Raw genomic sequence first — 112,681 nt, 5'->3', positions numbered from 1 at the left:
CAAGTCGCTGCCCAAGGCCGGGCGATGACCACTCGCGACACCACCGTCGCGGCCGGGTCCGAGCGGACCCGGCCCGACGGGCCCACCCGGGCGGGGCGCGGCCGCCGTCCCGCCCGCAGTCGCCGTCCCGCCCGCGGTCGCCGGGTGCCGTTGCGCACCCGGCTCGCCCGGGACTGGCAGCTGCTGGTCATGGTGACGCCCGGGTTCCTCGTCCTGCTGGTCTTCAGCTACCTGCCGATCCTGGGCAACGTCATCGCCTTCCAGGACTACAACCCCTACCTGGGGGACAACCCGTTGCAGGCGTTCGTGAACAGCAACTGGATCGGCTTCGGGCAGTTCCAGCTGTTGTTCGAGGACTCGGCGTTCTGGGACGCGCTGCGCAACACCCTGGCGATCACCGCGTTCCAGCTGGTCTTCTTCTTCCCGCTGCCGATCTTCCTGGCGATCATGCTGCACAACCTGCTGTCCAGCCGGTGGCGCGGCTTCGTGCAGACCGTCGTCTACCTGCCGCACTTCTTCAGCTGGGTGCTCGTGGTCAGCTTCTTCGTCGCCATGCTCGGCGGCGCCGGCCTGCTCGCGCAGACCATGCGCGACGCCGGCATGCAGCCGTGGAACGTGATGACCAACCCGGACACGTTCATCATCCTGGTCACCGCCGAGGCGGTCTGGAAGGACGTCGGCTGGGGCACGATCGTCTTCCTCGCCGCACTGTCCACCATCGACACCAGCCTCTACGAGGCGGCGGCGGCGGACGGCGCCGGCCGGTGGCGGCGGCTGTGGCACATCACCCTGCCCGGCCTGCGCCCGGTGATCGTGCTGCTGCTCATCCTGCGGCTGGGCGACGCGCTCTCGGTCGGCTTCGAGCAGTTCCTGCTGCAACGTGACGCGGTGGGCCGGCAGGCCGCCGAGGTGCTCGACACCTTCGTCTACCACTTCTCCATCGCCACCGGGAACTACGGCTACGGCGCGGCGGCCGGCCTGTTCAAGGCCGCGATCGGGCTCGGCCTGATCCTGGCCGCCAACCGGGTCGCGCACCTGCTCGGCGAACGGGGGATCTACTCGAAATGACCACGACCGTCGCACCGAGGGCCCGCGCGGAGCGCGACCGCCGGCCGGTCTGGGAGGAGCCACCGACCCGGATCGGCCAAGGGCTCAAGGCCGCCTTCCTGGGTCTGCTCGTGCTCAGCGTGCTCTTCCCGCTCTGGGTGATCCTGGTGACCAGCCTGTCCTCCCGGGAAACCCTCGCCGAGGCCGGTGGCATCGTCGTCGTCCCCCGGGGCATCGACACCGCGGCCTACGAGACGATCTTCGCCGGTGGGGCGGTCACCCGGGCGCTGTGGATCAGCACGCTGGTCACCGTCATCGGCAGCGCGCTGGCGTTGACCGTGACCGTGCTCGCCGCGTACGGGCTGTCCCAGCCGCGTTCGGTGGGCTACCGCTGGCTGCTGGTCTACTTCCTGATCCCGTTCCTGGTCTACCCGCCGCTGGTGCCGAAGTACCTGGTGGTGACCGGGCTGGGTCTCAAGGACACCATCTGGGCGCTGATCCTGCCGCCGGCGATCAGCGTGTTCAACCTGGTGGTGGTGCGGGGCTTCTTCCAGGGCATCCCGCAGGAGCTGCTGGACAGCGCCCGGGTCGACGGGGCCAGCCACTTCCGTACCCTGGTGCGGATCGTGCTGCCGCTGTCCCGGGCGGTGATCGCCGTGGTGGGGCTGTTCTACGCGGTGAGCTACTGGAACGTCTGGTTCGACGCGCTGCTGTTCATCGACCGCAACGACATGTACCCGATCCAGCGGGTGCTGCAGAGCTACCTGCTGGCCGGGCAGGCCCCGCACACCTCCGGCGGCAGCACCGGGGTGTCCATGCCACCGACCGAGGCGATCAAGATGGCGGTGGTGGTGCTCACCGTCGCCCCGATCGTCGCGGTCTACCCGTTCATCCAGCGGCACTTCATCAAGGGCGTGCTGATCGGCGCCGTGAAGGGCTGACCGTCGCGGCGGGCCGGGTCGGCAGGGGCACCGGCCCGCGTGCGACAGTAAGCGGTCGTGAGCACCCTTGCCGTACGCGGGCTGACCCGCCGGTTCGGCGCGCTGGTCGTCCTCGACGACGTGCGCTTCCAGCTCGACGCGGGTCAGGTCGCCGTCGTCGTCGGGCCCAACGGCTCCGGCAAGACCACCCTGCTGCGCTGCGTCGTCGGGGCGGACCGGCCGGACGAGGGCGAGGTCCTGCTCGACGGCCGGCGCTGCGACGAGACCGACCCCCGGGTCCGCGCGGCGGTCGCCGCCGCCCTCGACGACATCGACTTCTTTCCCGACCTGTCCGTCGCGGAACACCTCGAACTGCTCGCCTACGCCCACGGCGGCACCGCCGGACCCGTCGCGGAGGTCCTCGCCGAGCTGACTCTCGAACCGGCCCGCGACCAGCTTCCGGCGACGCTGTCCAGCGGGCAGCGTCGCCGCCTCGCCCTCGCCTCCTGCTTCGTGCGGCCGCGCCGGTTGCTCGTCCTCGACGAGCCGGAGCAGCGCCTCGACGTCCGGGGCCGGGCCTGGCTGGCGCAGCGGCTGCTGCGGGAGAAGGCGGCCGGCACCGCGGTGCTGATGGCGTCGCACGACACCGAACTGATCGACGCGGTCGCCGACCGGCGGATCGAGATCGGCGGCTGAGGTGACGTCGACCAGGACCTCCCCACCACCGGTGGTCGGGCCCACCCCGCGGCAGCTGCGGGCCCGGCTGCGACGGGCCCGCCGCCGCCACCATCCCGGTTCGCTGGGCGAGGTGCTCACCGACGCCTACGTCGTGGTCCTGTTCGTCGCCCTGTACGGCTGGTTCGCCGTCGCCGCGATCCGCGACCACCTGGCGGCCCCGCAGGTCACCCGGACCGAGCCGGGTGACAGGTACTGGATCGCCGTGGCCGCCGTGACGGCGGCGGCCGGGCTCGTCTGGTGGGGCCTGCGGCTGACCGGGCCGCTGCTGGTCACCCCGGCGGCCCAGACCTGGCTGGTCAGCTCCCCGGTGGACCGCCGGGCGTGGCTACTCCCCCGGTTCGGCGGCCTGGTCGGCGGCGGCACCGTCGGTGTCGGGCTGCTGGCGGTGGCAGCCGCGTACGCCGGTGGACGTGACCGCCCCGCCGACCTGGGCTGGGCGGCGTCGGCCGGCCTCGCCTGCGGGGCCGCCGCGACCGCCTGGGCCGTGGTCGCCCAGGGCACGGCCCCCACGCCCCGCTGGGCGGGCCGGCTCGGCGTCGGCCTGTCCGCCGCCGGGGCGACGATCGCGGTGCTGGTGGTGCTCGGGCACGCCACCGGGTGGTCCCTCCCGCTGCCGCCGGTGCCGCTGACCCCCGTCGTCGCCCTGGTGCTGCTGCCGGTGGCGCTGGCGTCGACCGTCGACGCGTACCGGCGGCTGCCCCGGGTCGACCGGGCGGCGCTGACCACGGGGGCGCAGTTCGCCAACGCCGCCACCACCGCCGCCGTGCTGCTGGACCCGTCGCTGCTCGCCGCGCTGGTGGAGAGCCGCCGGTGGCGCGCGGTCGGCCTGGTACGCCGCCGACCGTTGCGGGCCGGCGGCCGGTTCGCGGTGCTGCTGCAGGCGGAGGTACGCCGGATGTCGCGCCGCCGGGGCGCCCTCGCCGGCTGGGCCGGGGCGCTGCTGGCCATGTACGCCGTCGCGGTGGCGCTGCCGTCGGTCGCGGGTCCCGCGCACCTGGTCCTGGCGTACCTGTCGACCGGTCGGCTCACCGGCGGGCTGCGCGCGGTGAGCCGGTCGGCGGGCCTGCGGCGGTCCCTGGGCGGCAACGACACCCTGCTGCGGCTGACGCACCTCGTCGTGCCGGGCGTCGGCGCCACCGTGTGGTATCTGGCCACCCTGCCGGCGCTGCGGCCGGTGCCCGTACCGCTCGACGCGGTGCTGCTGCTCGGGGTCGTGACGGCCGCCTTCTGGGCCGGCACCCGCCCACCCATGCGGTACGGCGGGGCGATGGTCAGCACCCCGTTCGCGATGGTGCCCGTGGACCTGGTCCGTCAGGTGCTGCGCGGCCCGGACCTGGTCGCCGTGCTGGTCGTCGTCCAGCTGCTCGGCGGGTGACGGCGGCCGGGCGCTCAGCGGGCCGGCAGGCAGACCTTCCCGGTGAACGCCGGGTCGGGTTGCCGGTTGCCCGCCCAGGCCGGGTTCGCCGCGATCAGCAGCGGCGGCGCCTGCCAGGCGGCGGCGAAGCTCTGCATCAGTGGGTACTCGGCCCGGGTGTGGGCGATCGGCTTGCCGGTCAGGAAGTCGATCAACCGGTCCTGGAGCAGCCTGCGGTCCAGCAGGCCACCGTGCACGCCGGGGATCTGGTAGACCGGAATCCGGCTGTACTCCCCCGGTGGCGCCTCGGTGGCCGTGGCGGTGGGCAGGAAGGCGACCATCCGGACCCCGGGTACGGGGCACATCAGCTGGTTGCGGTAGAACGGCGCGTCGTCGAGCAGCGACCGGATGAACGGCTCGTCCGGGCCGCCGCCGACGTCGGCGAGCCCGAAGATGGCCCGCAGTTGCCAGCCGGTGACCACCCCCCACCCCTCATCGTGGTGCGGGGGCGGGTAGTAGGCCCGGCCGGCGTAGATCAGCGGGCTGAACATGACGAGGATGTCGACCGTCGGGTCGTGCCGCCGGGCCAGATAGGTGCGGGCCACCATCGCCCCCTCGCTCTCCCCGATCAGCGCCACCCGCCGCCCGGTGCGCCGGTGCAGCTGCTCCACCTGCCTGGTGAGCAGCGCCACGCTGTCCGCCATCGACCGGGTGGTGTCCGCCGACCGGTACGGCAGCGGCCTCCCGTCGGGGTCGAGACCCCGGTAGGAGAAGCGCTGCACCCGGGGGTCGGACGGCTGCTCGCCGCCGTAGGCCGAGCCGTAGCCGGTGAGCACGATCACCGCGTGGGTGACCGCGGCGGGCAGCGGTCGTTCCAGCACCGCCGCCCTGATCCACTGCTCGTTGCCCGGGGCCAGCTCGGTGACCGGCGGGATGACCAGCGGCACGGCGACGGCCAGCAGCGCCGCCAGCGGGGTCACCGGCACCCGGGCCCAGCGCACCCGTGAGGGCAGTAGCGCCGCCCGTACGGTCCGGTTCCACAGCACCCCGTTGAGCGCCCCCGCCACCCCGGCCACGGGCACCGTCCACCAGCCGGGCGTCACCCAGCACAGCGCGCCGGCCACGGTCAGCACCACGAAGTTCAGCAGTGACCAACCGACCAGCGAGATCGACGGCAGCCCCCGCCACCAGTGCTCCACCACGGCCACCCGTTGCAGGAACGGCGCGAGCAGGAACATCGGCAGCAGCGACGCCAGCAGCACCCAGGACAGGGCGACCACCGACGCCGCCACCGAGATCGCCGCCCAGGGTGCGACGAACCCGCCGACCAGCACGCCGAGCACGACGTTGCGGCGCAGCAGCCAGCCCAGTGACGGGCGGGGCACCCCGACCGGCCAGGCCAGCAGCACCAGGCCGGTGGTGAACAGGCCCCGGGCGACCAGCACGTAGGTCAGCCAGAGCGCGAACTCCCACCACGACCGGTGGTAGACGTAGAGCCACCGCAGGTCGTGGTAGGTGTCGTACGGCCACAGGGCGGTGAGCTGCGGTGGGATGCCCTGGGCGGCCCGGAATCCGAGGGCGACCAGCACGGTGGCCTCGATCATCGGCACCAGGCTGGTCACCAGCAGCAGCCCGACGAACCTTCGATTCACGACCACCCCGTTCCGCCGTGCCGTGCGCGATCGCGTCTCTCGCAGGCTCCACCGGAACGACGGCCGGCGTCGGCGAATCCGGCACATTGCCCCGGTTCGACCGACGCCGGTAGGTCGGCGACGACGCGACCGCGTCGCCCGGACGGGCCGGGTGGCACGGCGGAGGCGGCCGGTCCGGGGTTCCCCGGACCGGCCCCGTCGTGGCTCACTGGACCAGGCAGACTCCCCCGTTGAACTGGAACGCGGCCGGGCGTGGGTTGCTCGCGCCGGAGGTGCCCTGGACGCCGAAGCTGACCGTGCCGCTCTGCGGCACGCTGCCGTTCCAGGCGGCGTTACGGGCGGTGACTGCGGAACCGGACTGGGTGACCTGCGCGTTCCAGGCGTTGGTGATCCGCTGGTCGGCGGCGAAGGACCAGGTCAACGTCCAGCTGGTGACCGGGAAGCCCAGGTTGGTGATGGACACCTCGGCGGTGAACCCGCCGGTCCACTGGTTGGGCTGCCAGACGACCCGGCAGGAGACGGGCGGCGGGGTGCCCGGCGTCGTGGGCGGGGGCGTGGTGGCCGGGGGCGTCGTGGGTGGGGGCGTGGTGGGTGGGGGCGTCGTCGGGGGCGGGGTGGTGGGTGGCTGGGTGGTGGGGGGCGGGGTGGTGTCCTTCGGCGGGAAGCGCAGGATGCGGTCGTCGGTCGACGCCGGGGTGCCGCGCCCGTCCCGGTTGCTGGTGGTGACCCAGAGCCAGCCGTCCGGCCCGTACTCGACGGTGCGCAGGCGGCCGTAGGCGCCGGTCAGCTCGGCGGTCGGGGTGCCGACCCCGCCGGTGCCGGTGAGCGGCACGGTCCACAGCCGGGTGCCGCGCAGGGCGGCGACGAAGAGCCTGTTGCCGGCGACCGCCGCGCCACTCGGGGACGCCTCGGCGGTCGTCCAGACCAGCAGCGGGTCCCGGAACCGGGGGTCGTTGGCCCGGCCCTCGACCGTGGGCCAGCCGTAGTTGCCGCCGGCCACGATGAGGTTGACCTCGTCCCAGGTGTTCTGCCCGAACTCGGCGGCGTAGAGCCGACCCTGGGCGTCCCAGGTCAGGCCCTGCACGTTGCGGTGCCCGAGGCTGTAGACCAGGGAGCCGGCCGTCGGGTTGTCCGCCGGCGCGGACCCGTCCGGCCGCATCCGGAGGATCTTGCCGTTGCGGCTCTGCGGGTTCTGCGCGTTGGCGGTCTGCCCCGCGTCACCGACCCCGGCGTAGAGCATCCCGTCCGGGCCGAAGGCGATCCGTCCGCCGTTGTGGATGGTGGAGCGGGCCAGGCCGGTGAGGATCGGCTCCTGGTTCTGCGGGGCGCTGAGCCGGAACCGGACGATCCGGTTGTCGGTGGTGGTGGTGAGGTAGACGTAGACGTAGCCGTCCTGGGCGTACCCCGGGGAGACCGCGAGGCCGAGCAGGCCGCCCTCACCGCTGGCGTTCACGCCGGAGACCTGCGCCACCTGCTCCGGCGCCTGCCCGGGACGGACCCGTACCACCTGGCCGGAGTTGCGCAGCGCGGTCAGGGCGCTGCCGTCGGGCAGGAAGTCCATTCCCCAGGGCACGGTCAGGCCGGTGGCGACCACCTGGGGGCGGGTGAAGTCGAAGTCGCCGACGGCCAGGGTCGTGGCGGCCGGCGCCGGGTCGGCCGGTGCGGCCCCGGCGAGCGTGGCGGTGCCGACGCCGGTGGCCGCCAGCCCCGCCACGACCGCCGCCGCCGCCATCGAACGGACTCTCACGTCAGGCACCTCCAGAGCAGTGAGTGACTTGCGTCAATATAGCCCGACCTCGGGGAAAGCCGCAGCGGTGGACGAACCCGACGCCCGTCGCCGCGCACGACGTCGTGACGTGCCACCCCGACCCGGACACCCCCGATCCGTGCCGCCGGCCGGGCCGGGGTGGGCGGGCCGCCCGCTACCGGGCCCGGCCGGCGTCGCCGGACTGGGCCCACTCCTTCGCCAGCAGCTGGTAGGACCGCACCCGGTCGGCGTGGTCGTGGGTGATCGTGGTGACCAGCAGCTCGTCGGCGCCGGTGACGTCCCGCAGGGTGCGCAGCCGCTCGGCGACCGTCTCCGGCGCGCCGACGAACCGGGTGTCCACCCGGTCGGCGACGAGCTGCCGGTCGGCGTCGGTCCACGGCAGGGCGGCGGCCTGCTCGGGGCTCGGGTACGGGATCGCGCCCGCACCGCTGCGGATGCTGCGTACCCAGTGCCCGTACGGGGTGGCCAGCCGACGCGCCTCGGCGTCGGTGTCGGCGACGACCACGTCGGCGGAGACCACCAGGTACGGCTCCGCCAGCGTCGCCGACGGCCGGAACGCCGCCCGGTACGCGCCGACCGCGTCGAGCACCGCCGCGGGGCTGACGTGGTAGTTGGCGGCGAAGGGCAGGCCCCGTGCCCCGGCGAGCTGTGCGCTCTCCCCGCCGCTGCTGCCCAGCAACCACACCTGCAGGTCAGCCCCCTCCCCCGGCACGGCGTGCGCGTCGAGGCCGTCGGCGTCCCGGTAGTCGCCGCGCAGCAGCGCGAGGATGTCGTCGAGCTGCCCGGCGAACGCCTGCGGTCGCGCGCCGGCCTGGTGCAGCAACGCGGTGGTGAGGGCGTATCGGGGTGCGGCGGCGAGGTGGGCGTAGGAGAACGGGGCGGGGATCAGCAGCCCGTCGACCACCCGGGTCCCGGCCGGCGGCGGGGCGGGTTCCCGGGTGGCGTCGGCGCGGGGCGGTCCGGACCGACCGATGCCGAGGTCGATACGGCCCGGGTGCAGGGTGGCGAGGGTGCCGAACTCCTCCACCACCGACAGGGCGGTCCGGTGCCCCACCAGCAGCGCGCCGGAGCCGACCCGCAGCACGCTGGTGGCCGCGGCGACCTGTCCGATCAGCACGGCCGGCGCGGCGCTGGCCACCCCGGCGGCCAGGTGGTGTTCGGCCACCCAGTAGCGGCGGTAGCCGAACTGCTCGACCCGGCGGGCCAGATCGACGGTGTGCCGCAGCGCGTCGGCGACGGTGCCACCGGCGGGCACCGGGGACAGGTCGAGCACGGACAGCGCGGTCGATGGCATGGGTGACCCCGTTTCTACTCAGCGCGGTTCGGCGGCGGACGCCGGCGGACGGAAGGGACGGCTGGGGATCTCCCGGCGCAGCACCGGCGCCACCTCGGCCTGGAACAGCTCCAGGCTGCGCCGGTGCGCCCCGGCGGTCAGGCCGTCCTGGTCGGCCCGCAGGTGCATCACCTCGTGGCCGAGCTGCCCGTGCTGGCGCAGCACCTTGTCGACGATCTGCTGGGGGCTGCCCACCAGCAGGGAGCTGCGGGCCACGGCGTCCTCGATGGTGGGGAAGACCGGCTCCACGCCGAGCTGGCGGGATGCGGCGACCCGGGCGTCGAAGATCGGCCGGTACGTCTCGACCGCCTCCTGTGAGGTGCGGGCGGCGTAGAAGCCGGCGGTGCCGGCCCCGACGAGGGCGTCCGCCGGGTCGTGGCCGTGGTGCGCCCACCGTTGCCGGTAGTACCGGACCAGCTCCGCGTACGGCTCGATCGGGTTGACGACGTTGGCGGAGAAGATCGGATCGCCGTGGCGGGCGGCCAGGTCGACCGACTCCCGGCTGGTGGCGCTGCCGTGCCAGATCCGGATGGTCTCCTGCAACGGGCGGGGCCAGGTCTCGGCCTCGGTCAACGCCGGCCGGTACCGGCCCGACCAGGTGACCCGCTCCTCCCGCCAGAGCCGGCGGAACAGCTCGTAGCCCTCCCGGCTGCGGTCCCACTGGTCCTCGGCGGTGACGCCGAAGAGCCGGGCCTGGGTGGCGCCGTTGCCCTTGCCGATGATCAGTTCCAGCCGGCCGTCGGAGAGGTGGTCGAGGGTGGCGTAGTCCTCGTAGGCGCGGACCGGGTCGAGCAGGCTCAGCGTGGTGACCGCGGTGAACAGCCGGATGGTGCGGGTCCGGGCCGCGATGTGGCTGAGTACCACAGGCGGTGCGGAGGAGATGAAGGGGCGTTCGTGGCGTTCGCCGACGCCGAAGCCGTCGAAACCGAGTTCCTCGGCGAGCACGGCGGTGTCGACCACCTCCCGGAACCGTCCGGTGGTGCTCCGCCGTCGCCCGGTGACCGGGTCGGGCAGGTGGGTGATCAGCGTGACCAGCAGGACCTTCATGCCGGAACCGGGGCCTTGCCTCGGGTGCCGGGCCGGATCACCAGCGCGAAGCACCGGGAGTAGGGCAACGCGTCGTACGGCGGGAAGACCGCGATCGGCCGGTAGCCGGCGCGCTCGTAGCGGCGGACCGCGTCGGGCTGCCGGTCGCCGGTCTGCAGGACGATCCGACCCACGCCGAGCTGCCCGGCGGCCTCCCGGGCGGCGTCCAGGAGCAGCTCGGCGACGCCCCTGCCCCGGTGGGCGGGCACCACGTACATCCGTTTGAGTTCCAGGTCGCAGCCGTGCCAGCGCAACGCGGCGTGCCCGACCGGGGTGGCGTCGGCGGTGTAGGCCACCCCCGTCCAGGCCACCGAGCCCGGCGCGAACACCCGTGCCGGGGGCAGGTGGATCGGGTCGTGCGGGCGGTCGGCGTACCGCTGGCGCAGTTCCCCGGTCATCGCGGCCCGCAGGGTCACCGCGTCCGGGTCGTCGGGGCGCAGCCGGCAGACGGTGACCGGCGTCGACGCGCGCGGGCCGGTCATGCCGCACCGACCGGGGTGACCGGGCGGGCGGCCCGCAGGCCGAGGTGCTCCCGCAGGGTGGTGCCGGTGTACCCGGTGCGGAACACGCCGCGTTCCTGCAGCAGCGGGACGACCCGGTCGACGAACTCGTCGAGCCCGCCCGGGGTCAGGTGCGGCACCAGGATGAACCCGTCGGCGGCGTCGGACTGCACGAAGTGGTCCATCTGCTCGGCGACCCGCTGCGGGGTGCCGACGAACGACTGCCGGCCGGTGACCTCGATGATCAGATCGCGGATGCCGAGCCGCTTCTCCTGCGCCAGCGCCCGCCAGCGCCGGGCGGTGCCGACCGGGTCCGGGTACATGCCGGCCCGGCCCCGGCTGACCGCGGCGGCGTCGGTGGCCGGGTCCTCGGCCGGCAGCGGGCCGTCCGGGTCGTACCCGGACAGGTCCCGGTTCCACAGCTGTTCCAGCAGCAGGGTCGCGGTCTGCGGGCTGACCTGCTGGCGGCGGATGTGGTGGGCGCGTTCCCGGGCCTCGGCGTCGGTGTCGCCGAGCACGAAGGTCACCCCCGGAATGATCTTCAAGTCGTCCGGGGTACGGCCGTACCGGGCCAGCCGGGCCTTCACGTCCCGGTAGAACTCCCGCCCCTCGGCCAGGGTGCCGTGTCGGGAGAAGATCGCGTCGGCGCTGGACGCGGCGAACTCCCGGCCCTCGGGCGAGTCGCCGGCCTGCAGGATCACCGGGTGCAGTTGCGGGCTGCGCGGCACGGTGAAGTGCCCGGCGATGTCGAACTGGTCACCGTGGTGGGCGAAGGCCCCCGGGTCGGCCTCGCGGACGTACCTGCCGGTGGCACGGTCACCGACGACGGCGTCCGCCGGCCACGACTCCCACAACCGGCGGGCGACCCGGACGAACTCGGCGGCCCGCTCGTAGCGCAGCGACCGGTCGAGGTAGCCGCCCCGGCGGAAGTTCTCGCCGGTGAACGCGTCGGAGGTGGTGACCACGTTCCAGGCGGCCCGTCCGGCGCTGAGGTGGTCCAGGGTGGCCAGCTGCCGGGCCAGCTCGTACGGCTCCCGGAAGGTGGTGTTCAGGGTGCCGGCCAGCCCCAGGTGGGTGGTGACGGCGGCGAGCGCGGCCAGCACGGTGAGGGTGTCCGGCCGGCCCACCACGTCCAGGTCGTGGATCCGGCCGCGCTGCTCCCGCAGCCGCAGCCCCTCGGCCAGGAAGAAGAAGTCGAACAGTCCGCGTTCGGCGGTGCGGGCGAGGTGGACGAAGGAGGCGAAGTCGATGTGGCTGCCGGAGGCCGGGTCGCTCCACACGGTGGTGTTGTTCACGCCGGGGAAGTGCGCGGCCAGGATGATCTGCTTGGGCATCGGGTTCTCTCCGGGGGTCAGCGGGGGCCCGCGACGGCGTACCGGTTGGCCGGTCGGGGCAGGCCGAGCAGGTCGCGCAGCGTGCCACCGGGGTAGCCGGCGCGGAACAGGCCCCGGTCCCGCAGCGCGGGCACCACCGCCCGGGTGATCGTGGTCAGGTCGTCGGGCAGCACGGCGGGACGCAGCCGGAACCCGTCCACCCCGGCCCGTCGCCACGCGGCGAGCAGGTCGGCGAGCTGCGCCGGGCTGCCGGTGAAGGTGGCCGCGTCACAGGTGTGCCCCGTCCCGTGCAGCTCGTCCAGCCGGTCCCGACGCCGTCGGGCCGCCGCCGGGGTGTCGTCGAGCAGCACCTGCAGGTCGGCGAGGATGCGCAGGGGTGGCCCGCCACGGCCGACGGTCTCCTCCACGGCCCGGACCTCGGCGACGACGGTCTCGGCGTGTGCGGCGTCGGTGGGGGTGACGAAGACGACGTCGGCGTGCCGGGCGGCGAACTCGTACGGGACCGTCGCGTGGGCCAGCACGGCGACCACCGGCTGCCCCTGCGGTGGCCGGGGCACGATCGACGGACCCTTGACCGAGAACCACCGGCCGGTGAAGTCGGTGTAGTGCAGCCGGTCCCGGTCGACGAACCGCCCGGTCGGGGCGTCCCTGATCTCCGCGTCGTCCTGCCAGCTGTCCCAGAGCCGGCGGACCACCTCGACGGCGTCGGCGGCCTCGGAGAACAGGTCACCCACGAGTCGTGCCCGCTGCGGTTCGGCCGGTCGGGTCGGGTCCAGCGGGGGCAGTTCCCGCCGACCGAAGTGCCCGGCCTCGGTGCGGCGGACGGAGATCCGGGGTCGCCAGCCGGCCCGGCCGCCGCTGACGTGGTCGAGGGTGGCCACCGCGGTCGAGACGTGGAACGGCTCGGTGTGGGTGACGCTGGTGGTCGCAACCAGCCCGATGTGCCGGGTCAGCGGGGCGATCCGGGCCGCGACCAGCAGCGCGTCGAGCCGACCCCGGAGCTGGTCGACCCGGCCGTCCGGCCCGTCGGGCAGGGACGACTGGAGGTCCAGCGAGTCCTCGATGGTGACCAGGTCCAGGGCGGCCTGTTCGGCCTGCCCGACCAGCGCCGCCCACCAGCGGGGGAACAGCGGTGCCGCCGGGTCGGCGTGGGACAGCTGCCAGGCGGCGGGATGCCAGCCGAGGCCGTCGAGGGCGACGGCCAGGTGCAGGGTGGGTTCGGGCATGGGTTCTCCTCCTCGGTCAGCCGGCGGTGACCAGCGTGGGCAGCGCGTCGAGCAGGGACCGGGTGTGGTCGTGTCGGGGATAGCTGAAGACGTCACCGACGGGGCCCTGCTCGACCACCGCGCCGTCGTGCAGCACCAGCACCCGGTCGGCGAGGTGGTGCACCACACCGAGGTCGTGGGAGATGAACAGCAGGGCGGTGCCGTCGGTGGCCCGCAGGTCGGCCAGCAGGTCCAGGACCTGGGCCTGGACGCAGACGTCGAGGGCGGAGACGGGTTCGTCGCAGATGATCAGGCTGGGTCGGGGGGCGACGGCGCGGGCGATGGCGACCCGTTGCCGTTGCCCACCGGACAGCGACCGGGGGTGCCGGTCGAGCAGGTCGGGGCCGAGGCCGACCCGGCGCAGCAGGGCGACCACCCGCTCGGTGCGCTCCGGCCCCGGGTCGAGGTTCTCGGCGACGAGCCGGCCGACGGTGTACCGGGGGTCGAAGGAGCCCAGCGGGTCCTGGGAGATCAGTTGCAGCCGGCGGCGCAGCGGGCGGCGGGCCCGCTCCGGCACCCCGGACCACCGGGTCGACTCGAAGGTGACGGTGCCGGCGTCGGCGGCGAGCAGGCCGGCGACGAGCCGGGCGACGGTGCTCTTGCCGGAGCCGGACTCACCGACCAGCCCCAGCGTCTCGCCCCGGGCCACGCTGAACGAGACGTCCCGCACGACGGTGTGCGGGCCGTACCGTCGGGTCAGGCCGACCGCGTCGAGCACGGTGTCGTCCGGGCTGGTGGCGGGCCGCGCCGGCAGCGGGGTCCGGGCCAGCGCCGGCACCGCGCAGCCGTCGCGGACCCGGGCCGGTTCGCTGAGCCGACGTCCCCGGGACGAGGCCGACGGCACCGCCGCGAGCAACTGCCTGGTGTACGGGTGCTGCGGCGCCTGCAACAGCCGGCCGGTCGGCCCTTCCTCGACGATCCGGCCGTCCCGCATCACCAGGACCCGGTCGGCCACCTGGGCGACCACCGCCAGGTCATGGCTGATCAGCAGCAGCCCGACCCCGGTGGCCCGGCGTTCGGCGAGCAGCCGCAGGATCTGCGCCTGCACGGTGACGTCCAGCGCGGTGGTCGGTTCGTCGGCGACGAGCAGCACGGGTTCCCCGGCGATCGCCGAGGCGATCAGGGCCCGCTGCCGCAACCCGCCGGAGAGCTGGTGCGGGTACTGTCGGGCCCGCCGGGCGGGTTCGGGCACGTGCACCTGGTCGAGCAGGTGGGTGACCCGGCCGGCGCGTTCCCGCCAACCGACGATGTCGTGCGCGGCGAGCACCTCGCCGATCTCCGCGCCGACGGTGCGCAGCGGGTCGAGGGAGACCAGCGCGTCCTGTGCCACCAGCCCGGCGAGCCGGCCGCGCACCCGCCGCCAGTCCCGTGGTCGGTAGCCCCGCACGTCCCGGCCGGCGAGGTCGAGCCGGCCGGCGCGGACGCGGGCGTCGACACCGGCCAGACCGACCAGGGCGCGGGCGGTGACACTCTTGCCCGAGCCGGACTCCCCCACGAGGGCGACGCACTCGCCGGCCCCGACGGTGAGGTCGATGCCCCGGACCGCCGCCACCGGGCCGGTCGGGGTGTCGAAGGTGACGTGCAGGTCCTCGACGACGAGCAGCGGGCCCATCAGGGACGCCGCCCGTCGAAGCGGGCCTGCCAGTGCCGGCCGACGACGGTCAGCGCGACCACCGTCGCGGTGACCGCGGCACCCGGCAGCACCGTCATCCACCAGGCCACCTGGAGGTAGTTGCGGCCCTCGGACAGCATCGCGCCCCACTCCGGCGCGGGTGGTTGCGGGCCGAGGCCGAGGAAGCTGAGCCCGGCGGCGGCCAGCACCGCCTCGCCGAGCCCGATCACGGCGAGCACCGGCACCGGGCCGAGCACGTTGGGCAGCACGTGCCGCCACACCAGCCGGGGTCGGGACAGGCCGAAGCTGACCGCCTGTTCGACGTAGCCGGCCCGGCGGACCAGCAGGGTCTGCCCGCGGACCACCCGGGCGTGGTGCGGGAGGGTGGCGACGCCGATGGCGACGACCAGGCTGGCGGTGCCGGGGCCGGTGACCGTGATGAGCAGCAACGCCAACAGCAGCAGCGGGAACGCCGACAACGCGTCGAAGGAGCGGCTGAGCGTCTCGTCGGCGAACCGGTGGGCCAGTCCGGCGAGCAGCCCGAGCAGCACCCCGCCGGTGACCGCGATCCCGGTCGCGGCGAGGCCGATGGTCAGCGAGTGCCCCGCGCCGTGCACCACCCGGGTCCACACGTCCCGGCCGAGCTGGTCGGTGCCGAACCAGTGCGCCGCGTCGGGTGCGGCGAGCACGGCGCGTGGGTCGGCGGCGAGCGGGTCGCCGGGGGCCGGCAGCGCCGGGAGGACCGCCGCGACGACCAGCAGGATCAGGTACGCCCCGGCGGCGAGCAGGCCGGGGCGCGGCCGGCTGCGGCGTGGGCGGGCGGGGGTGGGCGGGTCGGTGGCGAGCGGGACCGCCGCGGCGGCGGTGGGCGTGGGCCCCAGGGTGACGGTCATCGTCAGCTCCTTCGCAGGCGCGGGTCGACGAGCAGGTAGGTCAGGTCGGCGGCGGTGTTGACCACCACGTACACGGCGGCGGAGAGCGTCACCACGGCCAGCACCACCGGCATGTCCTTGCTGGTCACCGCGCTCAGGGTGACCTGGCCGAGGCCGGGGCGGCCGAACACCTGCTCGACGATGACCGCGCCGCCGAGCAGGATGCCGAACAGCCAACCGGCGAGGGTGACCGCCGGCAGCAGCGCGTGCCGCAGGGCGTGGCGCAACAGCACCGCCCGCTCGCGTACGCCCCGGGCCCGGGCGGTCAGCACGAACGGCTCGTCCAGCGCCCGGTCCAGGCCGTCGCGCAGCACTTGGGCGAGCAGGCCGGCGATGGGCAGGGCGAGGGTGACCGCCGGCAGCACCAGGGCGGCGGACCCCCGGTCGCCGGCGACGGGGAACAGCCCGTACCGGAAGGAGAGCACGCTGAGCAGCACGATGCCGATCAGGAACGGCGGGGTCGAGACCAGCAGCAGCTCGGCTGCGGAGCTGATCCGGCGCGGCCACCGGCGACGACGGCCGGCGGTGCCGACCGCCACCACCACGGCCAGCAGCACCCCGAGTCCGGCGGCGGCGACGGCGAGCGTCGCGGTGGGGGCGAGCTGCTCGCCGATCACCTCGGCGACCGGGCGTTGCAGCAGGTAGGAGCGGCCCAGGTCACCCCCGGCCAGCCGCCACAGGTAGTCGAGGTACTGCACGACCGGCGGCCGGTCCAGGCCCCACTCGGCGATGATCTGGGCGCGGATCTGCGGGGTGTCCGCGCCGTCGCCGACGATACTGTCCACGGTGTTCCCGGGCGCGGCCAGCAGCGCCAGGTAGGCCGCGGTGGCGGCGGTCCACAGCACCACGAGTCCGGCGGCGACCCGACGGGCCACCGCCCGCAGCAGGCTCACCGCGCGATCCACAGGTCGTAGGCGCTGGCCGGCACCCCGGCGGTGGGCTCGAACCGCACCCCGCCGACGGCGGTGCTGGCGGCGATCTGGTCGGCCGGGGCGTAGAGCGGCAGGGCCAGCGCCTGGGTGGTCACGACCCGCTGTTGCAGTGCGGCGTAGCTCTCGGCCCGCCGGGCGGGGTCGGTGGCGGCCTGCCCGGCCGCCAGGAGCCGGTCGAGCTGCGGATCGGCGACGCGGGTGCGGTTGATGCCGCCTCCGGAGTGCAGCAGCAGGTTCAGCGCCGCCCCGGCGTCGGTGTCGGCGCGGGAGTTGTCGAAGACCTCGTACTCGTTGCGGTCGAACGCCTGCTGGGCGGTGCCCTGGTCGACCACGGAGACCTTCAGGTCGATGCCGGCGCTCTGTTTCACCGCCGCCTGCACTGCCTGGGCGAGCACGTCGCGGCGGTCCCGCACGTACGGGGCGGACTGCACCAGCCGTACGGTGAGCCGCCGGCCGTCGCGGGTGCGGTAGCCGTCGGCGTCGCGGCCGGTCCAGCCGGCCTGGTCGAGCAGGCGGTTGGCCTCGGCGGTGTCACCGCCGTAGCTGCCCTCGAGCCGCTTGTCGTAGAGCGGGCTGGACGGGCTGACCACGCTCCACGCCCGGGTCGCGGTGTCGCGGTAGACCGAGGCCAGCACGGTGTCGACGTCGAGGGCTTCCCGGAACGCCTGCCGGACCCGCAGGTCGTCGAAGGGGACGTGGGAGACGTTGAGGTAGTACGTGTAGGCGGAGCCGGAGTTCAGCTCCCGGGTCAGGCGCAGCCGGGGGTTGCCGGTGATCGACGGTTGGTCGGTGGCGGGCACGCCCTCGATGAGCTGCACCTGGTTGGCGGTGAGGGCGCCGATCCGGACGGCGGACTCCCTGAGGAACCGGTAGGTGATCTCGTCAAGGTGGGCCGGGCCGGTGTGGGTGGCGGTGGGTGGGGCCCAGTCGTATCCGGGGTTGCGCCGGTAGTGCAGTTCCTGACCGGGGACGTACCGGTCGAGTACGAACGGTCCGGTGCCGACGACGTCGACGCCCCCGGCCTTGAGGTTCCTGGCCTCCCGTAGCGATCTCGGGGACACCTGGGCGCCCTGCGGGGAGGCGAGGAAGTCGAGGATGAGCACGTCGGGGGCGGTCAGGGTGAGCCGTACGGTGTGCGGGTCGACGACCTCGACGGCCCTGAGGTGGCGCAGTTGCACGGCGGCGACGGCCGGGGCGTACCCGGGCTCGCGGAGTTTGTCGAGGTTGGCCTTGACGGCGGCGGCGTCGAACGGGGTGCCGTCGGTGAAGGTCACTCCGGCGCGCAGCGGGAGGGTGTAGGTCAGGCCGTCGGGGGTGGTCTGCCAGCCGGTGGCCAGCCAGGGCACGGGCCGGCCCTGCGCGTCGTAGGTGAGCAGCGACTCGAAGCTGTTCCAGACCAGCAGGCGGGCCTTGGCCTGTGCGTACTGGTGCGGGTTGAGGGTGATCGGTTCGGTCTCGACAGCCCAGGTGAGCGCGCCGCCGGGGCGGGGCTGCCCGGCGGCCTCGACGGCCGGGGCGGTGGCGGTGGCGCAGCCGGCGAGGGCGAGCACGGCGGCGACGGCGAGGGTCCGCAGGGGGCGGACGGGCATGGCGGGTTCTCCTGTCCAGGCAGGCGATCGGGTACGCCGACACCCGGCCGGGCGGGGTGCGCGGGCCGGTGCGGTGTCGGGAAGGGTGCGGCGGTCAGCTCGGCGGTGAGCCCCACTGCGACAGGCCGGGTCGGCGCGTCGGGTCCGGGTGTGGGTGCCGGGTCAGGCCAGACAGGAACTCGACCACACCCGACCGAAGTCGATGTGGCCGCGGGTCGTCAGCCGCAGCTCGCTGGACATGGGTCGAGTCCACCTCCGGGATGCCGGTGGTGTCAACGGAACGCGCGACAGATGTCGGCTATCGCACCGATGGATGTCGATCCGTTGACGCAATATCTACTAAAGCTATAGACTTTATGGGTATTGCGTCCGTCAGGCGGCGGGGCGGCGGGTGACGCCCTCCGGGCCGCCGGCCAGGCCGGCGTAGCGGCCCCGGTGGTAGAGCAACGGCGATCCCACGTCGGCGTGCCGGACCAGCTCCGGCTCGGCGAGCACGATCGCGTGGTCGCCCACGGGCACCCGCTCGACCACCCGGCAGAGCAGCCAGGCCAGGGTGTCGTCGAGGATCGGCACCCCCTCCGGCCCGGCCTGCCACCGGGTCGGCGCGGCGAACCGGTCGATCCCGCTGGTCGCGAAGGTGCGCGCCAGGTCCTGCTGGTGGTGGGCGAGCAGGTGCACCGCCACGTGCCGGCTGCGGGCCACCGTCGGCCAGCTCGACGCCCCGAGGTGCAGGCAGAACGAGACGATCGGCGGGGCCAGCGACACCGAGGTGAACGAGGTGGCGGTGAAGCCGACGGCCGGGGCACCGGGGGCGGTGACCACCACGACCGTGCTGGCCTGGTGGCGCAGCAGCGTACGCAGGGTGTCGGCGTCGGCCTCGACCGGCGGTGGACGATGGTCGGACTCGGTCATCGCAGGGGCCTCCCGCACGGGGGTCGAAGGGTCACGGCGGCACGGCGGACGCCGCGCGGGCCTACGGGATCCGCCCTACCGGCGGCGATGGCGGTCGGCGCTGTGGCGCGGCGACCGCAGCCGGTCAGGCGGCGGGGGACGGCCCGGGACACCGCTGGGCGGCGACCCGCATCAGGTCGACGACCCGGCGGGAGGTGAACAGCCGGACGAGCAGCACCGGACCAGTTTCCTATCGAATCGATAGGATTTCAAGCCCCGTCCCACGCCGGCCCCTCCCCACTGATCCACGGGTCAGGACCGATCGGCCGGTGCCGGGCGGCCCGCCGCCGACCGGCACCGGTCACCGGCGCAGGGTGAGGGAGACCGCGCCGGTGGCCGCGCCCGACGGGTCCACCACGACGGTGTAGTCGCCGGTGCCCGGCAGGACGGTCGCGCCGATACCACCGCCGCCGGCGACCAGGCAGCCGGTGGCCACCGTCGCCCCGTCGGCGTCGCGCAGGGTCAACGGGGAGCACTGGTCGGGCAGGGTGACGTCGCTGGCCGTCACGGTCACCGACGTGCCGGCCGTGCCGGTGAACCGGTAGCTGAGCACCGCCCCCGGCCGGTCGACGGTGGCGACGACCGGCGGGCCGTCGAGGGTGATCGCGCCGACCCGGTCGGCGGAGACGACCAGCCGCAGCGCCACCGTGCCGACGCCACGGTCCACCGGGTCCACCAGCACGGTGTACGTCCCGTCGGCGGGCAGCAGCGTGCCGTCGACCTCGCCGACGCCGTTGACGACGCAGCCGCCGTTGAGCCGTTGCCCGTCCGGGTCGAGCAGTTCCAGCGGGGAACACTGGTCGGGCAGGGTGCTCTGCGGAACCTCGACGAAGACCCGCTGGCCGGCCCGGCCGGCGAACCGGTACCGGGCCCGGCTGCCCGGCGCGTCGAGCGTCGCGGTGACCGCCGGCGCGTCCGGTCGCAGGGTGCCTGTGGTGTCCCGGGCCGCGTAGACCCGCACGGTGGCCCGCCCGGTGCCGGCACCGGCGTCGACCGCCACCGTGTACCTGCCGTCGTCGGCGAGGTCGGTGCGGTCGACGTGGCCGAGGCCGCCGACGGTGCAGCCGCTGGCCACCTCCGTCCCGCTCGGGTCGAGCAGCCGCAACGGGGAACAGCCGTCGGCCAGGCCGGGCGCGGTGACATCGACGAACACGGCGTCCCCGGCCCGGGCGGTGAAGGTCAGCGGCGTACCACCCGGGGTCAGCGAGCCGGTGGCGAGCGGGGTCGCGGCGATCGGCGCGGGGGCCGGCCTGACGATCCGCTCGGTGCCGACGCCGCTGACCGCGAACTCGGGACGGCCGGTCACCCCGACGTCGAGGACGCACTCGGCGAGCTGCCGGGCCTCGGTGATGCCGGCCCACCGGCACACCTGCTCGGCGCGGGCCCGTCGGGCCGGGTCGAGGTCGTCGACGGTCACCTCCCGCTGCGGGAACTCCCGGTCGGTGAACGAGCCGGTGTCCTGCCCGTCGGCGTAGCTGAACAGGGAGGTGTCCCCGGTGACCCGCCAACCGTCGGCATAGGACGGGTAGAGCTGTTCGAACGGCACGGGCTGGCGCAGGGCGGCCCCGGAGGGGGCGGCGACGTCGTCGGCCGGGTCGCCGTCGAAGTCGCCGAGCAGCCCGTGGACCTTCCCGGCCCGACCCGCCACCAGCTTCACCAGCACCCGGTAGCCGTACGGGCCGATCGGGTCGACGGCGGCGGCGGAGCCGTCGGGCCAGCGCAGGTCGTAGCCGTCGGCGGCACCGGTGTCGGAGTCGCGGCGGGTGAGCCGGCCCCCGCCGGGCAGCTCCGTCGCGCCCGGCGGCACGTCCCGGGCCGTGCCGTCGACGCGGACCTCGGTGTGGCCGTCGACCAGGGTGAGGGCGACCCGGTGCACGCCGGTGCGGAACGCGACGGCGGAGTTGACCGACACCGTCCGCGAGTCACCCATCGGTGTCTGCCGGACCTGCACCGCCAGCGGGTCACCCGAGGTGGACGCGACCAGTACGAACTCGCCGACGGCCTGGAAGTCGTAGTAGTGCCGGTCGAAGGTGACCAGGTGCGGGTCGCCGTTGGTGCCGCCGCAGTCGCCCCCGTCCTCGCAGAGTTTCACCGGCCCCTTGGGCGGCGGGGTCTTCTTCGTGGGCTTCCTGCACTCGTCGAGGCTCCTGGGCAGGGTCCTGCCGGCGTACTCGGTGCGCGGCGGCAGGCCCTTGGCCGCCCGGTACCTGTTCTCCGCCAGGGTCGCCTTCACCTCGGCGGTCTTGATCCCGGTGCCCCCGCACTCGCCCGGCGGCACCGCGTCGCGGGAGATGTCGTCGGAGTGGTTCAGCTCGTGGTACAGCGCCGCGCACGGGTCCCGGGCGACCCCGTCGCCGTACGGCTCGACCGAGGTCGGGTTCCAGGTCACCGTGGAGGAACCCTTGCCGTCCTTGCTGTCCGGGGTCTCGAACGAGCCCGACCCGCCCGGGGTGGGGATGATCCGCACCCGGGGGGTCGTGGCGTCCCGCAGCCGGGGCAGGATGCCCGCCGGGTCGCCGCCGGCCGCGGCGAACCCCTGGAGGCAGCCGTCGACGGCGGCCTGGAAGTCGACGCCGGGTACCGGCACGCCGGCACCCGGGTCGACCTGGTAGTCGGCCCGTGCCGGCCGGACGCCCCCGCCGACGACCGCGCCGGCCGCGACCAGCAGCAGCGCGACGGCGGCGGCCGGGCGACGGCGGGTCCGCCGCAGGAGCAGCAGCGCCAGCCCACCGGCCAGCACCGCCAGCAGCAGCACCGCCCCGCCGAGCAGCCAGCGCCACCACCCCGGCCCGGAGGTGTCGCCGCCGACGGTGAAACCGACGGTACGCAGTGCCGTCGTCCCCGTGCAGGGGTCGGCCAGGCCGGTCACCGGCAGCGCCGTCCAGCTCGCCGTCACCTCGTAGCGTCCGGCCGCCCCGACCGGCCACCGGGTGTCCAACCCGCCGCCGGCCGGGGTCGCCGTCACCGACCGCAGCACCACGGCGTCGTCGCCGTCGCCGTCGTGCACCCGCACGCCGACCAGTGGCACGGTCACGCTCTGCCCGGGTGCCAGGGTCACCGTGCCGGCGGTGGCGGCGGCACCGATGCCGTCGCCGTAGAAGCTGCGGCCCAGGGCCGGGGTCAGCTCCCGCCCGTCCCGACGGACCGAGGTCACCTGCACGGTGCCGTCGGCCACGGTGGCCAGCGCGCAGGCCGTACCGGTGTCGTTGGTGACGGCGAGCGTCAACCGGACCGGCTCGCCCGGGGCGTACCGGGGGGTGCCGGTCCGCAGGTCCAGCCCGAGGCCCCCGCCGGGCGGCGCGGCCCCGGCCGGCACCGGCCCCGCCGCGAGCGCCGCCACGAGGACGGCGCACCCGCCGACGAGTCGCACGATCAGCGTCATGCGCGGCACTCTAGGGCCGCGACGCCCGCGCCCCGCGGGACTGTCGCGCATCGGTCGGCACCACCGCGACCGTCCCCGGTACGCGGGCCAGCCCCGGCCGGTCGCCGTCACCCCACCGTCACCCGGCGATGACCTCACGCAACCGGACGGCGAAGCCGGCCGGGTCGTCGGCGAAGCCGAGGTGCCCCCCGGGGAACATGGTGGGCGGCACCCCCAGGGCGGCGGCCAGCGCGCGGGAGCTGCGGTCGCACAGCTCCCCGGCCGACTCCGCACCGAGACCGACCAGCACCCGGGTCGGGCCGTCGCGCAGGGCGGCCACGTCCGGCTGGTAGCGGGTGGTGCCGCGCAGGGTGTGCAGGTACTGGTAGCGCTCGTCGGCGGCGTCCTGCGGGTCGGGTTCCTGGCCGAACATGCCCTGGATCATCTCCTCGGGCATGACGATGTTGGCGATGGCGAGGAACTTCCGCCACGCGCCCAGCCGGTCCCCCCGCCGGTAGGTGGCGACCATGTCGTCCTCCCGGGCGAGCAGTTCGTCACGGTCGTCGAGCAGCAGCACCAGCGGCGGCTCGTGGGCGATCACGGTGTGCGCCACCTGCGGGTGCGCGTGGGCGAGCGCCAGGACGGTGACCGCGCCGCCGCTGGAGCCGAGCACCGCCGCCGGGCCGGCGTCGAGGTGGGCCAGCAGCCGGGCCAGGTCGTCGGCGCGCAGTTCGGGCGTGGAATCCTGCTCGGGGTCGTGCAGCCGGCTGCGGCGGATGCCCCGTGGGTCGGTGGTGAGCACCGTGTGGTCGGTGGCGAGCAGGTCGGCCAGCGGGGCGAACGTCCGGGCGTCCATCGGGGCGGCGACCAGCGCCACCAGGGGCCCCTGGCCGCGTACCTCGAAGTGCAGGGTCCCGTCGGGGACGGCCAGGGTGGCGGTGGTCACCGGGACGGTGGTGGAGCTGCTCATGTTCGGGTCCTCCGGGTCGTGACGTGCGGCTCTTACCCGGTACAGACTTCCGGCGTGGGGCAGAATCGTCGGTCGTGAGCAGGATTCTTGCCGAGATCACGGCCGACGACCACGACGCGACGCTGACCCGCGCCCGGGGCGGGGACGACGCCGCGTTCACCGCGCTGGTCGCGCCGCTGCGGCCGGAACTGCACGCGCACTGCTACCGGATGCTCGGCTCCCCGCACGACGCCGACGATGCGTTGCAGGAGGCCCTGCTGCGGGCCTGGCGGGCGCTGCCCCGCTTCGAGGGGCGCAGCTCCCTGCGGACCTGGCTCTACACCGTCGCCACCCGCACCTGCCTGGACCTGGCCACCGGGCGGGGGCGGCGGGCGTTGCCCGTCGACCTGGGGCCGGCCAGCGAGCACGCCGTGCCGGGCGGCGTCGCCGCCGACCACGTACGGTGGCTCGGCCCCTACCCCGACGCCGCCCTGGCCGCCGGCCCGGCCGCGCCAGACGCCCGCTACGAGCAGCGGGAGGCCGTCGAGCTGGCGTTCGTCGCCGCGCTACAGCACCTGCCCGGCAACCAGCGGGCCGCGCTGCTGCTGTTCGACGTGCTCGGCTTCACCGCCGCCGAGATCGCCGCCATGACGGGCACCTCCGTCGGGTCGGTCAACTCGGCGCTGGCGCGGGCCCGTCGGCTCGTCGCCGAGCGGGTGCCCGCCCGTAGCCAGCAGCAGGCACTGCGGACCCTCGGTGACGCCCGGCTGCGGGAGGTCGCCACCGGGTACGCCACCGCGCTGGAGAACGGCGACGCCGACGCCCTGGTCGCCCTGCTCACCGAGGACGTCACCTGGTCGATGCCGCCGCTGCCGCAGTGGTACGCCGGCCTCGACGCGGTGCTGGACTTCGCGCGGGCGATGCCGTTGGGCAGCTGCGGCGGCTGGCGGCACGTGCCGGTGGCCGCCAACGGCCAGCCGGCGGTGGCCAACTACCTGCGCGCGGGCGACACCGGCCCGTACCTGCCCTGGTCGATCACCGTGCTGACGGTGCGCGACGGCCGGATCGCCGAACTCGTCTCGTTCCTCGACGACACCCTGTTCCCGACGTTCGGCCTGCCGGCCACCCGCTGACGGCCGGTGGGCGTGGCTCCCGCCCACCGGCCGACGCGTCGGTCCGCTCAGGCCAGCGGCGCGGTGAGGGTGTACGAGGCGTCCCCGGCGAAGGTGCTGCCGGCGGCGTACGGGTCGACCCGCAGCACGTAGTCGTAGTGGCGCAGGTAGCGGCCGGGGTGGTTCCACGACTCGAACGAGTAGCTGCCGCCCCCGGCCAGCCCGGTCCGGCTGCAGAAGGTGGCGTCCCCGGCGAAGACGGCACTGCCGTCGTTGCCGGCGAGCCGGATCGTGAAGTCCCAGTGCCGCAGGTAGGAGCCGTTGACCGCGCGGAACGAGTAGCAGGCGGAGTTGGCCAGGCCGGGAACGATCTGGAAGGTGGCGTCCTGCCGGTCGCCAAGCGGGCTGCCGCTGCCCAGTACGTCGATGCGGGCCACGTTGTCACGGTGGCGGACGTAGCGGTCGGGGAAGTTCGCCGAGCGCAGCGAGCGGTTGCCGGTGGGCGGGGCGGAGGAGTCCCCGACACTCTCCCGCAGCACGGTGAAGTGGCGCACCGTGCCGGACAGCCCGGCCAGTTCGGTCTTGCCGGTGAAGCCGTACAGGTCGCTGCTGTCGGCGGAGTAGTAGCGGCCGGCGCCGTACTGGTCGAAGTAGATGCGCCACCGGTTGTCGGGCAGCCGGACCAGGGCGGGGCCTTCCAGGCCGGAACCCCAGCCGGCCCAGTTGCCGGTGCCGACCCAGCTCCACGGGCCGGTCAACGCGGGGGCGGTGGCGTGCTCGATGTACTTGGTGGTCTCGTTCTTCATGAAGTTGTGGTAGGTGTTGCCGACCTTGACGATGAAGCTGTCGATGTGGTTGGTGCCGATGCCGGCGAGCGCCACCGGGGCGCTCCACGCCGACAGCGCGGAGTTCGTCGCGGTGATCCGGTAGGGCTGGAACTGCCCGGCGGTGCCGGTCTGCGAGACGGAGACGACGATGTGCACACTGCCGTCGCTGTCGACGAACCACTCGGGTGCCCAGGTGCTGCCGTTGGCCGGCACGACACCGACGGTGACGTTGCGCTGGAAGGTCCAGCTCAGGTAGTCGGAGCTGCGGGCGATGCCGATGGTGTTGCCGGTCCAGCCGGTGGTGTAGACGAGGTAGTAGTAGCCGTCGGTGTGCCGGATGACGCTCGGGTCGCGGACCAGCCCGGAGGGCGGAGTGTAGGCGTTGGCCCGTTGGAGGGTGAACCGGGTGGCGTCGGCCGAGTCGTAGACGTACATGTTGGATTCGCTGCTGTTGGTGAACGCGGTCATCAGATAGTGCGGGACCGGCCCGGCGGCGTTGGCCCGCGCCGGCCCGGCGACCAGCAGGCCACCGAGCACGCAGAGCACCGCCGCCAGGGCGCCGTAACGGGGACGTCCCATCGACACACCTCTCTCTATAAATAGATGGTTGTCATCCTGCACTATTGCCAATGGTTTTCGTAAGTGTTGCGATAAGCGCCATGGCCCGGACCTCCCGCGACATCCGTTCCGCCAACCGGCTCACCGTCGTCCAGCAGGTCGTCGCCGCCGGCACCACCAGCCGGCAACGCCTCGCCGTCGACACCGGGCTCAGCCTCGGCACCGTCGCCACCCTGGTCGCCGAACTCACCGACCTCGGTCTGCTCACCGAGGCCGGCCAGGAGGACTCCGGCGGCGGGCGGCCCCGCGGTCTGGTCGCCGCCGACCCGCACGGCGGCCTGCTCGTCGGCGTCGACGTCGCCGAGACGTACGTCCACGTCGACCTCTTCGACACCACGCTGACCCGGCTGACCGGAGCCGAGGAGGCGCTACGCCCCCTGGAACGCCGCCCCCACCAGGTGGTCCGGCACATCGTCAGCGGCATCGGCACCGTCCTGGCCGGCACCGGGGCCCGGGTGCTCGGCGTCGGGGTCAGCGTCCCCGGGCAGGTCGACCGGGAGGGCGGCGTGTCGGTGTTCGCGCCCAACTGGAACTGGCACGACGTACCGCTGCGGGACCTGCTCGCCGACCATCTGCCGCTGCCGCTGCACCTGGACAACCCGCTGCGCGCGGCCGTGCTCGCCGAACTGTGGGCCGGGGCCGCCCGGGGCCGCGACGACGTCGCCGTGATCAACCTGGGCACCGGCGTCGGCGCGGGCCTCGCCTTCGGCGGCACCCTCTACCGGGGCAGCAGCAACAGCGCCGGCGAGTGGGGGCACACCACCCTGGTCCTCGACGGCCGGCTCTGCCGGTGCGGCAGCCGGGGCTGCGTCGAGGCGTACGTCGGCGCGCCCGGCATCATGCAGACCCTGCGCGACCTGGCCCCGACCAGCCCGCTGCTGCACCCCGAGGACCAGACCGCCACCCTCGACGCCCTCGCCGCCGCACTGGCCGCCGACGACCCCACCGCCGCGAAGGTGGTCGCCGAGACCGCCCGCTACCTCGGCGTCGCCGTCGCCGACCTGGTCAACCTGCTCAACCCGGAGATCATCGTGCTCAGCAGCTGGGTCGCCGACCGGCTCGGCGACCGGCTGCGCGACGAGGTCCGCGCGGTGGTCGCCCAGCACGCGCTGCGCCGCCCGCTCGCCGCCACCGGGATCGTCCGCTCCCCCGTCGCCGGCAACCCGGTCAGCCTCGGCGCGGCCACCCTCGCCCTGGAAGGCTTCCTCACCCAGGGACGCTGAGCCCGCCCCGTCCGCCCCCGCCGCGCCCGGCCCCGGCCCGGCCCGACCTGATCGGCGCTACTTGGCCGATTTAGCGGTATCGGAGCGCTCGGATACCACTGGCTCGCCGATACAGGCCGTGTCGGACCGGGACCTCAGTCCAGGATCGCCGTCGCCTCGACCTCGACGAGAACGTCCGGCTCGAAGAGATAATCGACGCCGATGAGCGACGACGGGGGCAACGGCTGCGGCAGGCCGAGTTCCGCCGCGACATCCTCCACCCCGGCCATGAAGTCGCCGATCCGCTCCGGCGACCAGTTCGTCACGTAGAACGTCAGGCGGACGACATCCGCGAAGCCCGCGCCGGCACCGGCCAGCCCGTACCCCGTGTTGCGCAGCGCCTGGGCGACCTGACCCCGCAGGTCGCCGGCCGCGACCGGCCGGCCGGCCTCGTCCCGGCTGATCTGACCGGCCACGTGGACGTGGCGCGACCCCGACGCGACCGCGACGTGGTGGTAGGGAACGGGCTGCATCATGCCCGGCGCGGAGAAAAGCTGAACACCCATCTGACTTCCCTTCCTCGTTGGTATCTCATGGATACCTGGTGCTCCGAGGACACTTCAACGAGACTAGGTGTCATGCCGGAAACCACCCCCCTGCCGTCGGAAGCCCTCCAGATCACCCCTCCCCACCGCGAGCTGCTCGACCAGGTGCTCGACAAGTGGTCGCTGGAGGTGCTCAACCAGCTCTGCGAACGGCCGTCCCGGTTCAACGAGCTACGCCACGCCATCCCCGCCGTGTCCCAGAAGTCACTGAGCGCCACCCTGCGTCGGCTCGAACGCAACGGCATCGTCGCGCGGCACGTCCTGTCGTCGCGGCCGGTCGCCGTCGAGTACCGCATCACCCCGCTGGGCAAGACCCTCCGGCACCCGGTCGACGTGCTCCTCGACTGGGCCGGGCGGCACCTGCCCGCCATCGAGGCCGCCCGCCGGTCGTACGACGAGACCGGGTGACGTCACCGGCGCGCCGGAACCGAAGTCAGGAGGCCAAGCGGGTATCCGTTCGGCGACGACGAAGGCGACATCCTCAGCACCCTGACGAACCCTGGTGCCGGTGATCGCGTCGGCAAGCGCGACAAGCTGTTCCGGTCGCCGGTTCGTCATCCCGTGGAGCGGCAACCTCACCTCGAACACCGGATGCCCAGTCCTGACCAGCAACGACACGAGGTCTCGCCGGCAGTCATCCTCGGCGTCGATGTCTGCCGTGGACAGATCGACCCATCGCGTCCGGAACCACAGGCGCTCACCGAGCATTGTCCCGTCCAGCTGGAGGGTCCGTCGTCCACCTTGCCGTGAATCACGTCGACGTCGCACGCAGCGTCCTGGCTCCACCTCGTCGCCACGTTGCGGATCGAGGGCTGGGACGCGCAGGTGACGTGTTCTGCAGCTCCGGTACAGGTGGAGGGATCTCTGCCCAGCGGCGAGCGGTTCCACTTCCGCGCCCGACATCGTGACGTGTCATCGGGCATCGGCTTCACCCTGCGGGTCCACACCCCCCTCCTGCTGACCGGCGGGGACCGTACCCGCCGGACGATCGACAGGCACGGCCCACGACGGCCCGACAGGGCGCCGGAACGGCGTTCGCGCAGCTCAGGACGGGTACGGCGTCACTTGGCGTTGAAGTAGTTGGCCTCCGGGTGGTGCACCACGATCGCGTCGGTGGCCTGCTCCGGCACCAGCTGGAACTCCTCCGACAACTGCACGCCGATCCGCTCCGCCCCCAGCAGCTCCACCATCTTCGCCCGGTCCTCCAGGTCCGGGCAGGCCGGGTAGCCGAACGCGTACCGGCAACCCCGGTAGTCGTTGCGCAGCAGGCCGGCCAGGTCGGTCGGGTCGCCGGTGGCGACCGTGCCGCCGCCCGGCAGGGTCAGCTCGGAGCGGATACGTCGGTGCCAGTACTCGGCGAGCGCCTCGGTGAGCTGCACGGACAACCCGTGCACCTCCAGGTAGTCGCGGTACTCGTTGGCGGCGAACATCTTCGCGGTGTACTCGCTGATCGGCTGCCCGACGGTGACCAGCTGCAACGCCACCACATCCAGCCCGTCGTCCTTCGGACGGAAGAAGTCGGCCAGGCAGAGCCGCCGCTCCTGCCGCTGTCGGGGGAACGAGAACCGGGCCCGCTCGCTGTTGCCGTTCTCGTCGAGCACCACCAGGTCGTTGCCCTCGGAGTACGCCGGGAAGTAGCCGTACACCACGGCCGCCTCCAGCACCTGGTCGGCGATGAGCCGGTCCAGCCAGTACCGCAGCCGGGGCCGCCCCTCGGTCTCCACCAGTTCCTCGTACGACGGGCCCTGACCGCCCCGCGACCCGCGCAGCCCCCACTGGCCGAGGAACGTCGCCCGCTCGTCGAGCAGCGCCGCGTAGTCGGCCAGCGGCACCCCCTTGACCACCCGGGTGCCGAAGAACGGCGGGGTGGGCACCGCCACGTCGGTGGCCACGTCGGAGCGGACCGAGGAGTCGTTCAGCTCCGGCAGCGCCTCGGTGACCATGGTGCGCTGCTTCTCCCGACGGGCCCGTCGGGCCGCGAGGGCCGCCTCCCGCTCCGGGTCGATCACGGGTGCGCCGCCCCGCTTGGCGGTCATCACCCGGTCCATCAGGGCCAGCCCCTCGAAGGCGTCCCGCGCGTAGTGCACCTGGCCGGGGAACATCGCCCGCAGGTCGTCCTCGACGTACGCGCGGGTCAGCGCCGCCCCGCCCAGCAGCACCGGCCACCGCTCGGCGACCCCGCGCGACGCCATCTCGGCGAGGTTCTCCTTCATGATGACCGTGCTCTTGACCAGCAGCCCGGACATGCCGATCGCGTCGGCCCGGTGCTGCTCGGCGGCGTCGAGGATCGCGTTGATCGGCTGCTTGATGCCGATGTTGACGACCTCGTAGCCGTTGTTGGACAGGATGATGTCGACCAGGTTCTTGCCGATGTCGTGCACGTCGCCGCGCACGGTGGCCAGCACGATCCGGCCCTTGCCGCCGTCCTCGACGGCCTCCATGTGCGGTTCCAGGTAGGCCACCGCCGTCTTCATCACCTCGGCGGACTGGAGCACGAACGGCAACTGCATCTGCCCGGAGCCGAACAGCTCGCCGACGACCTTCATCCCGTCCAGCAGGATGTCGTTGATGATGGACAGCGGGGACCGGCCCTGCGCCATCGCGGCGTCCAGGTCGGCCTCCAGGCCGTTACGCTCGCCGTCGATGATCCGCCGCTTGAGCCGCTCGTCCAGCGGCAGCCCCGCCAACTCCTCGGCCCGGGTGGCCCGCGCCGAGGCGGCGTCGACGCCCTCGAACGCCTCGATGAACCGCTGCACCGGGTCGTAGCCCTCGCGCCGCCGGTCGTAGATCAGGTCGAGGGCGACCTCGCGCTGCGCCTCGGGGATCTTGGACATCGGCAGGATCTTGCTGGCGTGCACGATCGCTGAGGTCAGCCCGGCCTGCACGCACTCGTGCAGGAACACCGAGTTGAGCACCTGCCGGGCCGCCGGGTTGAGCCCGAACGAGACGTTCGAGATGCCGAGGGTGAAGTTGACCCCGGGGTAGCGGGCGGCGATCTCCCGGATCGCCTCGATCGTCTCGATGCCGTCGCGCCGGGTCTCCTCCTGGCCGGTGGCGATCGGGAAGGTCAGCGCGTCGATGAGGATGTCCGACCGGTCCATCCCCCAGCGGCCGGTCAGGTCGTCGATCAGCCGGGCCGCCACCCGGACCTTCCACTCCCGGGTACGGGCCTGCCCCTCCTCGTCGATGAGCAGCGCCACCACGGCCGCACCGTGCTCGGCGATCACCGGCATCACCCGCGCGTAGCGGGAGTCGGGGCCGTCACCGTCCTCGAAGTTGACCGAGTTGACGACGCACCGCCCGCCGAGCATCTCCAACCCGGCCTCGATCACCGCCGGCTCGGTGGAGTCCAGCATGATCGGCAGGGTGGACGCGGTGGCGAACCGGCCGGCCAGCTCCCGCATGTCCTGCGTGCCGTCCCGGCCGACGTAGTCGACGCACAGGTCCAGCAGGTGCGAGCCGTCGCGGGCCTGGCTGCGGGCCACCTCGACGCACGCCTGCCAGTCGGCGGCGAGCATCGACTCGCGGAACGCCTTGGAGCCGTTGGCGTTGGTCCGCTCCCCCACCATCAGCACCGAGGCGTCCTGGGCGAACGGCACCGGGTGGTAGATCGACGAGACGCCCGCCTCGTGCCGGGGCTCCCGGGCCGCCGGGATCGCGCCGTGCAACCGCTCGGCCAGCGCCCGGATGTGCTCCGGGGTGGTGCCGCAGCAGCCGCCGATCAGCCCGACGCCGTAGTCGGCGACGAACCGTTCCAGGGCGTCGGCCAGCTCGGCGGGGCTCAGCGGGAAGTACGCCCCGTCGGCGGTCAGCACCGGCAGGCCGGCGTTCGGCATCACCGACAGCGGGATCCGCGAGTGCTGCGACAGGTAGCGCAGGTGCTCACCCATCTCGGCCGGGCCGGTGGAGCAGTTGAGCCCGATCAGGTCCACCCCCAGCGGCTCGATGGCCGCCAGCGCCGCCCCGATCTCGCTGCCCACCAGCATGGTGCCGGTGGTCTCCACCGCCACGTGACAGATGATCGGCACCTGCTGGCCCAGTTCGGCCATCGCCCGCTTCGACCCGACCACGGCCGCCTTGACCTGGAGCAGGTCCTGGCAGGTCTCGATGATCAGCGCGTCCGACCCGCCGGCGATCAGCCCGGCCGCGTTCTCCTGGTAGGCGTCCCGCAACGTCGCGTACGGGGCGTGGCCGAGGGTGGGCAGCTTGGTGCCGGGGCCGATCGAGCCGAGCACGAACCGGGGCCGCTCCGCCGTGGCGTACGCGTCGGCCGCCTCCCGGGCGATCCGCGCGCCGGCCTCGGACAGCTCCCGGATGCGCTGCGGGATGTCGTACTCGGCGAGGTTGGCGAGGTTCGCGCCGAACGTGTTCGTCTCGACACAGTCCGCGCCGGCCGCCAGGTAGGCCTCGTGCACGCCGCGCACCACGTCGGGCCGGGTCACGTTGAGGATCTCGTTGCAGCCCTCCAGCCCCTCGAAGTCGTCGAGGCTCAGGTCGGCAGCCTGGAGCATCGTCCCCATCGCGCCGTCGGCGATGAGAATCCGGTCGGCCAGCACATCCCGCAACGAAGTCCGCACCACATCAGGTTAGTGCGGTCGATCCGGTGACTGTCGACGCCCGGGGTCGTCCCACTATGTGTCCGCCCGCTCCGCGTCCCGGTTCGTACCGGTTCGGGGGTGGGGTGGGCCGGCGTCCCGGCGCGGCCGACGGGCCACGCGCCGCGCCGGGACGTAGGCTTGCGGACGTGAAGGACATCAGGGACGCCACCGTGCACGGCGGGCGGGTGACCGGGCCGACCCCCGGCACCGTCGGCGACGAGCGGGGCGAGGTGACGGCGTGACCGAGTTCGACGGGCTGCCGGTGCTGCGGTCCCCGGTGGCGATCGCCGCCTTCGAGGGCTGGAACGACGCCGCGGACGCCTCCACCGCCGCCGTGGAACACCTGGAACAGGTCTGGCAGGCCCGCCAGATCACCGAGATCGACCCGGAGGAGTTCTACGACTTCCAGGTCAGCCGCCCGACGATCACGATGTCCGACGGTGAGACCCGCCGGGTGGAGTGGCCCACCACGAAGTTCGTGGTGGCCAGCCCCGAGGGCACCGACCGGGACGTGGTGCTGATCCGGGGCATCGAGCCGAGCATGCGCTGGCGCACGTTCTGCGAGCAGGTGCTGGAGATCTGCCACAGCCTGGAGGTCGAACGGGTGGTGCTGCTCGGCGCGTTGCTGGCCGACGTGCCGTACACCAGGCCGTTGCCGATCAGCGGCAGCGCCTCCGACGCCCAGGCCGCCCAGCGTTACCAGCTCACCCCCACCCGCTACGACGGGCCCACCGGCATCGTCGGCGTGCTCCAGGACGCCTGCACCCGGGCCGAGGTCGACGCGGTGTCGTTCTGGGTGCACGTGCCGCACTACGCCAACAACCCGCCCTGCCCCAAGGCCACCCTCGCGCTGCTGCACCGGGTCGAGGAGGTGCTCGACCTGCCGGTGCCGATGGCCGACCTGGCCGAGGAGGCCGCCGAGTGGGAGCAGCGGGTACGCGGCGCCGCCGAGCAGGACGCCGAGCTGGGTGAGTACGTGCGGGAGCTGGAGGAACGTGTCGGCGACGCGGGCATCACCCCGTTGACCGGTGACGAGATCGCCCAGGAGTTCGAGAAGTACCTGCGCCGCCGGGGCGGTTCCGCCGGCCCCACCGCCGGCTCCTGGTAGTCGTTCCCGCAGGGCCCCGGGCGTCGCGGCGTCCGGGGCCTTCGGCGTGTCCGGGTTCGGGGGTTCTGGCGTGTCCGGGGTGGCGCCGTCACCCCGTCTAGGGCATCCTAGGAACCTAGCTGTCAGGAGGAGGCGGGCGTGCAGATCAACCCGGGAGCCGCCGAGTTCCCGCACCGGCAGATCGCCGCGCAGCTCAAGGCCCAGGTGCGTCGGGGCGACTGGGGTCCTGGCGAACGGCTGCCGTCCATCCCGGCCATCGCCGAGATGTTCGGGGTGGCGAAGCAGACCGTGCAACGCGCCGTCGACCAGCTGCGGGTCGAGGGCATCCTGATCACCAAACCCGGCTCCGGTACGTACGTGCGGGGCACCCGGCGGCGGCTCAACCGGCTCTCCCGGGGCCGGTACGGCGGCTTCCGCGGTTACCACGCCGACCTCGCCGCGCGGTACCGCCAGCAGCTCGTCTCGGTCGGCCGGGCACCCGCCCCGCCCGAGGTGGCCGACGCGTTCGGGGTCGCCGACGGCACCGAACTGCTCTGCCGCCGGCACCTGGTACGCACCGACGACTCCCCGGTGGAGGTGGGCGCGTCCTGGTTCCTGCCGAAGGACACCGCCGGCACCTCGCTGGAGCGGGCCGAGGCGTTCGGCAGGCCGCTCTACCAGGAGGCCGAGGAGGCGACCGGCCGGCGGTACACCACGGCCGCCGACACCATCAGCGCCCGCCAGCCCAGCCGGGAGGAGGCCGAGACGCTCCAGATCCGCCCCGACACGCCGGTGCTGCACCTGCTGCACGTCGCCTACGACGCCCACCGCAAGCCGATCGAGGTCGCCCAGGCCACCTGGCCCGGCCCGATGACCACGCTGACCGAGGAGTACCAGGTCCCCGCCCCCGCACCGGACCCCGACCCCGATCCCGGCCTGGTCCTCGGCTGATCCCGGTCGGGCACCGCCCCCCGTCCCGGTCCGGCCCCCGTCCCGGTCCGGCCCCCGTCCCGGTCCGGCCCCCGTCCCGGTCCGGCCCCCGTCCCGGTCCGGCCCCCGTCCCGGTCCGGCCCCCGTCCCGGTCCGGCCTCCGCACAGGGGCTGGGCCGCACCGTACAACGGCGGCGGCATGGCCGGTGGGACGGCACCGGGCGCAAGGGGGTCGGCCGTGCCTCAGGTGAGCGCGGTGACCACGATGACGGTCGCTCCGAGTGCGACGACGATCAGGGAGGCGACCACTCCGAGCAGGTCGGCGACCCGTACCGGGACGGTGGCACCGAGGGCAGCGCCGATCGTGGCGAGCCCGGTCTGCCAGAGCAGGGAGGCCAGCCCGGCGGCGACGACGAACACCCCGGGCCCCGTCCAGCTGCCCGGCACGGCGTTCACCGTCCCGGCCAGGGCGAAGAAGTACACCAGGGTCAACGGGTTGACCGCGGTGAGGAGCACGAAGCGGACGTAGACCGGCCCGGCGGGCTGGGCCGGACGCTCCCCGCCGGTGCCGTCCCGCTGGGGTCCGGCGGTGCTGTCCCGCCGGGGTCCGCCGGTGCCGTCCCGCCGGGGTCCGCCGGTGCCGTCCCGCCGGGGTCCGCCGGTGCCGCCCCGCTCGGCTCCGCCGGTCCCGTCCGGCTGGGGTCCGCCGGTGCTGTCCCGCTGGGGTCCGCCGGTGCTGTCCCGCTGGGGTCCGGAGCCGGCAGGGCCGGCACCGGCGAGGCGTGCCGGGGCTCGGCGCAGGGTGACCAGTTGGTGGCAGCCCAGCCCGACGATCACCAGCCCGGACAGGTAGCGGGGAGCGTCCCCCCACGAGGCGATCACCGGCGCGAGCGCCGCCCCGGTCAGCAGCGCGCCGAGGCAGTAGAGGGTGTCGACGGTGGCGACGCCGAATGCTGCGGCCAGGCCGCTGCGGTGACCGCCCAGCATCCCCTCCCGGACGATCAGCACCCCGATCGCCCCCAGGGGCATCGCCACCCCCAGCCCGGCGGCGAACCCGGCGACCGCCAGGAACACGATTCCATCAGCCATCCGCCGAGTTTGGGTCACCCCGACGGGCACGACCGACAGATGAGTGGTGCCGGCGTACGATTATCGGTGTGGACCAACTGGACGAGCAGATTCTCGGCATCCTGCAGGAGAATGCGAGGTGTTCGTTCAGTGAGATCGGTCGACGGGTCGGCCTGAGCACGAACGCCACCGCCGCCCGGGTCCGCCGGTTGGAAGCCGACGGCGTCATCCTCGGGTACACGGTCGTCACCGGTCACGACGCGCCGCAGCTCCGGGGCGGGTTGGAGGTGTTCATCGACGTACGCCTCGACGCCGGGACCGACTACGAGACGTTCGTCGACGCCATCGCCCCGATCGAGCAGATCGTCGACGCGGTGCACATGACCGGGCCGTACGACTACCTGCTGCGGGCCCGGCTGCGGGACACCGCCGCCCTGGACGCGTTGCTGCGTCGGCTCAAGAAGAGCTGCGGCGTGGTGCAGACCCAGACCCGGGTCGCCCTACGCCAACCCACCCCACACCCCCGCCCCCGCTAACCCCCGAGCCACCACACCCCCACCACCCGCCCCCTGCGTCGATCATGGAGTTATGGGGCTCCGCACACGTCGCAAATGGGGGCTCAACCCCCACCACAACTCCATGATCGACGGGCCGGCGGGGGGGTGCCGGGCCGGCGGGGGGGGTGCCGGGCCGGCCGGGGGCGGGGCGGGTGGGTGGGGTGGGGGTTAGAGGTGGATGCCGAGGAGGGCGTCTACGGTGCTGGTGAACAGGGCGGGGGCCTGTGGGTCGTCGCCGGTGCCGGCCAGGGTCGCCTCGGCCCAGTCGTCGGCCAGGGCGAGGGCACCCGGGGTGTCCAGGTCGTCGCCGAGGCGCTCGCGTACCCCGGCCAGGAAGGCCGCGCCGGACGGCCCGGACGGCGCGGCGGCGGCCCGCCGCCAACGGTCCAGCCGCTGCTGCGCGGCGGTCAGCACGTCGTCGGTCCAGGCCCGGTCGTCCCGGTAGTGGCCGGACATCAGGCCGAGCCGGACGGCCATCGGGTCCACCCGGTCGGCGCGCAGCCGGGAGACGAAGACCAGGTTGCCCTTGGACTTCGACATCTTCTCGCCGTCCAGGCCGATCATGCCGGCGTGCACGTAGTGGTCGGCGAAGGGGGCCGTGCCGGTGAGCCGCTCGGCGTGCGCGGCGGAGCACTCGTGGTGCGGGAAGATCAGGTCGTTGCCGCCACCCTGCACGTCGAGCCGGTCGCCGAGCAGGTTCAGCGCGATCACGGTGCACTCGATGTGCCAGCCGGGCCGCCCGGGGCCCAGCTCGCCGCCCGGCCAGGACGGCTCGCCGTCGCGGGCGCCGCGCCACAGCAGCGGGTCGAGCGGGTCGCGCTTGCCGGCCCGCTGCGGGTCGCCACCGCGCTCGGGGAAGATCTCCAGCATCTGCTCCCGGGTCAGGTTCGACTCGTAGCCGAACGCCGGGGCGGCGGCGACGTCGAAGTAGACGTCGCCGGTGCCGTCGTCGAGCCGGTAGGCGGCACCGTCCTTGAGCAGTTCCTGCACCCGGTCGGCGATGTGCGGGATCGACTCCACCGCGCCCACGTAGTGCGCCGGCGGGATGATCCGCAGCGCCTCCATGTCCTCGCGGAACAGCGCCGTCTCCCGCATCGCCAGGACCTTCCAGTCCTCACCGTCGCGCTCGGCGCGTTCCAGCAGCGGATCGTCGATGTCGGTGACGTTCTGCACGTACTGCACGGTCAGGCCGGCGTCGCGCCACATCCGCTGCACCAGATCAAAGGTGATCATGGTGGCGGCGTGGCCCAGGTGGGTGGCGTCGTACGGGGTGATGCCGCAGACGTACATGGTGGCGGGGCCGGCGGGACGGCTCGGGTGGACACCGCGCCGCGCCGAGTCGTACAAGCTCAGCGGCCCGCCGTCACCCGGCAGCCGTGGCACCTCGTGTCCCGCCCAAGACTCCATGACCGCCAGCCTAACGAGCCGCCCGGCCGCCGGGAGGAACCGCCCGGGTGATCAACACGACAACGGCTCAGATCGGCGGCCACGGCATCGCCGGCCAGTCCTGCGGCGGCAGCGGGTACCGGCCGGTGTCGCGCAGCCGCCGTACCCGGGCGGCCACCTCGGCGACCTCGCCGAGGGTTAGGTGCTCGGCCAACTCCTCCCCCAGGTCGCCGGTGAGCTGGCCGTCGAGGGCGTCGAGCACCTGCACCGCGTCCGGGGGGAGCTGCCGGCCGGCCCAGCCCCACAGCACGGTCCGCAGTTTCTCCTCGACGTGGAAGCAGACCCCGTGGTCCACCCCGTAGATCCGGTCGTCCGCGCCGGCCAGCACGTGCCCGCCCTTGCGGTCGGCGTTGTTGATGACCGCGTCCAGCACGGCCAGCCGGGCCAGCCGGGGGTCGTCGGCGTGGGCCAGGGCGTACGCCGCGCCGTCGTCGTCGCGGGCGGCGGCCACCGGGAACCAGCGTGGTGGCACCGCCTCGGCCGGCACGAACCCGACCAGCGGCTCGACGTCGTCCGGTTCGTCGATCCAGAGTTGGCACGAACCGGGCCCGAGCGGCCCGTCGCGCAGCACCGTCGGCGGGACCAGGTCCCAGCCGGTGGCCCGGGAGACCAGGTAGGCCGAGACCTCCCGGCCGGCGAGGGTGCCGTCGGGGAAGTCCCAGAGCGGGCGCTCGCCGCGCACCGGCTTGTAGACGCACCGGGCGGTACGGCCGTCGAGGGTCAGCGTGGCCCGCAGGGTGGTGTTGGAGGCGTCGACGAGCCGACCCTCCAGCTCCAGTTCACCCTCGCACAGCAGCCGGAGCGCGGCGCTGGCATCCTGGCGCTGCACCTCCGACGACGTCACCGGTGGTAGCCGTTGTGCCGGGGGCAGAGGTGCCCGGCCGGGTCGAGCGGCTGGCCGCACAGCGGGCAGGGCGGACGGCCGGCGTTGACCACCCGGCGGGCCCGCTCGATGAACTCGCGGGTCGCCTCGGGGGTCAGCCGCACCCGGAGCCGGTCGAGGTCCTCGTCCGGTTCGTCATCGTCGTCGTCCTCGTCGACCTCGTCGTCGCCCAGCTCGACCTCGGCCTCCGCCTCACCGGCGGCGATCGCCTCGATCACCACGGTGGCGGAGTCCACGTCGAAGGCCAGCCCGAGGGTGCCGACCCGGAACTCCTCGTCGACCGGATTGTCCAGCGGGTCGTTGTCGCCGACGGACACCGGCGACTCCGGCAGCTCGACGCCGAAGCGGCGCTGCGCCTCGGAGAGCAGTTCCTCCAGCTTCTCGGCGAGCAGGGACACCTGCACCTTCTCCAGCGCGACGCTGACCAGCCGGCCACCCCCGCGGGCCTGGAGGAAGAACGTGCGCTCCCCGGGCGGCCCGACGGTCCCGGCGACGAACCGCTCGGGCGGCTCGAAGGCGTGCACCTGGTGGGTCATACCCACGACCCTATCCGGAGCGTGGAACGGTCGCGCAAGGCACCGACGCCGAATCAGCCGAGGGCGAAACGGTGTGGCCCGCGCCCGGCGGCCGACGTGCCCCGGAGGGCCGGCTCAGCCGGTGGTGCCCGCGCCCCCGCCGACGGCCGCGTCGGAGTCGGCCGACCGGGTCGCCCGACGCCGCCGCCTGGCCGGTGGCGGCACCAGGGAGGCCAGGTCACCGCCGGTGTCGTTGAGCCGGACCAGGAACGGCCGCAGCGGGGTGTAGCGGATCGCGGTGACCGAGGCCGGATCGGCGACGATGCGCTGGAACAGGTCGAGGTGCACGCCGAGGGCGTCGGCGACGATGGCCTTGATCACATCGCCGTGGCTGCACGCCAGCCAGACCGCCTCCGGTCCGTGGTCGGCGGTGATCCGGGCGTCCCAGGCGCGTACCGCGGCGACCGCGCGGGCCGACATCTGCGCCATCGACTCCCCGTCGGGGAAGACCGCGGCGCTGGGGTGCTGCTGCACCACCGGCCAGAGCTTCTCCTTGGCCAGCTTCTTCAGCGGCTGCCCCTCCCAGGCGCCGTAGCCGCACTCGATCAACCCGTCCTCGACCACCGGGGTGGCCTGCGGAAGCGCCAGCTGGAGGGTCTGCCGGCAGCGGATCAGCGGACTGGTCACCACCGCCGAAAGCGGCAGGCCGCGCAGCCGCTGACCGACCGCCTCCGCCTGGGCCCGCCCGGTGTCGTCCAGCTCGACCGGCTGGCGGCCGGCCAGCCCGCCGTCGGCGTTCGCGGTCGTCCGGCCGTGTCGCAGAAGCAGAAGGGTCGCCACGCCACCACCCTAGGGGCAGCCGGACCGCAGCCGGCCCCCGACACCTCGGGTGGTGTCGGGGGCCGGCGGCCGGCGTACGGTCAGGTGGCGCTGATCGTGCCGGTGAGCAGCAACGCCAGCACCAGGGTGCCGAGCGCCACCCGGTAGAGCACGAAGACGTACAGGGTGTGGTGTGCCACGTAGCGCAGCAGCCAGGCGATGGCCGCGTAGCCGATGCCGAACGCGATGATCGTGGCGACCACCATCTGCGCCACCGAGGGCACCGAGGTGCCCGGGGCGGCCGGCTCGAAGACGTCCCCGACGCTGAAGATGCCGGACATCACCACCGCCGGGATGGCCAGCAGGAACGAGTACCGGGCGGCGGCCTCCCGGGTCAGGTTGAGCAGCAGGCCGGCGGTGAGCGTGCCGCCGGAGCGGGACACCCCGGGGACCAGCGCCATCGCCTGGGCGAAGCCCATCACGATGCCGTCGCGCATCCGGAAGTTCACCAGGGTGCGGGTCTGCCGCCCCCAGTACTCGGCGAAGGCCAGCACGAAGGCGAACACGATGAGGGTGGTGGAGACCACCCACAGGTTGCGCCCGGCGGTGCGGATCTGGTCCTTGAACAGGAAACCGAACAGCCCGATCGGGATCGAGCCGACGATCACGTACCAGCCCATCCGGTAGTCGAGGCTGGAGCGCACCGAGCGGTCCCGCAACCCCACCAGCCAGGTACGGGTGATCCGCCAGATGTCCTTGGCGAAGTAGATGAGCACGGCCGCCTCGGTGCCCAGCTGGGTGACCGCGGTGAAGGACGCGCCCGCGTCCCGGTCGAAGAAGATCGCCGAGGTGATCCGCAGATGCCCCGACGAACTCACCGGAAGGAACTCGGTGAGCCCCTGGACGATGCCCAGGACGATGGCCTCGACCCAGGTCACTCGCCGACTCCCGAGAGGTCGAGGGCCTCGGCGACGGTCCGCAGGGTCTGCACGCCGCTGTCCCGGTCGGCCACGAACAGGGTGACCGACAGGGTGGTCACCCCGGCGGCCGCGTACTCCCGCATCCGCTCGGCGATGCGTTCCTTGGGGCCGAGCAGCGAGGTGCGGTCGATGAACTCCATCGGCACCGCGGCGGCGGCGTCGCGCTGCCGCTTGGCGAGGTAGAGGTCCTGCACCTCGCGGGCGGCGTCGGCGTAGCCCATCCGGGTGGCGAGCTGGTTGTAGAAGTTCTGCTGCCGGCTGCCCATGCCGCCGACGTAGAGGGCGGCGTACCAGCGGACCAGCTCGGCGCAGGTGGCGATGTCGTCACCGACCACCACCGGCACCGAGGGCACCACGTCGAACCCGGCCAGTTCCTTGCCGGCCCTCGCCCTGCCGGCACTGACGGAGGCGAGCTGCTCGTCGGCGAACTCGGGGGCGTAGAACACGGCGAGCCAGCCGTCGGCGATCTCGCCGGCCAGCTCCAGGTTCTTCGGGCCGACGGCGGCCAGGTAGATGGGGATGTGCTCGCGCGGCGGGTGGAAGCCCAGCCGCAGCGCCTTGCCGGGGCCGTCGGGCAGCGGCAGGGTGTAGTGCTCGCCGGCGTAGGCGACCTCCTTGCGGGCCACCGCCAACTTGACGATGTCGACGTACTCGCGGGTGCGGGCGAGCGGCTTGGCGAACCGGACGCCGTGCCAGCCCTCGGAGACCTGCGGGCCGGAGACGCCCAGGCCGAGCCGGAACCGGCCGCCGGAGAGCGCGTCGATGGTGGCAGCGGTCATCGCGGTCATCGCCGGGGTACGGGCGGGGATCTGCATCACCGCGCTGCCCACGTCGATCCGTTCGGTCTGCCCGGCCATCCAGGCGAGCATGCTCGGGGAGTCCGAGCCGTACGCCTCCGCCGCCCACACCACCGAGTAGCCGAGGCGGTCCGCCTCCTGGGCAAGCGCCAGGTGGTCCGCCGGCGTACTCCACGCCGTCTGATATCCGAGGCTGAGCCCGAGTCGCACTGATCCTCCCCATCCCGCACCACAGGTCGCATCAGGTTACGCAATGGCCCGGGGCCGGCCGCCCACCGGCTCGCCACCGGGGGCCGTCCGTCCGGACGCCGGGCGGGGTGGGTGGTCGGGCCGCGCCCGAGCGGGTGGACAGCCAGCGACCGGACCGGCGCATCCGGTGCACGCCGTGGCGTCGCGGGCGCCGGTGACGGTCGGATCGGCGACGCGACAGGCAGAGATGCCGGGAGCGAGGATATCGGTTGCGCCGCGTTCGAAATAAGGTTCACCCATGCAACAGCGACCGCTCGGCCGAAGCGGGCTGGCGGTTTCCCGGCTCGCGCTCGGCACCATGACCTGGGGCCGGGACACCGACGCCGACGACGCGGCGGCCCAGCTGAAGAGTTTCCTGGACGCGGGCGGCAACCTGGTCGACACCGCCGACGTGTTCGCCGACGGCGACGCCGAGTCGGTGCTCGGGTCACTGCTGGGCACCCTGGTCCCCCGCGAGGACGTGCTGATCGCCACGAAGGCGGGGCTGCGGCCGGGCAGCGGCCGGCGGCGGGACGGCTCACGCGGGCACCTGCTGCGGACGTTGGACGCCTCGCTGCGCCGGCTCGGCACCGACCACGTCGACCTGTGGCAGGTGCACGGCTACGACCCGGACACCCCGCTGGAGGAGACGTTGGCCGCGCTGGACCACGCGGTCGCCTCGGGCCGGGTCCGCTACGTCGGGGTGTCGAACTTCTCCGGCTGGCAGACCGCCCGCGCCGCCGCCTGGCAGGCCGCCTGGCCGGGGCGGGCCCCGGTGGTCGCCACCCAGGTGGAGTACTCGTTGCTGGAGCGGGGGGTGGAGCGGGAGGTGCTGCCGGCCTGCGCCGCGTTGGGCCTGGGTGTGCTGCCCTGGTCGCCGCTGGGGCGGGGGGTGCTGACCGGCAAGTACCGCAACGGCCGCCCGGCGGACTCGCGGGCCGCCTCGGCCCACTTCGAGGCGTTCGTCGCCACCTACCTGGAGCCGCGCTGCTCCAGCATCGTCGAGGCGGTGAGCATCGCCGCCGGCGGGTTGGGCGTGTCGCCGCTGGAGGTGGCGCTGGCCTGGATCAGGGACCGGCCGGGGGTGACCGCGCCGGTGCTGGGCGCCCGCACGGTGGGGCAGCTGCTCGGCGCGTTGCAGGTGGAACGGATGACCCTGCCGGAGGAGATCACCACGGCGCTGGACGACGTGTCCGCCGTGCCGGTCGGCTACCCGGAGCGCGAGGGCTGATCCCGCCGCCGGCGCACAAGGTGGCGGACCGGACCAAAAGCACACCGGTGCGTGTCAATTCCACCGATCGTCCTTTACCAACTGCCACTCCCCCATAATTGGTTCAGGCCGCTTGCGTTGTTCCGTCCGAATAGGTGGCTTAGAACCCCCTGGTGTTGTTGGCCCGGGTTTCGGCGTCCGCTTTTCGGTGGGCCTGTCCGGAAAGAGATTCGGCCCGGCGAAAACCGTCTGATCCGGCCGCCGCAAACATTGTGGCGGACCAATGACGGTGCTCTAATGATTGCGGCGCGAGCGACCCCCGCCGCGCCGTTTCTCCCATTTCGTTGGAGGACCCGTGGACCGTAAGACCGACGTCAAGCGCAAGCCCGCCAAGGTCGTCGTGCGCAAGCTCGAGCGGCTCGAGACCACCGTCGCCATCATCAGCGAGCCGGGCTGCCGCAACGACGTCTGCGGCTGACCCACCCCGTTTCGGCCGGGGCGCGGCGTGCCGCGCCCCGGCCGGCCATTCTCCAGGAGGTCTTCGCCCGATGCAGCGGCCCCGGATCAAGGGCATCCACAAGCCGGTACGGCTCCAACCGACCCTGATCAACATCGGTGGTAGGCAGCTGGGGATCGGCGCGGAGATCGACGACGAGGACGGCAGCCTCTGGGAGCTGCTGCGCCTGATGGACGGCACCCGCACCCGGGCGGAGATCGTCGCCGCGCTGCTCGCCGTACGCCCGGAGATGGCCGCGCAGGACGCGACCGACGCGATGCAGACGATCATCGACGCCGGGTACGTCGAGGACGCCGCCGCGCCGCCCCCGCCCGAGCTGAGCCCCGCCGAGGTCGACCGGTACGACCGGGCGTTGACGTACCACGCGTGGGTGGACCTGACCCCGCGCACCTCCCGCTACGAGGTGCAGGCCCGGCTCAAGGCGGGCCGGGTCGTCGTGCTGGGGCTCGGCGGCTCCGGGTCGGCGGTGGCCGCCTCCCTGGTGGCCGCCGGGGTCGGCACGGTGCACTGCGTCGACTTCGACGTGGTCGAGGCGGGCAACCTGACCCGGCAACTGCTCTACACCGAGGACGACATCGGCACCGCCAAGGTGGACGCCGCGGTGGCCCGGCTACGCCGGATGAACTCCCACGTCACGGTCACCGGCGAGGAGGCCCGGGTCGACTCGACGGCGGACGTGGCGGCGTTGATGCGCGACCGCGACCTGCTGGTGCTCTGCGCCGACCAGCCCCGGCACGCCATCCGGGAGTGGACCAACCGGGCCTCCCTGGCCACCGGCACGGCCTGGATGCTCGCCCAGTACGCCGGCCCGATGGCGGTGATCGGCCTGTTCGTGCCCGGTCAGACCTGCTGCGAGGCGTGCCTGCCGAGCGTCACCGACCGGCTGCGCGAGGAGTACGGCAGCGAGCCGGAGGAGCTGTTCGGATTCACCGGGCACGCGGTGATCGCCCCCACCGCCAACCTCACCGGGCACCTGGCCGCCCTCGACGTCGTCTACCACCTCGCCGGCATCCCGACGACCACCCGGGGCCGGATGTTCCACCTGAGCCTGACCGACCTGACCTACCACTACGTGGTGGAGCCCCGGCCCGGCGTGAAGTGCGACACCTGCGGCTGGTTCCAGGAGGAACGGTGACCGTGCTCGGGTTGGACAGCCGCCCCGCGGTGGCGCACCTGGTGGTCCGCCAGGAGGAGGACGACGAGTACGTAGTCGGCGACCTGGCCAGCGGAAACTTCGTGGTGGTGCCCGAGGTGGGGGCGCGGCTGGTCGCGTTGTTCGCGGCCGGCCGCAGCGTCGCCGAGGCCGCCGACGAGGTGGAACGTGAGACCGGTGAACCGGTCGACGCGCTGGACTTCGTCGAGGTGCTCGTCGAGGCGGGCATCATCCGGCCACAGTCCGACACCGGGCCACCGCCGGTGCAGGCCCGCCCCTGGTCGGTGTCCCGCATCCCGGCCCGGCTGGTCCGGCCGCTGTTCGGCCGGGTGGCCTGGACGGTGTACGTCGGCGCGCTGGTCGCCACGCTGGCGATGTTCGTCGCCGAACCGTCCCTGCTGCCGACCTACGAGGACACCTTCATCTTCCCGGACGTGGTGCTCAGCCTGCTGATCACCAACGTCACGGTGGCCCTGCTCACGGTGGTGCACGAGGCGTGGCACGCGTTCGCCGGGGCGGCCGTCGGCGTCCGGTCGCAGCTGCGGCTGGAACGCCGGGGGATCTTCCCGGTGCTGGAGACCGACCTGACCGGGCTCTGGGCGCTGCCGCCGGAACGCCGCTACGGCCCCTTCCTCGCCGGCATGGCCATCGACGGGATCCTGCTGTTCGCCGCCGTCGCACCACGTTTCGCCTGGTCACGGGGCTGGTTGGAGCTGCCGCCGGAAATGGTGCGGTTCCTCGCCATGGTGGTGTTCAGCCAGGCCGTCAAGCTGGCCTTCCAGACGCTGGCCTACCTGCGTACCGACATGTACCTGGTGATGGCCACGGCGACCGGCTGCCGCAACCTGCACGAGGTGACCCGGCTCAGCCTCAAGAAATGGGTTCGCCGGCTGACCCCGGCCGAACGTGCCGTGCTGCGTGACGCGCACGCCCGGGATCTGCGGGTGTCCCGCTGGTACCGATTGTTGTATGTCGCCGGGGTCATCTGGATGGTCTGGTTCGCCATCCATTTTCTGCTACCGGGGGCGAAAGTGACCCTGGGGTGGGCCGCGGGAGTGCTGACCGGCGCACCGTTCGGCAGTGCCTACTGGTGGGAGGGAATTGCGCTGGCCGCATTTGCCTCGCTCAACATCCTGCTTCCACTCGGGGTGATCGTCCGTAATCGTTACCGCGCCGGAAGGTTGGCCACGTGAACCGCAGATGGCTCGGCCCGGTGGTCAGTGTGGTGGTCACCGTGCTCAGTGTGGCGACCATGTCAAGCCTCGGGGTGGGGGTGCTGGTCAACCTGCTCGGCGGGGACACCGCGCTGCCCTGCGACCGGCTGCCCGGCACGGCGCAACCGTTCGAGGGCGACCGGCACATCGCGTACGAGGGGGCGCCGCACGAGCCGTACCGGACGGTGCCGCCCACGTCGGGCCCGCACTCCCCCCGGGTCGTCGTGCCCGGCGTCTACCGCGACGCGGTGCCCGAGGAACTCCAGGTGCACGCCCTGGAACACGGGCACGTGCTGGTGCAGTACGCCCCGGACGTGCCGCCTGGCGACGTCGAGAAGCTGGAGCGGATCGGCCGCCGCCATCCCCGGGACGTGGTGGTGGCCCCCTATCCGGCGCTGGGCCACGGCATCGGGTTGACCGCCTGGCAGCGGCTGGACCGGTTGGACTCCCTCGACGAGCGGGCGGTCGAGGAGTTCGTCGAACGGCTCGCCGGCCGCTACGACCACTCCTGGCAGCACGGGGCGACCGACTGCGCGGCGGTCTGACCGGCGGTGCCGGGGTGGCGCGGCGCACCGGCCAAAGGGTGGCGCGGGGCCGTCGGGCTGGGCAGCATAGGTGCCATGGACTACGAATACGCGCCGCTGCGGTTGCCGCCGAACGTCGACAGGTTGACCGCCGCGGCGCAGCTGGCGATCCAGGCGGAGTTCTCCGGGTGGGAGTTGGCCCGGGTGCAGCTGTTCCGGGACGGCACCCGCAAGGTGGTGCTGCGCCGCCGCCGGGTCAACCAACCCCAACCGGGCCTGTCCTACTGACCCCAGGCGGCGGCACCGGCCGTCGCCCGGGGAGTGCCCCGGGTGGTCCGGGGCCGCCGGCCGGCCCGCACCGGGCGACCCCGGTGGTGCCGCCGGGCGACCCCGGCCGCCGCCTAGTGCTGGTGCCCGGCGTGGTCGTGGTCGTCCTCGTCGAGGAACGGATGCTCGTCGAGCCGGCCCACCAGCCGGTCGTCGGCGGCCGGGGTGAACGGGCCCACCGGGTCGTCGTCGTCGAACGACTCCAGATCGACCGGGGTGCCGACCTCGCTGACCATCACCACCCCGTCCAGCGGCTCCAGCTCCGGCACGTCCAGGGCGGACAGCGAACCGTCGCCGCTCTGCAACAGCTCCAGCACCGCCTCGCCGACCCCCTCGACCGGCGCCGGTTCGTCGTCCTCGGGGGTGCCCTCGCGGCGGGCCACCTCGGCGACCCGCAGCAGCGCCGAGACGCTGGGCACCCGGTAGTCGCGGCGCTGGCGCACCGAGATGACCTGCGGGTGCGGGTCGGTGGCCGCGGCGTCCCCGGCCGCCCCGCCGAACCGCTCGTCGGCCTCGTCCGGGTCGATCGACTCGACGTCCCAGGGCGTGACCTCGCCGAACGCGTCGAGCAGCTGCTCGTCGTAGGCGAAGGAGGCGTTGTTCAACGCCACGTACGCCTGCCACACGTCGTCGTCGTCGATCCGACCCTGCGCGGCCCGCACGGCCGTCAGGTGGGCGCGGGCCGCGTCGATCACGCGTTCCAGGGCGGCGTCCAGCTCACCGTGCTGGTCGGTCATGAGGCTGTCCCTTCGAGACATGGGGGGAGGTGCGGCACCGGGTCCGGTCAGCAGTTGCGGAGGAACCGGTCGAGCACCCGCACGCCGAACTGTAGTCCGTCCACCGGTACCCGCTCGTCGATGCCGTGGAACAACGCCGAGAAGTTGAGATCCGCCGGCAGCCGCAGCGGGGCGAAACCGAAGCACCGCATGCCGAGCTGCGCGAACGCCTTGGCGTCGGTGCCGCCGGAGAGCATGTACGGCACCGGGCGGGCACCCGGGTCCTCGGCCCGCAACGCCGCCGACATGGCGTCGACCAGGTCGCCGTCGAAGGTCGTCTCCAGGGCGGGCTGGCGCTGGATGTACTCGATCTCGATGTCCGGGCCGACCAGCTCACGTAGCTGCCGTTCCAGCAGCTCGGACTGGCCGGGCAGGCTGCGGCAGTCGATGGTGGCGGTGGCCCGGCCGGGGATGACGTTGTCCTTGTAGCCGGCGGCCAGCCGGGTCGGGTTGGCGGTGCTGCGGACGGTCGCGCCGATGATGTTGGCGATCGGGCCGAGCTTGGCGATGGCGGTCTCCGGGTCGTCCGGGTCCAGCTCGACGCCGAGCACGTCGGACAGCTCGGTCAGGAACGCCCGGACGGTCGGGGTGACGGTGAGGGGGAACCGGTGCCGCCCGATCCGGGCCACCGCCTCCGCCAGCGCGGTGACCGCGTTGTCGTCGTGGACGAACGAGCCGTGCCCGGGGCGGCCCTTGGCGTGCAGCCGCACCCAGTCCAGCCCCTTCTCGGCCGTCTCGATCAGGTAGAGCCGCTGGGCGTCGCTGATCGAGTAGGAGAAGCCACCGACCTCGCCGACCGCCTCGGTGCAGCCGTCGAAGAGGTCCCGGTGCTGCTGGACGAGGAAGTGCGCGCCGTAGTCGCTGCCCGCCTCCTCGTCGGCGGTGTAGGCCAGCACGATGTCGCGGGGCGGGCGGACGCCGGTGCGCTGCCAGTGCCGTACCACCGCCAGCACCATCGCGTCGAAGTCCTTCATGTCGATCGCGCCCCGGCCCCACAGGTAGCCGTCGCGGACCTCCCCGGAGAACGGGTGCACCGACCACTCGTCGGCGTCGGCGGGCACCACGTCCAGGTGGCCGTGCACGAGCAGGGCGTCGCGGCCGGGGTCGGTGCCGGGGATGCGGGCGATCAGGTTGGCCCGGCCCGGCGCGGACTCGTGGATCTCGGCGGTCACGCCGACCTCGGCGAGCTTCTCCGCGACGTACTCGGCGGCCCGGCGCTCGCCCGCGCTGGTGTCGTTGTCGCCGGTGTTGGTGGTGTCGATGCGCAGCAGGTCACGGCAGAGGTCGACGACCTCGGCGGTGGGGTCGGGCGCGGCGGAGGCGGCATCGCTCGTCATCGCCTCTTTCTACCAGTCGCCGGCCCGGCCGCGAACGGCCCGGCCGCCCCGGCGGCGACCACCCGGTGCCGCCCGGCGGCGGGGTGCCGGCCGACCGGGCCGTGGGCGGCGCGAACGCCGTCCCGGTTTGCCGATCACCGGGTACGGGTACCGGCGCTGACGTCCCCGTTCCGCCCGTCGCACCGGCCGGCGACCCGCGCCGGCCCCCGCCGAGGAGGACGTCATGTCCGCCGTTCCCCTGCCGCCGCTGCCGCCGTCCGCCGACGACGCCTACCGTCCGGGTGGGCGGAGCATGGCCGACCTCGCCGACACCGAACACCGGCAGCTGCTCGCCCTGGTCGACGAGGTCACCGACGCCACGGTGGCGCCCGACCGGCGGCGCGAGGTGCTCCAGGTGCTCACCGCCATGGTGTCGCGGCACCTGTCGGCCGAGGAGCAGTACCTGCTGCCCACGGTCCGCGCGGCGCTGCCCGACGCCACCGCCCGGGTGGAGCGGGAGATCGCGGCGGACGCGGCGCTGCTGACCGCGCTGAAGGCCCTCGGCGGGCCGGACGACCCGACGCTCGCCGACGTCGCCGCCCAGGTCCGTCGGCACGTCACCGCGGTGGCCGAGCTGGTCACCCCGCTGCGCGAGGTGGCCTCCGACGCGGAGCTGATCCGACTGGGCAACCGGTGGGAGATCGCCGAGGAGGCGGCGCCGACCCGGCCGCATCCGGGCACCCCGGCCACCCCGCCGTGGAACCGGATCGTCGAACCGGCCGTCGGCGTGGTGGACAAGCTGCGCGACGCGGTGACCGGTCGGCGTACCCAGTTGGCCGACCTGAACCGCCGCCCGCGACAGTGATCGACCGACCCCGATCCGTCAGGTTCACCGGCCCGGTTCGGTCCGGGGCCTTCCGTCTATCGACGTGTGGCCATACCGTCACCATATGAATCTGGAGCTGCGTCACCTCCGGGTGGTCTGCGCTATCGCCGAGACGGGCAGCGTGACGAAGGCCGCGTCCACCCTCGGCCTGGCCCAGCCGGCCCTGACCGCCCAGCTTCAGCGCATCGAGCGGGCGCTGGGCGGTCCGCTGTTCGAACGCGACAGGCGGGGTGCCCGGCCGACCGCGCTGGGTGAGTTGGTGCTGTCCCGGGCCCGGGTGCTGCTGCCGGCGATGAAGGGCCTGCAGGACGAGGCGGCCCGGCTGGCGGGGGCCGACGACGCCCTCGGCCGGTACCGGTTCGGCGGGGTGAACAGCCCGATCCTGGGCCGGCTGGTGCACCGGCTCGCCGCCGAGCAGCCGCACGCGCAGATCACCACGTACGCGTCGTGGTCGGCCGACGAGCTGGCCGCGCTGGTCGCCGGTGGCCGGCTGGACTTCGCGCTGACCGGCGTGTGCGGCGACGCCACCCCGCCGGCGGAGTTCGGGCTGGCCTGGCGGGAGGTGGCCGTCGATCCGGTGCTGGTGCTGCTGCCGTCCGCCCACCCGTTGGCCGACCGCGACGAGGTCGGCCTGGCCGACCTGCGCCACGAGCAGTGGGTGGCCGCCCCGGGCGACGGCTGCTTCGGCGACTGCTTCGCCGCCGCCTGCGCCCGCGCCGGGTTCACCCCCCGCAAGGTGTACGAGACCGACGTGCGCGGCTGCATGGATCTGGTCGACGCCGGCGAGGCGGTGGCGTTGTGCCAGGCCACCTTCCGCCCGGTCGCCGGCCTGGTGACCCGGCGGCTGGCCGGCACCCCGTTGCGCTGGCGGCTGCTGCTCGGCTGGCACCCGGAATCCCCGGCGGCCCGGGTCGCCGAGGCGGTGCTGGACGACGCGGTCGCCGCGTACTCCGACTCGCTGGCCGCGCACCCGGACTACCTGGCCTGGTTGCTGCGGCATCCCGAGTTCGGGGCCCGGGACACCGGCACGGCCCGCCCGGCCCCACGGGTGCGAACGGCGTGACGGCGGGTATCAGCCCTGCATGACCGATCTCTATCCGGCCGCCGACCAGCGGGAGCTGCTGCGTCGGGCGGCCGCCGCGCACACCGCCGCCGCCCGCGACGTCGAGGCGTTCCTGCGCCGGCTGCCCGAGGTGCCCGACCCGGCCGACATCACCGAGTACGCGACGCTGCTCACCCGGGAGGAGCAGACCCGCACCGAGCGGCAGGACGCGGCCGACGCCGCCGGCCTGCGGCTGCCCAGCCTGGAGTCCGAGTAGCCGCACCGACGCGCCGGGCACCCGGGACGGACGTCCCGGGTGCCCGGCACCGTGTCGGTCCGGTTCGGGTCGGTCCCGGTCCGGTCGACGGGTCAGCGTTCGACGAGGACGTCGTGGCCCAGGTCGAGCAGGGCGTGCCGCCACTCGTCGTCGGCGTTGCCGTCGCCGGGCTTCTCGTCCACCAGCGACCGGATCCGGTCGATCGCCGCCCGCATCACCGCGACGTCGGCCGGGGTGAGGTCGACCTTGCGTTTGCGCAGCACCGCCAGGATCTGCCGGCCGGGTTCGGGCAGGTCGAGGTCGGGGTCGGGGCCGAACGCCTCCTCGCCCGACCCCCGGGTCAGCAGCCACTGCCGCAGCTGTTCGGAGGGGACGTTCACCTCGGCGTGGAAGTCCTCCCAGATCAGCTCGACCTCGGGATCGAGTCGCTGTTCGCGTGCCATCACGCCTCCTCTTCCGGTGGCCCGGTTGGTGCCGGGTCCCCGTCGTCGGTCCACTGCCCCGGGCCCTCCGGCGGCACCTGCACCCGGGCCGGGTTCGCCGTCGGGGGCGCGAGGATGGGTGCGGTCCGCTCGGCGTATTCCTCGGTCTCCTCGGGTTCGGTCATCGCGGCCCTCCGGTCATCGCGGCTCTCCGGTCATCGCGGCCCTCCGGTCATCGGGGATGCGAGGTGGTGGCCGGGGCGTAGTCGCGGTCGCCGGCGGACACGTCGAAGGTGAGCTGTCCGTCCCGCGCGTCGACGGTGACCTTCTGCCCCGGGGAGAGCTGGTTCTCCAGCAGCATCCGGGACAGCCGGTTGTCCACCTCCCGCTGGATCACCCGGCGCAGTGGCCGGGCCCCGAACTCCGGCTGGTAGCCGTGTTCGGCCAGCCAGTCGGTGCCGGCCGGGGTGACGTCGACCTGGATGTCCTGGGCGTGCAGCCGGCGGCGGGTCTCCTCCAGCAGCAGCCCGGTGATCTGGCGTAGCTGCTCGGCCTCCAGCCGCTGGAAGATGATCGTCTCGTCGATCCGGTTGAGGAACTCCGGGCGGAAGTTCTCCTGGAGCCGGCGCATCAGCCGCTCCCGCAGTTCGTCGGCCTCCTGCCGGTCGCCCTGCGCGCCGACCCCGAACCCGACCGTGCGCTGGGCCCCGGTGATCAGTTCCGAGCCCAGGTTGCTCGTCATGATCAGCACGGTGTTCTTGAAGTTGACAGTGCGGCCCTGGCTGTCGGTGAGCCGGCCGTCGTCGAGCACCTGCAGCAGGATGTTGAACACGTCCGGGTGGGCCTTCTCGATCTCGTCGAGCAGCACCACCGCGTACGGGCGGCGGCGGACCGCCTCGGTGAGCTGGCCGGCCTCCTCGTAGCCGACGTAGCCGGGGGGCGCGCCGACCAGCCGGGCCACGGTGTGCCGTTCCTGGAACTCGCTCATGTCCACCCGCACCATCCGGTCGGCCTCGCCGAACAGCGCCTCGGCCAGGGCGCGGGCCAGTTCGGTCTTGCCGACGCCGGTCGGGCCGAGGAACAGGAAGCTGCCCATCGGCCGGTTCGGGTCGGCCAGCCCGGTACGGGAGCGGCGGACCGCCTCGGCGATGGCGTTGACCGCGTCGTCCTGGCCGATCACCTTCTGGTGCAGGTGGCCCTCCAGGCGCAGCAGCCGGTCGCGTTCCTCCTCGGTGAGCTGACTGATCGGGATGCCGGTGGACCGGGAGACCACCTCGGCGATCTCGGTGGTGCCGACCGAGGGCACCTGGGTGTCCCCGCCGTCGCCCCGGGCCCGCCCGATCTGCGCCTCCAGCTCGGCGAGCCGGTCGCGCAGCGCGGACGCCTTCTCGTACTGCTCGTCGGCGACCGCCTGTTCCTTGTCCCGGCGGACGTCCTCCAGTTGCTGTTCCAGTTCCCGCACGTCGGAGGCGGGGGTCCGGGTGCGCAGCCGGACCCGCGCGCCGGCCTGGTCGATCAGGTCGATCGCCTTGTCCGGCAGGAACCGGTCGGTGACGTACCGGTCGGACAGTTCGGCGGCGGCGACCAACGCCTCGTCGGTGAACCGGACCTGGTGGTGGGCCTCGTAGCGGTCCCGCAGGCCGCGCAGGATGGCCACGGTGTCCTCGACGTCGGGCTCGGGCACCAGCACCGGCTGGAACCGGCGGGCCAGGGCGGCGTCCTTCTCGATGCTGCGCCGGTACTCGTCCAGCGTGGTCGCCCCGATCACCCGCAACTCGCCCCGCGCCAGGGCCGGCTTGAGCATGTTGGACGCGTCCATGCCGCCCTCGCTGCCGGCGCCGCCCGCGCCGACCAGGGTATGGATCTCGTCCAGGAAGATGATCAGCTCGTCCCGGTGGGCCCGGATCTCGTCGATCACCTTCTTGAGCCGCTCCTCGAAGTCGCCCCGGTAACGGGTGCCGGCGACCAGGCCGGCCAGGTCGAGTTGGACGACCCGCTTGCCGAGCAGCGTCTGCGGCACGTCACCGTCGCAGATCCGCTCGGCAAGGCCCTCCACGATGGCGGTCTTGCCGACGCCGGCCTCGCCGATGAGCACCGGGTTGTTCTTGGTCCGCCGGGACAGGATCTCGACCGCCTGCTCGATCTCGTCGGCGCGGCCGATCACCGGGTCGATCTGGTCGTTGCGGGCCAGGTCGGTGAGGTCCTGGCCGTACTGGTCGAGGGTGGGCGTACCCCGGTCCGGTTTCGGCCCGGCCGTCGCCCCGCGTTCGGCCCCCGCCGCCTGCAACGACTCGGGCTGGATCCGGCCGGCGGCGAGCATCCGACCGGCGGGCGACTCGGGGTTGAGCGGCAACGCCATCAGGATGTGCTCGGGGCCGATGTAGTTCGCCCCCATCGCCCGGGAGAGCTGGTGGGCGTCGAGCAACGCCCGTTTCGCCGCCGGGGTGAGGGAGAGGTTCGGCGGCACCTCGCCGCGCGGGGCGCCGTCGGCGCGGCCACCGAGCGCGTTGACCAGGGTGTCCGGGTCGGCGCCGGCGCGGCGTACCAGGTCGCGCAGCGGCTCGCGCTGCAACGCCGCCCAGAGCAGGTGGTCGGTGTCCAGGTCGGTGCTGTGTTTCTGGGCGGCCCGTCGGGCGGCGTCGGCCAGCATCTCCCGGGCGTCGGCGGTCATCAGCCGGGTGATGTCGACCCGATGGGCCGGCCGGCGTCCGCCCTCACCCCGACCGAAGTACCGGGCCAGGAACTCGTCCCACGGGTCGGAGCCGAAGTCACCGGGTCCCATCATGTCTGTCCTCCGCTCCTCGGGCGCGGCCGGGCCGCCGGGGGCGACACGCAGGCGCGACACGATCGCCGGTGGCTACCCGACGGTCGCCCCGACAAACGCCGGCAGGTGGCAGGGTGGGGGCATGGACACCCATCCGCTGCTGATCGTCGACGGTGCGAACGTGGTCGGCTCCCGGCCGGACGGCTGGTGGCACGACCGGGCCGGTGCGGCGGCCCGGCTGCGCGACCGGCTGGTCCCGGTGGCCGACACGGGCGTGCCCCCGGAGCTGCCGGCGCCCGTCGAGGTGGTGCTGGTGGTGGAGGGCGCGGCCCGCGACGTGCCGGGCGTGGCCGGGGTACGCACCGTCGCGGCCCCCGGTTCGGGCGACGACACCATCGTCGACCTGGTCCGCGAGTCGGCGGACCGGCGGCGGCTGGTGGTCACCGCCGACCGGGAGCTGCGCGGCCGGGTGGGCGAGCTGGGTGCCGAGGTGTACGGTCCGCGCTGGTTGCCCTCCTGACCTCCGTCCGCCGCGCAGACGGGTGGCGCGGCACCCCGCCGGGGCGGTCCCGTCGACAGGATTCGGTGTCCCGCTGTCGGGACCGGGTCGGCGGCTTCCCGCACGTCAGGGCGGTAACCGGACGACGGGGCGGCAACACCGCCAGGGCGGATGTTCTCTCCCCGTCGGGTATACGTTGTAATGGAGATCTCCCCGCCCCCAGGAGGTCACCCGTGGCGAGCGTCGCCGAGCTGAAGGCCGCGATCGACATCGCCCTCCAACAGATCGGTGACGGGCAGAGCGCCGTCCAGGCCGCCGGGGAGAAACTCGCCGAGGCGCAGCAGACCCTCGCCGGGGCGCTGGAGGGCAGCGGGCACGAGACCGTCGAGGCCGCCCAGGCCTCCCTCACCCAGGCCGGCCAGGAGCTGGAGGAATGTCTCGCCGCGACGCTCGTCGCGGTGGAACAGGCGCAGCTCTACGTGTCGTCGCTGTAGCGGAGCGCCGTGTCGATCGTCGAGGACGTCGGAGCCCAGGTACGGGCCGCCGCCGAGGAGTTCCCCCTGGCCCAGCTCGCCCTGGCCCTGGAGAAGTTCGGCCAGGCCACCGAGCGGTTGCGCTGGGTACGCCAGGAGTCGGCCAACCCGATGGGGGTGCCGGAACTCGCCGCCGCCACCGAGCACGCCGAGTCGGCCGGGCACGCCCTGCGGGTCGCCCAGGAGCAGCTCTCCGGCTACCTCGCCGCGATCGGGCTGGCCCCCGACGGCCCGCCCCCGGCCCGCGCCGACGGTCCCGCGCCACGCCACGACGGGCCCCGGGGCGACACCACCGCGCCGCCGGCCGCCCCGGCACCGGCCGCCGACGAGGACCCCACCGTCAAGCGGTGGTGGGCGGTCCGGGTCGCCGAGCTGACCGGCGGCCGGGAGGGCCCGCCCGAGCAGCAGCCGGACGAGCGGGTCACCGACTCCCGGGAACTGCTGCACCGGGTCGTCGCCGGCATCCGCTCCGGCGACCGGGACCGGCTGCACCGGGAGCTGCGTGCCGCGCACGCCGACGTCGGCCTCGGGCTGGCCGCGATCGCCCCGCCGCTGCTGCGCGACCTCGCCGGGGAACTGCTCGGGCATCCGCCCCGCGCCGACGACCTGCCCCGGCTGCGCCGGGAACTGGACGGCCGGGTCCGCGACCTGCTGCCCGGTCTGCCACCACCGGTGCTGCACACCCTGCTCACCCGGGTCTGCCGGATGCCCCCGCCGCGCCGGGGCGAGGACGGGCAGGAGCAGCCGCACGCCGCCGACCCGGCCGTCACCGCCGGGGTGCTGACCGGCGTGCTGCTGGCCCGGCTCGGCCGCGACCTGCCCCGCGAGGACCGCGACCCGCAGCGGGAGCAGGTGCCGCAGCGGGCACCGGAACCCGACCGGTCGTCGCCCCGACCGCCTGCCGACCGGCACGCCGAGCCCCGTCCGCCGCGCCGGCCCGAGCCGACCCCGCACCGCCGGCCCGAGCCGACGCCCCCGCCGCCGCCCGCCGGGTCGGCCCCGCCCCGCCCGAGGAGCCCGTGGGCGGACGGTGGGCCCCGTGGCTGATCTGCGGGCCCAACTGGCGACGCGGGTACGCGGAATGCTCTCCGAGGCGCTCGGCGTCACCCGTACCCGGGTCGCCACGGCCGAGTCGGAGCTGGCCGCCGCCCGGGACCGGCTCGCCCGGGTCCGGCGGGCCGCCGCCGAGGTGCCGGAGCGGGTGGGCGTCGAACGCGACAGGCGGCTGGCCGAGATCGACAGGCGGCACGCCGCGCGGCTCGCCGAACTCGCCCGCCGGGCCGCCGACGCGGCCCGCCGGGAGGCCCCCGGCGCGGCCAGCGCCCCCTGGTCCCACTGGCAGGTCACCCCGGCCGGACGCGGCGAGAGTCCCGGCCCGCTGCGGGTCGGCACCCTGCGGGTCGCCGACGCCGAACCGGTCCCGGCGCTGGTGCCGCTGCTCGACGCCGGTCACGTGCAGCTGCACGGCGACGACCGGGAGGGTGCCGAGGCGGTGGTCTCGGCGCTGCTGCTGCGCGGCGTCGGCCGGACCGACCCGGGCACGGTCCGGCTCTACGGGTACGACCCCGAACACCTCGGCGGCGGGCTCGCCGGCTTCGCCCCGCTGGGCACCGCCGGGCTGCTGACCTTCGTCGGGCCGGGCGGGTTGGCCCGACTCCTCGACGACCTGGTCGAACAGATCCGCCGGATCAACGAGACGGTGCTGGCCGGCGAGTACGGCTCGCTGCGGGCCCTGGCCGCGGCCACCGGACGGCGGCCCGAGCCGTGGCGGGTCGCGGTGCTGCTGGGCGGCGACGAGCTGTCCCGGCACGAGCGCGGCCAGCTCGACCGGGTGGTCCGCACCGGCGCGGCCTGCGGGGTGCACTTGGTGGTACGCGGCATCGAGCTGCCCGACGACCCCGGCCTGACCCGGGTCCGCACCGGCGCGGACGGGACCCGGATCGGCACCCCGCCCGGTCCCCCGGTACGCCTCGACCCGCCCCCGCCGGCCACCCTGGTCACCGAGACCTGCCGCGAGATCGCCGCCCGGGTCAACGCCGGCCCGCCGCCGACCCCCTTCACCGACCTGCTGCCGCCGCCGGAGCAGATGTGGAAGGAGGACTCGGCGCACGGGCTGACCGCCCCGATCGGGGAGGGACCACACGGCCGGCCGGTGCTGCTGACCCTCGGCGACTATCCCCCGCACGCGCTGATCGGCGGGCCCTCGGGCACCGGCAAGACCAACCTCATCTTCGCCTGGATCGGCGCGTTGGCCGCCCGCTACTCCCCCGCCGAGCTGGAGTTCTATCTGCTCGACTTCAAGGAGGGGGTGTCCTTCGCCCGGTTCGCCCAGGGCCGGCGCGACCCGAGCTGGTTGCCGCACATGCGGCTGGTCGGCATCAACGTCAACACCGACCGGGAGTTCGGCCTGGCGCTGCTGCGGTTCCTCGCCGAGGAGCTGCGCCGCCGGGCCGACGCGGCCAAGAAACACGAGGTCACCAAGCTGTCCGAGCTGCGGGCGGTGGACCCGGCCGGGCACTGGCCCCGGATCGTCGCGGTGGTCGACGAGTTCCAGGCGCTGCTCGCCGGCCGGGACGTGGTGGCCCGGGAGGCCGCCGACCTGCTGGAGGACCTCGCCCGGCGGGGCCGCTCGCAGGGCATCCACCTGGTGCTCGCCTCGCAGGACGTGCGGGGCATCGAGGCGCTGTGGGGCCGGCCCGCGCTGGTCGCCCAGTTCACCCTGCGGATCGCGCTGCCCAAGGCGCTGCGCATCCTGGCCGAACGCAACGACGCCGCGCAGGCGCTGCCCCGCTACCACGCGGTGGTCAACGCCGAGTCGGGCCTGACCGAGGGCAACGAGGTGGCCCGCATCCCGTCGGCCAGCGACTGGGAGACGTGGAGCGAGTTGCAGCACCGGCTGTGGCGGATGCGGCCGGCCGACGCCGCCCCGGCGCGGCTCTTCGACGGTGACGCCATCCCCCGCCTCACCGAGGCCCCCGACTTCCGGGCCCTCACCCCGCCGCCGGGCGACGCCGCACCGCGCGGCCCGGTCGCGGTGCTCGGGGAGATCATCGACGTGCAGGCCCGGTCGGCGGTGCTGCGGCTGCCCCGGGCGCCGGGCCGTAACCTCGCGGTCCTCGGCACCCGGGTCGACGAGGCGTGCGCGGTGCTCGACGCCGCCGCCCGCTCGCTGGCCCGCCAGCACCGCCCCGGCACCGCCCGGTTCTCCATCGCCTGCCTCGACCCGGACGCCGACCCGGCGGCCCGCGCCCTCTACGAGGACCTCGCCGACGACGCCGCCTGGTACGACGAGGAGACCGTCGCCGAGCTGATGGCCGAGACGGCCACCGCGCTGACCCGCCCCGGCACCCCGGGCACCCCGCACTACCTGCTGTTGTTCGCCGTCGACGCGGCGGCCGGGGCGTTGGCGACCGGCTCGCCGGGGTCGACCGGCCTGGACCGGCTGCGCCGCATCCTGCACGACGGGCCGGAACGGCGTACCCACGTGTTGGCCTGGTGGCGCGGGGTGGCCCGGATGCGGGCGGACCTGGGGGGGCCGGCCGCCCGCACCGACCAGATCGGCGCCTGGGTGGCCCTGGACGTGCAGGGTGGCGAGCTGGGCTCGGCGCTCTACCCGGGTTCCGGCGGGCCGGACTGGTACCCGCGTCCGTGGCGGGGGCTCTTCTTCGACCGGGCGGTGCACCGCACCGGACAGGTGATCATCCCTTATGGTCCGTGCCGATGAACGAACCGGTCCCCAGTGACACCTACGCAGCCCACGTGCGCCGGCTCGCCGAGCTGACCGGCCGGGTGGCCGCCCAGCGGGCCGAGGCGCAGGCCTGGCACGACCAGCAGTGCGCCGCCGCCGAGCGGGCCGTCACGCAGGCCACCACCCAGCTCCGCGACGCCGAACAGGAGGTCGTCGACGCCCGGTCGATGCTGGAGCGGGTCGACGCCGAGGTGGGGCACCTCTGGGCCGAGCTACGGTCCCGGCTGGGCACCCGGCGGCCCGGTGACCCGCCGGGGCCGGCCAGGGACGTCGCCGGCGACCCGGTGCCGCTGCTGCGCGGGGTCCGCGAGCTGCTGGACCGGGCCGGCCAGCGCGGTGAGCTGCCGGGGTCGGTGAACCCGCTGCTCGCCCTCTGCGGGGTGGCCGGCGCGGTCGTCGCGTACGCCCTGGGGGCCGCCGCCCGCGCGGTGGGCGAGCGGTACGGCGGCGACCTGGCGGTGGGCATGCCGGTGCTGGCGCTGGTGGTGACGTTGCTCGGCCCGGTGGCCGGGCTGGCTCCGGCGAAACGGTTGGCGGACCGCCGGCACGCCCTGCTCGGCCCCCGACCGCTGGCGATCGTGCTGGCCGCCGGGGTGCTGACCACGGTGTTGCTGCTGGTGTCGGCCCGCTGACCGCCCCGGGCGTGGCCCGGGGCGGTCCGGGGGGGCACCCGCCACGGCGACCGGTGACCTCACGCCGGGACGGCGACAGCGGCTCACGCCGGGACGGCGACAGCGACTCACGCCGGGACGGCAACTGCGGCTCACGCCGGGACGGCAACTGCGGCTCACGCCGGGACGGCAACTGCGGCTCACGCCGGGACGGCGACAGCCTCCCGCAGCAGCCGGCGGGCCAGCACCAGCCGGTCGGCGTCGTCGTCCAGGCCGGGCAGGTCGCCCACCCGCAGCCCGGTGGAGCCGAGCAGAGCGTGCAGGGCCGGTGCGCACTGCTCGGGCAGGGTGACGGTGCGGTCGACCAGCCGCAGTGACACCCGGCCGTCGGCGGCCGGGCTGAGCTGCCAGCGCACCCCCGGGCGGGGGGCGATCCGGCTGTCGGCGGTGAGCGCGGTGAGCGCGGCGGCCTGCGCCAGCGGCCGGATCGGGGCCGGCCGGGCGGCCGGCCAGGCCCGGCTGCGCAGCCGGGCGGCCACGGCGGCCGGGTCGGCCCGCAGCAGCCAGTCGCGCAGCGCCTCCACCGTCTCGGTCAGCTCGGGCTCGATGGCGTCCGGGTCGGCCACGTCGGTGCCGAACGGCAGCCCGGCGCGCAGCCGGGGATCCTCGGCGGCCAGCGCCAGCAGCTCCTCGACCAGGGCGTACCGGGTCAACGCGCGGATGCCGACGGTCAGGTGCAGCGAGCTGGTCTCCTGCGCCTGGGCGCTGTGCAGCCAGCCGCGCGGCAGGTAGAGCGCGTCACCCGGTTCGAGGACCACGTCCAACGCCGCGGGCCCGTCGGCGGTGGCGGACACCTCGTCGGCCCGGCCGCCCCAGGGCTGCTTCTCCAGCGGGTCGATCAGCACCGGCGGGTGGATCCGCCAGTGCTTGCGGCCGTCGACCTGCAGCACGAAGACGTCGTGGGTGTCGTAGTGGGTGGCGAAACCCTGGTTGCCCGGTGGGGTGAGGTAGGCGTTGACCTGCAACGGCTGGGTCAGCGCGGTGCCCAGGTCACGGGCGAAGTCGATCAGGGCGGGCCAGAGCCGGTGCAGCCCCTGCAGCACCAGGGTCGCGCCCCCGGCGTACAGCTCCAGGATCCGTTCGTCGAGGACCTGGTCGCCGATCTCCGCGCCCGCGCCGCCGCCGCCGGTGAACCGGGCCGCCGGCACCAACTGGCCGTCGCGGGCCACCCGCAGGAACGGGGTACGCAGCCCGCGCCGGCTGAGCAGCTCGTCGGCGTCGTCCGGGCTGAGCAGGTCGGTGAAACCGTCGGGGTTGGGCAGCTCGGCGGCCCGCGACAGCAGTGGCGCGCGGCCCCAGTGGGCGGCGGCGAACTTGGCCGGTTCGACGCTGACGCAGCGCTCCAGCGCCCGCGTCGCGGCCGACGGGACCGCCGGGCGGCGGTGGCCGCCCGGCGGGTCGATGGTCGTCATGGGTGTGGGTCAGCGGGCGCTGCCGTCGGCGCCACCGTCGTGCTGACCGGGCGTCGCGCCACCGTCGGCCGGGCCTTCCGCGCTGCCGTCCGCACCACCGTCGTGCTGACCCGGGGTCGCCCCGCCGTCGGCCGGACCCTCCGCGCTGCCGTCCGCACCACCGTCGTGCTGACCCGGGGTCGCCCCGCCGTCGGCCGGACCCTCCGCGCTGCCGTCCGCACCACCGTCGTGCTGACCCGGGGTCGCGCCACCGTCGGCCGGACCCTCCAGGCCGCCGCCGCTGGTGGTCTGCATGTCGTCGTCGTTCAGTGCCATGGGTGCTCCCTCGGGTGTGCCGCCCCGCCGCAGGGCGGGGTCTGTCGTACGCGGGTGGTACCCCCCACACGATCTTCTCTAACCACACCGTAGACGGCCCGTCCGACGCGCGGGACCGATCGCCGGCCCTGGGCCGCACGGGCTCGCCCGTCCAGGGCCGGTCGGTTCAGGGAATCAACCGTTGCAGGTCACGGGGCATGCCGGCCTTCACGTCCTGCCACTCGCCCTGGGTGACGTGCCGGCGCAGGGCGTCCAGCACCACCCGGGTCACCCGCTCGGGGCCGCCCTCGACGTCGTAGGGGAAGCCCTGCCGGACCTCGTAGAGGAAGTCGTCCCGGTTGAGTTTGACCGGCACGTCCTCGGGCCGCCACCCGTCGAAGTAGATGCCCCGGACGAGCACCGGGAGCTGGGCGGAGAACTCCGCGCACTCCTGCACGGTCATCCGGTCGCGCAGCAGGTGCAGCACCGTGCGCAGTGCCGCGTACGACTGGTTGCGTCGTGTCCGGGGCCACCCGTACGCGTCCTCGATGTCCTTGAGGATCAGGTTGGTCTTGTCCACCGAGGACTCGAACGCCGACATCAGCTGCTCGGCCATCGGGTCACCCCCCGTCCTTCGGTTCGCCGCCCCAACGCCGGTCGTCGGCGCGTCGGGGTGGCCCCGACGGGCCCCTACCCTGCCGGGCCGGGCTGCCGAACCGTCCGGGCCGCTCCGGTCGACGGGTGTCGCCACCCGTGCCGACGACGTGCAGCACCGCACCACGTCGGGGATCCGCCACCACCCGTGCCGTCATCTCGGTCACCTCCGTACCCGTGCCCGGTCGTCCCGACCGCTGCCCGCCGGACCGTCGGCCCGACCGGGTCTGCTCCGACCGCGGGTGCGGCCGGCACCGTCGAGGCTGCCCGCCGGTGGGGTGAGTCGTCCTCACCCGACCGGGGTGAAGCGCGGGCCGGGTGATCGGGCGTCGTGCCGGTGCGGCATCGTCCTGCCCCGTCCCGCTGACCGGCTCCAAGGAGCCGGTCAGCGGGACGGGGCAGGGGGAACCGCCACGTTCTCGGCTCCCTGGCGGCCGATCAGCGGGGGGTGGGGCAGGTCACGTCGACCGGTCGACGCCCGGTGGGCGGCGTGGGCCGGTGTCCGGGTGGTGGTGGCGGTGCCGCAGGCTCAGGCGGCCCGCCGCTCCCGGGTCTGCTTGCAGCCGACGCAGGAGGTGGCGGACGGGAAGATCTCCAGCCGCTCCACCGGGATGGGCGCGGTGCAGCCCTCGCAGAAGCCGTAGGTGCCCTCGTCCAGCCGGGACAGGGCGTGTTCGAACTGGGCCCGCCGGTCGAGGATGGTGCGCAGCAGGGACTGGGCGGTGTCCCGCTCGGCGGTCTTGGTGCCGCTGTCGGCCTGGTCGTCGCCGGCGGTGTCACCGACCTCCACCAGCCGCAGCACCTGGCTCTGCGCGACCGCCTGCTCGTACTCCGCGGACAGCTCGTCGTAGCGGGCCCGCAGGGAGGCCCGGATCTGGTCGGCCTCCGCCGTGGTGCGGGCGGTACCGACGGTGTCGTGGACGAGCATCGCTGCCTGCCTTTCCTGGGACCGGTGCGGCCTGAGGGCACACTCCGGGCTCGGTGGGCACGGTGAGATCATCCGTACCGTGTGAGTGCGGCGATTACCCACCGCGCCGTCCCGCCAAACCACCGGTTTCCGCCGTCGTCACGACGGATCGGGCTGTCGCGCCGCCCGGTGCGACCCGCCGGGACGGCAGGGCCTCAGCCGGCCCCGTCGGCCCGCTGCACCCAGGCCGGGTGCCGGGGGTCGTCGACGCGCAGGACCACGTCGGCGAAGGACTGCGGGGCGACCTCGTCGGCGTACCGGGCGAAGGCGGGCAGGGTCCACCGCTGCGCCGGGTCGGTACGCCGGGCCAACGCGGCCGGCGAGAGCACCAGGTGCACGGCGACGTCGAACGGCAGTCCCCCGCCGAGCAGCAGCGCCCCGCTGACCAGCAGCACCGTGCCGGGCGACAGCTCCTGGTAGGCCGCCCGGCTGGCCCGGTCGGTCCGGGCGTCCCAGAGAGAGGGCAGCACCCGCCCGGTGCCGCCGGGGCCGGCCGGGTCGAGCACCTCCCGGCGCAGGCCGGCCTCGTCGATCCAGCCCTCGTAGTAGGCGTCCGGGTTGGTCCGGCCGAACTCGAAGCGGACGGAGGCGGGCCGCAGGAAGTCCCCGGCGTGCAGGTGCAGCGCCGGGCGTCCCCCGGCACGCAGCGGGTCGATCAGCGCGTCGGCGAGCCGGTCCGGGGCGGCGGCGGGGGGACCGTCCACCGCGACCCGGAGGTGGGCCGGCGGTGCGGACCCGTCGGCGGTCGGCCCGGACGCGACCGTGAGGAGCCGTTCGGTCAGCTCGGTGACGAGCCGTTCGGGTGAGATCGGACGGACACGCATCCGACCATCGTGCCCGGTGGGCCGGCGACCGATCCGACCGCCCGCGCACCGGGCGGTGGTGGCGTCCGTCCCCGCCCCCGGACACGCCGGTCGGGTCACCACGGCGGCTCCGGCGTCGACCCGGCAGCGGGACCCGGCGGCACCTGACCGCGGGTCCGGTAGACGGGACTCGGAGCGACGAAATTTTTGCCGACGGCAACCTCGGGGATCGGGTGGTTCAGGCCGTTCGCCGGATTCGGTCGGCGGCGCGACACCATGGAGGCGGCCCGGTGGGCCGCACGCGACGGTGGCCGCCGGGCGGTGGGGCCGCCGGGCGGTGGGGCCGCCGGGCGGTGGGGCCGCCGGGCGGTGGGGCCGCCGGGCGGTGGGGCCGCCGGGCGGTGGGGCCGCCGGGCGGTGGCAGCGGTCCGGCCGGGACCGTTCAGCCGGTGCGGTCGACGGTGACCCGGGCGTCGTCGGCGAGCCGGTAGCCCACCCCGTAGACGGTGGTGACCAGCGGGACGTCGACGCCGACCTTGCCGCGCAGCCGACGCACGTGCACGTCCACCGTGCGCACCCCGGCGTGCTCGTAGCCCCAGACGGCGTTGAGAAGTTGCAGCCGGGTGAACACCCGGCGGGGGTGGGCCACCAGGTGCAGCAGCAGGTCGAACTCCAGCCGGGTCAGCGGCAGCGGCTCGCCGTCGCGCAGCACCGAGCGGGAGGAGGCCAGGATGTGCAGCATCGGGATGGTGGCGGCGAGGGAACGCCCCGCCGAGCGGCCGGCCGGGACCTGCTCGGGTCGCCGTTCGGCGGGAACGCCGGTGGTGGCGATGGTGCACTCGCCGCGTTCCAGCATCTCCCGGGCCGCCTCCAGCAACCGGCGGGCCGGCGGGGTGAGCGACTCCTCGTTGGCCAACGGAATGGAGAGGGTCACGGTGAGCACCGGGGTGGCGGCGTTGGCGGGGCGACGCTGACCACCCGGAGGCCGACCCGGAACCGAGGGCTGGGACGTATGCCATCCGGCGCGCGACGATGCGGGGCTGACCGACATGGTCCTCCTTGGGCTGGTCCGGGTATCTCCCCACGGCCCGGGACGCCGCTGCATCGATGCTTCCCGGCCCCTGGACGAGGGTCAAGGGGCGACCGCGTTGCATGAATGTGACAATTGGCGAACACTTCGCAGCCGATCCCTCGCTCTGCGTACGAGCCAGATGATTACAGCAGAAGCGTCGACGCGCCCGGGTACGGGGGTGCCCGCCGGTCGGATCACGGTCGGCACGCGGCGACGCACCCGGCTCGGGGGGAGCCGGGTGCGTCGGGGAATGGTCGACGGGGTCAGCGGAACCGGTCGACCCGCACCCTCGCCTCGTCGGCGAGCCGGTAGCCCACCCCGTACACGGTGGTCACCAGGGGGGTGTCCGCGCCGAGCTTGGCGCGCAGCCGCCTGATGTGCACGTCCACGGTACGGGCGACGGCGTGTTCGTACCCCCAGACGTTGGCGAGCAGTTGCAGCCGGGTGAAGACCTGGTGCGGGTGTTCGGCCAGGAACAGCAGCAGGTCGAACTCGATGCGGGTGAGCGGGATCTCCCGGTCGCCCTGACGCACCACCCGGGTGCCGGCGAAGATCCGTAGGGTCTCCGGGTGGTCGTCGGTCGGCGCGGGCTCCCCGACCACCGACCTCGGACGCGGGGCCGGCAGCGACGACAGCAGGCGCGGCGCGGACGACTCGCTCAGCCGGACCACCCCCTCCCCCGCCTCGGCCAGTTCGCCGAGCAGGTCGACCAGGCGGGCCAGCCGGGGCGTCAGCGGCCCGGCGGTCAGGTCGAGGGTGATGGTCAGCGAGGGCGTGGAGCGGGGCCGACCCGGAATCACCCGGTCGGGACGGCCCGGCGGGTGCGGACGCGCGGTGAGGGCGACGAGGGACATCAGAGCCTCCTGTGTGGCGGTGCGTCCGCCACGCCCGGTGGGGCGCGACGGTCAGTGCGGCGTCCGGCCGGCGGTCACCGGCGGCGCGAAGGACGGGGTACGGTGCGTCGGGCCCAGGGCCGGCAACCCGGCGATCCGCCAGGCGACGAAGCCGCCCACCACGTCGGTCGCCCGGTGCAGGCCGATGTCCTGCAACGCGGCGGCGGCCAGCGACGAGGTGTAGCCCTCCTGGCAGATCACCAGCACCTGCAGGTCGTAGTCGACCGCCTCGGGCAGCCGGGCCGGGCAGCGCGGATCGAGCCGCCATTCCAGGACGTTGCGCTCGATCACCAGTGCGCCCGGCACGGTGCCGTGGGCGGCCCGCTGGGCGGCCGGCCGGATGTCGACCATGATCGCCCCGCCCCGGCAGGCCAGGTGCGCCTGTTCGGGGTCGAGCCGACGCAGTCGGGTGCGGGCTTCGGCGAGGATCTCGTCGATGCCGCGCGAACCCGGTGGTGGGGCCGGACAGCTCTTGGTGAGGGTGGCGTGTTGCGGCATCGTCGCGGTCCTTCCAGGGGCGAGCCGACAGGTGGGGGAAACGGCGGGCGGCGTCACCAGGAGACGCCGGCGTGGGCGATCTCGGCGACCCGGAGCCGCCCGTCGACGAGGTGGTAGCGGGTCATGTGACGCAGCGCGGGGAGGTAGACGTGCACGCTGACCGCCGGTTGGTCGCCACGGTTGGTCACCACGTGCACGTGCCGGGGGCCGAACCGGCGACCGGAGCCGGCGGTGAGGCGGTGCGGGCGCAACCGCCCACCGGAGACCGTCTGCTCGGTCAGCTCGCCGGCGACGACCAGGAAGGCTCCCGAGGAACCGCCGTGGTCGTGCAGGTCGGTGCCCTGCCCGGGCAGCCAGCTCAACGCCCAGACCTCGTGGTCGTCGGCCGAGGCGAGCCGGGCGTACCACCGCTCGGCGCGGTCGAACCGCAGCGGCACCGCCCAGGTGGTCGGGTCGGCGTACCGGGCGGCGACGGTGAGCAGGTCGGTGGCGTGGATGCTGGTCATGGCTTCTCCCGTGTGATGCGTCCCCCGACACTCTAGACTGTAAAGCCTATAGGTTTAGTAGGTAATACCGAATGTTGGGACGCGCCGGGCGGGCCGGCTCCCGTCACCGGCGGTCACCGGGCCCGGGCCTCTAGGCTGAACCGATGACCGAGGAGTTCGACGCCGAGACGCTGGCCTTCGCCCACCGCATGTTCGACCTGGCCCGCGCGGGCGAGGCCACGGAACTCGGTGGCCACGTCGACGCCGGGCTGCCGGTCAACCTGACCAACGACAAGGGCGACACGCTGCTCATCCTGGCCGCCTACCACGCCCGTCCGGAGACCGTCACGGCCCTGCTGACCCGGGGTGCCGACCACACCCGGGTCAACGACCGGGGGCAGACCGCACTCGCCGCGGCGGTGTTCCGGCGCAACGCCGAGACGGTACGCGCCCTGCTCGACGCCGGAGCCGACCCCGATCACGGGACCCCCTCGGCGGTCGAGACGGCCCGCTTCTTCGACCTGCCGGAGATGCTGACGATGCTCACCACCCGGCGGACCTGATCAACCCGTCGGGGCCGACGGTGCGCCGTGCCCGCGCCGGCAGGCCGCACCATCGCACATCATGATCGGACCTTCAGGCGGGCCCGTCGGTCGGCTTGACGGCCTCGATCAGGAAGCGCCGGGAGTGGGCCACGAAGGCGCCCTCGGCGCGGATGGTGGCGTGCAGCCGTTCGAGCTGCGGCCGGTACCGGTCGACGTCGAAGTCCGGCACGGTCCAGACCACCTTGCGCAGGAACCAGACCACCGCGCCGACGTCGTGGAACACCGCCCGCAGGGTGGCCCGTTCCAGCCGTACCACGTGCAGGCCGGCGGCCCGGGCGGCGGCCACCGCCGGGGCGGTGTGCCGGGTGGCCGGCGGCGGCAACGGGCCCAGCACCGCCTCGCTCAGCTCCCGCATGGTGCCGGCGCCGATCTGCTGGGACAGGAAGCACCCGCCGGGGCGCAGCACCCGGGCGACCTCCGCCCATCCGGTGTCCACCGGGTGCCGGCTGGTCACCAGGTCGAAGGCGGCCTCCCGGAACGGCAGCCGGGACCCGGGAGCGAGCTGCACCACCCGGCCGCCGACCCGCCGCAGCGTACGCCGGGCGAGGGCGACGTTGGGCGGCCACGCCTCGGTGGCGACCAGCAGCGGCGGCGGTTGGGGCAGCTCGGCGAGCACCTCTCCCCCGCCGGTGTCGATGTCCAGCGCGGTCGTGACCGTCGCCATCCGCGCGGCCACCTGTCGGGCGTAGCCCCACGGTGGACGCTCCTCGGTGGCCCGTCCGTCCAGCCAGCCGAAGCCCCAGCCGTCGACGGGCGCGGCAGCGGCCTCGGCGATCAACTCCGCACAGCTCGGCTCGACCATGCGCCCACCCTCGGGCAGCTCCGCACGGTCGGCAACCGGATTACCGGGGTCGGCGCGGACCTCCGTGACCCCGGCCGGACGCCGCGACGGCGATCAGGGGGCGGGGACGCGATCAGGGGGCGGGGTGGAGGATCTCCACGGTGGAGCCGGCGGGGACACCGTCGAGGGTGTCGAACCCGGTGGGCTCGCGGCGACCGGACTCGAACTGCCGCATCAGCCGGGTGCCCAACCCGACGCCGACCGCACCGACGAGCAGCGCGACCAGCTCCGTCACCAGCAGCACCCCGCTCGCACCGCGCTGCGGGGCATCCGCCCGGACCAGGCAGGACAGCAGGAAGAGCGCGGCCATGCCGGCGTTGACCATGTTGAAGGTGACCATGGTGCGACGGTGCGGCCCCGGCCGTACGTCCCACAGGTCGATCATGCCGGCGACGGCGGCGAGCCCGGCGGCCACCAGCGCGGCGATCGCCGTCCAGTAGCCGACCTCGCCGAGGAACGCCGGGCCGCCCGCGACGTCGGCGAGATCGAACACGGTGGCACTGACGAAGAGCCCGAACGGGAACGTCACCAGCATCGGTTGGATGGGATGCCCCTGCACCCTCAGGCGGCTCTCCATCGTTTCCTCCCCGGGGTCGGCTCAGCTCACCGGTCCAGGGTGCTACCCGCGGGTCGCTTCGACGAAACGGTCGGGCCGTGATTCGCGGGTCCGGAGAGAAACGACACCGTCGGCCGAGGTCGTACCGGGATCAGGGTCGGCGACGTAGCGGCATCGCCACACGCCGATGCCGGTGCGTGGGTCCCGGTGCGTGGATCGACCGAACCGCGCGGTCGTCAGGACTCGCGGGGGCGGGAGACGGTGGTGACCAGCCGTTCGGCCACCTCCCGCAGCGGGATGTCCAGCGAGGACGCCGCGCTGCGCAGCACGTCGAGGGCCTCCGGCGCCGGGCAGCCCCGTTGGGTCATGATCACCCCGACGGCCTGGCCGACGACGTTCTCCCCGAGCAGCGCGCCATCGCGTTCGCTGTCCCGCTCGGCCCGCCTGGCCCGGTCCCGTACGGCGGCCAGCAGCAGTCCCGCGTGCTCGGCGAGCAGCATCGCGGTGAGCTGGTGCCGGGTGCCCAGCGTGCCGTGCCGGCCGGCGTACAGGTTGATCGAGCCGATCGCCCGCTCGTCCACGTCCACCGGGGCGGAGATCACCCCGTACACGCCGAGCCGGCGGGCGCGGTCGGTCCAGGCCACCCACCGGTCCTCGGCGGTCAGATCCGTCGCGATGATCATCTCGCGGCGGCGGATGGCGTCCATCGCTGGTGACTCCGCACCGTGCCCCAGGTCGTCCAGCTCGGCCAGCCGGGGGTCCGACGCGGCCACCCCGGCGGGCTCGCCGGCCCGTAGCGCGGTGAAGCCGCACCAGAGCACCCCCGGGACGGCGTCCGCGGCGATCCGGACCAGCTCGGTCAGCGCCTCGTCGAAGTCGTCGACCGCGATCAGCCCCGCGGTCAACTCCCGCAGCAGGGCGGCCGTCTCCAGTACCCCGAGCGTGTCGATGGTCAGCTCCCGCATGTCCACGTTCACCGGCCCGCGGGCTCCGTCGTACACCTGCCGCCCGGCACCGGCGTCGTTGCCTGTGTCATCGTGATGATCTCTCTCCCGAGTCGTGGGCCCCGGGCTACTACCCTGGCAAAACCGGATCGAAACCGCGTAAAGGAACCCCTCCGGCGCATTTCGCGCCGGAGGGGTTCCCGGGCCGCTCAGCGGGCGGCGGCGAGCCGCCGGCCGACGGAGGCGATCAGCCGGTCCAGTTCCGAACCGAACGGGTTGTCGTGCACCAGGTACGTCCAGGTGGCGCTGGGCCGTACCAGCTTGGCGGCGTCCGGCTCCCAGTCCTCGGCGAACTCGGTCTCCTCGAAGGTCGCCAGGGTCCGCGTCTCGATCTCGGGGATGAGGTTGGTGAACGCCGGCACCGCCGCCCGGTGGAACTCGTCGAGCGGGTCGAGCCGGCCCAGCGCCCGCAGGTGCACACCCTCGCGGACCTCGGACAGCTCGGCCAGGTGCTCCGCCCAGAGCCGGTCGGTGTGGTAGAGCGCGATGGAGCGGGCCACCCGGGCCAGCAGGTCCTCGTCCATCTCGCCGGCCTTCTCGGGCATCCGGTCGAGCAGCATCAGCGCGGCCACGTCCGAGGTGAGCAGCCGCTCCCGACGCTCGGCGAGGGCGATCCGCTGCTGCTCGATGACCACGCTGTAGCGCCAGGTGTTGCGGTGGATCTCGTGGTTGACGCCCTCGGCGACCCGCTGGGCGTGCTCCACCGCGTAGTCGACCTGCTCGTCGGTGACCAGGCCGTCGGCGTTCATCCGGGGCGAGGCCGGAACGGTGTCGCCGGCGTGCCGCACGACCAGGTCGTCCTCCAGGCTGACGAAGAAGACCGAACCGCCCGGGTCACCCTGCCGGCCGGCCCGACCACGCAGCTGGTCGTCGACCCGGCGGCTGTCGTGCCGGCCGCTGCCGATCACGTAGAGGCCGCCGAGTTCGGCCACCCGCTCCTGGTCGACCTGCTCGCTGCCGCCGAGCCGGATGTCCACGCCCCGGCCGGCCATCTGGGTGGAGACGGTCACCGCGCCGTACGCGCCGGCCTCGGCGATGATCGCCGCCTCCTCGTCGTCGTTCTTGGCGTTGAGCACCACGCACGGCACCCCGGCGGCGTGCAGACCGGCGGCGAGCCCCTCGGACTCCTTCACGTCGAGGGTGCCGACCAGCACCGGGCGGCCGGCCTCGTGGCAGCGCCGGATCTCGTCGATCAGCGCCTCCTCCTTCTCGGCCCGGGTCGCGTAGATCCGGTCCGGCTCGTCCTCGCGGACGCAGGGGGTGTTCGGCGGGATCACCGCGACCTCAAGGCCGAAGAACTCGCGGAGCTGGTCGCCGACCAGCACCGCGGTCGCCGTCATGCCGCACAGCTTGGGGTAGAGCGCGATGTACGCCTGCACGGCGATGGTGCCCAGCACCTCGCCCTCGGCGGTGGCGTCCAGCCCCTCCTTCGCCTCCACGGCGGCCTGCAGGCCGTCGGGCCAGCGGCGGCGCTGGGCGACCCGGCCGCGCATCTCGTCGATCAGCTCCACCGATCCGTCGCGGACGATGTAGTCGACGTCGCGGTGCAGCAGGGCGTGCGCGTGCAGCGCCACGTTCACCGCGGAGAGCTGGCCGACGTGCTCGGTGTCGTACAGGTCGATGCCGCCCAGCTTGGCCTCGACGGCGGCCAGCCCCTCGGTGGTGAAGGCGACGCTGCGGCCGTCCTCGGCGACCGTGTAGTGCCGGCCCTTGCGCAGGCCGCGCACGAGCGCGGCGGAGGCGTGCACCGGGTCCTGCTCGCCGGTGGTCGAGCCGGCCAGCACCATCGGCACCCGGGCCTCGTCGATCAGGATCGAGTCGGCCTCGTCGACGATGGCGGTGGCCAGCGGCGGCTGGACCCGGTCGGCGATGTCGGTGACGAGCTGGTCGCGCAGGAAGTCGAAGCCGGCCTCGCTGACCGAGACGTAGGTGACGTCGCAGCCGTACGCGGCCCGCCGCTCGGCCGGGGTGGAGGCCTCGTTGACCCAGCCCACGGTCAGCCCGAGCAGCCGGTAGACCGGCGTCATCCACTCGGCGTCCCGGCGGGCCAGGTAGTCGTTGACGGTGAGCACGTGCACCGGCCCGTTGCCCAGCCGGACGTGCCCGTAGGCGGCGATGGTGGCGGTGAGCGTCTTGCCCTCACCGGTGGCCATCTCGGCGACCTTGCCGGACAGCAGCGCCATCGCGCCGAGCAGCTGCACGTCGTACGGCCGCTGGTCGAGGCCCCGGCGGGCGGCCTCGCGGCCGACGGCGCAGATGTCCACGTACTCCGTGGCGGCACCGGCGGCCTCGGTCAGCGCGTCGTCGTCGAGCGCCGACAGCTCTTCCTCACGCGCGGCGACCCGCGGCAGCAGCTTCTCCAGCGGAGCCAGGTCGACCGTCGTCCCCGGGCGCTGGAGGAACCGGCGGAACCTGCTCTTCAACCGTTGCGACACACCCATGAGCGGCAACGGTACGCGAATTCGGCCGCGAACGGCTGCCCGGTCCGCACGTTGCGATCCCGCTGTCCGATTCCCGGCCCATCCGGGCAGGTCAGCGAGGTGTGCCGGCGGCCCACCGGCAGGTGGCGGGCAGCTGGTCGACCGGGACGCAGGCTGACGGTCGTCGATGATCAGCGAGGCCGGCCCCGCGTGCGCGGCGACGCAGGCGATCGCGCCGCCGGTCGGTGCCCGGCGGGCCGTCACCCCCCGCGTGCGCGGCGACGCAGCCTTACTGAGCTGGGGCGCTATAGATCAACTTCCTGGTTGCGGTTCACTCTGCCGCACGAGCCGACGCCGCCCGACTCGCGAAGTCGACGAAGCCACGCCACGCCGCCGGGGCGAACGTGAGCACCCCGCCGTCCCGGTCCTTGCTGTCCCGCACCAGGACGACACCGGGAAGGTTGCCCGCGACCTCGACACAGTTGCCGCCGTTGCCGCCGCTCTTCGTAGGTCGAGGCGGAACAGCACCTGACCTCACTCGACAGTGGCCGCCAGACCGACCTGACCCGCCGTTTCCTGGCCTGGCCGCCCCCACCAGCCGCCCCTTTACCCCGGTGATCAAGAGGTTTACGTCAAGAATCCGTTCCACCATGACGCAAACCTCTTGATCACCGGGGCAGGGCAGCGAGGGCTAGGCGGGCGAGGCAGGGCGGCGGTGCGGGGTGGTCAGGGGGTGAGGACGACCTGGAGTTCGTGGCGGCGACGGCCGGCCAGGTCGGTGAAGAGCGCCGGGGCGTCCGCGAACGGGACCACGGCCGAGATCAGGTGCGCGCGGACCAGGTCGCCGTGTCGGCGCAGCAGGTCGATCGTCTCGGCGGAGAGCCGTTCCCGGTCCCAGGTCGGGGCGAGACCGCGCGGCACCCGGCCGATCTGGGCGCAGCGCAGCGTCAGCCCGTTGTGGTGGAACTCCTCGCCGAGCCGGACGGCGTCCGCGCCGCCCGGATAGAAGGCCAGGTCGACCACCGTGCCCTGGGGGCGCAGCAGGCGCAGCGCCAGGTGCAGCGCGTGGTCCTGGCCCCGGCACTGGAACACCACGTCGGCGCCCCGGTCCCCGACGCCGTGGTTCCACCGGGTCTTGAGCACCACCGCCGGGTCGTCGGCGGTCGGGTCCAGGGTTTCCAGCCCGAGGGCCTCGGCGACCTGCCGGCGCTGCGACGTGGGGTCGACCACCACCACCGAGGCGGCTCCGTGCCGGCGGGCGAACAGGGCGGTGAGCAGGGCGACCACGCCACCGCCGACGACCGCCACCCGTCGGCCGCGCACCCCGTCGCCGAGGGTGCGCACACCGGCGCCGTACAGGTCGGCGGCGGCGTGCAGCAGCCCGTTGGCGCAGATCGGGCCCATGTGCGCCACGTAGACGCCGAGCATCGGGTCGAGGTCGTCGGGCAGCGGCACGAACCGTTCGGCGAGCGGGTCGGCGACGTACCCGGTGCGGTGGCCGTACGTCATCGCGCCGACGGTGCCGACGGTGATCGCCGGGGTGCGGCTCTGCACCACCTCGGCGACCTGCATGTAGCCGAGCCGGGTGACCGGGTACGGGGTGCCGGCGGCGCCCGGCCGGAACAGGCCGAGCGCGGGATCGAGGGTGACGGTGAGGTGGGGGTTGGTGCCCTTGACGAAGCTCAGCTCCGTCCCGGCGGAGACCCCGCTGTAGCGGGTCCGCACCCGGATCATGCCCTCGCGCAGCTCACCGGCGTCCTGCTCGGCCAGCGCGACGCGCCCCGGGCCGTCGACCACGACCACCGTGTCACGCATCGACGCCCGCCCCCGTGGGCGCGCCGGGCCGGCCGTCGGTGGTCGGCGTGAGCGCGGCCGGGCCGGTGGGCAGGCTGACGCCGCGGCCGGTGCGGGCGCTCCGGGCGAGCGCGACCGCCAGTCGTTGGGTGCGCAGCGCCTCCGCGTACGGCACCCGGATGTCGTCGCCGACGCCGGTCACCGCGTCGACGAAGGCCCGGTCGACGGCGACCCGGGCGGCGTCGGGGTCGGCCGGGAGGTGGCGTTCCCCGTCGGCGTCCCGGACGGTCAGACCGTCCTCGGTCAGCGAGAGGGCCAGCCCGTCGGCGAGGATCTCCAGTCCGGCCCGGTGCTTCCAGCCGAGCACGCAGGCGGCGGCGAGGGTGCCCACCGCGCCGGAGGCGAAGCGCAGCGTGGCGGCGGTCACCGAGTCGATGTCGGCGTCGTCCACCGGGGGTGGGTTGCCGTCGCCGTAGGCGGTCACCTCGACGGCCTCGCCGACCAGCACCCGGGTCAGGTCCAGGACGTGGGCGGCCTGCTCGACCACCGGGCCGCCGGAGCGGTCCCGCACCGCCCACCAGGCCACCGGGGGCACCTTGTCCAGCCAGGCCCCGTTGACCATCCGCACCGGACGGTCGGCGAGCAGTTCCCGGGCCTGCGCCACCACGTGCAGGTAGCGCCAGTGGTGCCCGACGGCGGTGAGCAGTCGCCGCTGCTCGACCAGGGCGGCGATCCGTTCGGCGGTGTCCAGGTCGACCGCGACCGGCTTCTCCACGAACATCGGCACCCCGGCGGCGACGACGGCCTCCTCCACCGGCCCGTGGGCGAACGGCGGCACGCAGACGTAGACCGCGTCGGGGCCGGCGGCCAACAGGTCGTCGACGTCGGCGAAGGCCCGGGTCGAGTGGGTGTCGGCCAGCCGGGCGGCGGCGGACCGGGTCACGTCGGTGACCCCGACCAGTTCGACGTCGGCGAAACTCCCCAGCACGCGGGCGTGACGTTGCGCCACCCCACCGGCCCCGACCAGCCCCACCCGGCACGTACGCATACCCTCGGCCCTCCCGACGCGGTCACCACTACCGCGCACAGCACTGCCCCGGCGCGGCGGGGCGAAACCCCGGCGGTCACCGCAACACAGCGTTCATCTGCCGGGAACCGGCAGGTGGAGCCGCCGTGATCAAGCTGTTAGGGAATATCCAGTTAACGAATGTGCAGAGACGGGAAAACCAAGTCTGCGTTTTCCGCCATGGATCTGGGGGTTTGCCAGTGCGGGACACAGAACCGATCGTCTCCCCTGTCGTGGAGGCATGGGCCACCTACCGGACGACGTCGGCGCAGGACTGGCCCACGCGACGGCTGATCAGAGCCAAGGGGGAGAACCGGGTCAGCGTGGTGCTGCCCGCCCGCAACGAGGAAGCCACCGTCGGGGCGATCGTCTCGACGATCCGGGAACACCTGATGGACCGCGTCCCCCTGGTCGACGAGTTGATCGTGGTCGACTCGCGGTCGACCGACCGGACCGCGCAGGTGGCCCGGGCCGCCGGCGCGGAGGTGGTCGGCCAGGACGAGATGACCCGGGGCCTGCCCCGGCTGACCGGCAAGGGCGACGCGCTCTGGGCCGGCCTGGCCGCCGCCGAGGGCGACGTCGTCGCGTTCGTCGACGCCGACCTGCGGGAGTTCCGGCCGCACTTCGTGACCGGGCTGATCGGCCCGCTGCTGGTCGACCCGTCGGTGGAGTTCGTGAAGGGCTTCTACCACCGGCCGCTGGTCGGCACGACCAGCGTGGAGACCGACGGCGGCGGGCGGGTGACGGAGCTGATGGCCCGGCCGCTGCTGAACCTGTTCTGGCCGGAGCTGGCCGGTTTCGTGCAGCCCCTCGCGGGCGAGTACGCCGGCCGGCGCGAGGTGCTGGAGCGGGTCCCGTTCGTCACCGGTTACGGGGTCGAGACGGCCATGCTGATCGACCTGCTGGAACTGGTCGGCCTGGACGCGCTGGCCCAGGTCGACCTGGGCGAGCGCAAGCACCGGCACCAGGACACCGCGGCCCTGGGCCGGATGTCCGCGCAGATCATGCACACCGCCTGGGCGCGGTTGCAGCGGCGGGGCTGGGCCGCCCCGGGCACCAGCCCGGGTGCCGTGCTCACCCAGTTCCGTCGGGGCGGCTCGGAGGCGCTGCCGAATCTCGACCGGGAGGTCGTCGTCAACGACGTCTCGGTGCAGGAACGCCCGCCCCTGGCCGAGCTGCGGCCCCGGCTGCCACGCCGGCGGGTCGCCGCGTGACGACGCGTCGCGCCGGCGGCTGCGCCACCCGACGCGCGGGGTCGAGACCCGCCCGGGACCCCGTCCGTCCCGAGAGGAAGTCCCGACCATGAGCCTCACCGTGCTGATGAACGCCGGCCCGTGGCTGTCCGTGCCGCCACCCGGCTACGGCGGCATCGAGAACGTCGTCGCCACCCTGGTGCCGGAGCTGCGCCGGCTCGGGGTGCGGGTGGTGCTCGCCTCGGTGGGGTCGAGCACCCTGCCGGTGGACGAGAAGTTCTCGGTCTTCGACGACGGGCAGTTCGCGGCGCTGCAACGGCCGTACAACCAGGTGTGCGGGGTGTCCCAGGCGCACCTGGCCGGGGTGGTGCGGCAGCTGCACGGCCGCGACGACGTCGACCTGGTGCACGACCACGTGGAGGCGGTCGGGCTGGCCACCCTGGCGGCGATGGGGCCGGACGCCCCACCGGTGCTGCACACCCTGCACTGGGACCTGGCCAAGCACCCCGAGCTGTACGGCACCCTCGACGGCGGGGCACGGGTACGGGTCAACGGCGTCTCCGCCGCCCAGTTGGCCCGCGCACCCCGGGCGCTGCGGGAGCACGCGGTCGGGCACGTGCACCTGGCGACCCCGCTGGCGGTGCACGCCGACCGGGCGCCCCGGCCGGTGAAGGGCGACCACACGGTCATCCTGGGCCGGATCAATCCGGGCAAGGGGCAGGACGTCGGGGCCCGGCTGGCCCGGCGCACCGGGGTGCCGCTGGTGCTCGCCGGCCCGGTCGGGCCCTACCACCGGCCGGCGGACCTGGCGGCGGCGGGCGACGGGGCCCGGCAGAACCCGGACGTGCGGTTCTTCTACGACGAGGTCGCCCCGCACGTCGACGGGGAGCTGGTCCGCTGGGTCGGCACGGTGGCCGGTCGGGAACGCGACGACCTGCTGGCCGGGGCGCGGGCGGCGCTGTTCCCGCTGCGGTGGGAGGAGCCCGGCGGGACGGCCGTGGTGGAGTCGCTGGCGCTGGGCACGCCGGTGGTGGCGACCGCCCGGGGCTGCCTGCCCGAGTTGGTCGACCACGGGCGGACCGGACTGCTCACCGACGACGAGGACGAACTGGGTGAGCTGCTGCTGGCGGCGCGGCGGCTCGACCCCGACGAGTGCCGCCGGGAGGCCGCCGCCCGGTTCACCCCGGCGGTGATGGCGCAGCGCTACGTCGCCCTCTACGAGACGGTCCGCGCCGCCGCCCGGGTGCCCGAGCTGCGGGCCGCCTGAGCCGGCCGGGCCCGGGGACGGCTCGCACCGGGACCGTGGGCGACGCCGCCCACGGCCCCGGTTTCGTCCCGCCGGACCCCGGGTACCTGGCGGTTCTCCCCAGCACCACGAACGGAATCGAGGGGCCGATGGTCAGCCGGATCACCTGCGAGGTCAGCGACGCGTCACCGGTGACCGTCGTACGCCTCGCCGGCGCGCTCGACCTGGGCACCATGCGCGCCGTGCACACCGTGTTGGACCGCTGCCTGACCACGCTGCCGGACGCGCTGGTGGTCGACCTGGGCGGGGTGACCGTCGCCGACCGGCTGGCGCTGTCGGTGTTCGCCGCCACCGCCCGGCAGGCCGCCGACTGGCCGGCCGTGCCGATGGTGCTCTGCTCTCCCCCGCCCGACGCCGCGGCCTGGTTGGCCACCTCCACCACCTGCCGGGTGGTGCCGGTACGGCAGGACTGCGCGGAGGCGACCCGGTGGGCCGGGGCGACCGCCGCACCCCGGTTGCGGGCCCGGTTGGAGCCGGTGGCGGGGGCCTGCCGGCGGGCCCGTGAGCTGGTCGGCGACGCGTGTTCCCGGTGGAACGTGCCGCACCTGGTGGAACCGGCGTCGCTGGTGCTCAGCGAGCTGGTCGGCAACGTGGTCCGGCACGCCCACACCCCGATGCGGATCACGTTGACCCTGCACCAGCCGTACCTGCGGGTGGCCGTGGCCGACGGCAGCCGGACGGCGGCCCGCGCGGCCAGCCCGGACCTGTCCGCCGAGGGCGGCCGGGGGCTGCTGCTGATCCGGGAGATGGCGCAGCGCTGGGGCAGCTCCCCGCTGGCCGACGGCAAGGTGGTGTGGGCACTCCTGCCGGCGAATTGACCGAAATTCCCCCTGTCGCCTGGTTACATGGGCGGAGGGCGGGTAGTCGCGCCCGTCCTTTCTGTCGTCACGACGGGGTGAGAGAGCCATGCCCAGACGGGTAACCACGGAGCCCGCACGAGACCGGGGGCCGGCCATCCTCGCCCCGGCCCGGTTCGGCGGCTTTCCCGGGCCGGTCCGCCCGGCGCTGCCCGGCAACAAGCTGCTCCGGCTGCTCGGCACCACCGACGCCAAGCAGATCGGCCTGCTCTACCTGGCCACGTCGTTCGTGTTCTTCCTGATCGGCGGGGTGCTGGCCCTGCTCATCCGGGCCGAGCTGGCCCGGCCGGGGATGCAGTTCCTCTCCCCCGAGCAGTACAACCAGGCGTTCACCATGCACGGCACGATCATGCTGCTGCTCTTCGCCACCCCGCTGGTGTTCGCCTTCGGCAACTACATCGTCCCGTTGCAGATCGGCGCCCCGGACGTGGCGTTCCCCCGGCTCAACGCGTTCGCGTACTGGCTGTACCTGTTCGGCGGGACCATGGTCGTCGGCGGCTACCTCACCCCCGGCGGCGCGGCCGACTTCGGCTGGACGGCGTACAACCCGCTCAGCGACGCGACGAACTCCCCGGGCATCGGGGCGAACCTGTGGGTGGTCGGCCTGGTCGTCTCCGGGCTGGGCACCATCCTGGGCGCGGTCAACCTGATCACCACCACGCTGACCCTGCGCGCGCCCGGCATGACCATGTTCCGGATGCCGATCTTCACGTGGAACATGCTGCTCACCGCCGTCCTGGTGATCCTGGTCTTCCCGCTGCTGGCCGCCGCGCTGCTGGCGCTGGGGGCGGACCGGCTGCTCGACGCGCACGTCTACGACGCGGGCACCGGCGGGCCGATGCTGTGGCAGCACCTGTTCTGGTTCTTCGGCCATCCCGAGGTCTACATCGTGGCGCTGCCGTTCTTCGGCATCATCACCGAGATCATCCCCGTGTTCAGCCGCAAGCCGATCTTCGGCTACACCGGGCTGGTGCTGGCCACGGTCGCGATCACCGTGCTGTCGATGACCGTGTGGGCGCACCACATGTTCGCCACCGGCCAGGTGCTGCTGCCGTTCTTCAGCTTCCTCAGCTACCTGATCGCGGTGCCCACCGGGGTGAAGTTCTTCAACTGGATCGGCACCATGTGGAAGGGGCAGCTCACCTTCGAGACGCCGATGCTGTTCGCCATCGGGTTCCTGGTGACCTTCCTGCTCGGCGGCCTCACCGGGGTGCTGCTGGCCAGCCCGCCGGTGGACTTCCACGTCACCGACTCGTACTTCGTGGTGGCGCACTTCCACTACGTGCTGTTCGGCACGATCGTGTTCGCCGCGTTCGGCGGGGTCTACTTCTGGTTTCCCAAGATGACCGGCCGGCTGCTCGACGAGCGGCTCGGCAAGCTGCACTTCTGGACCATGTTCATCGGCTTCCACGCCACCTTCCTGGTGCAGCACTGGCTGGGCGACGAGGGGATGCCCCGCCGGTACGCCGACTACCTGCCCGGCGACGGCTTCACCACGCTCAACATGATCTCCACGGTCGGCTCGTTCGTGCTCGGCGCGTCCACCCTGTTCTTCCTCTACAACGTGTGGAAGTCCTGGCGGTACGGCGCGCTGGTGACCGTCGACGACCCGTGGGGTTTCGGCAACTCCCTGGAGTGGGCCACCACCTGCCCGCCGCCGCTGCGCAACTTCGACCGGATGCCCCGGATCCGCTCCGAACGCCCCGCCTTCGACGCCAAGTACGGCCCGCTCGTCGCCGACCTCGGCCGGGACCTGCCGCAACGCACCACCCGGCCACCACAGGAGTTGCACGACGAGCTGCGCCACGAACGGCACGTCCCCGAGTCGCCTGCGGCCGAGGGCGCGCACGGGGCCCGGGAGGCGGTGGAGTACCAACCCGCCCCGCAGTCGGGTGCCCGCCCGGTGGTGGTGCCCGAACCGGAGCAGGTCCGCCGCCCCGGCTTCGCGCACTCCGACGCCCCGCAGGACGACGACCCGGGCGGTGCGAACCCCGACACCCCCGAACGGTGGCGGCACCCGCACGGCACGGACGACGACGACCCCGGACGGCGCTGACCCGCAACGGTCCTCGGGCCGGCGCCCCCGCGCGGGGGTGCCGGCCCGACGTTCGTCCTCCCGCCGACCGGAGCCGGGGTCAGGCGTCCACGGTGGCGGGCAGGCCGGCGGCGGCCAGCGAACGGCGTACCGCCGGCTGGACCCGGGTCAGCCGCAACGGCACCCCGGTGCGCAGGGCGGCGTCCCGGCCGGCCACCAGCGCGGCGATGCCACCGGCGTCCACCCCGCCCGCGCCGTCCAGGTCCACCACCAGTTCGCGGGGCTGCCCGGCGACCGCCTCCAGCATCATCCGGCGCAACTGGTCCGCACCGTCGCGGTCGATCTCGCCCCCGACCTCGACGACCGTCCGTTCCGCGGTGCGTTTGACCGCGATCCGGTTCCGGCCGGTGTCCGCCTCGGCGGAGCCGTTGCACCACGGCGGCGGGGTGTCGGCGAGCATCGCCTGACGCAGCCAGGTCAATGCCCGCGACAGCAACCGGGACACGTGCATCTGGGAGATGCCGAACCGGGCGGCGATCTCCGCCTGGGTCTGGTTGCCGTAGAAGCGCATCGCCAGGATGCGCCGCTCCCGCCAGGGCAGCCGGTGCAGCAGCCCGCTGACCGTGACCCGGTCGTCCACCGACTCCAACGCGTTGTCCGACTCGCCGACCAGGTCACCGAACTCGGCGGAACTCTCCCCGCCGACGGGCGCGTTGAGCGAGGCGGGGCTGTAGCCGGCCGCCGACTCCAGGGCGGCGAGGATCTCCTCCTCCGGCGTCTCCAGCCGGGCCGCCAGCTCGGCCACGCTCGGCGCGCGGGACAGCTCACTGGTCAACGCCGAGGTGGCCTGCCCGACCTCCAGGATCAGGTCCCGCAGCCGGCGGGGCACGTGCACCCCCCAGGTGCGGTCGCGGAAGTGCCGCTTGATCTCCCCGACGATGGTGATCGCCGCGTACGCGGTGAACGAACCCCGCTCGGGGTCGTACCGGTCGACGGCGTTGACCAGGCCGAGCCGGGCCACCTGCTCCAGGTCCTCCAACGGTTCACCCCGCCCCCGGTAGCGGCGGGCCAGCCGGCCGGCGAACGGCAGGGCGAACCGGACCAGGTCCTCACGGGCCTCCCCCCGGCGCTCCGGGGGCAGGCCGGCGATGCGCGCGGCGTACGCCAGCGCGGCGGCGTCCAGGTCCTCCAGGCCCCGCTCGGTCGGAGGTGGTGTGGTCGTGGTGGTCTGTCCGAACATCCGCGCCTCCCTCAGGAAGGTCCCCCGCCCGGATCGGGCCGGTCGGGCGCGTGGTGGCACCACGCACCGGGTCGGAAGTGGGGTTTCACGTGCCGCGCCGGGATCACCGGACGCGGGCGGGCGACGACCGGCCGCCACGCGACGGACCGTCGCGGCGGGCGGTCTTCCCGCTCCCCAGGTACTCAATCACGCGTCCCCGGGTTCGCGAGGATGTTTCGGCGTGCCGGGTCCGGCCGGGCGGCGCGGACACCCCGGGCGTCCCCTTTCCGGGCGACCGACCGGCCGTCCCGGGCCGGCCCGCGCTGCGGGCCGGGGGCGGTCAGGACACGGTGAGACCCAGTGGCGCGCCCGCCTCGCGGAGCCCGGCCAGCGCGTCACCGACGCTCAACGGCGGCGGCGTCGGCAGGTCGTACGGCTGGCCGCGCAGCACCTCGGTGGCCCGCCGGGTGGCCACCGACGCCACCGGGTAGCCCCGGGCGGCGGTCCGGTCCAGGGCCCGGCGGCGACGGCCGAAGCCCGCCACCGCCAGCCACTGCGGCAGCCCCGCCACGGCCGGCGACCGCAACCCCGGCGACTCGGGCAGCACGTCCACCGAACTGAACGGCTCGCTGCCGGCGAGCCACCACTCCACCTCCTCGACGCTGCGCCGGGTCGCGTTCTCGCACCAGTACGGCACCAGCCCCGCCCGCACCACCTGCCACGGATCGAACACCCGGCCGCACTCCACCACCAGCCGGTCGCCCGTCTTGCCGGCACGGCGCAGCCACCGGCGGTACAGGTCGGCGGTGGCCGCGCTGAGCGCCCCCGGGTGCGGCACCCGCACCTGACGCAGCTCGTGGCCCCGACCACCGGCCCAGTGCCCCAGTGCCCGGACGAACCCCGGCTCCACCCCGTGTTCGGCGGACTCCCCGGCGGCGGTGACCGGCGGCGGTTCCCACCCGTCCCCGGTCGCCCCGGCGGCCCGCAACACCTGACGCAGGGCGGGCGAGTCCGGGTGGAAGTCCACCGGTCGCAGGCCACTGGCCGGGCAGCCGACCTGGAAGCTGTGCCCCTGCCCGGAGTCGGACACCGGCCAGCGGCGCACGTCGTCGACCAGCAGCAGCGCCGCCCGGTCGGCCAGCCGGTCGGCCAGGAACCGGGCGTACGCCACCGGCAGCGCCCGGAAGCGGCCCACCAGGGTGATCGCCGTACCGGCCAGCGCGCCCCGGCTCGCCGGGCAGTGCACCTGACGGACGTGCAGCCCGGGGTTGCCGGCGAGGATCCGGGCGGCGAACGCGGCCCCCTGGTCGAGCGCGGCGGCGGGACGGTCCACCGCGCCGTGCGTCCAGTGGGCGGTCATCTCGAAGCCGGTGGGCAACCAGGGCACCCCGAGCGCCACGGCCAGGTGCACGGCGGCGGCGTGCGGCGCACCCAGCACCACCGCCGGGTACCGCTCCCGGGGGTACTGGTCGACGATCCAACCGGCCACCCGTTCCCCGTCCACCTCGGCGGCCTGGGCGGCGGTGAGCGCCACCCGGCCGGCGTTGCGCGCCACGGTGAACGGCGACGGTGACGGGGCATGCCCCAGGTCGGCGCAGTCCACCCCGCGCAGCGCGCGGGCGGTCGCGGCGACCAGCACCCGCGCGGTGCTGCCGGCCGTGACGACCCGGTCGCCGGCCAGTCCGGCCCCCCGGGCCGTCGGCCCGGCCGGTGCCGTCCGCACCGGTTCCACCCCGCCTCGTTCGCTCACCACGCGGCCCGGCTTCCCGCCCCTTCGGGGTCTAAACGGGGCATCGCGTCCCGACGGGGGCGATCCCGCCCCGCCCGCCGGTAGGCCGTAGCGGTGCCCGCCGGTCGGTGACCGCCCAGCCGGGCCGGTGCGGGTTTCACGGGGACCGGGCAGGGCACATCCGGACGATGAGCGCCGAGCCCGAACAGACCGCCGACGCGGCGGCCACCATCACCGCCTACCCGGACGGCCCGCTGCTGGTCCGGGGCGACTTCGCGCTGGTGACCCCCGACGGGCGGGCCATCGAGACCCGCCGGGGCGCGGTGGCGCTATGCCGCTGCGGGCGTTCGGGTCGCAAACCGTTCTGCGACGGCACCCACCGGGCCGTCGGTTTCCGTTCGGAGGCGTAGCGAGGACGTGCCGGCGGCCCAACTGTCCAGCAGGTGGGCGGCGAAGAGCCGGTCGGTGGCCAGCGCGGCGGCGGCCCCGAACAGGACGTCGCCGGCGAGGGCCGGTTCGGTACGGACCAGGCCGCCGCACAGGTCGTGCGCGGCGATCTGCTCGTGCACCGCGTCGGCCTCCACGTGCTCGTCGTAGAAGCGGGTGGCCGCCGCGTCGAGACCCAGCCGGCGCAGCCCGTTGCCGTAGCGGCGGTTGGGCAGCGAGGAGGTCATCTCGTAGGCGGCCAGGTGGCCCAGCAGCGCGCCGCGCAGCCGCCGGTGCAGGCCGAACAGCGAGATCAGGTTGTTGACGGCCAACGTGACCGCCGGTACCCGGTCCAGGTGGGCGGCGTAGTCGGTGTCCAGGCCGAGCCGTCCCAGGGTCACCCGGAACAGTTCGGCGTGCATCAGGTCGCACCGGCCGTTGCCGTACTCGTCCATCTGGATCTCGACCAGGGCGGCCTTGGCCGGTCCGCCGAGGCGGGGCAGCGCCCAGCTGTGCGGGTCGGCCTCGCGCAGGTGGTAGATCGAGCGGTGGGTGACGAACTCACGGAACTGGGCGAGGGTGGCCTGCCGGTGCAGGGTCCGGGCCAGCGACGGTCCGTCGTCGGCGGCGACCAGGGCGGCCAGGGCGGCGGGCACGCCGGCCGGCAGCACCGTCGGCTGCGGGCCGACCAGGCGGCGCACCGCCGCCTCGAACGGCCGTTCGGCCACGGCGCGCAGCGCCAGCAGGGACGGCTGCCACTCCCAGTCCTCGTCGACCCCGGCCCAGCCCCGGTAGTGCAGTTCATAGCAGAGGAAGAGGGTGAGCTGCCGGTCCTCGTCGGTCAGCGGGTCCGGACGGCCGCCACCGACGTCGCCGGCCAGCGCCTCGCCGAGCCCGGCCGGCAGGTCGTGCGGCGGCCGGTGCAACGCCGCCACCAGCGCGCCGGAGACCGGGCCGCGGGGCGTCGGCAGCGATGCCGGACCGTAACGGCGGTCGGTGGGTACGGACATCGCGCCTCCCTGGTGAATGCTGAGCTCAGGGATGCCCTGGGGCTGGGGCGCTAAACGAGGTCCTCGGCCTCGACGATCTGCCGCTCGGTTGCCATCATCCGGTCCCGGATGCGTCGGGTGGCGTCCCCGTCGGCGAAGAGACTCCGCAGGTCGGCCAGGGCCGGCTCCGGCGCGGTCGGGAACACCGCCGGGTCCACCACCGCCTCCAGCACGCACGGCCGGTCGGCGGCCAGCGCCTCGTCCCAGGCGGCGCCGACCAGCTCCGGCCGGTCCACCCGGACGCCGTGCAGGCCGAGCAGCCGGGCCCAGCCGGCGTACGGCACGTCGGCGTGCCGGCCGGCCACGCCCGGCGTCCAGCGGCCGTCGCCGAGCCCGGAGTGGTCCCGGTTGTTGAGCACCAGCACCACCAGCCGGGGATCGGCCCAGTCCTGCCAGCGGTGGGCCACGGTGATCAGCTCGGCGAGCCCGTTGAGCTGCATCGCGGCGTCACCGAGCAGGGCGAGCACCGGCACGTCCGGGCGGGCGAGCTTCGCGGCGAGCGCGTACGGCAGGGCGCAGCCGAGTGAGCCGAGGGCGCCGCAGAGCTGCGCGTCGACCCCGGGCGGCAGTTGCAGGTGGCGGGCGTACCAGGAGAGCACCGAACCGACGTCGACGGCGACCGACCCGGCGTGCGGCAACCGGGCGGACAGTTCCCGCAGGACCAGTTGCGGGTTGACCGGTTCGGCCGGTACGGCGGCGTGCGCGGCGGCCTCCGTGCGCCACCTGTCGACGGCGCCCTCGACGGTGGCCCGCCACTGCCGGTCGGGGCGGTCGGCGACCTGGCCCAGCAGCGCGCGCAGGGTCTCGGTGGCGTCACCGACCAGCGGCACGTCCACCGGGTACCGGGTGCCGATGCGTCGCCCGTCGATGTCGATCTGGATGGTGCGGGCCTGGCCGGGCATCGGGAGGTAGTCGGTCCACGGGTCGTTCGTGCCCACCAGCAGCAGGGTGTCCGCGCCGCCCATGAGCTGCGCGGCGGCCGTGGAGCCGACCTCGCCGAGCACCCCGGTGTGGAACGGCAGCCGCTCGTCGAGCACCGGCTTGCCCAGCAGCGAGGCGGCCACCCCGGCGCCCAGCCGGTCGGCCAGCGCGACGATCTGCTCCGCCGCGCCCCGGCCGCCCTGCCCGACCAGGATCGCCACCCGGTGCCCGACGGTGAGCAGTGCCGCGGCGGCGTCCAGGTCCGCCTGGTGCGGCAGCACCCGGGCCAGCGGTTCGCCGGGCGTCGCGGTGAGCACCCCGGCCGCGTGCGGTTGCAGCTGCGGCACGACGGCCTCCTGCAACGCCCGGGGCAGCACCACACAGGTCGGGCTACGGGTCGCCGCGGCCGTCCGGAACGCCTGGTCGAGCAGGGCCGGCAGCTGTTCCGGGGTATGCCCGTAGCGGACGAACTGGTGGCACACGTCGCCGAAGAGCCGGGTCAGTCCGATCTCCTCGTGCACCTCGCCGAGCGGCCCGCTGACGTCCTCGCCGACGATCGCCACCACCGGTCTGCTGTCCAGCTTCGCGTCGTACAGGCCGTTGAGCAGGTGCACCGCGCTGGGGCCCTGGGTGGCCAGGCAGACCCCGATGCCGCCGGTGAACTTGGCGTGCCCGGTCGCCATGAAGGCGGCGCTCTCCTCGTGCCGGGCGGGGACGAACTCCGGGTCCCCGCCCGCCGCGTCCAGCGCCTCGACCACGGGGGCGATCGCCTCCCCGGGGCAGCCGAAGGCGCGGGGCACCCGCCAGGCCCGTAGCCGGTCCACCACCAGATGCGCGACCGTGCGGTCAGCCACGGTCGCGTCCCGGGGTGGCCGGGTCGACGTAGCGCAGCACCGCACCGACGCCGTCGGCCAGGTCGGGAGCCTCGTCGGGACCGAGGACGGTCAGGTCGGCGTCGGTGCCGACCAGCGCCCGGACCAGTGCCGCGTCGGCCCGGACCCGTTGCGGGTCGGCCACGGCGGCGAGTCGGTCGGGCGCGGTGGCGATGTCGGTGGCCCGGGGTCCGATCCACAGCTCGCCGACGGCCGACGGGTCGTCGACCAGCAGCATGGTGTCGACCTGGTTGCGTTGCAGGGCGGCCACCACGGCGTCCAGCCCGGCGCCCACGTCCTCCTGGGTGCCGAACCGGTCGAGCGTGGCGGTGACGTGCTGGTCGGCGACCTCGGCGATGGTCTGCACGGTGACGTCGTCCATCGCCGCCGGGTCGGCGCCGCCGGCCCGGGAGCCGGCGTCGGTGCGGACCACCACGTCCTGCCAGCGGGCCGGCAGCTGGGCGGCGATCATCCCGGTGGCCCGGACGTCCCCGGCGACCACGACCACGTCCGCGCCGACCCGGTCGGCCAGTTCGGCGGTGGCCGCGGCGGCGTCCCCGGCGTTGTGGTGCCAGGCCTCCATCGCGGCCCGCTGGTAGCGGGACTGGGACCAGCCGCCGGGTTGCACCCGGCGCAGCGGGTAGCTCTGCCGGCCGGTGACGTGGGCCCGTCGGGGCACCCCGCCGGCGCTGACCGCGACCGCGTCCGCGCCGGTGCGGTCGGCGAGCACCCGGACCCAGGCGACCTGTTCCCCGCGTTGGGCGAGCAACGGCATGACGTGCGGCAGCGGGGCGTACGCGGCCAGGTCACGCAGGGGCGGCGCGGCGAGGTACTCGGCGAGCACCACCCGGCCCTGGTTGGCGAACGCGGCAAGTCCGTAGTCGCCCGGCAGCGGGTCGTGGCCGCGCACGACGCGGTCCAGCGCCGCGATGGTCGGCTCGTCCGCGCCGTCGGCGGCGAGTTGCCCGGCCAGGGCCCGCCAGCGCAGGTCCAGCGCCGGGCGCGCGTCCTGGGTGTCCCGGGAGGCGTCCAGGTAGACCGAGCACCACGGCCCGGGACGGTCGTAGAGCTGGTGCAGGAAGGACAGCTGCATGCTCGACCCCTTTCCGGCTCGGCCGCCCGCTTACCCGCGCCGCCGGGGATGTCACCTCGGCCGGGCCGGGTGACGTGACCGCCGGTTCATTCATGTCATTCGACCCGGAAGACGGATACCATCAGTGAACGGAACGGGACTCTCGGTGGTGAACATGGACAGCGATCTCCGCAATCGGGTGATACGCCCCACGCAGCGGATATTCACCGGGCGGGTGGTCCGGTTCATGGACGGCTACACCCGCGAGGTCAGGATCGGCCAGCCGGTGCTGGTGGCGGTGCTGACCGCGGCGAGCGTGGCGGGACTGCTGGTGCTGCTGGTGCGCGCGGCGCTCTCGCAGGCCGGCGGCGGCACCCGGCGCACGTGGAAGGACCTGAAGAAGGGGCCGGAGTTCCTGGTCACCCCGGTCCGGCTGCGCGACGACAACGGCCAGCTCTACGAGGTGGAGCTGCACGGGCACCTGGCGCAGAGCGCCGTGCACCCGTCCGACTGGGTGCAGCTCACCCTGCGCCCGCAGGACGTCGACCTGCCGCCACGCATCGAACGGATCGTCAACCTGACCACCGCGCAGGTGCTCACCCCGCGTACCGCCACGGTGTGGAGCCACCTCGGCCCGCCGCTGCTGATCCAGGCGGTGCTGGGCGCGGTGCTGGTGCTGCTGGTCGCCGCCGCCGTGGTGCTCACCTGACGCCACCCGACCGGCTCCCGCCCGATCCGACGGTCCGGGGCCGGACCGGCGGCGGGCGGCCGTGGGCCATCCGGGGCGGTCAGCCGACCGGGGTCAGCGGACGCTGCGGCGCGGTGCTGCGCAGCAGGCCCCGGCGGGCCGCCCAACGTTCGAAGAGCAGGGTGGCGAACGGCGGCACCGCGCAGACCAGGGCCACGAAGGTGACCCCGGGCGACCACCGGTGCAGCCGGGCCACGGCGAGCACCAGCAGGCCGTACGCGACGAAGAGCGCGCCGTGGACCGGCCCGAAGACCTGCACGCCGATCTCGTTGCCCGGCGGGCCGTACTTGACCGCCATGCCGACCAGCAGGGCCAGCCAGGAGCAGGCCTCGGCGATCGCCGCCGCCACGAACAGCCGGGTCGTCTTCTCGCGCATCGCGCCATGCTATCCAGCCGCCGTCGCCCTCCGGCCCGTGACGGGTGGCGGGCGACGGGGATCACCCGGGTCGCCGGTGGGTACGTAAGGGGTCCTTCGGGTCTTCCCGGTCCGCCGGGGACGTGCGAGGTTTGTCGGGACCAACGGTGACAGGGCGGTGGCCATGGGCGAGGAAGTCGGAGCGCGCACGTTCAGTCGGGAGGACCGGGCCCGCTACCGGGAGAAGGTCCGCCGGTGTCTGGACGTCTTCGCCGAGATGCTGCGTGAGTCCCGGTTCGACGTGGAGCGGCCGATGACCGGTCTGGAGATCGAGCTGAACCTGGTCGACGACGACTCCCGGCCGACGATGCGCAACGCCGACGTGCTCGCCGCCGTCGCCGATCCCAGTTTCCAGACCGAGCTGGGCCAGTTCAACGTGGAGATCAACGTCGCGCCCCGGCGGCTCGTCGGCACCGGCACGGCCGAGTTCGAGTCCCACGTACGGGCCAGTCTGAACGCCGCGGAGGAGAAGGCCCGCACGGTCGACGCCCACATGGTGATGATCGGGATCCTGCCCACCCTGGAGCCGGGGCACCTGACCGCCGGGGCGCTGTCGGCGAACCCGCGCTACGCGCTGCTCAACGAGCAGATCTTCGCCGCCCGGGGCGAGGACCTGCGGATCGCGATCAGCGGGGTGGAGCGGCTGGCGACCACCGCCGACACCATCACCCCGGAGGCGGCCTGCACCAGCACCCAGTTCCACCTCCAGGTCAGCCCGGCCGACTTCGCCGGCTACTGGAACGCCGCCCAGGCGATCGCCGGGGTCCAGGTGGCGTTGGGCGCGAACTCGCCGTTGTTCTTCGGCCGGGAGCTGTGGCGCGAGACCCGGGTGCCGCTGTTCCAGCAGGCCACCGACACCCGCTCCGAGGAGATCAAGGCCCAGGGGGTACGCCCACGGGTCTGGTTCGGGGAACGGTGGATCACCAGCGTGTTCGACCTGTTCGAGGAGAACGTGCGCTACTTCCCGGCGCTGCTGCCGGTGTGCGACCCGGAGGACCCGGCGCAGACGCTCGCCGCCGGTGGCGTGCCCCGGCTGGCCGAGCTGCGGTTGCACAACGGCACCATCTACCGCTGGAACCGCCCGGTGTACGACGTGTGGAAGGGCCGCCCGCACCTGCGGGTGGAGAACCGGGTGCTGCCGGCCGGGCCGACGGTGGTGGACACGATCGCCAACGGCGCGTTCTATTTCGGGCTGGTCCGGGCGCTGGCCGAGTCCGACCGGCCACTGTGGTCGCAGATGTCGTTCAGCGCGGCGGAGGAGAACTTCACCAGCGGCGCCCGGCACGGCATCGACGCGCAGATGTACTGGCCGGGGCTGGGCTACCTGCCGGCGACGGAGCTGGTGCTGCGCCGGTTGCTGCCGTTGGCCCACCAGGGGTTGGACCGGTGGGGGGTGGACCCGGCCGAACGTGACCGGCTGCTGGGCATCATCGAGCAGCGCTGCCTGACCGGGCGCAACGGCGCGAGCTGGCAGGTGGCGACGTTGCACCGGCTGGAGTCGGCCGACCATCTCGACCGGCCGGAGGCGTTGCGCGAGGTGGTCCGCCAGTACGTCGAGCTGATGCACAGCAACCTACCGGTCCACGAGTGGCCGGTAACCGATTGACTTTCGATAGGTTGCGAGCGATAGTCGATACATGACGACGGCACGCTGGGCGGTCACCGCCCTCAGAGTCTTTCTCGTGGTCCTGTTCGCGGTGCTGGTGCTGTTCCAGACCATGTCGCTGCCCGGCCAGTTCGCCCACCTCGCCCGGGAGTCGCCCGAGCAGGCCTACCTGCGCTGGCCGGCCACCGCCGTGACGGTGTTCTGGGTGCTCTGCGTCCAGGTGGTGATCGTCGCCACCTGGCGGCTGCTCACCCTGGTCCGCGACGACCGGATCTTCAGCGAACCCGCGCTGGTCTGGGTGGACGCCATCGTCTGGGCGATCGCCGCCGGCTGGCTGACCCTGGTGGGCGTGTTCCTCTACGTCGGGTTCCACGCCGACGACCCCGGCCTGCCGATGCTGCTGTTCCTGCTGTCCGTCGGGGCGACCGTGCTCGGACTGCTGATGGTGGTGATGCGGGCGCTGCTGCGCCAGGCCACCACGCTGCGCTCCGACATGGAAGCGGTGATCTGATGCCCATCGTCGTACGCATCGACGTCGAGCTGGCCAAACGCAAGATGAGTGTCGGTGAGTTCGCCGAGCGGGTCGGGCTGACCCCGGCGAACGTGGCCGTACTGAAGAACGGCCGGGCCAAGGCGGTGCGGTTCAGCACCCTGGAGGCGATCTGCCGGGTGCTCGAGTGCCAGCCGGGCGACCTGCTCGAATTCGTCGACGACGGGGAGCCGACGCCGTGAGGTACCTGCTCGCCCTCGCCGCCGCCGCGCTCCTGGCCGCCGGGGTGGCCGGCGTCGTGCTCGGCGAGTCCGACGACTCCCCCGGGCTCCATTTCCTGGGCGGACTGCTGGTCATCGGCGCGGTCGCCATCGGCGTCCGGGTCGCCCGCCGCCCACGCTGACGCCACCACGCCCGACCCGGGCGGGCGTGGTGGCGACGGCGGTCAGGGCGTCGGCCAGTGGCGCAGCAGGGCGTCGAGGGCGTCGAGGACCCGGGGCCAGGTCTGCCCGGTGTCGGGGGCGCTGTGGTCGAAGCTGCCGCCCAGTTCGAGGTTGACGTAGCCGTTGAAGACGCTGCCGAGCAGCCGGACCGCGTGGGTCTGGTCGGGTTCGGGCAGGTCGTAGCCGCGCAGGATGGCCCGGGTCAGCTCGGCGTGCCGGCCTCCGGCGCTGGCGGCGGCGGTGGCCGGGTCGAGCCTGAGCTGGGCGGCGGCCCACCGGCCCGGGTGCGCGCGGGCGTAGTCGCGGTAGACGCCGCCGAGGGCGGCCAGCGCGTCCCGGCCGGCCCGCCCGGCGAGCGCGTCGGCGGCCCGGACGGCCAGCTCGTCGAGGGCGAGCAGGGCGATCCGGGTGCGCAGGTCCCCGGAGTTGCGCACGTGCGCGTAGAGGCTCGCGACCTGCACGTCGAAGCGGCGGGCGAGCGCGGAGAGGGTCACCCGGTCGAAGCCGACCTCGTCGGCCAGCTCCGCGCCGGCCCGGGTGAGACGCTCGGTGGTCAAGCCCGCACGTGCCATAACTCATTATGGGTTTGCCTAAAGGTTTTAGGCAAATTACCGTTGCCGTCATGGAACCACTGACCGAGCAGGAGATCCGGTCCGCGTTCGTCAACTGCACCAAGGGCGAGAGCAGGCGGCTGTACGTCCCCCGCGACCTGGCCGAGCGCCCCTGGCCCGAGCTGGACTACCTCGGCTGGCGCGACCCCCGCGCCCCCGACCGCGCCTACCTGGTCACCGAGGTGGACGGCCGGCGGACCGCCCTGGTGCTGCGCTGCCCCACCCCGACCACCAGGCAGCCACCGCGCGGCCTGTGCGCCATCTGCCTGACCTCACCCGCCGGTGGCGTCAGCCTCATGGTCGCGCCGAGGGCCGGCAAAGCGGGACAGCAGGGCAACTCGGTCGGCACCTACCTCTGCACCGACCTCGCCTGCCCGCTCTACGTACGCGGACGCAAGGACCCCGGCCCCGGTGCCCGGATGCAGGAGTCGCTCACCACGGCCGAGAAGGTCCAGCGGCTGACGACGAACGTCGCCGCGTTCGTCGCCCGGGTGACCGGCTGACCCGACCGTCCGGGGCGGCGGGACCGCGCGGCACCGTCTCCGGTGCGCACCGGGCCGCGCGGCGACGCTCACCCCGGGGGTGACACCGCCCCGTCGAGCACCATCCCGGCCCGCCCCGCCAGCTCGCCGAGGACCTCGCGCGCACCGCGCCGACCGTCGAGGCGCGCCCCGGCGAAGCTGACCGGACCGTGGAACGACGCCCGCCCGTCGCCGCCGCCGAGCCGGAAGACCGCCCCGGTGAAGACGCTCCCCGCGAACCCGGTGTCGCCGTGGAACTGGACGCCGGTGAAATCGGCGTGGCCGACGTGGCAACCGCCGAGGTCGAGGTCGACCAGGGTGGCCCCGCAGAGCATGAGGTCCATCCCCGGCCAGTGCGGCGGCCCGCCCGGGGCGTCCGTCGACGGACGCAGCCGCGCCGCGAGCAGCCGCTGGGCGGTGCGCCGCAGCTCCAGCTCGGCGGCCTGCCCGTCGGTGCGGACGTCGGCCAGGTCGAACGACAGCGGCATCCGCAGGTAGCCGCAGACCGTGTCCACCACCCGCTGCCGCAGCTCCGGCCGGGCGTCGCCGAGGTCGGCGAGGACCGCCAGCCCGGCCCGGCGCACGTCCGGGTCGGCGTCGGCGAGCTCGCCCGCGTACGGCCGGACGGAGTCGTCGGGCACCAGCTGCGCCCCGTCCGGCCCGGCCGGTGCCGGCGTCCAGCCCAGCGGCCAGCACACCGGGCCGTCGTCGGCAGTGGCGGCCCAGGTCGCGCCGCCGAGGTCCACGGTGGGCTGGTCGAGGTGGACCGGACCGGCGAACCGGGCCAGCCGGAACGACGCGGCGGCGGCGAACCGCGCCTTGAAGAACCAGGCCGGACCGGCGAACCGGGCCTGCCGGAACGACACCGGCCCGACGAACCGGGCACCGTCGCCGCCCTCGCTCCACTCCTGGTAGTCGCCCATCAACACGGCGACCGGCCAGTGCGGGTCGTCCTCGTTCGGCTCGTCCCAGGGGGCGGGCGAGGTCTCCTCGATGGTCTCCCAGGCCGGGTCGTCCTCCCACAGCTCGTCCTCGCCCCGGCCGAACCAGGCGAACGCGGCGAACCGGGCCCCGGTGAAGTCGGCGTCGGCACGGAACCGGGCCCGACCGAAGGTGGCATCGTCGAGGAACCGGGCCCGGGTGAACCGGGCCGGACCGTGCCAGACGGTACGGGCGAAGTCGGCGACACCGGTGAACCGGACGTCGACGAACGAGGTGGCCCCGAGGAACCTGGCGTCGGCGAACCGGGCCGCGCCCAGCACCGCGCCTGCGAGGTCGAGATCCACCAGGGTGGCCGCCCGCAGGTCCAGATCGACGGCGGGCGGTGGTTCCGGGTCGACGTCCGGGTCCGTCGACCCGGCCGGGGCCTGCGCCGCCGGGCGCAGCAGCGTGGCCAGCACCCGGCCCGCCTCCCGCCGGGCGTCGGCGTCCCACCCGTCGGCCGCCACCGGCGCCCGCAGCCCGTCGGCGAGCGCCGCGACCGCCCGGGGCCGCAGCCCGGGACGCCCGGCCACCAGCTCACCGAGGCCACGCAGGGCGGCGATCCGGCCCGCGCCCGTCTCCTGCGCCACCGCGCGGACGGCTCCCTGAAACGCCACCGGGTCCGACTCCCCGACCGTCACCCCGACCTCCCCACCCGAGCCCGCCGGGGACGCCCCGGCGTCGCGCAGGATAGCCGGGCCGACCGACACCGGCCCCGGGCGGGCGGCGCGGTCGACCATCACGGGTGTGCGCCGGTCAGCCGCCCCGGGCGAACAGCGCCAGGCGCACCCGGTTCGGGCTGTCCGTCTTGGTCATCAGGCTGGTGATGTGGGTCTTGACCGTGGTCACGCCGATGTGCAACCGGTCGGCGATCTCGGTGTTCGACAGCCCCTCGGCCACCAGGGTGAGCACGTCCTGTTCGCGGGCGGTCAGCCCGGCCACCGGCCGGGACGGCTCGGCGCGGGCGTGCACCGCCCGTCGGACCAGCCGCTGCAGCACCTCCTCGCTGAACGGGCTGCCCCCGGCGGCGGCCCGGCGCACCCCGTCGACCAGGTCGCCGGGCGGGGCGTCCTTGAGCAGGAACCCGCAGGCCCCGGCGGTGAGCGCGGGATAGAGGTGCTCGTCGTCGCCGAAGGTGGTCAACACCAGCACCCGCGTCGCCGGCCGGTCGGCGAGGATGCGGCCGGTCGCGGTGATCCCGTCGACGCCGGGCATCCGCAGGTCCATCACCACCACGTCGGGGACGAGCCGGGCGGCCAGGGTCACCGCGTCGCGGCCGTTGTCGGCCTCGCCGACCACCTCGATGTCCGGCTGCGCGTCACACAGCATGCGCAGGCCCGCGCGGATGAGGTGCTGGTCGTCGACCAGCAGCACCCGGATCACGACCGCCGCGCCGGGTACGGGCCGCCCGAACCGGGCGGCGGGGTGGTCGTCCCGCGCGGGGGTGGGCCGGCGGCCGGGGACGGGCCGGCGTCGGTCGACGCCACGGCGGGCAGCACCGTGCGGACCCGCCACCCGGTGCCGAAGGGGCCGGCGTCCAGCCGCCCGCCGAGCACCTCGACCCGTTCCCGCATGCCGGTGAGACCGTGTCCCCCACCGGGCGGCACCGCCGTCGGCGCCCAGCCCCGCCCGTCGTCGGCCACCTCCCAGTGCACGGCGTCGTCGACCACCGACACGGTCAGCCGCGCCCGCGCGGACGTTCCGGCGTGCTTCACCACGTTGGTCAGCGCCTCCTGGGTCAACCGCAGCACCGCCAGTCCGCGTACCGCGTCGAGGGTGCCCACCGCCGGGGCGACGTCCGCCTCCACCGTCACCCCGGTCTGCCGGGCCCGGTCGACCGCCGCCCCGAGCGCGGCCGGCAGCGCCGACGGCTCGATCGCGGTCAACGTCGCGTCGCCGTGCGCCACCTCGGGATCCCGCAGCACCGCGACCAGCCCACGCAGGTCCGCCAGCGCCGCCGTCCCGGTGGCGTGCACGTCGTCGAAGACGGCACCCACCCGGGGGTCGAGGTCGGTGAGGACGTGCCGGGCCACGCCGACGCGCAGCACCATCGAGGCCACGTGGTGGGCCACCACGTCGTGCAGCTCCCGGGCGATGGCGCTGCGTTCGTCGGCGCGCGCCGCCCGCTGCTCCGACTCGCGGTGCAGGTGCTCGGCCCGGTCCCGTTCGTCGGCCTGCCGGCCGAGTTCCCGGTTGGTCCGCACCACGGTGCCGATCAGCAGCGGCAGGCCGACGTCCACCAGCAGCCCGAACACCGTGCCGGCGACCCCCCGGCCGGTGTGCCCGGACGGGTCGAACGCCGCGACCACGGTCAATCCCACGGCCGCCCACCAGCCGGTACGGGGACGTCGGGACCGCATGGTCAGTTCGAGCAGCGCCCAACTCGCCCCGACCTGGTTGATCGTGGTGTCGTCGAGGACGACGATCGCCGTGGCCAGGAGCGCCGTCTGCGCCGTCAGGTTGAGCAGCGGCCGGCGGTGGGCCAGCAGCGCGACGGCGAAGGCGGCCACCGCGAGCGCCCACTGCCGGCCCGTCGGCGGCTGACCGGTCTTGCTGCCGAAGAGGAGGTAGCACAGGCCGCTGAGGTCGAGCAGGACCATCCGTACCAGGGTGTCCCGCGTGTCGAACAGCCGTCCCAGCCAGGCCACGCCGACCAGCCTACGGAACGGGGGCCGGCGCCGGGCCCGCCGGGTGGGTGGTGGTCACGCGGCCAGCGCCAGTTCCGGGCGACGCCGGGACGCCACCACCGCCGCCACGGCGAGCGCGGTCGCGGCCAGCAGGGCGGCCAGCGCGGCCAGCGTGGTCAGGTCCGGCCGCAGCAGCGGCTGCCCGCGCAGCGCCTGCCAGGTCAACAGCAGCGTGAGTACGCCGTACCCGGTGCCCGCGACGGCCAGCAGCCGGACCCGGTCCCGCTCGTCGAGCCACCGGCCCAGGTAGCGGCGCAGCAGGAAGGCCAGGATCGGCAGCGCCTGCAGGGCGTGCAGCCCGACGAAGTGCCCGATCCGCAGGTCACCCCCGGTGGTGCTCCAGCCGAGGATCGGCAGCCCCGGCCCGCCGTCGGGCACCCCGACGCTGTGTGCCCCGCTGATCCCGGCGTCGGCCGGTGCCTGGCCGGGCTGGGTCATCGGCACCGCCACCAGCATGCCCAGCGCGGACACGCCGAGTCCGAACCCCATCGCCCACCGGGTGGCCCGGTCCCCGGCCCGCCGCACCAGCAGGGTGACGGCGACGACGACGTGCGCGACGAACAGCACCATGACGGCCGCGCCCATCACCTGCCAGAGCGCGGCGTTGAACGGGCTGGTCTCGTTGTAGTGGCTGGTCGTGCCGCGCAGCACCTGTCCGACGATCACCACCATCTCGATCAGGGCGGTGGCCACCACCGCGCCGGCCGCCCACTCCGCGGCCCGGCTGCGGCGGGGCAGTTGGGCCAGCATCCAGGCGAGGGTGGCCGCGTAGAGCACGAACGACACCGAGAACTTGAACGGCTTGAGCCAGATCGGCGCGCCGGTGAGCATCCGTGGATCGGCGAGCGTGCCGACGGCGGTGACCACGGCGAGCACCGCCATCGCGGCGGTGAGCAGAACCAGGGGGCGGTGCCGTCGGGCCGCCCGGGACATCAGGTCAGTCATGCCTGTAGACGTTCGTCGGCGGGTGGCCCGACCGCGTCCGACCGGGGGCCCCGGTCGTGGCCGCCGGTCGGAGGCCGCCTCCTCCCCAGGGTGGAGGTGGACCGCCGCCCGATTGACGGCATCGAGAACGGTCAGTACCGTGGCAAGAAAGCGCTTACCTGCTCGTACTGACTGGTCAGCGCGTCGGGAACGGCCCCGGTCGTCCCGCCGGCACCACCTCGCGTCCGACGATCCGGGCTGATCCGGCGCGAGCGATCCCTGACGGGACGGGCCTGTAGGGCGGGCCCGCCCGCCCCGCCCCCGTCCCCGCCGGGCACCGGTGTCGCCGATCCTGCGCGCGGGCCCCCTCACCACATCCACAGGAGAGAACCATGATCCTTCGCCAGCGCCGTACGGCGTGGTGGATCTCCGCGGTCGCCGCGACGGCGCTCACCACCGCCGGCGCGGTGGTCACCGCGAACGCGGCCCAGGCCGCCGCCGGCTGCCGGGTCGACTACACGGTGGCCAGCCAGTGGTCCGGCGGCTTCACCGCGAGCGTCACCCTCACCAACCTCGGTGACCCGATCAGCTCCTGGGCGGCCACCTGGTCGTTCACCGCCGGGCAACGCGTCGACCAGGGCTGGAACGCCACGTTCAGCCAGAGCGGCGACACCGTCAGCGCGGCGAACGCCGACTACAACGGCACCGTCGGCACCAACGGCACGGTCACGTTCGGCTTCAACGGCACCTGGACCGGCAGCAACCCGACCCCGACGGGTTTCGCGGTCAACGGGGTGGCCTGCGGCGGCACCACCCCCACCACCGCACCCCCGACGACGCCGCCGCCCACCACGCCGCCCCCGACCACCGCACCCCCGACCACCCCGCCGCCCACCACGCCCCCGCCGACCACCCCGCCCCCCACGACCCCACCGCCACCCACCACGCCCCCGCCGAGCGGCAGCACCCTGTACGTGGCGACCAACGGCAGCGCCGGCGCGGCCGGCACCCAGGCGAACCCGACCACCCTCGCCGCCGCCATCATCCGCGTCCCCGCCGGTGGGACGATCTACGTGCGGGCCGGGACCTACCAGCTCGCGCAGACCGTCACCGTCGAACCGGGCAACAACGGCACCGCCAGCGCCCGCAAGAAGCTGTTCGCCTATCCGGGCGAGAAGCCGGTGCTGAACTTCTCGGCTATGAGCGAGGACCCGGCCAACCGGGGGCTCGCCCTCAACGGGTCGTACTGGCACGTCCAGGGCCTGATCGTGGAGCGGGCGGGCGACAACGGGATCTTCGTCGGCGGCAGCAACAACATCATCGAACGGACGGTGACCCGGTTCAACCGGGACAGCGGCCTCCAGCTCTCCCGGATCGCCTCCAGCACACCCCGCGACCAGTGGCCGTCGAACAACCTGGTGCTCAGCGCCGAGTCGCACGACAACGCCGACTCCGACGGTGAGGACGCCGACGGCTTCGCCGCGAAACTCACCGTCGGCACCGGCAACATCTTCCGGTACGCGGTGTCCCACAACAACATCGACGACGGCTGGGACCTCTACACCAAGACCGACACCGGCCCGATCGGCCCGGTGACCATCGAGGACTCCCTGGCCTACAACAACGGGACGCTCAGCAACGGCACCCAGAACGGCAACGGTGACCGCAACGGCTACAAGCTCGGCGGCGAGGACATCGGGGTCAACCACATCGTGCGGCGCAACATCGCCTTCCGCAACGGCAAGCACGGCTTCACCTACAACCGCAACCTCGGCTCGATGACCGTCTCGAACAACCTCGGCATCGACAACACCGAGCGCAACTTCTCGTTCGACGGCGGCAGCTCGGTGTTCCGGAACAACACCTCGTGCCGCAGCGGCAGCGGGTCCAACGACAAGATCGTCGGCAACAGCGACAGCTCCAACCAGTTCTGGACCGGCAGCAACGGCTCGCGCTGCGCGTCGTACACCGGGGCCATCGGGTGGTCCTTCGCCTCCGACGGACGGCTCGTGGTGACCCTCGGCGGCCGGCAGGTCACCCTGTAACCGCCGGTTCCCGCAGGGTGGCCCGGCCGGTCGGACCGGCCGGGCCACCTCCGCAGGCAGCCCCGGTCACCGGGTGGTGAGGCCGACCAGCGTGGCCAGTCGCGCGACGCCGGCCGCCGTCGGCCGCCCCCGGGCCAGCTCGGCGATCACCGTACGGGCCATCGGCCGGCACCGCACCTCGCCCGGCGCGATGCCGTCTGCCTCGGTCAGCACCCGACCGGCCCCGAACAGGTCGCCGACCTGGAGGTACGCCCGCGCGGCATCGACCAGGTAGGCAGCGCGGTATTCGGCCGGCAGGAGCCGCCAACCCTCCCGACGGACCATCTGCTCGTGCCGGTGGACCGCCTCGCCGGCATCGCCCACCTCGATCGCCGCCACCACCCGGGCCAACTCGACGGCGACCGGCCCGAAATCACCGTGGTGCAGGTCGCCGCCGGCCCCGACCCGGGTGGCGATACCGGCAGCCAGGTCGATCAACTCGTCGGCCCGACGGGGGTCACCGTGCTCGGCGGCGGCCAGGGCGGCCTGGAGCAGCAACGTTCCGCAGAGGGCCTGCCGCCCGGGCGGGGCGTCGCGTACCGGCCTCGGGGCGACGCGGCGCGCGGCGGCCACCGTCACCGCGAGCGCCAACCGCCCACGGCCCAGCGCGCGCAGCGCCTGCCCCACCGCCACCGCCGCCGTTCCCGCCAGTGCCGGATCGGCACCGGCCACGGCCACCGCCCGGTCGGCGGCCAACCACCCGAGGTCGGCCGCACCGAGCTTCACCAGCACCGCCGAGGTGAGCCGGTACGTCCGCACCAGCAGTTCCGCCGCCCCCTCGGGCGCTGTCGCGTGCCGGCTGCGGGCGGCGTCGAGCAACCCCGGCAGCGCCCGCACCACCTGCGCGTAGTGTGCGTGCTGGTAGGTCATCCAGGCGTGTGCGACGTGCCGCTCCAGTTCTGCCGCCGACACCGCCCCCGCCGTGAGGTCGTAGCGGGCGAGGGCGGCGCGCAGCCCGTCCACCCCGTCCAGTTCGTCGGTCCGGCCCGACGACGGCAGCCGGGTGCCGAGCAGCAGCGCCGGATCGACCCGCAGCACCTCGGCGATCTCCTGGATCACCGAGTACCGGTCCAGTGTGCGGACCCCGCGTTCGACCTTGTCCACCCAACTCTTCGACTTGCCGAGCCGGTCGGCCAAGACCTGCTGGCTCATCCGACGGCGCACCCGCCAGCGCGCCACCCGCCGCCCGACCGGAAGGTCGTCACCGTTCACGCCGCCACCGCCGATCCGGCACGGCGCGGGTCGTGTCCGCCACGGGTATCCGCTCCGCCTCGGCCTGCGCGAGAATGCGCCGCTTGGCAGCCTCGTGCTCAGCAGCCTCGATCTGCTCTCCCCGACTCACGACCGGATCGCTCCCCTGCTCCCGCATGCCCACCTCCGTCGATAGCGCCGGCTTCTCTGATGGGCTTCAGCGAAGTCGATCGCTGGTCGACGGACCAGATGACGAGTCTTGTGCGCGATTGCGCTGCCCGTACCTCGGGTTGTGCGGGCTTGCGTGGCTCCCTGCCGCGGCAACTCCCCCTCTAAGCTCGTAGCTTTAGGTAGCCAGTTGATCCCCGGGAGTAAATGAATGGTGCGGTCGGTGACCAATAAGGCCCTGGACACGCTGCTGTCCGCTGCTGGCTACGGCGGCGCTCATGCAGCATTCGCCCGGCAGGTCAACCATGCGGGCCGAGCTCAGGGCAGTTGGCGTTACGACGCGGCCAGCGTCTACTGGTGGCTTCGTGGACGTCGGCCGGCTGAGCATGTGCAGTTGGCCATGGCAGAGACGATCGCGCGGAGACTCGGCCGCCCCGTCAACATCACGGAACTCGGGTTCGTCGGCACCGACCTTGGGGACGCAACCTACCCTCCGACTATCCGCGATGCCATCGAGGCTGCCGGAGGGTTGTGGACGTTGCTCGCCCAACGGATCAGCTCACCGACCGAAAACCAATTCCACAGCGGAGCAGCCCTACAGGCCGCGCTCGCCTGGCGATACGACCTTCCCGACACCAGGGTGACCCGCCAAGGGGAGCCGTCGCTCACGGTTGCTGACATTCAACCGCTGCACCTCCTCGCTGAGCATTTCGCCGACCTCGACCGACGCCACGGTGGAGGCTCCCCATACACCCGCGCGCTCATGGCCGATCTCCTCGCCCGACAGGTACTTCCTATGCTGAACGGGGCGTACGCGGATACTGTCGGACGCGACCTCATGCGTGCCAGTGCAACGCTCTGCGGTCAACTCGCCTTCATGTCCTACGACGCGGGTGAACACGGCGTCGCCCAACACCACGTCACCATCGCCCTACGGCTTGCCAGAGCCGCAGGTGACCGCCTTTACGGCGCGCATCTCCTCGCAAACCTCGCCACTCAGGCCATCTACCTCGGGCACACCCGAGACGCCACCCGACTCGCCGAGGCAGCCCTCGACGGGGCGGGACGCGCCCCCGCAGCAATCCGCGCCAGGCTTTACGCCACAGCCGCCAGCGCGTACGGCCGCTCTGGGGATAGGAGGGCCTGTCGAACAGCGCTGGTAAAGGCAGAGCAGGCTGTCGATCGAATGTGTAAGGAGGATCGGCCCCACTGGGTCAGTTACTTCAGCCCGGCCCACCTCGCTGGCACTGCCCTGAAGTGTCTCAGTGATCTACGTCTGCACCGGCAGGCGCTGCGGCACGCGTCCGACGCGATCACCCTCGCCAGCCCGAATGCCCGAACGCGCGTCTTACACAGCGCCCTGATCGCACTGGCCCATGCTCAGGCCGGAGACATCGACGCTGCCTGCAACTGGGGCCGGGAGACAGCACGACACGCGCCGCAGGTCTGCTCCGCCCGGGTGACGCAGCGCGTCCAGGAACTAACCGCCGCGTTAAGCCCTCACCGAGCGGCAGCCGACGTCCACGACCTACTCCGCACACTCGCACCAACGCCGCAGTCGCACCCGCACTCGGGCCCCCGCTGAGGTAAAGCAAGCTCACCTCGACGCCTCCGGCTAACGTCACACAGGTGACGTGGACGGAGCCCAGCACCTGGTACGCGAAACTCCCCGCTTTCCATGCCGCCACGGCTGCCTTTATCACCGACGCGGTGGGCGACGTCCTCCTGGTCAAGCCCACCTACCGCGATCACTGGGCCTTCCCGGGTGGCTACGTGGAACAGGATGAGTATCCGCACCAGGCATGCGCCCGCGAAGCCCGAGAGGAACTCGGCATCACGGTGGAGGTGGGAGAGCTGTTGGTCGTAGATTGGGCATCGCCCGCCGGGCAACGGCCGCGTGCCCTCGTCCACTTCACCTTCGACGGCGGGACCATCACCCGGCACCGCGGTTTCACCCTGCCGGAGCAGGAGATCGAGAGTGCCGGCTTCTTCGCACCTGATGACGCCACACAACGCCTACCCGACAACGTCGCTCCACGGGTGAGAGCCGCTATTCGCGCGCGCACTCGTCGCATCCCGATCTATCTGGCCGACGGCGTAACCGCCTCGTAGGCGTACTGCCCGCCCAGAGTTTCTGGAGGCTCCTGAGCGGCCCGCCTATGCGGCGGTGCCCCGGGTGCCTGCGCGCGGACGGATACGAGGTCGGGCCCGGGGAGTACATGTTTGCACTCGGGCTTATGACACACAGGCATAAACATGACGGACAGGAATATCCCTCACCCACACTACCGTCCGCCGCACCAGTGACCCAGCGTGACGGTCGGTCGCGGGACAGGCACCGTCCCGCTCCCCGCCGAAGCGGCCGCGGCAGCGACCCATCGCGAGGCCGGCTCAGGCACCGGACGCCAGGCCGAACACCACGCGCGCCCCACTCGGGACCGGGCCGCACGCCGGCGCGGTCAGAGCGCCACGATCGCCGCCGTCTCCGCCGGCAACTCCACCCGGTCGCGCATCACGGTGACGCCCTCCCCGGTGGTGAGCAGCACCCGACGGGCCACCCCGGGCAGGGTGACCCGCTGCGGCCGGCCGGCGAGGTTCGCCACCACCAGGCACCCGCCCCGGCGGATCACCAGGAACTGGTCGCCGTGGCGTACCTCCATCCGGTGCAGCCGGGGGTCGGACAGGTCGGCCCGGCTCTTGCGCAGCGCGATCAGCCGCCGGTAGAACTCGTACATCTCGCGGTGTTCGGGCTTGTCCAGCTCGGCCCAGTCGAGCCGGGACCGGAGGAAGGTCTGCGGGTCCTGCGGGTCGGGCACGTCACCGGGCGGCCAGCCGTGCGCGGCGAACTCGCGCCGCCGGCCGGTGGCGACCGCCGCCGCCAGCTCCGGCTCCGGGTGGCTGGTGAAGAACTGCCACGGGGTGCTGGCCGCCCACTCCTCCCCCATGAACAGCATCGGGGTGAACGGCGCGGTCAGCAGCAGCATCGCCCCGACCCGCAGCAGCGCGGGCGACAACCCGGCGGAGATCCGGTCGCCGGTGGCGCGGTTGCCGACCTGGTCGTGGTTCTGCAGGTACGCCACGAACCGGTGCCCGGGGACGGTGTGCCGGTCCACCGGGCGGCCGTGGGTGCGGTTGCGGAAGCTGGACCAGGTGCCGGCGTGGAAGAACGCCCCGGTCAGCACGTCGGTCAGGCACTCCAGCGAACCGAAGTCGCCGTAGTAGCCCTGCCGTTCCCCGGTGAGCAGGGTGTGCAGGGCGTGGTGGGCGTCGTCGTTCCACTGCGCGTGCAGGCCGTAGCCGCCCGCCTCCCGGGCGGTGATCAGCCGGGGGTCGTTGAGGTCGGACTCGGCGATCAGCGACAACGGCCGGCCCAGGTGGGTGGCAAGCGACTCCACCTCGACCGCCAGCTGCTCCAGCACGTGGGTGGCCCGGGAGTCGGGCATCGCGTGCACGGCGTCGAGCCGCAGGCCGTCGACGTGGTAGTCGCGCAGCCACATCAGCACCGAGTCGATGATGTAGCGGCGTACCCCGTCGGAGTGCGGGCCGTCAAGGTTGACCGTGCGGCCCCACGGGTTGCTCTGCTCGCTCAGATAGGGCGCGAAGCTCGGCGCGTAGGCCCCGGAGGGCCCGAAATGGTTGTAGACGACGTCGAGGATCACCCCCAGGCCCTTGGCGTGGGCGGCGTCGACCAGCCGTTTCAGCCCGTCCGGCCCGCCGTAGGGTTCGTGCGGGGCGAACCAGCAGACCCCGTCGTAGCCCCAGTTGTGCTCGCCGTTGAAGGCGTTGACCGGAAGCAGCTCGATCAGGTCGACACCGAGGTCGACCAGGTGGTCGAGGCGGGCGATCGCCGCGTCGAAGGTGCCCTCCGGGGTGAACGTGCCGACGTGCAGCTCGTAGAGGATGCTGCCGGGCAGTTGCCGGCCCGTCCAGCCCTGGTCGGTCCAGGTGAAGGCGGCGTGGTCGTAGCGCCGGCTCGGCCCGTGCACCCCGGCGGGCTGCCACGCCGAGCGCGGGTCGGGCAGCGGGGTGTCCTCGTCGTCGAGCAGGAACGCGTAGTCGGTGCCGGGGCCGGCGTCGGGCACCTCGACCCGCCACCACCCGTCCGGCCCGGCCCGCATGTCGTGGTCGGCGACGCCGGGCAGGCGCAGCCGGAGCCGGGCGACGTCGGGCGCCCAGACGGTGAACTCGGTCATGCGGCAGCCTCCACGGGGTCGGTGGGAGCCAGCAGGGCGGTGGGCGCGAGCAGAGCCACCGGATAGGTCTTCAGCAGATCATGAAGGAGCAGCTCAGACCCACTGTAGACCTGTCCGGTGAACACGTCGGTAACACTGTTGCCGGGCAACGACAGGCGGGTGTCGCGCCAGCCGCCGGCGCGGGCCAGCCCCACCGGCAGCCGGGTGGCCACCGCGATCGCACCACCCCGGTCGAAGGCGACCACGTGCGCGGCGGCGGGCCCGTGCGCGGCCACCGGCCGGTAACCGGCGAACAGCTCCGGGTGGTCGCGGCGCAGCCGCAGCGTGCGGGAGACCACCAGCAGCTTGGCCGCGCCGTCGGCGGCCACCGCCGGCTGCCAACCGGCATCGATCCGGGCCAGCAGCTCCCGGCGTACGGCGAAGTCGACCGGGCGGCGGTTGTCCGGGTCGACCAGGGAGTTCTCCCACAACTCGGTGCCCTGGTAGGTGTCAGGCACCCCGGGCATGGCGAGCTGCACCAGCTTCTGCCCGAGCGCGTTGGACCAGCCGGCCGGGGTGATCCCGTCGACGAACCCGGTGATCTCGGCGTGCAACTGCGGGTCGTCGTACATCCGGTCGACCAGGGCGTGCAGGTCGCGTTCGAAAGTCGGGTCGGGGTCGGCCCAGCTCGTCGACACCGACGCCTCCCGGGCCGCCTTCTCCACGTACGCGTGCAGCCGCTCCCGGTCGATCGGCCAGGCGCCCACGGCGGTCTGCCACACCAGGTGGGCGAACGCCGGGTCGGACAGCGGCGCACGGGCCGTCCAGTCGCCGACCTGCTCCGCCCACCTGGCCGGCAGCTCGGCGAGCACGGCGAGCCGGGCCCGGACGTCCTCACCGCGCTTGGTGTCGTGGGTCGACAGCGTGGTCATGCTGGCCGGCCACCGGACCTGCCGGGCGGCGGCGAACCGGTGGAACTCCGCCGGCGGCACCCCGAAGTGGGCCGGTGAGCCACCGACCTCGTTCAGCGCGACGAACCGGCTCCACCGGTAGTAGGCGGTGTCCTCCACCCCCTTGGCCATCACCGCGCCGGTGAGCTGCGGGAACCGGGCGGCCAGCTCGTGCTCGGGACGCCGCAGCAGGGCGGTCACCGCGTCGAGGGTGGCGGTGAGGTCGGGCCGGCGACGACCCGCCTCGGCGCGGGCGGCGGCCAGGTGCCGGGCCCCGTGCGGCGGGTAACCCCGGTAGACCGGGAAGCAGGCGGCCAACTCCGCCAGGGCCGCCCGGGTGGCGTCCCGGTCGAGCTCGGGGGCGAGGGCGGCGAGCCGGCCCAGCTCGGCGGCGAGCAGCCGGGTGGCCGCTTCCAGCTTGGTGGCGTGGGTGAGGTCCTGCCACGAGGTGTGCCGGCCGGTGAGCCGGGCGTCGAGGGCGGTGAAGTCGCCCTCGGCGCGCCCGTCGACGAACAGCCCGCAGACCGCGGCCAGCGCGTCGTAGCCGGTGGTGCCGTCGACCGGCCAGTCCGGCAGCTCCTCGCCGTACTCCAGGATCTTCTCCACCACCAGCCAGGCGTGCGGGGCGGCGGCGCGCAACCGGGCCAGGTAGCCGGCCGGGTCGCGCAGGCCGTCGGGGTGGTCGACCCGGATGCCGTCGACCTCGCCGGCGGCCACCCAGCGCAGCACCTCGGCGTGGGTGGCGTCGAAGACCGCCGGGTCCTCCACCCGCAGCCCGGCCAGGTCGGACACGGCGAAGAACCGGCGGTACGTCAGCTCGGTGTCGCCACGCCGCCAGGAGACCAGCTCGTAGTGCTGCCGGTCGTGCACCTCGCGGGGGCTGCCGTCGGCGGTGCCGTCGGCGACCGGGAACCGGTGCTCGTGGTAGCGCAGCTCCCCGTCGACCAGCTTGAGGTCGTCGACGGCGTCGGGGCTGTCGGCGAGCACCGGCAGCAGCAGCCGGCCCCGCTCCCAGTCGATGTCGAACCAGTCGGCGTACGCCGACGCCCGGCCCCGGCGCAACACGTCCCACCAGGCCGGGTTGGCCGCCGGTTGGGCGACCCCGGCGTGGTTGGGCACGATGTCGACGACGAGGCCGAGCCCGGCCGCCCGCAACGCCCGGACCAGCCGCTGCCGGCCGGCCTCCCCGCCCAGTTCGGGGTTGGCCGCGCGGTGGTCGACCACGTCGTAGCCGTGCGCGGAGCCGGGGGCGGCGGTGAGCAGCGGCGCGGTGTAGAGGTGGGTGACGCCCAGCTCGGCGAGCCAGTCGGCCAGCGCGGCGGTGGTGTCGAGGTCGAAGCCGGGTCGGACCTGGACGCGGTAGGTCGACCCGACCGTCGCCGTCGAGTCGGGTCGGGGCTGTGCAGGCATGTCAGACCGTCCTCTCCAGGACCACCAGGGAGCGGTCCGGCACGCAGACCGCGCCGCCCGCCTCGACGATCGTCGGCTTCTCCGGTTGCGGTTCCGCGGTGCTGATCACCAACTCCCAGCGCTGGCCGAACTCCTCGCCGGGCAGGGTGAAGTCCAGCGGCGCGTCGTGGGCGTTGAAGCAGAGCAGGAACGAGGAGTCGCGGTGCCGCTGACCGTACTGGCCGCGTTCGGGGATGCCGTCGCCGTTGACGAACAGGGCCACCGAGCGGCCGAAGTCGTTGCCCCAGTCCTCGCCGGTCATCTCCCGGCCGTCGGGGGTGTACCAGGCCAGGTCGGGCAGCCCCGCCTCGGCGGTGCGGCCGGCCACCGGCAGGCCGGTGAAGAACCGGCGGCGGCGGAACACCTGGTGCCGGTTGCGGAAGTCGGTGAGCCGCCTGACGAAGTCGAGCAGCTCGTCGTCGGCGTGCTCCCAGTCCACCCAGGCCAGCTCGCTGTCCTGGCAGTAGGCGTTGTTGTTGCCGCGTTGGGTGCGGCCCAGCTCGTCGCCGTGGCCGAGCATCGGCACGCCCTGGGAGAGCATCAGGGTGGCCAGGAAGTTGCGTCGTTGCCGGGCCCGCAGCGCGGTGACGCCGGGGTCGTCGGTCTCCCCCTCGACGCCGCAGTTCCACGACCGGTTGTGGCCCTCGCCGTCGCGGTTCTCCTCGCCGTTGGCCTCGTTGTGCTTGTCGTTGTACGAAACGAGGTCGTTGAGGGTGAACCCGTCGTGGCAGGTGACGAAGTTGATGCTGTGGAAGGGGCGGCGGCCGTCGTCCTGGTAGAGGTCGGCCGAGCCGGAGATGCGGGAGGCGAACTCGGCCAGGGTGGCCGGCTCGCCGCGCCAGAAGTCGCGCACCGTGTCGCGGTACTTGCCGTTCCACTCCGTCCACAGGGGCGGGAAGTTGCCGACCTGGTAGCCGCCGGGGCCGACGTCCCACGGCTCGGCGATCAGCTTGACCTGGCTGACCACCGGGTCCTGCTGCACCACCTCGAAGAAGGTGGACAGCCGGTCGACCTCGTAGAACTCGCGGGCCAGGGTGGCGGCGAGGTCGAAGCGGAACCCGTCGACGTGCATCTCGGTCACCCAGTAGCGCAGCGAATCCATGATCAGTTGGAGGGAGTGCGGGCTGCGCACGTTGAGGCTGTTGCCGGTGCCGGTGTAGTCGACGAAGTAGCGGCGGTCCTCTTCGGACAGCCGGTAGTAGCTGGGCGCGTCGACGCCCTTGAAGCTCAGCGTGGGGCCCAGGTGGTTGCCCTCGGCGGTGTGGTTGTAGACCACGTCGAGGATGACTTCGATGCCGGCGGCGTGCAGCGCCTTGACCATGCCCCGGAACTCCTGCACCTGCTGGCCGAGGCGGCCCAGCGCCGAGTAGCCGTGGTGCGGGGCGAAGAAGCCGATGCTGTTGTAGCCCCAGTAGTTGCGCAGGCCCAGGTCGGCCAGCCGGTGGTCGTGCACGAACTCGTGCACCGGCATCAGCTCGATCGCGGTCACCCCGAGCTGCCGGAAGTAGTCGATCATCACCGGGGAGGCGATCGCCGCGTAGGTGCCGCGCAGCTCCTCCGGGATGCCGGGGTGACGCATGGTCAGCCCGCGCACGTGCGCCTCGTAGATCACCGAGTGGTGGTACGGGGTGCGCGGCGGCCGGTCGTTGCCCCAGTCGAAGTAGGGGTTCACCACCACCGACTTGGGCATGAACGGAGCCGAGTCGGTGGCCGACATCCGGTCCGGGTCACCGCCCAGCTCGTAGTCGTAGACCGCCGGGTCCCAGGTGACCTCCCCGTCGACCGCCTTGGCGTACGGGTCGAGCAGCAGCTTGTGCGGGTTGCAGCGCAGTCCCTCGGCCGGGTTCCACGGCCCGTGCACCCGGAAGCCGTAGCGCTGGCCGGGCTCGACGCCGGGGATGTAGGCGTGCCAGACGTAGGCGTCGACCTCGCGCAGCTCCACCCGGCGCTCGGTGCCGATGTCCCACTCGTCGAAGAGGCACAACTCGATCTTCTCGGCGACCTCCGAGAAGATCGCGAAGTTGGTGCCCATCCCGTCATAGGTGGCGCCCAGGGGGTAACGCTCACCCGGCCAGACCTGCATGTCGCTCCTTCGGCCCATGATCATGAGCACACCGGCCGGGTCGGCAGACCACCGGTGCGCACGCCGCTAATGCCCCGCGGCCGGTCCGGCCAACCCACCCGTTCGGACGACGCCCGACAACCGCCCGTCCGAGGGGTCACGCACCGTCGGGTGTCGTCCGTCACGATAGGCCCTTTCGAGATGCGCCGGGCCGCGTGATGCCCTTTGCTAGACGCGACGCGCCCGCGCGGGCACGTCGACACTGGGCCCTCGGCCACCCCACCACCGCCCCCTCCCGCCGTCACCGTTGCCGGCGTGATCGCGTGCGCATGGACGGAGATTGATGTGACCACCCTGCGGGTCAGCGACCAGCTCGCGACCGCTGTGGACCGGACCTGCCGGCCCACCCCCACCTTCCGGCCCCAGCTTCCCCAGCAGGGCGGCGACTCCGGCGTGCCCCCGCGCACCCGACGCATCCTGATGCTGTCCTGGGAGTATCCGCCGGTGCTGGTGGGCGGGCTCGGCCGGCACGTGCACGCCCTGTCGGTGGCGCTGGCCGCCGCCGGGCACGAGGTCACCGTGGTCACCCGGCACACCGACGGCGCGCCGCTGGAGGAGTACGCCGACGGCGTGCGGATCGTCCGGGCCGCCGAGGACCCGGTGACCTTCCCGCTGGCCACCGAGTCGTTGCTGGCCTGGACGATGGCGTTCAACCACACCCTGACCCGGGCCGCCCTGCGGGCCACCGAGTCCGGCGCGTACGACGTGATCCACGCCCACGACTGGCTCGTCGCGCACACCGCCATGACGCTGCGCGCGCACCTGGACGTGCCGCTGGTCAGCACCATCCACGCCACCGAGGCCGGCCGGCACCAGGGCTGGCTGCCGGGCGAGATGAACCGCACCATCCACGGGGTGGAGCAGTGGCTGGCGGCCGAGTCCGGTCGGGTGATCGTCTGCTCCGGGTACATGCGCGACGAGGTCAACGCGCTGTTCGACGTGCCGATCGGCCGGGTCGACGTGGTGCCCAACGGGGTCGAGCCGCACCGGTGGAAGGTGCCCGCCTCGGCGGTCACCTCAGCCCGCGCCCGGTTCGCCGGGGACGGGCCGCTGGTCACCTTCGCCGGCCGGCTGGTCTACGAGAAGGGCGTCCAGCACCTGCTCGCCGGCCTGCCCCGGTTGCGCGAGCGGCACCCCGGCCTGCGCGCCGTGATCGTCGGCGACGGGCCGTACAAGGCCCAACTGGAGGCCGAGGTGCACCGGCTCGGGCTGGGCGACACGGTCGCCATGCCGGGCTTCCTCGGCGGCACCGACCTGCCGGCCGTGATGGCCGCCTCGGACTGCTTCGCGGTGCCCAGCATCTACGAGCCGTTCGGGATGGTCGCCCTGGAGGGGGCGGCGGCCGGCGCGCCGCTCGCGGTCGCCGAGACCGGCGGGCTGGCCGAGATCGTCGAGCCGGGGGTGACCGGGGTGACCTTCGCCCCGGAGGACCCGGCCGACCTCACCGAGGCCGTGCACGCGGTGCTGTCCGACCGGGAGCGGGCCCGGGTGCTCGCCCGCCGGGCCCGCGCCATGGTCCACGAGCAGTACGGCTGGTCGGCGATCGCCGCGCGCACGGCGACGGCGTACGCCTCGGCGATCGCCGGGGACGCCGCGTTCACCGCGCAGCGCGCCGAGCAGCGGATGGCCACCGGCCGGGTCACCGCCCCGATCCCGGCCGGCAATCTGCTCGTCGCCGCCGGCCTGCGCTGAGCCCACAGCATCAACGACGAAGGCCGCCGACCCCCAGCGGGTTCGGCGGCCTTCGTCGTGACCGGGGTCAGCGCTGCGCGATCGCGGTGAACTCCCGCTCGGGCGCACCGGTGTAGATCTGCCGGGGGCGGCCGATCTTCGTCTCCGGGTCGCTGATCATCTCGCGCCACTGGGCGATCCAGCCGGGCAGCCGGCCCAGCGCGAACAGCACCGTGAACATCTTCGTGGGGAAGCCCATGGCCTTGTAGATCAGGCCGGTGTAGAAGTCCACGTTCGGGTAGAGCCGGCGGGACACGAAGAAGTCGTCGGCGAGCGCGATCTCCTCCAGCTGCATGGCCAGGTCCAGCAGCGGGTCCGGCTTGGCCATCCGGTTGAGCACGTCCTGGGCGGCCTTCTTGACGATGGCGGCCCGCGGGTCGTAGTTCTTGTAGACCCGGTGGCCGAAGCCCATCAGCTTCACGCCGTCCTGCTTGTCCTTGACCTTGCGGACGAAGGACGCGACGTCGCCGCCGTCGGCGTCGATCATCTCCAGCATCTCCAGCACGGCCTGGTTCGCCCCGCCGTGCAGCGGGCCGAACAGGGCGTTCACCCCGGCCGAGACCGAGGCGAAGAGGTTGGCGTTGCTGGAGCCGACCAGCCGGACGGTGGAGGTCGAGCAGTTCTGCTCGTGGTCGGCGTGCAGGACGAACAGCATGTCCAGCACCCGGGCCACCACCGGGTCGACCTCGTACGGCTCGGCGGGCACGCCGAAGGTCATCCGCAGGAAGTTGTCCACGTAGCCCAACGAGTTGTCCGGGTACAGCAGCGGCTGACCGATGGACTTCTTGTAGGCGTACGAGGCGATGGTGGGGACCTTCGCCATCAGCCGGACCGTCGACATCTCCACGTGCTCGGAGTCGAACGGGTCCAGGCTGTCCTGGTAGAAGGTGGAGATGGCGCTGACCGCCGAGGAGAGCACGGCCATCGGGTGGGCGTCCCGGGGGAAGCCGTCGAAGAACCGGCGCATCTCCTCGTGCAGCAGGGAGTGCCGCCGGATCCGCTCGCTGAACTCGGCCAGCTGCTGCTGGGTCGGCAGCTCACCGTAGATGAGCAGGTACGAGACCTCCAGGAAGGAGGATTTCTCGGCCAGCTGGTCGATCGGGTAACCGCGGTACCTCAGGATGCCCGCGTCACCGTCGATGTAGGTGATCGCGGAAGAGCAGGAGGCGGTGTTCACGAAACCGGGGTCGTACGTTGTCATTCCGGTTTCCTTGAGCAACTTACCGACCCCGATGCCCGCAGGGCCCTCGACCGCGCCCTGCACCGGCATCGAAAGCTGCCCACCGGGGTGGTCGAGCTTCACTTCCGTCATGTGGTTCCTCGCTTCGCCGGCGAATCTTCGTTGAATTGCCTTCGCTTTTACCGTAATCGCGGTCGCGGGGATACCGCCCGCCGTGGTTCTGCGGTGAGGTATGCGTCACCCGTTTCCCGGCCCGGCGGCGCGGAAACCCGTGCCGGGGCGGGCGGGTCATCCGCGACCGGACACCGGGAACGGTGCGACATAAAGCGGCGAAGTCTGACGAAAGCCTAGGAAAGAGTCAACCGGCGCAGCGTGTCGCCGGGACCCACCCGGTAGATGTCCAACCGGTTCGCGCCGGCCCGGAACAGATGGTCGTCGGGGAGGAACGCGGCGAACCGCCGGCCCCCCTTGTCCTGCGGCACCACCGGGACGACGGCGCCGATCCGGCCGTTGACGGCGACGGCGAGCAGCGTGCCGTCCGGCACCTGCGGGGGCACGGAACCCCACACCAGGGCCGGTAGCTCCCCCGCCGCCGGATCGACGTGGTCGAACGCGCCCAGGTGCGCCACCGACGCGGTGCCACCCGACGGCTTCTCCCCCACCGTCGTGCCGACCAGCGGATGGGGGGCGG

The 112,681-nt window shown here is 73.8% G+C and carries 104 protein-coding genes and 1 pseudogene (2 of these 105 running past the window's edge); 41 read left to right on the top strand and 64 right to left on the bottom strand.

All coding sequences use genetic code 11. The features are described from left to right. The 5 genes in view from ACN261_RS23410 to ACN261_RS23390 are tightly spaced (at most 57 nt apart) and all read left to right on the top strand, a layout consistent with a single transcriptional unit that may run on beyond the window. A protein-coding gene (locus ACN261_RS23410; protein ID WP_421481805.1) for an extracellular solute-binding protein crosses the window boundary here: on the top strand, positions 1 to 28 show its final stretch. 1,652 nt of this gene lie to the left of the window's left edge; only the last 28 of its 1,680 coding nucleotides appear in the window; its start codon lies off the left edge, out of view; its stop codon occupies positions 26 to 28. Beyond that, positions 25 to 1,068: an ABC transporter permease gene (locus tag ACN261_RS23405; protein ID WP_421481804.1), complete on the top strand. Its 1,044-nt coding sequence runs from the start codon at positions 25 to 27 to the stop codon at positions 1,066 to 1,068. Before ACN261_RS23410 ends, ACN261_RS23405 begins: the two co-directional genes overlap by 4 nt. Then, positions 1,065 to 1,988 (top strand): carbohydrate ABC transporter permease, encoded by a 924-nt coding sequence (locus ACN261_RS23400; RefSeq protein ID WP_421481803.1) that lies wholly within the window; start codon positions 1,065 to 1,067, stop codon positions 1,986 to 1,988. Before ACN261_RS23405 ends, ACN261_RS23400 begins: the two co-directional genes overlap by 4 nt. Before the next feature lie 57 nt (positions 1,989 to 2,045). After that, entirely contained in the window at positions 2,046 to 2,663 is a 618-nt protein-coding gene (locus ACN261_RS23395) for an ABC transporter ATP-binding protein (RefSeq protein ID WP_421481801.1), read from the top strand. A gap of 1 nt (position 2,664) precedes the next feature. After that, positions 2,665 to 4,080, top strand: a complete 1,416-nt coding sequence (locus ACN261_RS23390) for a DUF6297 family protein (RefSeq protein ID WP_421481800.1) — start codon at positions 2,665 to 2,667, stop codon at positions 4,078 to 4,080. A 14-nt stretch (positions 4,081 to 4,094) separates the two neighbouring features. On the opposite strand, the gene ACN261_RS23385 is transcribed toward ACN261_RS23390, so the two are convergent. The 15 genes and pseudogenes from ACN261_RS23385 to ACN261_RS23315 all read right to left on the bottom strand — a co-directional run bounded on the left by ACN261_RS23385 (position 4,095) and on the right by ACN261_RS23315 (position 23,344). Next, on the bottom strand, positions 4,095 to 5,798 hold the full coding sequence (locus ACN261_RS23385) for a hypothetical protein (protein WP_421481799.1): 1,704 nt from the start codon (positions 5,796 to 5,798) through the stop codon (positions 4,095 to 4,097). Between the two features lie 118 nt (positions 5,799 to 5,916). Next, positions 5,917 to 6,381: a cellulose binding domain-containing protein gene (locus tag ACN261_RS23380; protein ID WP_421486801.1), complete on the bottom strand. Its 465-nt coding sequence runs from the start codon at positions 6,379 to 6,381 to the stop codon at positions 5,917 to 5,919. Next, a pseudogene (locus ACN261_RS23375) lies at positions 6,376 to 7,443 on the bottom strand (PQQ-dependent sugar dehydrogenase); the annotation flags it as partial. The pseudogene ACN261_RS23375 and the gene ACN261_RS23380, both read right to left, overlap by 6 nt. 190 nt (positions 7,444 to 7,633) lie before the next feature. Further along, a complete protein-coding gene (locus ACN261_RS23370) occupies positions 7,634 to 8,773 on the bottom strand; it encodes an MsnO8 family LLM class oxidoreductase (RefSeq protein WP_421481798.1) in 1,140 nt (379 codons plus the stop codon). Between the two features lie 18 nt (positions 8,774 to 8,791). Then, the gene (locus ACN261_RS23365) at positions 8,792 to 9,859 is read right to left on the bottom strand and encodes an LLM class flavin-dependent oxidoreductase (protein WP_425852131.1); all 1,068 of its coding nucleotides are present in this window, start codon (positions 9,857 to 9,859) and stop codon (positions 8,792 to 8,794) included. Continuing rightward, complete coding sequence (locus tag ACN261_RS23360) at positions 9,856 to 10,380, bottom strand: GNAT family N-acetyltransferase (protein WP_425852129.1); 525 nt, start codon at positions 10,378 to 10,380, stop codon at positions 9,856 to 9,858. The genes ACN261_RS23365 and ACN261_RS23360 overlap by 4 nt, the downstream gene beginning before the upstream one ends. After that, entirely contained in the window at positions 10,377 to 11,732 is a 1,356-nt protein-coding gene (locus ACN261_RS23355) for an NtaA/DmoA family FMN-dependent monooxygenase (protein WP_425852127.1), read from the bottom strand. Before ACN261_RS23355 ends, ACN261_RS23360 begins: the two co-directional genes overlap by 4 nt. Before the next feature lie 17 nt (positions 11,733 to 11,749). Beyond that, positions 11,750 to 12,958 carry an LLM class flavin-dependent oxidoreductase gene (locus tag ACN261_RS23350; protein WP_421481794.1) on the bottom strand — a complete coding sequence of 403 codons (1,209 nt, stop codon included), beginning with the start codon at positions 12,956 to 12,958 and terminating at the stop codon, positions 11,750 to 11,752. Between the two features lie 16 nt (positions 12,959 to 12,974). Further along, positions 12,975 to 14,609 carry a dipeptide ABC transporter ATP-binding protein gene (locus ACN261_RS23345; protein WP_425852125.1) on the bottom strand — a complete coding sequence of 545 codons (1,635 nt, stop codon included), beginning with the start codon at positions 14,607 to 14,609 and terminating at the stop codon, positions 12,975 to 12,977. Continuing rightward, positions 14,609 to 15,502 carry an ABC transporter permease gene (locus tag ACN261_RS23340; RefSeq protein ID WP_421481791.1) on the bottom strand — a complete coding sequence of 298 codons (894 nt, stop codon included), beginning with the start codon at positions 15,500 to 15,502 and terminating at the stop codon, positions 14,609 to 14,611. Before ACN261_RS23340 ends, ACN261_RS23345 begins: the two co-directional genes overlap by 1 nt. Positions 15,503 to 15,504: 2 nt before the next feature. Then, entirely contained in the window at positions 15,505 to 16,434 is a 930-nt protein-coding gene (locus ACN261_RS23335) for an ABC transporter permease (RefSeq protein WP_421481789.1), read from the bottom strand. Further along, positions 16,431 to 18,062 (bottom strand): ABC transporter substrate-binding protein, encoded by a 1,632-nt coding sequence (locus ACN261_RS23330; protein WP_425852123.1) that lies wholly within the window; start codon positions 18,060 to 18,062, stop codon positions 16,431 to 16,433. Before ACN261_RS23330 ends, ACN261_RS23335 begins: the two co-directional genes overlap by 4 nt. A 372-nt stretch (positions 18,063 to 18,434) precedes the next feature. Beyond that, complete coding sequence (locus tag ACN261_RS23325; protein WP_421486800.1) at positions 18,435 to 18,974, bottom strand: flavin reductase family protein; 540 nt, start codon at positions 18,972 to 18,974, stop codon at positions 18,435 to 18,437. Between the two features lie 340 nt (positions 18,975 to 19,314). After that, complete coding sequence (locus tag ACN261_RS23320) at positions 19,315 to 22,395, bottom strand: VWD domain-containing protein (RefSeq protein ID WP_425852121.1); 3,081 nt, start codon at positions 22,393 to 22,395, stop codon at positions 19,315 to 19,317. A 118-nt stretch (positions 22,396 to 22,513) separates the two neighbouring features. Beyond that, the gene (locus tag ACN261_RS23315; protein ID WP_425852120.1) at positions 22,514 to 23,344 is read right to left on the bottom strand and encodes an alpha/beta fold hydrolase; all 831 of its coding nucleotides are present in this window, start codon (positions 23,342 to 23,344) and stop codon (positions 22,514 to 22,516) included. Between the two features lie 74 nt (positions 23,345 to 23,418). Between ACN261_RS23315 and ACN261_RS23310 the strand changes: the two genes are divergently transcribed. Further along, positions 23,419 to 24,456: a sigma-70 family RNA polymerase sigma factor gene (locus ACN261_RS23310; protein ID WP_425852118.1), complete on the top strand. Its 1,038-nt coding sequence runs from the start codon at positions 23,419 to 23,421 to the stop codon at positions 24,454 to 24,456. A 47-nt stretch (positions 24,457 to 24,503) separates the two neighbouring features. Here ACN261_RS23310 and ACN261_RS23305 read toward each other — a convergent pair whose 3' ends face one another. Further along, a complete protein-coding gene (locus ACN261_RS23305) occupies positions 24,504 to 25,841 on the bottom strand; it encodes a glycoside hydrolase family 43 protein (protein ID WP_425852116.1) in 1,338 nt (445 codons plus the stop codon). 80 nt (positions 25,842 to 25,921) lie between these two features. On the opposite strand from ACN261_RS23305, the gene ACN261_RS23300 reads away from it, so the two are divergent. Next, on the top strand, positions 25,922 to 27,103 hold the full coding sequence (locus ACN261_RS23300) for an ROK family protein (RefSeq protein WP_421481779.1): 1,182 nt from the start codon (positions 25,922 to 25,924) through the stop codon (positions 27,101 to 27,103). A gap of 134 nt (positions 27,104 to 27,237) precedes the next feature. Here ACN261_RS23300 and ACN261_RS23295 read toward each other — a convergent pair whose 3' ends face one another. Next, positions 27,238 to 27,648 (bottom strand): RidA family protein, encoded by a 411-nt coding sequence (locus tag ACN261_RS23295; protein WP_357926723.1) that lies wholly within the window; start codon positions 27,646 to 27,648, stop codon positions 27,238 to 27,240. A gap of 72 nt (positions 27,649 to 27,720) precedes the next feature. Here ACN261_RS23295 and ACN261_RS23290 point away from each other — a divergent pair, with 72 nt between their 5' ends. Beyond that, positions 27,721 to 28,095 carry a winged helix-turn-helix transcriptional regulator gene (locus tag ACN261_RS23290; protein ID WP_425852113.1) on the top strand — a complete coding sequence of 125 codons (375 nt, stop codon included), beginning with the start codon at positions 27,721 to 27,723 and terminating at the stop codon, positions 28,093 to 28,095. Between the two features lie 653 nt (positions 28,096 to 28,748). Here ACN261_RS23290 and metH read toward each other — a convergent pair. After that, the gene (gene metH / locus ACN261_RS23285; RefSeq protein WP_425853639.1) at positions 28,749 to 32,252 is read right to left on the bottom strand and encodes a methionine synthase; all 3,504 of its coding nucleotides are present in this window, start codon (positions 32,250 to 32,252) and stop codon (positions 28,749 to 28,751) included. A 271-nt stretch (positions 32,253 to 32,523) separates the two neighbouring features. Between metH and ACN261_RS23280 the strand changes: the two genes are divergently transcribed. Then, positions 32,524 to 33,393 carry a PAC2 family protein gene (locus tag ACN261_RS23280; RefSeq protein WP_204924493.1) on the top strand — a complete coding sequence of 290 codons (870 nt, stop codon included), beginning with the start codon at positions 32,524 to 32,526 and terminating at the stop codon, positions 33,391 to 33,393. 138 nt (positions 33,394 to 33,531) lie between these two features. Further along, the gene (locus tag ACN261_RS23275; protein WP_204924494.1) at positions 33,532 to 34,323 is read left to right on the top strand and encodes a GntR family transcriptional regulator; all 792 of its coding nucleotides are present in this window, start codon (positions 33,532 to 33,534) and stop codon (positions 34,321 to 34,323) included. Positions 34,324 to 34,545: 222 nt separating this feature from the next. Here the strand turns inward: ACN261_RS23275 and ACN261_RS23270 are convergent, their stop codons facing one another. Continuing rightward, positions 34,546 to 35,391, bottom strand: a complete 846-nt coding sequence (locus ACN261_RS23270; RefSeq protein ID WP_425852110.1) for a LysE family transporter — start codon at positions 35,389 to 35,391, stop codon at positions 34,546 to 34,548. A 68-nt stretch (positions 35,392 to 35,459) separates the two neighbouring features. Here ACN261_RS23270 and ACN261_RS23265 point away from each other — a divergent pair, with 68 nt between their 5' ends. Further along, positions 35,460 to 35,906 (top strand): Lrp/AsnC family transcriptional regulator, encoded by a 447-nt coding sequence (locus ACN261_RS23265; protein WP_421481775.1) that lies wholly within the window; start codon positions 35,460 to 35,462, stop codon positions 35,904 to 35,906. A 189-nt stretch (positions 35,907 to 36,095) separates the two neighbouring features. Here the strand turns inward: ACN261_RS23265 and mshC are convergent, their stop codons facing one another. The 6 genes from mshC to ACN261_RS23235 all read right to left on the bottom strand — a co-directional run bounded on the left by mshC (position 36,096) and on the right by ACN261_RS23235 (position 41,577). Then, positions 36,096 to 37,334 carry a cysteine--1-D-myo-inosityl 2-amino-2-deoxy-alpha-D-glucopyranoside ligase gene (mshC, locus tag ACN261_RS23260; RefSeq protein WP_425852108.1) on the bottom strand — a complete coding sequence of 413 codons (1,239 nt, stop codon included), beginning with the start codon at positions 37,332 to 37,334 and terminating at the stop codon, positions 36,096 to 36,098. Positions 37,335 to 37,401: 67 nt separating this feature from the next. After that, positions 37,402 to 38,217, bottom strand: coding sequence for an SCO1664 family protein (locus tag ACN261_RS23255; RefSeq protein ID WP_421481772.1), 816 nt, complete (start codon positions 38,215 to 38,217; stop codon positions 37,402 to 37,404). Continuing rightward, entirely contained in the window at positions 38,214 to 38,792 is a 579-nt protein-coding gene (locus ACN261_RS23250) for a DUF3090 domain-containing protein (RefSeq protein ID WP_357926740.1), read from the bottom strand. The genes ACN261_RS23255 and ACN261_RS23250 overlap by 4 nt, the downstream gene beginning before the upstream one ends. A 114-nt stretch (positions 38,793 to 38,906) precedes the next feature. After that, positions 38,907 to 39,611 (bottom strand): histidine phosphatase family protein, encoded by a 705-nt coding sequence (locus tag ACN261_RS23245; protein WP_425852104.1) that lies wholly within the window; start codon positions 39,609 to 39,611, stop codon positions 38,907 to 38,909. 80 nt (positions 39,612 to 39,691) lie between these two features. Next, complete coding sequence (locus ACN261_RS23240; RefSeq protein ID WP_194822007.1) at positions 39,692 to 40,528, bottom strand: undecaprenyl-diphosphate phosphatase; 837 nt, start codon at positions 40,526 to 40,528, stop codon at positions 39,692 to 39,694. Then, a complete protein-coding gene (locus tag ACN261_RS23235; RefSeq protein WP_421481769.1) occupies positions 40,525 to 41,577 on the bottom strand; it encodes an LLM class F420-dependent oxidoreductase in 1,053 nt (350 codons plus the stop codon). Before ACN261_RS23235 ends, ACN261_RS23240 begins: the two co-directional genes overlap by 4 nt. A gap of 277 nt (positions 41,578 to 41,854) precedes the next feature. On the opposite strand from ACN261_RS23235, the gene ACN261_RS23230 reads away from it, so the two are divergent. The 6 genes from ACN261_RS23230 (at position 41,855) to ACN261_RS23205 (ending at position 46,501) form a co-directional block, all read left to right on the top strand. Beyond that, positions 41,855 to 42,826 carry an aldo/keto reductase gene (locus tag ACN261_RS23230; RefSeq protein ID WP_363654298.1) on the top strand — a complete coding sequence of 324 codons (972 nt, stop codon included), beginning with the start codon at positions 41,855 to 41,857 and terminating at the stop codon, positions 42,824 to 42,826. 334 nt (positions 42,827 to 43,160) lie between these two features. Next, positions 43,161 to 43,283: a hypothetical protein gene (locus ACN261_RS23225; protein ID WP_255470009.1), complete on the top strand. Its 123-nt coding sequence runs from the start codon at positions 43,161 to 43,163 to the stop codon at positions 43,281 to 43,283. Between the two features lie 70 nt (positions 43,284 to 43,353). Beyond that, complete coding sequence (locus tag ACN261_RS23220; protein WP_425852101.1) at positions 43,354 to 44,457, top strand: ThiF family adenylyltransferase; 1,104 nt, start codon at positions 43,354 to 43,356, stop codon at positions 44,455 to 44,457. After that, positions 44,454 to 45,668 carry a hypothetical protein gene (locus ACN261_RS23215; protein WP_421481767.1) on the top strand — a complete coding sequence of 405 codons (1,215 nt, stop codon included), beginning with the start codon at positions 44,454 to 44,456 and terminating at the stop codon, positions 45,666 to 45,668. The genes ACN261_RS23220 and ACN261_RS23215 overlap by 4 nt, the downstream gene beginning before the upstream one ends. After that, on the top strand, positions 45,665 to 46,234 hold the full coding sequence (locus tag ACN261_RS23210) for a DUF3105 domain-containing protein (protein ID WP_421481766.1): 570 nt from the start codon (positions 45,665 to 45,667) through the stop codon (positions 46,232 to 46,234). The genes ACN261_RS23215 and ACN261_RS23210 overlap by 4 nt, the downstream gene beginning before the upstream one ends. Before the next feature lie 75 nt (positions 46,235 to 46,309). Then, complete coding sequence (locus tag ACN261_RS23205) at positions 46,310 to 46,501, top strand: DUF5703 family protein (RefSeq protein ID WP_088646215.1); 192 nt, start codon at positions 46,310 to 46,312, stop codon at positions 46,499 to 46,501. A gap of 113 nt (positions 46,502 to 46,614) precedes the next feature. Here ACN261_RS23205 and ACN261_RS23200 read toward each other — a convergent pair whose 3' ends face one another. Together ACN261_RS23200 and ACN261_RS23195 are read right to left on the bottom strand one after the other, a co-directional pair. Further along, positions 46,615 to 47,277 (bottom strand): hypothetical protein, encoded by a 663-nt coding sequence (locus ACN261_RS23200; RefSeq protein ID WP_302743412.1) that lies wholly within the window; start codon positions 47,275 to 47,277, stop codon positions 46,615 to 46,617. 47 nt (positions 47,278 to 47,324) lie between these two features. Continuing rightward, the gene (locus tag ACN261_RS23195) at positions 47,325 to 48,653 is read right to left on the bottom strand and encodes a M20/M25/M40 family metallo-hydrolase (RefSeq protein WP_421481765.1); all 1,329 of its coding nucleotides are present in this window, start codon (positions 48,651 to 48,653) and stop codon (positions 47,325 to 47,327) included. Positions 48,654 to 48,876: 223 nt separating this feature from the next. Here ACN261_RS23195 and ACN261_RS23190 point away from each other — a divergent pair, with 223 nt between their 5' ends. The 3 genes from ACN261_RS23190 (at position 48,877) to ACN261_RS23180 (ending at position 50,837) form a co-directional block, all read left to right on the top strand. Next, the gene (locus ACN261_RS23190; RefSeq protein WP_421481764.1) at positions 48,877 to 49,497 is read left to right on the top strand and encodes a hemerythrin domain-containing protein; all 621 of its coding nucleotides are present in this window, start codon (positions 48,877 to 48,879) and stop codon (positions 49,495 to 49,497) included. An 85-nt stretch (positions 49,498 to 49,582) separates the two neighbouring features. Next, entirely contained in the window at positions 49,583 to 50,581 is a 999-nt protein-coding gene (locus tag ACN261_RS23185; protein ID WP_204924509.1) for a LysR family transcriptional regulator, read from the top strand. A gap of 19 nt (positions 50,582 to 50,600) precedes the next feature. Continuing rightward, a complete protein-coding gene (locus tag ACN261_RS23180) occupies positions 50,601 to 50,837 on the top strand; it encodes a hypothetical protein (RefSeq protein ID WP_425852098.1) in 237 nt (78 codons plus the stop codon). 92 nt (positions 50,838 to 50,929) lie between these two features. Here the strand turns inward: ACN261_RS23180 and ACN261_RS23175 are convergent, their stop codons facing one another. Genes ACN261_RS23175 through ACN261_RS23165 form a run of 3 tightly spaced genes read right to left on the bottom strand, consistent with a single transcriptional unit; the run spans position 50,930 to position 54,044 of the window. Next, positions 50,930 to 51,280 (bottom strand): DUF3140 domain-containing protein, encoded by a 351-nt coding sequence (locus ACN261_RS23175; RefSeq protein ID WP_088646221.1) that lies wholly within the window; start codon positions 51,278 to 51,280, stop codon positions 50,930 to 50,932. Further along, positions 51,280 to 51,444 (bottom strand): hypothetical protein, encoded by a 165-nt coding sequence (locus ACN261_RS23170; RefSeq protein WP_421481762.1) that lies wholly within the window; start codon positions 51,442 to 51,444, stop codon positions 51,280 to 51,282. The genes ACN261_RS23175 and ACN261_RS23170 overlap by 1 nt, the downstream gene beginning before the upstream one ends. Positions 51,445 to 51,491: 47 nt before the next feature. Next, positions 51,492 to 54,044 carry an ATP-dependent Clp protease ATP-binding subunit gene (locus ACN261_RS23165; protein WP_421481761.1) on the bottom strand — a complete coding sequence of 851 codons (2,553 nt, stop codon included), beginning with the start codon at positions 54,042 to 54,044 and terminating at the stop codon, positions 51,492 to 51,494. 121 nt (positions 54,045 to 54,165) lie between these two features. Here ACN261_RS23165 and ACN261_RS23160 point away from each other — a divergent pair, with 121 nt between their 5' ends. The 5 genes from ACN261_RS23160 to ACN261_RS23140 all read left to right on the top strand — a co-directional run bounded on the left by ACN261_RS23160 (position 54,166) and on the right by ACN261_RS23140 (position 59,435). Next, entirely contained in the window at positions 54,166 to 54,543 is a 378-nt protein-coding gene (locus tag ACN261_RS23160) for a hypothetical protein (RefSeq protein ID WP_204924512.1), read from the top strand. Positions 54,544 to 54,755: 212 nt separating this feature from the next. Next, the gene (locus tag ACN261_RS23155) at positions 54,756 to 55,016 is read left to right on the top strand and encodes a hypothetical protein (RefSeq protein WP_088646224.1); all 261 of its coding nucleotides are present in this window, start codon (positions 54,756 to 54,758) and stop codon (positions 55,014 to 55,016) included. A gap of 9 nt (positions 55,017 to 55,025) precedes the next feature. Further along, complete coding sequence (locus ACN261_RS23150) at positions 55,026 to 56,102, top strand: hypothetical protein (RefSeq protein WP_421481760.1); 1,077 nt, start codon at positions 55,026 to 55,028, stop codon at positions 56,100 to 56,102. After that, entirely contained in the window at positions 56,095 to 58,779 is a 2,685-nt protein-coding gene (locus ACN261_RS23145; protein WP_425852096.1) for an FtsK/SpoIIIE domain-containing protein, read from the top strand. Before ACN261_RS23150 ends, ACN261_RS23145 begins: the two co-directional genes overlap by 8 nt. Further along, the gene (locus tag ACN261_RS23140; RefSeq protein WP_421481758.1) at positions 58,776 to 59,435 is read left to right on the top strand and encodes a hypothetical protein; all 660 of its coding nucleotides are present in this window, start codon (positions 58,776 to 58,778) and stop codon (positions 59,433 to 59,435) included. The genes ACN261_RS23145 and ACN261_RS23140 overlap by 4 nt, the downstream gene beginning before the upstream one ends. A 179-nt stretch (positions 59,436 to 59,614) precedes the next feature. Here the strand turns inward: ACN261_RS23140 and ACN261_RS23135 are convergent, their stop codons facing one another. The 9 genes from ACN261_RS23135 to ACN261_RS23095 all read right to left on the bottom strand — a co-directional run bounded on the left by ACN261_RS23135 (position 59,615) and on the right by ACN261_RS23095 (position 66,573). Further along, complete coding sequence (locus ACN261_RS23135; protein ID WP_421481757.1) at positions 59,615 to 60,886, bottom strand: cupin domain-containing protein; 1,272 nt, start codon at positions 60,884 to 60,886, stop codon at positions 59,615 to 59,617. A 9-nt stretch (positions 60,887 to 60,895) separates the two neighbouring features. Further along, positions 60,896 to 61,201 carry a hypothetical protein gene (locus ACN261_RS23130; RefSeq protein ID WP_145920322.1) on the bottom strand — a complete coding sequence of 102 codons (306 nt, stop codon included), beginning with the start codon at positions 61,199 to 61,201 and terminating at the stop codon, positions 60,896 to 60,898. Positions 61,202 to 61,367: 166 nt separating this feature from the next. Continuing rightward, positions 61,368 to 61,796: a DUF2267 domain-containing protein gene (locus tag ACN261_RS23125; protein ID WP_421481756.1), complete on the bottom strand. Its 429-nt coding sequence runs from the start codon at positions 61,794 to 61,796 to the stop codon at positions 61,368 to 61,370. A gap of 567 nt (positions 61,797 to 62,363) precedes the next feature. Further along, the gene (locus ACN261_RS23120) at positions 62,364 to 62,762 is read right to left on the bottom strand and encodes a TraR/DksA family transcriptional regulator (protein ID WP_421481755.1); all 399 of its coding nucleotides are present in this window, start codon (positions 62,760 to 62,762) and stop codon (positions 62,364 to 62,366) included. A gap of 194 nt (positions 62,763 to 62,956) precedes the next feature. Next, positions 62,957 to 63,625, bottom strand: a complete 669-nt coding sequence (locus tag ACN261_RS23115; protein ID WP_425852093.1) for a uridine kinase — start codon at positions 63,623 to 63,625, stop codon at positions 62,957 to 62,959. Between the two features lie 421 nt (positions 63,626 to 64,046). Then, entirely contained in the window at positions 64,047 to 64,655 is a 609-nt protein-coding gene (locus ACN261_RS23110; protein WP_421481753.1) for a winged helix-turn-helix domain-containing protein, read from the bottom strand. Positions 64,656 to 64,939: 284 nt separating this feature from the next. Beyond that, the gene (locus ACN261_RS23105; RefSeq protein WP_421481752.1) at positions 64,940 to 65,530 is read right to left on the bottom strand and encodes a winged helix-turn-helix domain-containing protein; all 591 of its coding nucleotides are present in this window, start codon (positions 65,528 to 65,530) and stop codon (positions 64,940 to 64,942) included. Between the two features lie 51 nt (positions 65,531 to 65,581). After that, on the bottom strand, positions 65,582 to 66,067 hold the full coding sequence (locus ACN261_RS23100) for a rhodanese-like domain-containing protein (RefSeq protein WP_421481751.1): 486 nt from the start codon (positions 66,065 to 66,067) through the stop codon (positions 65,582 to 65,584). Between the two features lie 53 nt (positions 66,068 to 66,120). Further along, positions 66,121 to 66,573, bottom strand: a complete 453-nt coding sequence (locus tag ACN261_RS23095) for a cysteine dioxygenase (RefSeq protein ID WP_421481750.1) — start codon at positions 66,571 to 66,573, stop codon at positions 66,121 to 66,123. 143 nt (positions 66,574 to 66,716) lie between these two features. Between ACN261_RS23095 and ACN261_RS23090 the strand changes: the two genes are divergently transcribed. Then, positions 66,717 to 67,115 carry an ankyrin repeat domain-containing protein gene (locus ACN261_RS23090; RefSeq protein WP_421481749.1) on the top strand — a complete coding sequence of 133 codons (399 nt, stop codon included), beginning with the start codon at positions 66,717 to 66,719 and terminating at the stop codon, positions 67,113 to 67,115. A 73-nt stretch (positions 67,116 to 67,188) separates the two neighbouring features. Here the strand turns inward: ACN261_RS23090 and ACN261_RS23085 are convergent, their stop codons facing one another. The 7 genes from ACN261_RS23085 to ACN261_RS23055 all read right to left on the bottom strand — a co-directional run bounded on the left by ACN261_RS23085 (position 67,189) and on the right by ACN261_RS23055 (position 74,820). Continuing rightward, a complete protein-coding gene (locus tag ACN261_RS23085; protein ID WP_421481748.1) occupies positions 67,189 to 67,959 on the bottom strand; it encodes a class I SAM-dependent methyltransferase in 771 nt (256 codons plus the stop codon). A gap of 112 nt (positions 67,960 to 68,071) precedes the next feature. Further along, the gene (locus ACN261_RS23080; protein ID WP_421481746.1) at positions 68,072 to 68,575 is read right to left on the bottom strand and encodes a DUF2231 domain-containing protein; all 504 of its coding nucleotides are present in this window, start codon (positions 68,573 to 68,575) and stop codon (positions 68,072 to 68,074) included. A gap of 215 nt (positions 68,576 to 68,790) precedes the next feature. Continuing rightward, on the bottom strand, positions 68,791 to 69,531 hold the full coding sequence (locus ACN261_RS23075) for a GAF and ANTAR domain-containing protein (RefSeq protein WP_421481745.1): 741 nt from the start codon (positions 69,529 to 69,531) through the stop codon (positions 68,791 to 68,793). 176 nt (positions 69,532 to 69,707) lie between these two features. Next, positions 69,708 to 71,999: an accessory Sec system translocase SecA2 gene (secA2, locus tag ACN261_RS23070; RefSeq protein WP_421481744.1), complete on the bottom strand. Its 2,292-nt coding sequence runs from the start codon at positions 71,997 to 71,999 to the stop codon at positions 69,708 to 69,710. Positions 72,000 to 72,309: 310 nt separating this feature from the next. Then, entirely contained in the window at positions 72,310 to 72,516 is a 207-nt protein-coding gene (locus ACN261_RS23065; protein ID WP_421481743.1) for a DUF397 domain-containing protein, read from the bottom strand. Positions 72,517 to 72,704: 188 nt separating this feature from the next. Then, positions 72,705 to 73,793: a zinc-dependent alcohol dehydrogenase gene (locus ACN261_RS23060; RefSeq protein WP_425852087.1), complete on the bottom strand. Its 1,089-nt coding sequence runs from the start codon at positions 73,791 to 73,793 to the stop codon at positions 72,705 to 72,707. Next, on the bottom strand, positions 73,786 to 74,820 hold the full coding sequence (locus ACN261_RS23055) for a Gfo/Idh/MocA family protein (RefSeq protein WP_425852085.1): 1,035 nt from the start codon (positions 74,818 to 74,820) through the stop codon (positions 73,786 to 73,788). Before ACN261_RS23055 ends, ACN261_RS23060 begins: the two co-directional genes overlap by 8 nt. A 251-nt stretch (positions 74,821 to 75,071) precedes the next feature. Here ACN261_RS23055 and ACN261_RS23050 point away from each other — a divergent pair, with 251 nt between their 5' ends. The 4 genes from ACN261_RS23050 to ctaD all read left to right on the top strand — a co-directional run bounded on the left by ACN261_RS23050 (position 75,072) and on the right by ctaD (position 80,250). Then, positions 75,072 to 76,052: a glucosyl-3-phosphoglycerate synthase gene (locus ACN261_RS23050; RefSeq protein WP_363654533.1), complete on the top strand. Its 981-nt coding sequence runs from the start codon at positions 75,072 to 75,074 to the stop codon at positions 76,050 to 76,052. 88 nt (positions 76,053 to 76,140) lie between these two features. Continuing rightward, entirely contained in the window at positions 76,141 to 77,298 is a 1,158-nt protein-coding gene (locus tag ACN261_RS23045; RefSeq protein WP_421481740.1) for a glycosyltransferase, read from the top strand. Positions 77,299 to 77,426: 128 nt separating this feature from the next. Then, positions 77,427 to 78,155 carry an ATP-binding protein gene (locus ACN261_RS23040; protein WP_402897916.1) on the top strand — a complete coding sequence of 243 codons (729 nt, stop codon included), beginning with the start codon at positions 77,427 to 77,429 and terminating at the stop codon, positions 78,153 to 78,155. 88 nt (positions 78,156 to 78,243) lie between these two features. Then, on the top strand, positions 78,244 to 80,250 hold the full coding sequence (ctaD, locus tag ACN261_RS23035; protein ID WP_421481739.1) for an aa3-type cytochrome oxidase subunit I: 2,007 nt from the start codon (positions 78,244 to 78,246) through the stop codon (positions 80,248 to 80,250). A 79-nt stretch (positions 80,251 to 80,329) separates the two neighbouring features. Here the strand turns inward: ctaD and ACN261_RS23030 are convergent, their stop codons facing one another. Beyond that, the gene (locus tag ACN261_RS23030; protein WP_421481738.1) at positions 80,330 to 81,469 is read right to left on the bottom strand and encodes a SigB/SigF/SigG family RNA polymerase sigma factor; all 1,140 of its coding nucleotides are present in this window, start codon (positions 81,467 to 81,469) and stop codon (positions 80,330 to 80,332) included. Between the two features lie 319 nt (positions 81,470 to 81,788). After that, positions 81,789 to 83,201, bottom strand: a complete 1,413-nt coding sequence (locus ACN261_RS23025) for a hypothetical protein (protein ID WP_421481737.1) — start codon at positions 83,199 to 83,201, stop codon at positions 81,789 to 81,791. Positions 83,202 to 83,365: 164 nt separating this feature from the next. On the opposite strand from ACN261_RS23025, the gene ACN261_RS23020 reads away from it, so the two are divergent. Then, positions 83,366 to 83,587, top strand: a complete 222-nt coding sequence (locus tag ACN261_RS23020; RefSeq protein ID WP_421481736.1) for a CDGSH iron-sulfur domain-containing protein — start codon at positions 83,366 to 83,368, stop codon at positions 83,585 to 83,587. Here ACN261_RS23020 and ACN261_RS23015 read toward each other — a convergent pair. Genes ACN261_RS23015 through ACN261_RS23005 form a run of 3 tightly spaced genes read right to left on the bottom strand, consistent with a single transcriptional unit; the run spans position 83,507 to position 87,538 of the window. Continuing rightward, on the bottom strand, positions 83,507 to 84,613 hold the full coding sequence (locus ACN261_RS23015) for an iron-containing redox enzyme family protein (protein WP_421481735.1): 1,107 nt from the start codon (positions 84,611 to 84,613) through the stop codon (positions 83,507 to 83,509). The two genes, ACN261_RS23020 and ACN261_RS23015, sit on opposite strands and share 81 nt — an antisense overlap. 50 nt (positions 84,614 to 84,663) lie before the next feature. Continuing rightward, on the bottom strand, positions 84,664 to 86,427 hold the full coding sequence (locus tag ACN261_RS23010; RefSeq protein ID WP_425852082.1) for a thiamine pyrophosphate-binding protein: 1,764 nt from the start codon (positions 86,425 to 86,427) through the stop codon (positions 84,664 to 84,666). After that, the gene (locus ACN261_RS23005) at positions 86,420 to 87,538 is read right to left on the bottom strand and encodes a Vms1/Ankzf1 family peptidyl-tRNA hydrolase (RefSeq protein ID WP_421481732.1); all 1,119 of its coding nucleotides are present in this window, start codon (positions 87,536 to 87,538) and stop codon (positions 86,420 to 86,422) included. Before ACN261_RS23005 ends, ACN261_RS23010 begins: the two co-directional genes overlap by 8 nt. Positions 87,539 to 87,683: 145 nt before the next feature. On the opposite strand from ACN261_RS23005, the gene ACN261_RS23000 reads away from it, so the two are divergent. Next, positions 87,684 to 88,226 (top strand): hypothetical protein, encoded by a 543-nt coding sequence (locus tag ACN261_RS23000; RefSeq protein WP_421411507.1) that lies wholly within the window; start codon positions 87,684 to 87,686, stop codon positions 88,224 to 88,226. A gap of 79 nt (positions 88,227 to 88,305) precedes the next feature. Here the strand turns inward: ACN261_RS23000 and ACN261_RS22995 are convergent, their stop codons facing one another. Then, positions 88,306 to 88,641: a DUF3817 domain-containing protein gene (locus tag ACN261_RS22995; RefSeq protein ID WP_421481730.1), complete on the bottom strand. Its 336-nt coding sequence runs from the start codon at positions 88,639 to 88,641 to the stop codon at positions 88,306 to 88,308. A 163-nt stretch (positions 88,642 to 88,804) separates the two neighbouring features. Between ACN261_RS22995 and ACN261_RS22990 the strand changes: the two genes are divergently transcribed. Genes ACN261_RS22990 through ACN261_RS22975 form a run of 4 tightly spaced genes read left to right on the top strand, consistent with a single transcriptional unit; the run spans position 88,805 to position 91,179 of the window. Continuing rightward, positions 88,805 to 90,286, top strand: coding sequence for a glutamate--cysteine ligase (locus ACN261_RS22990; RefSeq protein ID WP_421481729.1), 1,482 nt, complete (start codon positions 88,805 to 88,807; stop codon positions 90,284 to 90,286). 31 nt (positions 90,287 to 90,317) lie between these two features. Continuing rightward, positions 90,318 to 90,797 carry a DUF2975 domain-containing protein gene (locus ACN261_RS22985; protein ID WP_421481728.1) on the top strand — a complete coding sequence of 160 codons (480 nt, stop codon included), beginning with the start codon at positions 90,318 to 90,320 and terminating at the stop codon, positions 90,795 to 90,797. Next, positions 90,797 to 91,018, top strand: coding sequence for a helix-turn-helix domain-containing protein (locus tag ACN261_RS22980; protein ID WP_363654372.1), 222 nt, complete (start codon positions 90,797 to 90,799; stop codon positions 91,016 to 91,018). Before ACN261_RS22985 ends, ACN261_RS22980 begins: the two co-directional genes overlap by 1 nt. Beyond that, the gene (locus tag ACN261_RS22975) at positions 91,015 to 91,179 is read left to right on the top strand and encodes a hypothetical protein (RefSeq protein WP_425852078.1); all 165 of its coding nucleotides are present in this window, start codon (positions 91,015 to 91,017) and stop codon (positions 91,177 to 91,179) included. Before ACN261_RS22980 ends, ACN261_RS22975 begins: the two co-directional genes overlap by 4 nt. 42 nt (positions 91,180 to 91,221) lie before the next feature. Here ACN261_RS22975 and ACN261_RS22970 read toward each other — a convergent pair whose 3' ends face one another. Continuing rightward, on the bottom strand, positions 91,222 to 91,776 hold the full coding sequence (locus tag ACN261_RS22970; RefSeq protein WP_421481726.1) for a TetR/AcrR family transcriptional regulator: 555 nt from the start codon (positions 91,774 to 91,776) through the stop codon (positions 91,222 to 91,224). Between the two features lie 65 nt (positions 91,777 to 91,841). Between ACN261_RS22970 and ACN261_RS22965 the strand changes: the two genes are divergently transcribed. Beyond that, positions 91,842 to 92,333: an FBP domain-containing protein gene (locus ACN261_RS22965; protein WP_421481725.1), complete on the top strand. Its 492-nt coding sequence runs from the start codon at positions 91,842 to 91,844 to the stop codon at positions 92,331 to 92,333. 68 nt (positions 92,334 to 92,401) lie between these two features. On the opposite strand, the gene ACN261_RS22960 is transcribed toward ACN261_RS22965, so the two are convergent. From ACN261_RS22960 to ACN261_RS22945, 4 genes are all read right to left on the bottom strand, one after another. After that, on the bottom strand, positions 92,402 to 93,949 hold the full coding sequence (locus tag ACN261_RS22960; RefSeq protein ID WP_425852076.1) for a pentapeptide repeat-containing protein: 1,548 nt from the start codon (positions 93,947 to 93,949) through the stop codon (positions 92,402 to 92,404). 139 nt (positions 93,950 to 94,088) lie between these two features. Continuing rightward, positions 94,089 to 94,715, bottom strand: a complete 627-nt coding sequence (locus tag ACN261_RS22955; protein ID WP_421481723.1) for a response regulator — start codon at positions 94,713 to 94,715, stop codon at positions 94,089 to 94,091. Then, positions 94,712 to 95,980: a sensor histidine kinase gene (locus tag ACN261_RS22950; RefSeq protein ID WP_421481722.1), complete on the bottom strand. Its 1,269-nt coding sequence runs from the start codon at positions 95,978 to 95,980 to the stop codon at positions 94,712 to 94,714. The genes ACN261_RS22955 and ACN261_RS22950 overlap by 4 nt, the downstream gene beginning before the upstream one ends. A gap of 54 nt (positions 95,981 to 96,034) precedes the next feature. Further along, positions 96,035 to 96,964 (bottom strand): hypothetical protein, encoded by a 930-nt coding sequence (locus tag ACN261_RS22945; protein ID WP_421481720.1) that lies wholly within the window; start codon positions 96,962 to 96,964, stop codon positions 96,035 to 96,037. A 371-nt stretch (positions 96,965 to 97,335) separates the two neighbouring features. On the opposite strand from ACN261_RS22945, the gene ACN261_RS22940 reads away from it, so the two are divergent. Next, on the top strand, positions 97,336 to 98,988 hold the full coding sequence (locus ACN261_RS22940; protein WP_421481719.1) for a cellulose-binding domain-containing protein: 1,653 nt from the start codon (positions 97,336 to 97,338) through the stop codon (positions 98,986 to 98,988). A 66-nt stretch (positions 98,989 to 99,054) separates the two neighbouring features. Here the strand turns inward: ACN261_RS22940 and ACN261_RS22935 are convergent, their stop codons facing one another. Further along, a complete protein-coding gene (locus tag ACN261_RS22935; protein WP_425852073.1) occupies positions 99,055 to 100,239 on the bottom strand; it encodes a helix-turn-helix domain-containing protein in 1,185 nt (394 codons plus the stop codon). Continuing rightward, positions 100,229 to 100,396, bottom strand: a complete 168-nt coding sequence (locus ACN261_RS22930; RefSeq protein WP_421481716.1) for a hypothetical protein — start codon at positions 100,394 to 100,396, stop codon at positions 100,229 to 100,231. The genes ACN261_RS22935 and ACN261_RS22930 overlap by 11 nt, the downstream gene beginning before the upstream one ends. 213 nt (positions 100,397 to 100,609) lie before the next feature. On the opposite strand from ACN261_RS22930, the gene ACN261_RS22925 reads away from it, so the two are divergent. Together ACN261_RS22925 and ACN261_RS22920 are read left to right on the top strand one after the other, a co-directional pair. Beyond that, the gene (locus ACN261_RS22925; protein WP_425852071.1) at positions 100,610 to 101,971 is read left to right on the top strand and encodes a hypothetical protein; all 1,362 of its coding nucleotides are present in this window, start codon (positions 100,610 to 100,612) and stop codon (positions 101,969 to 101,971) included. A gap of 44 nt (positions 101,972 to 102,015) precedes the next feature. Further along, positions 102,016 to 102,498, top strand: a complete 483-nt coding sequence (locus ACN261_RS22920; RefSeq protein ID WP_421481713.1) for an NUDIX domain-containing protein — start codon at positions 102,016 to 102,018, stop codon at positions 102,496 to 102,498. A 347-nt stretch (positions 102,499 to 102,845) separates the two neighbouring features. Here ACN261_RS22920 and treZ read toward each other — a convergent pair whose 3' ends face one another. Genes treZ through glgX form a run of 3 tightly spaced genes read right to left on the bottom strand, consistent with a single transcriptional unit; the run spans position 102,846 to position 109,040 of the window. Continuing rightward, positions 102,846 to 104,579, bottom strand: a complete 1,734-nt coding sequence (gene treZ, locus ACN261_RS22915; protein ID WP_425852069.1) for a malto-oligosyltrehalose trehalohydrolase — start codon at positions 104,577 to 104,579, stop codon at positions 102,846 to 102,848. Further along, entirely contained in the window at positions 104,576 to 106,918 is a 2,343-nt protein-coding gene (gene treY, locus ACN261_RS22910) for a malto-oligosyltrehalose synthase (protein ID WP_425852067.1), read from the bottom strand. The genes treZ and treY overlap by 4 nt, the downstream gene beginning before the upstream one ends. 1 nt (position 106,919) lies before the next feature. Further along, complete coding sequence (gene glgX / locus ACN261_RS22905; protein WP_425852065.1) at positions 106,920 to 109,040, bottom strand: glycogen debranching protein GlgX; 2,121 nt, start codon at positions 109,038 to 109,040, stop codon at positions 106,920 to 106,922. 324 nt (positions 109,041 to 109,364) lie between these two features. Between glgX and ACN261_RS22900 the strand changes: the two genes are divergently transcribed. Further along, entirely contained in the window at positions 109,365 to 110,771 is a 1,407-nt protein-coding gene (locus tag ACN261_RS22900; RefSeq protein ID WP_421486798.1) for a glycosyltransferase family 4 protein, read from the top strand. 67 nt (positions 110,772 to 110,838) lie between these two features. On the opposite strand, the gene ACN261_RS22895 is transcribed toward ACN261_RS22900, so the two are convergent. After that, positions 110,839 to 112,122, bottom strand: coding sequence for a citrate synthase (locus tag ACN261_RS22895; RefSeq protein WP_425852063.1), 1,284 nt, complete (start codon positions 112,120 to 112,122; stop codon positions 110,839 to 110,841). A gap of 215 nt (positions 112,123 to 112,337) precedes the next feature. Then, positions 112,338 to 112,681 carry the final stretch of a sulfatase-like hydrolase/transferase gene (locus ACN261_RS22890; protein WP_425853638.1) on the bottom strand. The gene runs 1,660 nt beyond the window's last position, so 344 of the gene's 2,004 nt are visible here — the last part of the coding sequence; its start codon lies beyond the right edge, outside the window; it ends in the stop codon at positions 112,338 to 112,340.

The sequence above is a fragment of the Micromonospora sp. WMMD723 genome (assembly GCF_049863385.1).
Taxonomy (GTDB): Bacteria; Actinomycetota; Actinomycetes; order Mycobacteriales; family Micromonosporaceae; genus Micromonospora; species Micromonospora wenchangensis.
Note: the sequence above shows the minus strand (reverse complement) of the source record. Positions and strands in the feature narration are given on the sequence as shown.

Bases quoted from the DNA above. Each gene is read 5' to 3' on its own strand.
- ACN261_RS23405 (WP_421481804.1), top strand. From the start codon at position 25: ATGACCACTCGCGACACCACCGTCGCGGCCGGGTCCGAGCGGACCCGG.
- ACN261_RS23400 (WP_421481803.1), top strand. From the start codon at position 1,065: ATGACCACGACCGTCGCACCGAGGGCCCGCGCGGAGCGCGACCGCCGG.
- ACN261_RS23385 (WP_421481799.1), bottom strand. From the start codon at position 5,798: ATGTGCCGGATTCGCCGACGCCGGCCGTCGTTCCGGTGGAGCCTGCGA.
- ACN261_RS23370 (WP_421481798.1), bottom strand. From the start codon at position 8,773: ATGCCATCGACCGCGCTGTCCGTGCTCGACCTGTCCCCGGTGCCCGCC.
- ACN261_RS23365 (WP_425852131.1), bottom strand. From the start codon at position 9,859: ATGAAGGTCCTGCTGGTCACGCTGATCACCCACCTGCCCGACCCGGTC.
- ACN261_RS23360 (WP_425852129.1), bottom strand. From the start codon at position 10,380: ATGACCGGCCCGCGCGCGTCGACGCCGGTCACCGTCTGCCGGCTGCGC.
- ACN261_RS23355 (WP_425852127.1), bottom strand. From the start codon at position 11,732: ATGCCCAAGCAGATCATCCTGGCCGCGCACTTCCCCGGCGTGAACAAC.
- ACN261_RS23350 (WP_421481794.1), bottom strand. From the start codon at position 12,958: ATGCCCGAACCCACCCTGCACCTGGCCGTCGCCCTCGACGGCCTCGGC.
- ACN261_RS23345 (WP_425852125.1), bottom strand. From the start codon at position 14,609: ATGGGCCCGCTGCTCGTCGTCGAGGACCTGCACGTCACCTTCGACACC.
- ACN261_RS23340 (WP_421481791.1), bottom strand. From the start codon at position 15,502: ATGACCGTCACCCTGGGGCCCACGCCCACCGCCGCCGCGGCGGTCCCG.
- ACN261_RS23330 (WP_425852123.1), bottom strand. From the start codon at position 18,062: ATGCCCGTCCGCCCCCTGCGGACCCTCGCCGTCGCCGCCGTGCTCGCC.
- ACN261_RS23325 (WP_421486800.1), bottom strand. From the start codon at position 18,974: ATGACCGAGTCCGACCATCGTCCACCGCCGGTCGAGGCCGACGCCGAC.
- ACN261_RS23320 (WP_425852121.1), bottom strand. From the start codon at position 22,395: ATGACGCTGATCGTGCGACTCGTCGGCGGGTGCGCCGTCCTCGTGGCG.
- ACN261_RS23315 (WP_425852120.1), bottom strand. From the start codon at position 23,344: ATGAGCAGCTCCACCACCGTCCCGGTGACCACCGCCACCCTGGCCGTC.
- ACN261_RS23305 (WP_425852116.1), bottom strand. From the start codon at position 25,841: ATGGGACGTCCCCGTTACGGCGCCCTGGCGGCGGTGCTCTGCGTGCTC.
- ACN261_RS23300 (WP_421481779.1), top strand. From the start codon at position 25,922: ATGGCCCGGACCTCCCGCGACATCCGTTCCGCCAACCGGCTCACCGTC.
- ACN261_RS23295 (WP_357926723.1), bottom strand. From the start codon at position 27,648: ATGGGTGTTCAGCTTTTCTCCGCGCCGGGCATGATGCAGCCCGTTCCC.
- ACN261_RS23290 (WP_425852113.1), top strand. From the start codon at position 27,721: ATGCCGGAAACCACCCCCCTGCCGTCGGAAGCCCTCCAGATCACCCCT.
- ACN261_RS23270 (WP_425852110.1), bottom strand. From the start codon at position 35,391: ATGGCTGATGGAATCGTGTTCCTGGCGGTCGCCGGGTTCGCCGCCGGG.
- mshC (WP_425852108.1), bottom strand. From the start codon at position 37,334: ATGGAGTCTTGGGCGGGACACGAGGTGCCACGGCTGCCGGGTGACGGC.
- ACN261_RS23250 (WP_357926740.1), bottom strand. From the start codon at position 38,792: ATGACCCACCAGGTGCACGCCTTCGAGCCGCCCGAGCGGTTCGTCGCC.
- ACN261_RS23230 (WP_363654298.1), top strand. From the start codon at position 41,855: ATGCAACAGCGACCGCTCGGCCGAAGCGGGCTGGCGGTTTCCCGGCTC.
- ACN261_RS23220 (WP_425852101.1), top strand. From the start codon at position 43,354: ATGCAGCGGCCCCGGATCAAGGGCATCCACAAGCCGGTACGGCTCCAA.
- ACN261_RS23205 (WP_088646215.1), top strand. From the start codon at position 46,310: ATGGACTACGAATACGCGCCGCTGCGGTTGCCGCCGAACGTCGACAGG.
- ACN261_RS23200 (WP_302743412.1), bottom strand. From the start codon at position 47,277: ATGACCGACCAGCACGGTGAGCTGGACGCCGCCCTGGAACGCGTGATC.
- ACN261_RS23195 (WP_421481765.1), bottom strand. From the start codon at position 48,653: ATGACGAGCGATGCCGCCTCCGCCGCGCCCGACCCCACCGCCGAGGTC.
- ACN261_RS23190 (WP_421481764.1), top strand. From the start codon at position 48,877: ATGTCCGCCGTTCCCCTGCCGCCGCTGCCGCCGTCCGCCGACGACGCC.
- ACN261_RS23185 (WP_204924509.1), top strand. From the start codon at position 49,583: ATGAATCTGGAGCTGCGTCACCTCCGGGTGGTCTGCGCTATCGCCGAG.
- ACN261_RS23180 (WP_425852098.1), top strand. From the start codon at position 50,601: ATGACCGATCTCTATCCGGCCGCCGACCAGCGGGAGCTGCTGCGTCGG.
- ACN261_RS23175 (WP_088646221.1), bottom strand. From the start codon at position 51,280: ATGGCACGCGAACAGCGACTCGATCCCGAGGTCGAGCTGATCTGGGAG.
- ACN261_RS23170 (WP_421481762.1), bottom strand. From the start codon at position 51,444: ATGACCGAACCCGAGGAGACCGAGGAATACGCCGAGCGGACCGCACCC.
- ACN261_RS23165 (WP_421481761.1), bottom strand. From the start codon at position 54,044: ATGATGGGACCCGGTGACTTCGGCTCCGACCCGTGGGACGAGTTCCTG.
- ACN261_RS23160 (WP_204924512.1), top strand. From the start codon at position 54,166: ATGGACACCCATCCGCTGCTGATCGTCGACGGTGCGAACGTGGTCGGC.
- ACN261_RS23140 (WP_421481758.1), top strand. From the start codon at position 58,776: ATGAACGAACCGGTCCCCAGTGACACCTACGCAGCCCACGTGCGCCGG.
- ACN261_RS23135 (WP_421481757.1), bottom strand. From the start codon at position 60,886: ATGACGACCATCGACCCGCCGGGCGGCCACCGCCGCCCGGCGGTCCCG.
- ACN261_RS23130 (WP_145920322.1), bottom strand. From the start codon at position 61,201: ATGGCACTGAACGACGACGACATGCAGACCACCAGCGGCGGCGGCCTG.
- ACN261_RS23125 (WP_421481756.1), bottom strand. From the start codon at position 61,796: ATGGCCGAGCAGCTGATGTCGGCGTTCGAGTCCTCGGTGGACAAGACC.
- ACN261_RS23120 (WP_421481755.1), bottom strand. From the start codon at position 62,762: ATGCTCGTCCACGACACCGTCGGTACCGCCCGCACCACGGCGGAGGCC.
- ACN261_RS23115 (WP_425852093.1), bottom strand. From the start codon at position 63,625: ATGCGTGTCCGTCCGATCTCACCCGAACGGCTCGTCACCGAGCTGACC.
- ACN261_RS23110 (WP_421481753.1), bottom strand. From the start codon at position 64,655: ATGTCGGTCAGCCCCGCATCGTCGCGCGCCGGATGGCATACGTCCCAG.
- ACN261_RS23105 (WP_421481752.1), bottom strand. From the start codon at position 65,530: ATGTCCCTCGTCGCCCTCACCGCGCGTCCGCACCCGCCGGGCCGTCCC.
- ACN261_RS23100 (WP_421481751.1), bottom strand. From the start codon at position 66,067: ATGCCGCAACACGCCACCCTCACCAAGAGCTGTCCGGCCCCACCACCG.
- ACN261_RS23095 (WP_421481750.1), bottom strand. From the start codon at position 66,573: ATGACCAGCATCCACGCCACCGACCTGCTCACCGTCGCCGCCCGGTAC.
- ACN261_RS23090 (WP_421481749.1), top strand. From the start codon at position 66,717: ATGACCGAGGAGTTCGACGCCGAGACGCTGGCCTTCGCCCACCGCATG.
- ACN261_RS23085 (WP_421481748.1), bottom strand. From the start codon at position 67,959: ATGGTCGAGCCGAGCTGTGCGGAGTTGATCGCCGAGGCCGCTGCCGCG.
- ACN261_RS23080 (WP_421481746.1), bottom strand. From the start codon at position 68,575: ATGGAGAGCCGCCTGAGGGTGCAGGGGCATCCCATCCAACCGATGCTG.
- secA2 (WP_421481744.1), bottom strand. From the start codon at position 71,999: ATGGGTGTGTCGCAACGGTTGAAGAGCAGGTTCCGCCGGTTCCTCCAG.
- ACN261_RS23060 (WP_425852087.1), bottom strand. From the start codon at position 73,793: ATGCGTGACACGGTGGTCGTGGTCGACGGCCCGGGGCGCGTCGCGCTG.
- ACN261_RS23055 (WP_425852085.1), bottom strand. From the start codon at position 74,820: ATGCGTACGTGCCGGGTGGGGCTGGTCGGGGCCGGTGGGGTGGCGCAA.
- ACN261_RS23045 (WP_421481740.1), top strand. From the start codon at position 76,141: ATGAGCCTCACCGTGCTGATGAACGCCGGCCCGTGGCTGTCCGTGCCG.
- ACN261_RS23040 (WP_402897916.1), top strand. From the start codon at position 77,427: ATGGTCAGCCGGATCACCTGCGAGGTCAGCGACGCGTCACCGGTGACC.
- ctaD (WP_421481739.1), top strand. From the start codon at position 78,244: ATGCCCAGACGGGTAACCACGGAGCCCGCACGAGACCGGGGGCCGGCC.
- ACN261_RS23030 (WP_421481738.1), bottom strand. From the start codon at position 81,469: ATGTTCGGACAGACCACCACGACCACACCACCTCCGACCGAGCGGGGC.
- ACN261_RS23020 (WP_421481736.1), top strand. From the start codon at position 83,366: ATGAGCGCCGAGCCCGAACAGACCGCCGACGCGGCGGCCACCATCACC.
- ACN261_RS23015 (WP_421481735.1), bottom strand. From the start codon at position 84,613: ATGTCCGTACCCACCGACCGCCGTTACGGTCCGGCATCGCTGCCGACG.
- ACN261_RS23005 (WP_421481732.1), bottom strand. From the start codon at position 87,538: ATGCAGCTGTCCTTCCTGCACCAGCTCTACGACCGTCCCGGGCCGTGG.
- ACN261_RS22995 (WP_421481730.1), bottom strand. From the start codon at position 88,641: ATGCGCGAGAAGACGACCCGGCTGTTCGTGGCGGCGGCGATCGCCGAG.
- ACN261_RS22990 (WP_421481729.1), top strand. From the start codon at position 88,805: ATGGGCGAGGAAGTCGGAGCGCGCACGTTCAGTCGGGAGGACCGGGCC.
- ACN261_RS22985 (WP_421481728.1), top strand. From the start codon at position 90,318: ATGACGACGGCACGCTGGGCGGTCACCGCCCTCAGAGTCTTTCTCGTG.
- ACN261_RS22980 (WP_363654372.1), top strand. From the start codon at position 90,797: ATGCCCATCGTCGTACGCATCGACGTCGAGCTGGCCAAACGCAAGATG.
- ACN261_RS22965 (WP_421481725.1), top strand. From the start codon at position 91,842: ATGGAACCACTGACCGAGCAGGAGATCCGGTCCGCGTTCGTCAACTGC.
- ACN261_RS22945 (WP_421481720.1), bottom strand. From the start codon at position 96,964: ATGACTGACCTGATGTCCCGGGCGGCCCGACGGCACCGCCCCCTGGTT.
- ACN261_RS22940 (WP_421481719.1), top strand. From the start codon at position 97,336: ATGATCCTTCGCCAGCGCCGTACGGCGTGGTGGATCTCCGCGGTCGCC.
- ACN261_RS22930 (WP_421481716.1), bottom strand. From the start codon at position 100,396: ATGCGGGAGCAGGGGAGCGATCCGGTCGTGAGTCGGGGAGAGCAGATC.
- treZ (WP_425852069.1), bottom strand. From the start codon at position 104,579: ATGACCGAGTTCACCGTCTGGGCGCCCGACGTCGCCCGGCTCCGGCTG.
- treY (WP_425852067.1), bottom strand. From the start codon at position 106,918: ATGCCTGCACAGCCCCGACCCGACTCGACGGCGACGGTCGGGTCGACC.
- glgX (WP_425852065.1), bottom strand. From the start codon at position 109,040: ATGCAGGTCTGGCCGGGTGAGCGTTACCCCCTGGGCGCCACCTATGAC.
- ACN261_RS22895 (WP_425852063.1), bottom strand. From the start codon at position 112,122: ATGACGGAAGTGAAGCTCGACCACCCCGGTGGGCAGCTTTCGATGCCG.